This window comes from Phytopseudomonas daroniae, assembly GCF_004327285.1.
Taxonomy (GTDB): Bacteria; Pseudomonadota; Gammaproteobacteria; order Pseudomonadales; family Pseudomonadaceae; genus Aquipseudomonas; species Aquipseudomonas daroniae.
On sequence record NZ_QJUI01000013.1, the window covers coordinates 57,207 to 171,991 of the forward strand.

General features: G+C 62.1%; 101 protein-coding genes and 2 pseudogenes (2 of these 103 cut by a window edge). 71 read left to right on the forward strand and 32 right to left on the reverse strand.

All coding sequences use genetic code 11. The features are described 5' to 3' along the window. Both DNK06_RS15725 and DNK06_RS15730 read right to left on the reverse strand, forming a co-directional pair. Positions 1-358, reverse strand: partial view of a DUF2214 family protein gene (locus DNK06_RS15725; RefSeq protein WP_131180937.1) — the 5' portion only. It extends 101 nt beyond the left edge of the window; only the first 358 of its 459 coding nucleotides appear in the window; its start codon is at positions 356-358; the stop codon falls past the left edge of the window. A 128-nt stretch (positions 359-486) separates the two neighbouring features. Beyond that, positions 487-1,833 carry an MATE family efflux transporter gene (locus tag DNK06_RS15730; protein WP_131180938.1) on the reverse strand — a complete coding sequence of 449 codons (1,347 nt, stop codon included), beginning with the start codon at positions 1,831-1,833 and terminating at the stop codon, positions 487-489. Positions 1,834-2,002: 169 nt separating this feature from the next. Between DNK06_RS15730 and DNK06_RS15735 the strand changes: the two genes are divergently transcribed. From DNK06_RS15735 to DNK06_RS15765, 6 genes are all read left to right on the forward strand, one after another. Beyond that, positions 2,003-2,506: an RNA polymerase sigma factor gene (locus DNK06_RS15735; RefSeq protein WP_242674678.1), complete on the forward strand. Its 504-nt coding sequence runs from the start codon at positions 2,003-2,005 to the stop codon at positions 2,504-2,506. Next, a complete protein-coding gene (locus DNK06_RS15740; protein WP_131180940.1) occupies positions 2,503-3,456 on the forward strand; it encodes a FecR family protein in 954 nt (317 codons plus the stop codon). Before DNK06_RS15735 ends, DNK06_RS15740 begins: the two co-directional genes overlap by 4 nt. A 175-nt stretch (positions 3,457-3,631) precedes the next feature. Then, complete coding sequence (locus DNK06_RS15745) at positions 3,632-6,025, forward strand: TonB-dependent receptor (protein WP_131180941.1); 2,394 nt, start codon at positions 3,632-3,634, stop codon at positions 6,023-6,025. A 433-nt stretch (positions 6,026-6,458) separates the two neighbouring features. Beyond that, positions 6,459-7,457 (forward strand): DctP family TRAP transporter solute-binding subunit, encoded by a 999-nt coding sequence (locus tag DNK06_RS15755; RefSeq protein WP_131180942.1) that lies wholly within the window; start codon positions 6,459-6,461, stop codon positions 7,455-7,457. 95 nt (positions 7,458-7,552) lie between these two features. Beyond that, complete coding sequence (locus tag DNK06_RS15760) at positions 7,553-8,029, forward strand: TRAP transporter small permease (RefSeq protein WP_131180943.1); 477 nt, start codon at positions 7,553-7,555, stop codon at positions 8,027-8,029. Continuing rightward, positions 8,019-9,317 (forward strand): TRAP transporter large permease, encoded by a 1,299-nt coding sequence (locus DNK06_RS15765; RefSeq protein WP_131180944.1) that lies wholly within the window; start codon positions 8,019-8,021, stop codon positions 9,315-9,317. Before DNK06_RS15760 ends, DNK06_RS15765 begins: the two co-directional genes overlap by 11 nt. A gap of 145 nt (positions 9,318-9,462) precedes the next feature. Here DNK06_RS15765 and DNK06_RS15770 read toward each other — a convergent pair whose 3' ends face one another. Beyond that, the gene (locus tag DNK06_RS15770; RefSeq protein ID WP_131180945.1) at positions 9,463-11,616 is read right to left on the reverse strand and encodes a TonB-dependent receptor family protein; all 2,154 of its coding nucleotides are present in this window, start codon (positions 11,614-11,616) and stop codon (positions 9,463-9,465) included. Positions 11,617-11,933: 317 nt separating this feature from the next. Between DNK06_RS15770 and DNK06_RS15775 the strand changes: the two genes are divergently transcribed. From DNK06_RS15775 to DNK06_RS15785, 3 genes are read left to right on the forward strand one after another with little or no spacing between them, the layout of a single operon-like run. Next, on the forward strand, positions 11,934-13,379 hold the full coding sequence (locus DNK06_RS15775; RefSeq protein ID WP_131180946.1) for a cytochrome ubiquinol oxidase subunit I: 1,446 nt from the start codon (positions 11,934-11,936) through the stop codon (positions 13,377-13,379). 2 nt (positions 13,380-13,381) lie between these two features. After that, the gene (gene cydB / locus DNK06_RS15780) at positions 13,382-14,389 is read left to right on the forward strand and encodes a cytochrome d ubiquinol oxidase subunit II (RefSeq protein WP_131180947.1); all 1,008 of its coding nucleotides are present in this window, start codon (positions 13,382-13,384) and stop codon (positions 14,387-14,389) included. Then, complete coding sequence (locus tag DNK06_RS15785; RefSeq protein ID WP_131180948.1) at positions 14,389-14,532, forward strand: DUF2474 domain-containing protein; 144 nt, start codon at positions 14,389-14,391, stop codon at positions 14,530-14,532. Before cydB ends, DNK06_RS15785 begins: the two co-directional genes overlap by 1 nt. 322 nt (positions 14,533-14,854) lie before the next feature. On the opposite strand, the gene DNK06_RS15790 is transcribed toward DNK06_RS15785, so the two are convergent. After that, positions 14,855-15,316, reverse strand: a complete 462-nt coding sequence (locus DNK06_RS15790; RefSeq protein WP_131180949.1) for a hypothetical protein — start codon at positions 15,314-15,316, stop codon at positions 14,855-14,857. A gap of 340 nt (positions 15,317-15,656) precedes the next feature. Between DNK06_RS15790 and DNK06_RS15795 the strand changes: the two are divergent. The 4 genes and pseudogenes from DNK06_RS15795 to DNK06_RS15810 form a co-directional block, all read left to right on the forward strand. After that, positions 15,657-15,985, forward strand: a pseudogene (locus tag DNK06_RS15795) (cytochrome d ubiquinol oxidase subunit II); the annotation flags it as partial. Continuing rightward, positions 15,985-16,128, forward strand: coding sequence for a DUF2474 domain-containing protein (locus tag DNK06_RS15800; protein WP_131180950.1), 144 nt, complete (start codon positions 15,985-15,987; stop codon positions 16,126-16,128). The pseudogene DNK06_RS15795 and the gene DNK06_RS15800, both read left to right, overlap by 1 nt. Before the next feature lie 1,169 nt (positions 16,129-17,297). Next, entirely contained in the window at positions 17,298-18,740 is a 1,443-nt protein-coding gene (locus DNK06_RS15805) for a TldD/PmbA family protein (RefSeq protein WP_131180951.1), read from the forward strand. Continuing rightward, positions 18,740-20,059 carry a TldD/PmbA family protein gene (locus tag DNK06_RS15810; RefSeq protein ID WP_131180952.1) on the forward strand — a complete coding sequence of 440 codons (1,320 nt, stop codon included), beginning with the start codon at positions 18,740-18,742 and terminating at the stop codon, positions 20,057-20,059. The genes DNK06_RS15805 and DNK06_RS15810 overlap by 1 nt, the downstream gene beginning before the upstream one ends. 133 nt (positions 20,060-20,192) lie before the next feature. Here the strand turns inward: DNK06_RS15810 and DNK06_RS25115 are convergent, their stop codons facing one another. Together DNK06_RS25115 and DNK06_RS15815 are read right to left on the reverse strand one after the other, a co-directional pair. After that, positions 20,193-20,333, reverse strand: a complete 141-nt coding sequence (locus DNK06_RS25115) for a hypothetical protein (RefSeq protein WP_165493649.1) — start codon at positions 20,331-20,333, stop codon at positions 20,193-20,195. A gap of 23 nt (positions 20,334-20,356) precedes the next feature. Continuing rightward, the gene (locus DNK06_RS15815; protein WP_131180953.1) at positions 20,357-21,478 is read right to left on the reverse strand and encodes a methyltransferase; all 1,122 of its coding nucleotides are present in this window, start codon (positions 21,476-21,478) and stop codon (positions 20,357-20,359) included. Positions 21,479-21,790: 312 nt separating this feature from the next. Here DNK06_RS15815 and DNK06_RS15820 point away from each other — a divergent pair, with 312 nt between their 5' ends. The 7 genes from DNK06_RS15820 (at position 21,791) to DNK06_RS15850 (ending at position 28,258) form a co-directional block, all read left to right on the forward strand. Beyond that, complete coding sequence (locus DNK06_RS15820; RefSeq protein WP_131180954.1) at positions 21,791-22,780, forward strand: DctP family TRAP transporter solute-binding subunit; 990 nt, start codon at positions 21,791-21,793, stop codon at positions 22,778-22,780. A 193-nt stretch (positions 22,781-22,973) separates the two neighbouring features. Next, positions 22,974-23,672, forward strand: a complete 699-nt coding sequence (locus DNK06_RS15825; protein WP_131180955.1) for a GntR family transcriptional regulator — start codon at positions 22,974-22,976, stop codon at positions 23,670-23,672. 240 nt (positions 23,673-23,912) lie between these two features. After that, the gene (locus DNK06_RS15830) at positions 23,913-24,812 is read left to right on the forward strand and encodes a transporter substrate-binding domain-containing protein (RefSeq protein ID WP_131180956.1); all 900 of its coding nucleotides are present in this window, start codon (positions 23,913-23,915) and stop codon (positions 24,810-24,812) included. A gap of 70 nt (positions 24,813-24,882) precedes the next feature. Next, positions 24,883-25,620 carry an amino acid ABC transporter permease gene (locus DNK06_RS15835; RefSeq protein WP_131180957.1) on the forward strand — a complete coding sequence of 246 codons (738 nt, stop codon included), beginning with the start codon at positions 24,883-24,885 and terminating at the stop codon, positions 25,618-25,620. Between the two features lie 2 nt (positions 25,621-25,622). After that, complete coding sequence (locus DNK06_RS15840) at positions 25,623-26,315, forward strand: amino acid ABC transporter permease (RefSeq protein WP_131180958.1); 693 nt, start codon at positions 25,623-25,625, stop codon at positions 26,313-26,315. 12 nt (positions 26,316-26,327) lie between these two features. Then, positions 26,328-27,056, forward strand: coding sequence for an amino acid ABC transporter ATP-binding protein (locus DNK06_RS15845; RefSeq protein WP_131180959.1), 729 nt, complete (start codon positions 26,328-26,330; stop codon positions 27,054-27,056). A gap of 20 nt (positions 27,057-27,076) precedes the next feature. Continuing rightward, a complete protein-coding gene (locus tag DNK06_RS15850) occupies positions 27,077-28,258 on the forward strand; it encodes a glycine hydroxymethyltransferase (protein ID WP_131180960.1) in 1,182 nt (393 codons plus the stop codon). Between the two features lie 364 nt (positions 28,259-28,622). Here the strand turns inward: DNK06_RS15850 and DNK06_RS15855 are convergent, their stop codons facing one another. Beyond that, a complete protein-coding gene (locus tag DNK06_RS15855; protein WP_131180961.1) occupies positions 28,623-29,564 on the reverse strand; it encodes a LysR family transcriptional regulator in 942 nt (313 codons plus the stop codon). A 115-nt stretch (positions 29,565-29,679) separates the two neighbouring features. On the opposite strand from DNK06_RS15855, the gene araD1 reads away from it, so the two are divergent. From araD1 to DNK06_RS15910, 11 genes are all read left to right on the forward strand, one after another. After that, positions 29,680-30,675 (forward strand): AraD1 family protein, encoded by a 996-nt coding sequence (gene araD1 / locus DNK06_RS15860; RefSeq protein WP_131180962.1) that lies wholly within the window; start codon positions 29,680-29,682, stop codon positions 30,673-30,675. 68 nt (positions 30,676-30,743) lie between these two features. Further along, positions 30,744-32,321 carry an aldehyde dehydrogenase (NADP(+)) gene (locus DNK06_RS15865; protein ID WP_131180963.1) on the forward strand — a complete coding sequence of 526 codons (1,578 nt, stop codon included), beginning with the start codon at positions 30,744-30,746 and terminating at the stop codon, positions 32,319-32,321. Between the two features lie 563 nt (positions 32,322-32,884). Further along, the gene (locus DNK06_RS15870) at positions 32,885-33,895 is read left to right on the forward strand and encodes a TRAP transporter substrate-binding protein (protein WP_131180964.1); all 1,011 of its coding nucleotides are present in this window, start codon (positions 32,885-32,887) and stop codon (positions 33,893-33,895) included. A gap of 53 nt (positions 33,896-33,948) precedes the next feature. Further along, on the forward strand, positions 33,949-34,452 hold the full coding sequence (locus DNK06_RS15875; RefSeq protein ID WP_131180965.1) for a TRAP transporter small permease: 504 nt from the start codon (positions 33,949-33,951) through the stop codon (positions 34,450-34,452). Then, positions 34,449-35,732: a TRAP transporter large permease gene (locus tag DNK06_RS15880; protein WP_131180966.1), complete on the forward strand. Its 1,284-nt coding sequence runs from the start codon at positions 34,449-34,451 to the stop codon at positions 35,730-35,732. The genes DNK06_RS15875 and DNK06_RS15880 overlap by 4 nt, the downstream gene beginning before the upstream one ends. 14 nt (positions 35,733-35,746) lie before the next feature. Further along, positions 35,747-36,205 (forward strand): MaoC family dehydratase, encoded by a 459-nt coding sequence (locus DNK06_RS15885; protein ID WP_131180967.1) that lies wholly within the window; start codon positions 35,747-35,749, stop codon positions 36,203-36,205. Next, the gene (locus DNK06_RS15890) at positions 36,202-36,969 is read left to right on the forward strand and encodes an IclR family transcriptional regulator (protein ID WP_131180968.1); all 768 of its coding nucleotides are present in this window, start codon (positions 36,202-36,204) and stop codon (positions 36,967-36,969) included. The genes DNK06_RS15885 and DNK06_RS15890 overlap by 4 nt, the downstream gene beginning before the upstream one ends. 10 nt (positions 36,970-36,979) lie before the next feature. Next, positions 36,980-38,509, forward strand: a complete 1,530-nt coding sequence (locus DNK06_RS15895) for an acyl CoA:acetate/3-ketoacid CoA transferase (protein ID WP_165493648.1) — start codon at positions 36,980-36,982, stop codon at positions 38,507-38,509. A 27-nt stretch (positions 38,510-38,536) separates the two neighbouring features. After that, positions 38,537-40,255 (forward strand): FAD-binding protein, encoded by a 1,719-nt coding sequence (locus tag DNK06_RS15900; protein WP_131180970.1) that lies wholly within the window; start codon positions 38,537-38,539, stop codon positions 40,253-40,255. A 194-nt stretch (positions 40,256-40,449) separates the two neighbouring features. Then, positions 40,450-41,226, forward strand: coding sequence for a ferredoxin--NADP reductase (locus tag DNK06_RS15905; RefSeq protein WP_131180971.1), 777 nt, complete (start codon positions 40,450-40,452; stop codon positions 41,224-41,226). Positions 41,227-41,508: 282 nt separating this feature from the next. Continuing rightward, positions 41,509-43,074, forward strand: coding sequence for a TerC family protein (locus DNK06_RS15910; protein WP_131180972.1), 1,566 nt, complete (start codon positions 41,509-41,511; stop codon positions 43,072-43,074). Between the two features lie 60 nt (positions 43,075-43,134). Here DNK06_RS15910 and mscL read toward each other — a convergent pair whose 3' ends face one another. Continuing rightward, positions 43,135-43,551 carry a large-conductance mechanosensitive channel protein MscL gene (gene mscL / locus DNK06_RS15915; protein ID WP_131180973.1) on the reverse strand — a complete coding sequence of 139 codons (417 nt, stop codon included), beginning with the start codon at positions 43,549-43,551 and terminating at the stop codon, positions 43,135-43,137. A 615-nt stretch (positions 43,552-44,166) separates the two neighbouring features. Between mscL and DNK06_RS25120 the strand changes: the two genes are divergently transcribed. From DNK06_RS25120 to radA, 6 genes are all read left to right on the forward strand, one after another. Continuing rightward, the gene (locus DNK06_RS25120; RefSeq protein WP_165493647.1) at positions 44,167-44,403 is read left to right on the forward strand and encodes an HP1242/YdcH family protein; all 237 of its coding nucleotides are present in this window, start codon (positions 44,167-44,169) and stop codon (positions 44,401-44,403) included. A gap of 361 nt (positions 44,404-44,764) precedes the next feature. After that, positions 44,765-46,264, forward strand: a complete 1,500-nt coding sequence (locus tag DNK06_RS15925; RefSeq protein WP_207389995.1) for a catalase — start codon at positions 44,765-44,767, stop codon at positions 46,262-46,264. An 88-nt stretch (positions 46,265-46,352) separates the two neighbouring features. Beyond that, complete coding sequence (locus DNK06_RS15930) at positions 46,353-46,913, forward strand: ankyrin repeat domain-containing protein (protein WP_131180976.1); 561 nt, start codon at positions 46,353-46,355, stop codon at positions 46,911-46,913. Between the two features lie 96 nt (positions 46,914-47,009). Continuing rightward, positions 47,010-47,288, forward strand: a complete 279-nt coding sequence (locus DNK06_RS15935) for an HP1242/YdcH family protein (protein ID WP_131180977.1) — start codon at positions 47,010-47,012, stop codon at positions 47,286-47,288. Positions 47,289-47,296: 8 nt separating this feature from the next. Beyond that, entirely contained in the window at positions 47,297-47,551 is a 255-nt protein-coding gene (locus DNK06_RS15940) for a hypothetical protein (RefSeq protein WP_131180978.1), read from the forward strand. Between the two features lie 128 nt (positions 47,552-47,679). Further along, positions 47,680-49,044: a DNA repair protein RadA gene (gene radA / locus DNK06_RS15945; RefSeq protein WP_131180979.1), complete on the forward strand. Its 1,365-nt coding sequence runs from the start codon at positions 47,680-47,682 to the stop codon at positions 49,042-49,044. Positions 49,045-49,071: 27 nt separating this feature from the next. Here radA and DNK06_RS25125 read toward each other — a convergent pair whose 3' ends face one another. From DNK06_RS25125 to DNK06_RS15960, 4 genes are all read right to left on the reverse strand, one after another. Continuing rightward, entirely contained in the window at positions 49,072-49,221 is a 150-nt protein-coding gene (locus tag DNK06_RS25125; protein ID WP_165493646.1) for a hypothetical protein, read from the reverse strand. A gap of 128 nt (positions 49,222-49,349) precedes the next feature. Then, a complete protein-coding gene (locus DNK06_RS15950; protein WP_131180980.1) occupies positions 49,350-49,718 on the reverse strand; it encodes a PilZ domain-containing protein in 369 nt (122 codons plus the stop codon). 103 nt (positions 49,719-49,821) lie between these two features. Next, positions 49,822-50,448 (reverse strand): response regulator, encoded by a 627-nt coding sequence (locus DNK06_RS15955; RefSeq protein ID WP_131180981.1) that lies wholly within the window; start codon positions 50,446-50,448, stop codon positions 49,822-49,824. Continuing rightward, on the reverse strand, positions 50,445-51,821 hold the full coding sequence (locus DNK06_RS15960) for a cache domain-containing protein (RefSeq protein ID WP_131180982.1): 1,377 nt from the start codon (positions 51,819-51,821) through the stop codon (positions 50,445-50,447). Before DNK06_RS15960 ends, DNK06_RS15955 begins: the two co-directional genes overlap by 4 nt. Positions 51,822-52,046: 225 nt before the next feature. Between DNK06_RS15960 and DNK06_RS15965 the strand changes: the two genes are divergently transcribed. The 3 genes from DNK06_RS15965 to yjiA all read left to right on the forward strand — a co-directional run bounded on the left by DNK06_RS15965 (position 52,047) and on the right by yjiA (position 55,449). Beyond that, positions 52,047-54,125, forward strand: coding sequence for a carbon starvation CstA family protein (locus DNK06_RS15965; protein ID WP_131180983.1), 2,079 nt, complete (start codon positions 52,047-52,049; stop codon positions 54,123-54,125). Continuing rightward, positions 54,118-54,321: a YbdD/YjiX family protein gene (locus tag DNK06_RS15970; protein WP_131180984.1), complete on the forward strand. Its 204-nt coding sequence runs from the start codon at positions 54,118-54,120 to the stop codon at positions 54,319-54,321. Before DNK06_RS15965 ends, DNK06_RS15970 begins: the two co-directional genes overlap by 8 nt. Positions 54,322-54,483: 162 nt before the next feature. Next, positions 54,484-55,449: a GTPase gene (gene yjiA / locus DNK06_RS15975; RefSeq protein WP_131180985.1), complete on the forward strand. Its 966-nt coding sequence runs from the start codon at positions 54,484-54,486 to the stop codon at positions 55,447-55,449. A 143-nt stretch (positions 55,450-55,592) separates the two neighbouring features. Here the strand turns inward: yjiA and rpoD are convergent, their stop codons facing one another. The 3 genes from rpoD to rpsU form a co-directional block, all read right to left on the reverse strand. After that, complete coding sequence (rpoD, locus tag DNK06_RS15980) at positions 55,593-57,440, reverse strand: RNA polymerase sigma factor RpoD (protein WP_131180986.1); 1,848 nt, start codon at positions 57,438-57,440, stop codon at positions 55,593-55,595. Positions 57,441-57,507: 67 nt separating this feature from the next. Next, entirely contained in the window at positions 57,508-59,490 is a 1,983-nt protein-coding gene (gene dnaG, locus DNK06_RS15985) for a DNA primase (RefSeq protein ID WP_131180987.1), read from the reverse strand. Positions 59,491-59,690: 200 nt separating this feature from the next. Next, entirely contained in the window at positions 59,691-59,906 is a 216-nt protein-coding gene (gene rpsU, locus DNK06_RS15990; RefSeq protein ID WP_003290642.1) for a 30S ribosomal protein S21, read from the reverse strand. Positions 59,907-60,119: 213 nt separating this feature from the next. Between rpsU and tsaD the strand changes: the two genes are divergently transcribed. After that, positions 60,120-61,163: a tRNA (adenosine(37)-N6)-threonylcarbamoyltransferase complex transferase subunit TsaD gene (tsaD, locus tag DNK06_RS15995; RefSeq protein WP_131180988.1), complete on the forward strand. Its 1,044-nt coding sequence runs from the start codon at positions 60,120-60,122 to the stop codon at positions 61,161-61,163. 37 nt (positions 61,164-61,200) lie between these two features. On the opposite strand, the gene plsY is transcribed toward tsaD, so the two are convergent. Beyond that, positions 61,201-61,770: a glycerol-3-phosphate 1-O-acyltransferase PlsY gene (gene plsY, locus DNK06_RS16000; RefSeq protein ID WP_131180989.1), complete on the reverse strand. Its 570-nt coding sequence runs from the start codon at positions 61,768-61,770 to the stop codon at positions 61,201-61,203. 74 nt (positions 61,771-61,844) lie between these two features. On the opposite strand from plsY, the gene folB reads away from it, so the two are divergent. Continuing rightward, complete coding sequence (gene folB / locus DNK06_RS16005) at positions 61,845-62,201, forward strand: dihydroneopterin aldolase (protein ID WP_131180990.1); 357 nt, start codon at positions 61,845-61,847, stop codon at positions 62,199-62,201. Next, positions 62,192-62,719 (forward strand): 2-amino-4-hydroxy-6-hydroxymethyldihydropteridine diphosphokinase, encoded by a 528-nt coding sequence (gene folK, locus DNK06_RS16010; protein ID WP_131180991.1) that lies wholly within the window; start codon positions 62,192-62,194, stop codon positions 62,717-62,719. Before folB ends, folK begins: the two co-directional genes overlap by 10 nt. Before the next feature lie 312 nt (positions 62,720-63,031). Here the strand turns inward: folK and DNK06_RS16015 are convergent, their stop codons facing one another. The 12 genes from DNK06_RS16015 to ltrA all read right to left on the reverse strand — a co-directional run bounded on the left by DNK06_RS16015 (position 63,032) and on the right by ltrA (position 79,165). Continuing rightward, positions 63,032-64,264 carry a multifunctional CCA addition/repair protein gene (locus DNK06_RS16015; RefSeq protein ID WP_131180992.1) on the reverse strand — a complete coding sequence of 411 codons (1,233 nt, stop codon included), beginning with the start codon at positions 64,262-64,264 and terminating at the stop codon, positions 63,032-63,034. A gap of 86 nt (positions 64,265-64,350) precedes the next feature. Continuing rightward, positions 64,351-65,919 (reverse strand): SpoVR family protein, encoded by a 1,569-nt coding sequence (locus DNK06_RS16020; RefSeq protein WP_131180993.1) that lies wholly within the window; start codon positions 65,917-65,919, stop codon positions 64,351-64,353. Continuing rightward, entirely contained in the window at positions 65,916-67,187 is a 1,272-nt protein-coding gene (locus tag DNK06_RS16025; RefSeq protein ID WP_131180994.1) for a YeaH/YhbH family protein, read from the reverse strand. The genes DNK06_RS16020 and DNK06_RS16025 overlap by 4 nt, the downstream gene beginning before the upstream one ends. Before the next feature lie 96 nt (positions 67,188-67,283). Then, the gene (locus tag DNK06_RS16030; RefSeq protein ID WP_131180995.1) at positions 67,284-69,206 is read right to left on the reverse strand and encodes a PrkA family serine protein kinase; all 1,923 of its coding nucleotides are present in this window, start codon (positions 69,204-69,206) and stop codon (positions 67,284-67,286) included. A 492-nt stretch (positions 69,207-69,698) separates the two neighbouring features. Continuing rightward, positions 69,699-70,028 carry a thiosulfate sulfurtransferase GlpE gene (glpE, locus tag DNK06_RS16035; protein ID WP_131180996.1) on the reverse strand — a complete coding sequence of 110 codons (330 nt, stop codon included), beginning with the start codon at positions 70,026-70,028 and terminating at the stop codon, positions 69,699-69,701. Next, positions 70,025-70,849 carry a symmetrical bis(5'-nucleosyl)-tetraphosphatase gene (locus DNK06_RS16040; RefSeq protein WP_131180997.1) on the reverse strand — a complete coding sequence of 275 codons (825 nt, stop codon included), beginning with the start codon at positions 70,847-70,849 and terminating at the stop codon, positions 70,025-70,027. The genes glpE and DNK06_RS16040 overlap by 4 nt, the downstream gene beginning before the upstream one ends. Further along, positions 70,849-71,229 carry a Co2+/Mg2+ efflux protein ApaG gene (gene apaG / locus DNK06_RS16045; RefSeq protein WP_131180998.1) on the reverse strand — a complete coding sequence of 127 codons (381 nt, stop codon included), beginning with the start codon at positions 71,227-71,229 and terminating at the stop codon, positions 70,849-70,851. The genes DNK06_RS16040 and apaG overlap by 1 nt, the downstream gene beginning before the upstream one ends. Positions 71,230-71,243: 14 nt before the next feature. Next, positions 71,244-72,056, reverse strand: coding sequence for a 16S rRNA (adenine(1518)-N(6)/adenine(1519)-N(6))-dimethyltransferase RsmA (gene rsmA / locus DNK06_RS16050; protein ID WP_131180999.1), 813 nt, complete (start codon positions 72,054-72,056; stop codon positions 71,244-71,246). Positions 72,057-72,164: 108 nt separating this feature from the next. After that, positions 72,165-73,181, reverse strand: a complete 1,017-nt coding sequence (gene pdxA, locus DNK06_RS16055; RefSeq protein ID WP_131181000.1) for a 4-hydroxythreonine-4-phosphate dehydrogenase PdxA — start codon at positions 73,179-73,181, stop codon at positions 72,165-72,167. Positions 73,182-73,280: 99 nt separating this feature from the next. After that, positions 73,281-74,579: a peptidylprolyl isomerase gene (locus DNK06_RS16060; RefSeq protein ID WP_131181057.1), complete on the reverse strand. Its 1,299-nt coding sequence runs from the start codon at positions 74,577-74,579 to the stop codon at positions 73,281-73,283. After that, positions 74,554-77,322 carry an LPS-assembly protein LptD gene (locus DNK06_RS16065; protein WP_131181001.1) on the reverse strand — a complete coding sequence of 923 codons (2,769 nt, stop codon included), beginning with the start codon at positions 77,320-77,322 and terminating at the stop codon, positions 74,554-74,556. Before DNK06_RS16065 ends, DNK06_RS16060 begins: the two co-directional genes overlap by 26 nt. 145 nt (positions 77,323-77,467) lie before the next feature. Beyond that, positions 77,468-79,165 (reverse strand): group II intron reverse transcriptase/maturase, encoded by a 1,698-nt coding sequence (ltrA, locus tag DNK06_RS16070; RefSeq protein ID WP_131181002.1) that lies wholly within the window; start codon positions 79,163-79,165, stop codon positions 77,468-77,470. A 1,306-nt stretch (positions 79,166-80,471) separates the two neighbouring features. Here ltrA and DNK06_RS16080 point away from each other — a divergent pair. The 3 genes from DNK06_RS16080 to DNK06_RS16090 are packed head-to-tail and all read left to right on the forward strand — an operon-like array spanning position 80,472 to position 82,925. Next, a complete protein-coding gene (locus DNK06_RS16080; RefSeq protein ID WP_131181003.1) occupies positions 80,472-81,497 on the forward strand; it encodes an aminoglycoside phosphotransferase family protein in 1,026 nt (341 codons plus the stop codon). After that, positions 81,494-82,165: an N-acetylmuramate alpha-1-phosphate uridylyltransferase MurU gene (murU, locus tag DNK06_RS16085; protein WP_131181004.1), complete on the forward strand. Its 672-nt coding sequence runs from the start codon at positions 81,494-81,496 to the stop codon at positions 82,163-82,165. The genes DNK06_RS16080 and murU overlap by 4 nt, the downstream gene beginning before the upstream one ends. 1 nt (position 82,166) lies before the next feature. Continuing rightward, positions 82,167-82,925: a DnaJ domain-containing protein gene (locus tag DNK06_RS16090; RefSeq protein ID WP_131181005.1), complete on the forward strand. Its 759-nt coding sequence runs from the start codon at positions 82,167-82,169 to the stop codon at positions 82,923-82,925. 82 nt (positions 82,926-83,007) lie between these two features. On the opposite strand, the gene DNK06_RS16095 is transcribed toward DNK06_RS16090, so the two are convergent. Further along, entirely contained in the window at positions 83,008-83,973 is a 966-nt protein-coding gene (locus DNK06_RS16095) for an alpha/beta hydrolase family protein (RefSeq protein ID WP_131181006.1), read from the reverse strand. Positions 83,974-84,107: 134 nt separating this feature from the next. Here DNK06_RS16095 and DNK06_RS16100 point away from each other — a divergent pair, with 134 nt between their 5' ends. The 14 genes and pseudogenes from DNK06_RS16100 (at position 84,108) to trpE (ending at position 102,183) form a co-directional block, all read left to right on the forward strand. Beyond that, complete coding sequence (locus DNK06_RS16100) at positions 84,108-86,510, forward strand: PAS domain-containing sensor histidine kinase (protein ID WP_131181007.1); 2,403 nt, start codon at positions 84,108-84,110, stop codon at positions 86,508-86,510. 14 nt (positions 86,511-86,524) lie between these two features. Next, positions 86,525-87,154, forward strand: a complete 630-nt coding sequence (locus tag DNK06_RS16105) for a response regulator (protein ID WP_131181008.1) — start codon at positions 86,525-86,527, stop codon at positions 87,152-87,154. A gap of 218 nt (positions 87,155-87,372) precedes the next feature. After that, positions 87,373-88,482: an ABC transporter ATP-binding protein gene (locus DNK06_RS16110; protein ID WP_131181009.1), complete on the forward strand. Its 1,110-nt coding sequence runs from the start codon at positions 87,373-87,375 to the stop codon at positions 88,480-88,482. 44 nt (positions 88,483-88,526) lie between these two features. Then, entirely contained in the window at positions 88,527-89,561 is a 1,035-nt protein-coding gene (locus tag DNK06_RS16115) for an ABC transporter substrate-binding protein (RefSeq protein ID WP_131181010.1), read from the forward strand. A 106-nt stretch (positions 89,562-89,667) separates the two neighbouring features. Next, the gene (locus DNK06_RS16120; RefSeq protein ID WP_131181011.1) at positions 89,668-90,915 is read left to right on the forward strand and encodes an ABC transporter permease; all 1,248 of its coding nucleotides are present in this window, start codon (positions 89,668-89,670) and stop codon (positions 90,913-90,915) included. A gap of 151 nt (positions 90,916-91,066) precedes the next feature. Next, entirely contained in the window at positions 91,067-91,894 is an 828-nt protein-coding gene (locus DNK06_RS16125; RefSeq protein ID WP_131181012.1) for an ABC transporter permease, read from the forward strand. Positions 91,895-91,963: 69 nt separating this feature from the next. After that, positions 91,964-93,004 carry an ABC transporter substrate-binding protein gene (locus tag DNK06_RS16130; protein ID WP_131181013.1) on the forward strand — a complete coding sequence of 347 codons (1,041 nt, stop codon included), beginning with the start codon at positions 91,964-91,966 and terminating at the stop codon, positions 93,002-93,004. A 294-nt stretch (positions 93,005-93,298) separates the two neighbouring features. Next, a complete protein-coding gene (locus tag DNK06_RS16135) occupies positions 93,299-94,669 on the forward strand; it encodes a sigma-54 interaction domain-containing protein (protein ID WP_131181014.1) in 1,371 nt (456 codons plus the stop codon). A gap of 176 nt (positions 94,670-94,845) precedes the next feature. Beyond that, complete coding sequence (locus DNK06_RS16140; protein WP_131181015.1) at positions 94,846-95,994, forward strand: iron-containing alcohol dehydrogenase; 1,149 nt, start codon at positions 94,846-94,848, stop codon at positions 95,992-95,994. Positions 95,995-96,073: 79 nt separating this feature from the next. Then, complete coding sequence (locus tag DNK06_RS16145) at positions 96,074-97,507, forward strand: hypothetical protein (protein ID WP_131181016.1); 1,434 nt, start codon at positions 96,074-96,076, stop codon at positions 97,505-97,507. A 4-nt stretch (positions 97,508-97,511) separates the two neighbouring features. Then, a complete protein-coding gene (gene gabD, locus DNK06_RS16150) occupies positions 97,512-98,969 on the forward strand; it encodes an NADP-dependent succinate-semialdehyde dehydrogenase (RefSeq protein ID WP_131181017.1) in 1,458 nt (485 codons plus the stop codon). A gap of 94 nt (positions 98,970-99,063) precedes the next feature. Beyond that, positions 99,064-99,738, forward strand: coding sequence for a ribulose-phosphate 3-epimerase (gene rpe / locus DNK06_RS16155; RefSeq protein WP_131181018.1), 675 nt, complete (start codon positions 99,064-99,066; stop codon positions 99,736-99,738). Beyond that, positions 99,735-100,640, forward strand: a pseudogene (locus DNK06_RS16160) (phosphoglycolate phosphatase). The gene rpe and the pseudogene DNK06_RS16160 overlap by 4 nt, the downstream one beginning before the upstream one ends. A 64-nt stretch (positions 100,641-100,704) precedes the next feature. Continuing rightward, complete coding sequence (trpE, locus tag DNK06_RS16165) at positions 100,705-102,183, forward strand: anthranilate synthase component I (RefSeq protein WP_131181020.1); 1,479 nt, start codon at positions 100,705-100,707, stop codon at positions 102,181-102,183. A gap of 107 nt (positions 102,184-102,290) precedes the next feature. Here trpE and DNK06_RS16170 read toward each other — a convergent pair whose 3' ends face one another. Both DNK06_RS16170 and DNK06_RS16175 read right to left on the reverse strand, forming a co-directional pair. Continuing rightward, positions 102,291-102,590 carry a pyocin activator PrtN family protein gene (locus DNK06_RS16170; RefSeq protein WP_131181021.1) on the reverse strand — a complete coding sequence of 100 codons (300 nt, stop codon included), beginning with the start codon at positions 102,588-102,590 and terminating at the stop codon, positions 102,291-102,293. A 45-nt stretch (positions 102,591-102,635) separates the two neighbouring features. Next, positions 102,636-103,289, reverse strand: a complete 654-nt coding sequence (locus DNK06_RS16175) for an XRE family transcriptional regulator (RefSeq protein ID WP_131181022.1) — start codon at positions 103,287-103,289, stop codon at positions 102,636-102,638. A gap of 194 nt (positions 103,290-103,483) precedes the next feature. Between DNK06_RS16175 and DNK06_RS16180 the strand changes: the two genes are divergently transcribed. From DNK06_RS16180 to trpC, 8 genes are all read left to right on the forward strand, one after another. Further along, positions 103,484-103,846, forward strand: a complete 363-nt coding sequence (locus DNK06_RS16180) for a PA0613 family protein (RefSeq protein WP_131181023.1) — start codon at positions 103,484-103,486, stop codon at positions 103,844-103,846. Positions 103,847-104,282: 436 nt separating this feature from the next. Beyond that, positions 104,283-104,642: a putative holin gene (locus DNK06_RS16185; RefSeq protein ID WP_131181024.1), complete on the forward strand. Its 360-nt coding sequence runs from the start codon at positions 104,283-104,285 to the stop codon at positions 104,640-104,642. 122 nt (positions 104,643-104,764) lie between these two features. After that, entirely contained in the window at positions 104,765-105,901 is a 1,137-nt protein-coding gene (locus DNK06_RS16190; protein WP_131181025.1) for a glycoside hydrolase family 5 protein, read from the forward strand. Positions 105,902-105,952: 51 nt separating this feature from the next. Next, positions 105,953-106,492: a glycoside hydrolase family 24 protein gene (locus DNK06_RS16195; protein ID WP_131181026.1), complete on the forward strand. Its 540-nt coding sequence runs from the start codon at positions 105,953-105,955 to the stop codon at positions 106,490-106,492. Further along, positions 106,489-107,070, forward strand: a complete 582-nt coding sequence (locus DNK06_RS25130; RefSeq protein WP_165493644.1) for a lysis system spanin subunit — start codon at positions 106,489-106,491, stop codon at positions 107,068-107,070. The genes DNK06_RS16195 and DNK06_RS25130 overlap by 4 nt, the downstream gene beginning before the upstream one ends. 466 nt (positions 107,071-107,536) lie before the next feature. Beyond that, positions 107,537-108,133, forward strand: coding sequence for an aminodeoxychorismate/anthranilate synthase component II (locus DNK06_RS16205; RefSeq protein WP_131181028.1), 597 nt, complete (start codon positions 107,537-107,539; stop codon positions 108,131-108,133). Further along, the gene (trpD, locus tag DNK06_RS16210; protein WP_131181029.1) at positions 108,130-109,176 is read left to right on the forward strand and encodes an anthranilate phosphoribosyltransferase; all 1,047 of its coding nucleotides are present in this window, start codon (positions 108,130-108,132) and stop codon (positions 109,174-109,176) included. Before DNK06_RS16205 ends, trpD begins: the two co-directional genes overlap by 4 nt. Continuing rightward, positions 109,173-110,009 (forward strand): indole-3-glycerol phosphate synthase TrpC, encoded by an 837-nt coding sequence (gene trpC / locus DNK06_RS16215; RefSeq protein WP_131181030.1) that lies wholly within the window; start codon positions 109,173-109,175, stop codon positions 110,007-110,009. Before trpD ends, trpC begins: the two co-directional genes overlap by 4 nt. A 47-nt stretch (positions 110,010-110,056) precedes the next feature. Here trpC and nadC read toward each other — a convergent pair whose 3' ends face one another. After that, positions 110,057-110,905 carry a carboxylating nicotinate-nucleotide diphosphorylase gene (nadC, locus tag DNK06_RS16220; protein ID WP_131181031.1) on the reverse strand — a complete coding sequence of 283 codons (849 nt, stop codon included), beginning with the start codon at positions 110,903-110,905 and terminating at the stop codon, positions 110,057-110,059. A 292-nt stretch (positions 110,906-111,197) separates the two neighbouring features. On the opposite strand from nadC, the gene DNK06_RS16225 reads away from it, so the two are divergent. The 3 genes from DNK06_RS16225 to ampE all read left to right on the forward strand — a co-directional run. Continuing rightward, positions 111,198-113,495: a DUF1631 domain-containing protein gene (locus DNK06_RS16225; protein WP_131181032.1), complete on the forward strand. Its 2,298-nt coding sequence runs from the start codon at positions 111,198-111,200 to the stop codon at positions 113,493-113,495. Between the two features lie 155 nt (positions 113,496-113,650). Beyond that, positions 113,651-114,214 (forward strand): 1,6-anhydro-N-acetylmuramyl-L-alanine amidase AmpD, encoded by a 564-nt coding sequence (gene ampD / locus DNK06_RS16230; RefSeq protein ID WP_131181033.1) that lies wholly within the window; start codon positions 113,651-113,653, stop codon positions 114,212-114,214. Continuing rightward, positions 114,211-114,785: the 5' portion of a regulatory signaling modulator protein AmpE gene (gene ampE, locus DNK06_RS16235; protein ID WP_131181034.1), read on the forward strand. 262 nt of this gene lie beyond the right edge of the window; the window shows 575 of its 837 coding nt (coding positions 1-575); it begins with the start codon at positions 114,211-114,213; its stop codon lies beyond the right edge, outside the window. Before ampD ends, ampE begins: the two co-directional genes overlap by 4 nt.

Genomic DNA, 114,785 nt, shown 5'->3' on the forward strand with positions numbered 1-114,785 from the left:
GCCCCTGGCGCTCACTGACCTGCGGCACCTTGCCCGCCTTGACGGTGCTGCGCCAGCGGGCGATCACCAGCGTAGGCAGCAGCGACAGCACGGCTACCAGCACGAACAGCGAGACCTTGGCGTGAAACAGGACGTTGTGCAGGTAGTAGGCTGAGCCCTTGCCGTACCACAGTGCGCGGGCGATGCCGGTGGCCAGCACCACGCCGGCGGTGATGCCGTAGGCGATATCGACGCGCATCAGGCTGCGCGCCCGTGACAGATCCAGCGGCAACTTGAGCTGCACATGTTCGAAGGTAAGCAGTGCGAACAGCACGAAGATCGACAGATAGTGCAGGTAGGCGGCGATGGCTTCGGTCATGTGGGACTCCTTGTCGAAAAAACGGGCGCGAGCCCTTATCGGTAGGATGGTGTCGAGCGAAGCGATACCCTTCGAGGCAATCCTACCGGCGTCCAGAGACGCACGCATGAATGCAGATCAATCTCCTGTCACTTGCCGCCTGACGCTGCAAGCCACTGATCGCGGCGCGCCAGCTGCCAGGCCAGCGCGCCGAGGGTCAGGCCGCGCAGTGCCATGAAGGCCAGAAAGGCGATCCACAGCCCATGGTTGCCGAAGCCTTGCAGGATCAGGGCGACCGGCAGGCCGATGGCCAGAGCCACGAGCATGGCATTGCGCATCTCCCGGGCGCGGGTGGCGCCGATGAACAGGCCGTCGAGCAGGTAGCTCCAGACCGCGAACAGCGGCAGCATCGCGAGGTAGGGCAGATACTGCAAGGCTGTTTCGCGCACCACGGGAATGTTCGTCTGCAGGTTGACGAACAGGTGGCCGCCCGCGCCAAAGAACAGCGCGAAGACCAGGCTGGCCAACAGCGACCAGAGGCCGGCAACGATCAGGCTGCGCCTGAGTGCCAGGCGATCGCGCGCGCCGATGGCATGGCCGCAAAGTGCTTCGACCGCATGGGCCAATCCATCCAGCGCATAGGCGGTTACCAGCAGGCCATTGAGCAGCAGCGCGTTGGCCGCCACCGTGGCGTCGCCCAGGCGTGCGCCCTGGATGGTGATCAGCAGGAATACCGCCTGCAGCGCCAGGGAGCGCAGGAAAATATCGCGATTGACCCCCAGTAGCGCGCTCCAGCTTTGCCACTTGCCCATCGCCGACCATTGCGTGCTGCCAGGGTGGCGGCGCAGAGCGCCACGGGTCAGCGCCAGGCCAACCAGCAGGCCGCCCCATTCGGCCAGCACAGCCGCGCGAGCAGCACCGACGACTTCCCAGTCCAGACCCAGCACGAACCACAGCGACAGCACGATGTTCAGCAGGTTGGTGACCAGCAGCATCACTAGCGGCGCGCGGGCATTCTGTGCGCCAAGCAGCCAGCCGATCAGCGCATAGTTGGCCAGCGCAGCCGGCAGGCCGAGCAGACGGGTATGCAGGAATTCACGGGTCAGGGCGTCGAGTTCGGCCGACGGATTCATCAGCCCCAGGGCAAAACCACTGAAGGGCACTGCCAGCGCGCCGAGTGTCAACGCCAGCAGCGCGGCGAGCAGCAGGCCCTGCACCAGCACCTGGCGCAATGCGCCCCCATCGCCCCGGCCACACGCCTGAGCGGCGAAGCCGGTGGTGCCCATGCGCAGAAAACCGAGCAGCCCGACGATCAGGATATACAGGCTGCTGCCCACCGCCACGGCGCCCAGTTGATGGGCGTGAGGCAGGTGGCCGACCACGGCCGTATCGACCAGCGCCACCAGCGGCACGGACAGGTTGGAGAGGATCATCGGTGCAGCCAGCGCCCATACCTTGCGGTGGGTCGGCGCGTGGCTCCAGGCATCACGAAACATGCGGGGCTCCATCGGGGCTGCGCATTATAGGGGACAGTGCAGCGCCGATGCTGCCTTGCGCCGGTATGGCGAGCGTGGAGGTCGGCGGTGAGACGCTGGTCGCCTTTTATTGAAAATAATTATCAACGGATATATGTTCGCAACCCTTTCCCCTGCACGAGATTCCCTAGTGCGCCCGTCCCATGACTCCGATGCCCAGGAAGGTCAGTTCCAGCGCCATGCGGGCGAATTGCTGCGCTTCTTCACCCGCCAGGTGAAGTGCGACGAGCTGGCAGCGGACTTGCGGCAGGAAACCTGGCTGCGCTTTCAGCGGCGTGGCACAGGGGAGGTGGAAAATCTGCGTGCCTTCCTTTATCGCATCGCTCGTAACCTGATCATCGACCACCGTCGCCAGCAACAGGCGCGGCCGCTGCAGGAGAGTGTGTCCGCCGAGCTGGAATCGGATCAGCCGGGGCCTGAGCAGATCGTTGGCGATGGTCAACAGCTTGCTCGCCTGCAGGATATTCTTCAGGATCTGCCACCCCATTTGCGTCAGGCGTTGCTGTGGAACCGCCTCGACGGTCTGACCCAGAAGGAAATCGGCCAGCGCCTCGGGGTTTCCGAAAGCATGGCTGGGCGCTATATCCTCAAGGCTCTGGAACAGTGTCAGCAGAAAATGGACTTGATGTCGTGACCACCGATTCTTCGCTCCTCGCCCAGGCCCGAGCGTGGCAGGTACTGCTGCATTCCGGTCGCGCCAGTGCTGCCGACCGTGTCGCTGCCGCCGCATGGCGCTGTACTTCGCCGGCCCACGAGCAGGCCGCCAGCGAGGTGGACAGGCTGTGGGCCTTGCTTGGCCAACTCGGCGAGCAGCCCGCTGCGAGCGAAACCGTCACCTCGGCTGCCGTGATCCGGCCATTGCGCCGTGGCCGGCAACTGCGCTGGGCGGTGCCGCTGGCCAGCGCCGCGCTGCTGCTACTGGCGCTGTGGTTGCCCCAGAACACCTGGCTGGGCTGGTATGCCGACCTGGCGACCGCTCCGGGAGAGGTGCGCACCATCGAGCTGGAGGACGGCTCGATCCTGACGCTCAATGGTGCTACCGCGCTGGACTGGAGCATCAGCGAAGGGCGCCGGGACATTCGTCTGTATCGCGGTGAAGCGGATTTCCAGGTGGCCAAGGATGCCAATCGGCCGTTCTTCGTCGAGGCAGGGCCGGCGCGTATTCGCGTCACCGGTACCCGTTTCGATGTCGACTACGACGGCCGTCAGGTCGTATTGGCGGTGACCGAAGGGCAGGTGCAGGCCCGCGATGCCCACGGACAACCGCAACCGGTAGAGGCCAATCAGCAGGTGCGCTGGAGCGGGGACCGCTTGCAGCAGGTACAACCCCTCGATGCCCGTCAGCAATTGGCCTGGCAACGCGGCAAGCTGGTGTTTCGTGCGCAGCCGCTGAGCGAGGTGTTCGCCGAACTCGAGCGCAGCCAGAGTCAGCGGGTGATCTTTCTCGACCAGAGCGTGCGTGACCTGAAGGTGACCGGCGTATTCGCCCATGACGACCCGCAGGCGGTGCTGCGCGCCATCGAAATCAATCTGCCGGTGCGTCTGCTGCGACTGCCCGGATTGCTGCTGGTAAGCCGGAACTGAGAGCCTGGGCAACGGGGCGCTCCTGCCGGTGTGCCGCGCGTTTTAGCGGCGATGGCGGCTGGCAACGTTGAAAAATAATTTCGCTGCTGGTTCAGAAACGCACTGGCGTTTCGTCTTCCGCTTCTGCAAATGCGACTTTTTCGCATGACCTTTGGCAGAACACAGGAAACCCAGCATGCGCATGACGCGTTCTCCTCTTTTCCAGGCACTGGCTGCCGCCCACCTGCTGCTCACTGCCACGACCGCGTCGGCGCTGGAGTTCGATCTCCCGGCCCAGCGCCTCGATGCCGCCCTGATCGATTTTGCCGAGCAGGCCAATGTGCGTCTGCTCTACGATGCCAGCCTGACCCAGGGTGATCGTCAGGCGCCAGCATTGAAGGGCGACTACTCGGTTGCCGAAGGCCTGCAGATGTTGCTGCAGGGCAGTGGTCTCAGCTACCAGATCGATCCCCAGGGCACCGTGACCCTGGTGCCGCTCAGCCAGGGCGCCGACTCCCTGGAACTGGGTGCCACTACCGTCAGCGGCCAGGCCGACGGCCGTCTCGACCTGCCGGTGGAATACGCCGGTGGTCAGGTCGCCCGCGGTGCGCGTATCGGCATGCTGGGCAATCAGGACATGCAGGATGTGCCGTTCAGCGCTGCCAGTTACACCAGTGAATTGATCCGCAACCGCCAGGCCAGGAGCCTGGGCGAGGTGCTGGCCAGCGATCCGGCAATCCGTCAGTCCAATGGCTTCGGCAACTTCTCACAGGTGTTCGTGGTACGCGGTTTCCAGTTGTACACCGACGATATCGCCTTCAACGGCCTGTACGGCATTCTGCCGCGGCAGATCATTTCCACCGAGGCCGTCGAGCGTGTCGAAGTGTTCAAGGGGGCCAACGCTTTTCTCAACGGTGTTGCGCCGGGCGGTAGCGGGGTTGGTGGCGCGATCAACGTCGTCTCGAAGCATGCCGAGGATACGCCCACTCGCAGTATCACCCTCGATTACGCGAGTGGCTCGCGCACAGGTGGGCATGTGGATCTGGGGCGTCGCTTTGGCGAAGACAATCGTTTTGGCGCCCGCGTCAATCTGGCCAAGCGCGAGGGCGAAACGGCGGTCGACGGTGAGTATTCGCATTTCAGCCTTGCCGCTGTCGGCCTGGATTACCGCGGTGAGCGTCTGCGCCTGTCGACCGATTTCGGCTACCAGAAGCAGCGTATCAATGAAGGTCGCTCGGTGGTCTATCTGACGCCTGCGGGGCTGGGCGGCAAGGTACCCAAGGTGCCGGATTCCGATGCCAACTATTCCCAGCCCTGGAGCTGGTCGCAGCTGGAAGACACCTATGGCATGTTCAATGCCGAATACGACCTGAGCGACAACTGGACGGCCTACCTCGCTGGCGGCGGCAAGTACACCCGGGAAAATGGCGTGTACTCCTCGGTGTATGTCGCGTCCCAGGATGGGCGTGGGCAGATTGGCCGTTTGTATTCGCCACTCGATCAGGAAACCTTCAGCAGCGTGGCTGGATTGCGTGGCAGCCTGCAAACCGGCCCGGTCAGTCACCAGCTCAATGTCGCAATGAACGGCCTTTGGCAGGAAAAGCGCAATGCCTTCGAGTCGACCACGGCCGATAACCGCTTGCCTGGCAATCTCTACGATCCGCTGCCCGTGGGTGAACCGGTCGCGAATGTCAGCGGTGATCTGCACGATCCGAGCAAAACGGCCAAGGTGATAACTCGCAGTCTGGCTATTTCCGACACCCTGGGTTTCTTCGATGATCGGCTGCTGCTGACATTGGGGCTACGGCGCCAGTCCATCGGTGCCGATGCCTGGAATGCCGCCAGTGGAGCACGCACCGCCAACTATGAGGACAGCATCACCACGCCGGCCTATGGCCTGGTGTTCAAGGCGACCGATGTGGTGTCGCTGTATGCCAACCGCATCGAATCCCTTCAGCAGGGGCCGACCGCGCCTGCTGCGGCAAGCAATAGCGGCACAATGTTCGCGCCGTATCGTACCAAGCAGATCGAGGCAGGCGTCAAACTGGATTGGGGCACTTTTGGTGGCAGCCTGGGCGTCTATCGCATCGAGCAACCCCAGGGCGTGACTCAGAACGGCACGTTTAGCGTGGACGCCGAACAGCGTAACCGCGGCATAGAGTTGAATCTGTTCGGTGAGCCCTTGCCGGGCCTGCGCGTATTGGCCGGTGGTACCTTGGTGGATACCGATCTTCGCGGTACCGCTGGAGGTGCCAACGACGGCAATAGTGCCGTCGGCGTGCCTGAGTTCCAATACAACGTCAGTGCCGACTGGGACGTGCCTGGCGTGTCGGGCCTGAGTGTAAACGGGCTGTTGCTGCGCACTGGCGGTCAGTACTTCGACTCGGCCAATACCCTGAGCATTCCGGCCTGGACGCGAGTGGATCTTGGCGCGCGTTACGCGATGAAACTGGACGAAGAACGTCAGCTCACCCTGCGTGCCGGCCTGGAAAACGTGGCCGACAAGGCCTACTGGGCCTCCACTAATGGTGGCTACCTCACTCAGGGCGAGCCGCGTACCTTGAAGGTGTCGGCAACCCTGGACTTCTGAGAACCGCCGTTGTTGGCGTGGAGGGCTGAGCATCATAGGGCGCAGCGGCAACCGAAGCCGCTGCCGACCTGACCCAGGAAACCTACCTGCGCACCTTCATCTTGCGCATTGGCCGCAACCTGGCCATCGACCATGTGCGCAGCCGCCCCCCGTGAGCGCCACGATCAGAGTCTGATTCATCGTTGTACGACACCTGCCGATGGCACGCAGGCCGAGCTTCTGGGATAGTTGGTCACCTGACGCTACCCGTCAGGCTGCGGTCTGCCGTTCACAAGACGAAAACCACCGCTCCGGCACTTCGGTGTCATTCTCCCCGTGCCAACCCCGGCACCCCAGGCGAACCATCCGCTCGCCGCTGGATCTGCGCTGCCCGGCCATGGCTGGCGCGCTGCGTGTAAAACAACTAGAACCACGATCCACTCAAGGATGCATGATGAAACTCACTGGTTTTTTCGCGGCCATGGCCGCTACTGCCGCACTCTGTGCAGGTTCAGCTGCGCAGGCGCGTGAATACTCCGTGTCCACTGTGCTGTCCGATGCCTTTCCCTGGGGGCAGGCGGCGCAGAAGTGGGCCGATCTGGTCAACGAACGCTCCGAAGGGCGCATCACCCTGCGTGTGTATCCCAATGCGCAACTGATCACCGGCGACCAGACCAAGGAGTTCTCCGCCATGCGCTCCGGCCTGATCGACATGGCCGTGGGCTCGACCATCAACTGGTCGCCGCAGGTGCCGGAACTCAACCTGTTTTCCCTGCCGTTCCTGATGCAGAGCAACGCCGACCTGGATGCCATCACCAAAGGTGAAGCCGGCAAGCTGGCCTTCGCCGCCATCGAGAAGCGCGGCATCATCCCGCTGGCCTGGGGCGAGAACGGCTTCCGCCAACTCTCCAACTCGGTCAAGTCGGTACGCACCCCCGCTGATCTCAAGGGCCTGAAAATTCGTGTAGTCGGCTCGCCGCTATTCCAGGACACCTTCTCCACGCTGGGCGCCAACCCCACGCAGATGAGCTGGGCGGATGCCAAGCCGGCGCTGACGACTGGTGCGGTGGATGGCCAGGAGAACCCACTGTCGGTATTCGATGTGGCACGTATCGACCAGGCCGGGCAGAAGTATCTGACCCAGTGGAACTACATGGCCGATCCGCTCATCTTCGCCGTCAATCAGCGTATCTGGAGCAGCCTGCCGGAGGCTGATCGTGAGCTGCTGGCGCAGGCCGCCCGTGATGCCGGCGAGTGGGAAGTGGCGCTGTCGCGCGAGGCGGAAGTAAAGCGCCTGGCAGATATCCGTGAGCGCGGTGTGGAAGTGACCGAACTGAGCGAGAGCGAACATCAGGCTTTTGCCGACGCCACCCGCAGCGTGCATGAAAAGTGGGCACCGCGTATCGGCAACGAGCTGATGGAAGCGGCGCAGAGCGCCATCGCCCGGCCCTGATCCCTGGCAGGCCGTTGAGGAACTACCTAGGTTCTTCAACGGCCTGCTAGCTGTTTTATCGGGAACCGGTCGGCTCCCGTTCGTTCGAGGTTGTCATGAGCAAGAAACCGGACGCGCCCATCGAGCGCGTGCTGGCCACCCTGGCGTTGGCACTGATCGCTGTGATCAGCCTGGCCAACGTGGTGGTGCGCTATTTCACCAATGTGTCGTTCGCCTTCACCGAGGAACTCTCGGTATTTCTGCTGGTGGTGCTGACCTTTGCCGGCGCCTCGGTGGCGCTGCGCCGTAACGGCCACATCCGCATCAGCATGATCGAACAGCTGTTCCCGCGCCTGCGCATGCCGCTGGTCTGGCTGCAGTGGCTGGCCGGTGTGCTGGTATTGGGCCTGGTCAGCTGGTACGGCGGGCAGTTCGCCTGGGAAGAGTTTCAGTGGGAATCCGAGTCGCCGGGCATAGGCCTGCCGAACTGGTGGTACGTGGTCTGGCTGCCGCTGTTGAGCCTGTTCATGCTGCTGCGCCTGACCCAGATGACCCTGGATCGCCTGAGCGGGAGGATCAGCGATGAGCCCTGATCTCTGGCTGATCGTCAGTTTTCTAGCCTTGCTGGCGCTGGGCGTGCCGGTGGCTTTCGCACTGGGCCTGTCCGGTGCCATCGGCATCGTCGCCGGGCTTTCGCCGGATATGCTCGCGACCCTTGGCACCAATACCTATAACAGCGTGGCCAAGTACCCGCTGATCGCCATCCCGCTGTTCATTCTTACCGGCCTGGTGTTCGAGAAGGCTGGCGTGGCGATACGGCTGGTGCGTTTCGCCCAGGCCGTGATCGGCCCGCGCCACGGTGGCCTGGCCATGGTCGCCGTACTGGTATGCATGATCATGGGCGGCATGAGCGGCTCGGGCCCGGCGGATGCCGCGGCCGTGGCCATGGTGATGCTGCCGAGCATGACCAAAGCCGGTTATCCCAAGCCGTTCTCGGCGACGGTGATCGCTGCGTCGGCCTCGACTGCGATTCTGATTCCGCCGTCGATCGCGTTGATCTTGTATTCCATCGTGGTGCCCGGGGTGGATCTGCGTGCGCTGTTCGCTGCCGGCCTGTTCCCCGGCATCCTCGCCGGCCTGACGCTGTTGTTGCCGGTGTGGCTGATCTCGCGCCGCTACGGCTGGGAGGCGCCCCAGGGCGAAGAGAGCCCGCCGCTGTGGGCGAGTTTCAAGGATGCGCTGCCGGCGCTGTTCGCGCCGATCCTGATCCTCGGCGGCCTGCGCAGCGGCCTGTTCACCCCGACCGAAGCGGCGGTGACGGCGGTGGCCTATGGCATCCTGGTGGGCCTGTTCATCACTCGCGAGTTGGACTGGCGCAGCCTGTGGCGACTGTGTGGCGAGGCGGCGGTGATTTCCGGCGTGGTCATGCTGATCATCGCCCTGGCCGGTATCTTCGCCTGGGCCGGCACCATGCTCGGCACCTTCCGCCATCTGGCCGAGTGGATGATTTCGCTGTCGGACAACGGCACCATGCTGCTGATTCTGGTGATGCTGGCGGTGTTGCTGGTGGGCATGTTGCTGGACGCCATTTCCATCTACCTGATCCTGATGCCGATCCTGATCCCGGTGATGCAGCACTTCGGCTGGAACCCGGTGTGGTTCGGCATCCTGATGGCGATGAATATCGCCATCGGTCAGTTCACGCCTCCGGTGGCGGTCAACCTGCTGGTGACCACCGAAGTGGCGAAGATCAGGCTGGAGCAGACGGTCGGCTGGGCACTGTTGTTCGTTGTGATCATGGGCAGTGCGCTGGTGCTGGTGGCGGTCTTCCCGGAAATCGCCCTGTGGCTGCCGCGGAAGCTGGGGTATGCGGTGGAGTGATGCAGAGGCTCTGCCCATCCTGTTGGAGTCATGCGTGCGATTGGCGAGCATGGGTTGGGCGTTCCCGTGTGGGGCGATCTGAAACCTGCCGATGCATAGCCGCTGTTGTCAGCGGCTATGCATCGATTTACCCCGCCGTTGTCCGTCAATTGAAACTGTAGGAAACCCCGACGAAAGCCCCGAAACCGTCGCCCGGCGTGGAACGGGCAACGTCCACGCCTTTATCGTCATAGCCCGGCGTAACCGTGGCGGCGTAGCGCTTGTCGGTCAGGTTGCGCAGATCCAGCCAGGTCTGCCAGTCCTGTTTCGGCGAGGCGTAACCCAGAGTCGCGCCGAAAATGGCGTAGGCATCGGCGTAATAGGAGTTGGCGTAATCCACCGCCACCTTGGAGGCGTATTGAGTATTGAGCCCGGCGTAGAAACCGCTCGGGTGGCTGTAGCGCAGCTCGGCCTGATAATAGTGGCGCGGCAGGCCCGGCAGGCGGTTGTCGCCGTAGGTGTCGTCGTCGCGGTAGTGAAAATCGCTGAAGGTATAGGCCTGGCGCAGGGCCAGGTCACCGGCAGCGCCGCCTTGCCACAACGGGCTGTCGAGGCCGAGCTCGATGCCCTGGTGAATGGTCGGGCTGGCGTTGGATTCAGCGAAGACGTTCTGCTCGATCTCCACGGTCAGCAGTTCGTGGCGCACGACCGAGTAGTAATAGGCCAGATCCCATTGGCCCAGCACTGAGTCACCACGGCCACCAATTTCGAAGGTGGTGGCGGTCTGGTTATCCAGCGATACCGCTGCACGTTGTCGGCCACTGTAGGGTTGATCGCTGGCCGGGAAGCGCAGCGGCGAGCCCCAGATCATCGACCACGGGTGGGGCGGCTCGACCGAGCGGCTGATATTGCCATACAGCTGCAGCTCCGGCTTGAGCTGGTAACGCAGGCCGATACGTGGCGCGTAGTCCCAACTGTGCTCGCTGACCTTGTCGTCGTTGGCTGGCCAGGTCACTTCGCTTTCGCGGCGCGTGTAGATCAGCGCCAGCCCGGTGGTCAGCCACAGGTCGGGGGCCAGCTCCAGTTCGTTGCTGGCGTGCAGCACGTTGTCCGAGCCCTGGTGGATGTAATCGCGCATCAGGGTGCCGGATGGATAACTGGCGGTCGGCGCACCTGCTGGAACATTGAGCGGCATATGCGCCGTTTCCCGGGATTTGGTGCTGGGCAGGTTACTGGTGGTGCGCAGGCCGATGGTGCTGTTGCTGTTCAGGCCGAACAATGTGTGCTCACGGCTGTAGGCGAGGCTGCCGCTGATATCGCGGTAGGCGACGCGCACGCGGTAGTCGCTCTCGCGGATATCCATCGGGTAGTCGTGATAGGCCAGGCCCACTTCCAGCTTGCTGTCGTCGTCCAGGCGCAGGGTGGTCTTGTTGGCCAGCCAGGTGCTGCCCGGTTGGTCGCGGCGGGCATTGATTCGAAGGTTTCCGGCATTGGCCTGGCGTGGGTTGTCCTTGATCTGCGCCTTGGTCAGCCGCCCGGGCGTATCGTGCTCGGTCTCCCGGTAGCGCAGGTAGAAACGCGTCTCCAGGTTTTCGTTGAGGCGGTAGCCGACATTGGCCGACACACCCTTGCCTTTACCCGAGGCATGATCCTGATAACCGTCGTAGCGATTGTCGGTGAGGTTGATGTAGTAATCGAAGTCTCCCAGCGCCTGACCGGAGCTGATGCTGCGTTTCTGGTAGCCATGGCTGCCGGCTTCGTAGCGCAGTTGCAGCTTGGCCGCATCGCGCCCGGTGCGGGTGATGTAGTCCACGGCGCCGCCCAGTGCCAGGGAACCACGGTCGAAGCCGTTGGCCCCGCGCAGCACCTCGGCGCGGCTCAGCCACAGAGGTTCGAGCAATTCGTAAGGGGTGCCGCCCGAGCCGGTCAGTGGCAGGCCGTCGAGCATCACGTGCATGCCCGAGGCGTGAGCGCCTGGGCCGCGATTGATCCCCGAGCCGCGCACGGAAACCTTTAGCCCCTCGTTGCCCGGCGACTGCGCGTAGACGCCGGGCTGGTAGGCCAGCACATCCTGGTTACCGGCGACTCGGCCCTCGGCGATCCGCTGCATGTCCACCAGGTTGCTGCCACCTGGAATACGCCTCAGCCGTTCCTGCGCCGCTTGCTGCTCGGTCAACGGCTGATCGGAAACCAGTACGCCCTCCAGCTGCAGGGCCCCCGGCGTGCTCTCGGCATGGGCGACGGGAAGCGCCGCACAGGTCAGCAGGCTGGCCGTCAGCAGATGGCGCGGGCGCATGGCGAAGGGGGGTAGGGAACGCATTTTCGGGAATCTCCATGGGAACAGCCGGCAGCGGTTGGAGCAGGCAGCGCCGGGTAGGACGGTCGCTCGGCAGGATAAGCCACGTCTGTCCCTTCGTCCGATAGTCCGCACAGCCGCTAACCTCATGGAACTAAGTCAGAACGCCGCACGCGACGGCCTGTCGCGCGGCAACCCACCACGGCGGCAGGAAGCGCGGTGTGGCGTAGTCTCTTGCATAGCGATTGATCCAGGTCAATATGCTTTTCGCCTGGCCTGATCTCGCAGTGTTGCAGATAACTAGAAGTCGATAACCGATAAACCTGATCGAGGACGCTTCCATGTTTGGCCTAGAGGCTTTGGATCTTGCGCGCATCCAGTTCGCCTTCACCATTTCCTTCCATATCATTTTCCCGGCTATCACCATCGGCCTGGCCAGCTATCTGGCCGTGCTCGAAGGCCTGTGGCTGAAAACCGGCGAGGCGGTGTACCGCGACCTCTACCATTTCTGGGCGAAGATCTTCGCCGTCAACTTCGGCATGGGGGTGGTCTCCGGCCTGGTGATGGCCTACCAGTTCGGTACCAACTGGAGCGCCTTCTCGGATTTCGCCGGCTCGGTCACCGGACCGCTGCTGACCTATGAGGTGCTCACCGCGTTCTTCCTCGAAGCAGGCTTTCTCGGTGTCATGCTGTTCGGCTGGAACCGCGTCGGGCCGGGGCTGCACTTCTTTTCGACGATCATGGTAGCGGTCGGCACGCTGATCTCGACATTCTGGATTCTCGCCTCCAACAGCTGGATGCAGACGCCCCAGGGGTTCGAGATCGTCGATGGCCGGGTGATTCCGGTGGACTGGTTCGCGGTGGTGTTCAACCCGTCGTTCCCGTATCGCCTGGCGCACATGGCCACCGCCGCGTTTCTCGCCACGGCGTTCTTCGTCGGCGCTTCGGCGGCCTGGCATCTGCTGCGCGGGCGTGACACTCCGGCGATGCGCAAGATGTTTTCGATGGCGCTGTGGATGGCCCTGCTGGTGGCGCCGATACAGGCGGTAATCGGCGACTTCCATGGCCTCAACACCCTCGAGCATCAACCGGCGAAGATCGCTGCCATCGAAGGCCATTGGGACAACAGCTCGGGCGAGCCGACGCCGCTGATCCTGTTCGGCTGGCCGGACATGGAGCGCGAAGAAACCCGCTTCAAGGTCGAAGTGCCTTATCTCGGCAGCCTGATCCTGACCCACAGCCTGGACAAACAGGTTCCGGCACTGAAGGAGTTCGCCAAGGAGGATCGGCCCAACTCGACCATCGTGTTCTGGTCGTTCCGGGTGATGGTCGCCATGGGCATGCTGATGATCCTGACCGGGCTGTGGAGCCTGTGGCTACGCTGGCGCGGCAGCCTCTATCGGTCGCGTCCATTCCTGTATTTCTGCCTGTGGATGGGGCCGTCCGGGCTGATCGCCATCCTCGCCGGCTGGTTCACCACCGAAATCGGTCGTCAGCCCTGGGTGGTCTACGGCTTGATGCGCACCGCCGATGGTGTGTCGATGCACAGCGCGGCGCAACTGGGCCTGACTCTGGTGCTGTTCGTGGTCGTTTACTTCGCGGTGTTCGGTGCCGGCATGAGCTACGTGATGCGCCTGGTGCGCAAGGGGCCGGTTACCGGTGAAGGCGATCACCAGGGTGAAGGCGGGCCGGGCACTCGGCACACACCGGCGAGGCCACTGTCGGCCCCCCAAGAGGGGATGCATGACAGTGACCATGGCGGTGCAGACGCGAACGGGAGGGTATGACCATGGGTATCGATCTTTCGATCATCTGGGCGGTGATCATCGTCTTCGGCGTGATGATGTACGTGATCATGGACGGCTTCGACCTGGGCATCGGCATCCTCTTCCCGTTCGTGCCGGACAAGGGCGAGCGCGACATCATGATGAACACCGTGGCGCCGGTCTGGGACGGCAACGAAACCTGGCTGGTGCTCGGCGGCGCCGGGTTGTTCGCCGCCTTCCCGCTGGCCTACTCGGTGGTGCTCAGCGCCCTGTATCTGCCGTTGATCTTCATGTTGCTGGGCCTGGTGTTTCGCGGCGTGGCCTTCGAGTTCCGCTTCAAGGCCAGGGATCACAAGCGGCATATCTGGGACAAGGCCTTCATCGGCGGCTCCGTGGCGGCAACCTTCTTTCAGGGCGTGGCCCTGGGCGCCTTCATCGAAGGCATTCCGGTCGAAGGCCGGGCGTTCTCCGGTGGCTCGCTGGACTGGCTGGCGCCGTTTCCGCTGTTCAGCGGCCTGGGCTTGATCGCCGCCTATGCGCTGCTCGGCTGCACCTGGTTGATCATGAAAACAGAAGGGCGCCTGCAGCAACAGATGCACGATATGGCGCGCCCACTGGCGCTGCTGTTGCTGGCGGTGATCGGCATCGTCAGCCTGTGGACGCCGCTGTCCCAGGCAAGCATCGCCGAGCGCTGGTTCAGCCTGCCAAACCTGTTCTGGTTCCTGCCCGTGCCGTTGCTGGTACTGGCGAGCTTCTTCTACCTGCTGCGCTCGGTGGCCAATTACGACAACAGCAAGCCGTTCGTGCTGACCCTGGTACTGATCTTCCTCGGCTACAGCGGCCTGGGCATCAGCCTGTGGCCGAACATCGTGCCCGGCTCGCTGACCATCTGGCAGGCCGCCGCGCCCCCGCAGAGCCAGGGCTTCGCCCTGGTCGGCGCGCTGTTCATCATTCCCTTCATCCTCGTCTACACCGCGTGGAGCTACTACGTATTCCGCGGCAAGGTGACGCCTGATCAGGGGTATCACTGATGACTCGCACAACTGAAAAGAAACCGCTCTGGCAGCGTATCGCCTGGCTGGCAGGCATCTGGACGGCCAGCGTGCTGAGCCTGGGGGCTCTGTCGTACCTGTTGCGGTTGTTTATGAATGCGGCGGGGTTGAGTACGCCGTAACGACGCACCCGTAGGGTGGATGGCGCTTTATCCATCCACCATGGGCTCAACCGTGATTTGTCCTGGGTTACGCGCATTGAAAATGGTGGACAAGCTTCGCGTTGTCCACCATGTCCGGCTATTTGCTACGGAATAGATTCGGTAGGGCGTATTAGCCGAAGGCGTAATCCGCCGCATGAAACCGATGAAGTTGTTCGCGGTAAACGACGGATTACGCTTCGCTAATCCATCCTACAAACCTTGATCCGTCTTGCCGCGTTTTGATGTAGCCGTATCTCTCAAGCTCGATCAGCATAGAGGGTTGTGATGAAGGAGCGGTGATTTATACAGGTGACTTGCCCATTTTCGACATGAGTTCAAGCAGCCTGCTATCACCCATGATGGATTCTTTCATTTGCTGACGCAGCGACTCACTAAACTCCTTATTAACAATCGTCGCTTCGTAGTGAGCATCTACGCCTTCAATTCCATTCGATTTAAGAACCGAGCTATAGTGCTGGTCAATGAGGTTCGCATATTCGATACGTTCTGATTCAGACGATAGCCTGCCAGTGCTTTCATTAGACGCCAGAGGAGATGCGCCAATGACAGGTTTGACTACATTCATGTACTGCGCCTGCCAGCCAGGAATTTGATATTTTTCGACACCAGACGAAGCGTTGCCTGTTGTACTTTTCCCAGCGCTATCGTCAAAGGCAGCCTTCCTTCCTTCGTCCGAAATCGATACTGTATCCGATGAGCTTACGCCCGTATTTTTGATCGCCGCCTGAGAGTCCTTTTCCACGGATGCTCTTTGAGACGCGGTATACGAAGTGCTGAATGATGAGCTTACATTGTTGATTTGCATATGAGTCCTCTCCGCTTTCCCTTTGGAAAGCCTTAATCCCTTATCAGTACTCTGCTTAGCTTCCTACTGTCGACCACGCAAGCTCAAAGTCACTACAACCCCGTAGTAGCAAAGCAATTGTTAGGTGCTTTTCACTCTGCAAGAGATGCTATACAAGATGCGGGCCAGAATCTCTCCACGCCTGTAATTCCTGGGCTGCGCATCGTTTAGGATGATGGAGGGGGTTACGGTTGCCTAGGAGCGGCAATTTCCTGCCGCCCCCGGAAGCTGAGAACCCGTGCCCAACCTGTTCTGGTTTCTGCCCGTGCCGCTGCTGGTGCTGGCGAGCTTCTTCTATTGGCTGCGCTCGGTGGCCAATTACGACAACAGCAAGCCGTTCGTGTTGACCCTGGTACTGATCTTTCTCGGTTACAGCGGCCTGGGCATCAGCCTGTGGCCGACATCGTGCCCGGCTCGCTGACCATCTGGCAGGCCGCCGCACCACCGCAGAGCCAGGGCTTCGCCCTGGTCGGCGCGCTGTTCATCATTCCCTTCATCCTCGTCTACACAGCGTGGAGCTACTACGTATTCCGCGGCAAGGTGACGCCTGACCAGGGGTACCACTGATGAATCGCACGAATGAAAAGAAACCGCTCTGGCAGCGTATCGCCTGGCTGGCAGGCATCTGGACTGCCAGCGTGCTGAGCCTGGGGGCTCTGTCGTACCTGTTGCGGCTATTCATGAATGCGGCGGGGTTGAGTACGCCGTAACGACGCACCCGTAGGGTGGATGGCGCTTTATCCATCCACCATGGGCTCAACCGTGATTTGTCCTGGGTTACGCGCATTGAAAATGGTGGACAAGCTTCGCGTTGTCCACCCTACATGTCCGGGCTACTTGCTGAAGTCCCAGGGAGTACGGATGGCTCCGGTAGGGTGGATCGGGGCGCGTAGCTGACGCTTTATCCATCCACCATGGGTAACCGTACGTTTTGGGCTACGTGCCTTGAAAACGGTGGACAAGCTTCGCGTTAGCTACGCGCCCCGGTTCACCCTACGCAGATCCGGGCTACCTGCTACGGAATAGATTCGGTAGGGCGTATTAGCCGAAGGCGTAATCCGCCGCATGAAATCGACAAAGTTGTTCGCGGTAAACGACGGATTACGCTTCGCTAATCCATCCTACAAAAAATGATCCGTCTTGCCGCGTTTTAACCCGTCCCAGTGAGCGAAGCGAACGGTTGAGTTAGTTGTTAGGCTTTTAGCCACTCGCTCAGCAGTGAAGCGGTGTACGGCTCGATAATTTTAATTACCCAGAAAAACAATGCCAGTTTCAATGCCAGGATGACCCAAAGCAGGAAACTATATCGGCTATGCCTTAGCCAGCCGTCTAGGAATTTAGGGCCAACGAATACAAACCAAAGTACTGGGAACACTAATAATATTGAAGTGAGCCAGTTTTCGATGGTGCCAGGCTTTACAGTAATTATGGCTAGTGGAATACATGCGAGTATATGCCATAAGCGAGTATGGCTTTTTTTATATAGCGGAATATTCAGCGGTTTTGATGGCATTCGATAGCCTAACTATAAATAGACACCAAATGGTGCATAACCATCCGAGCGGGCTTGGTGGATAACATTCCGTGTTCCTTCTGTGAATCCTTTCTAAAGGGGGCTGATGATACCGATGACCGTATAAGGCCGTTATGCAGCATGCGATGCAAAGCCATCTCGCTCGGTCAGGCGTGAGAGCGAATCTGGCCTCGACACTAAGCCATCAGAACGCTATCTGTCCATGATGAGCGAGCGCGTTCAATGGTCACTCATTTCCCGGCCGGTCAGTCTGGATTGTCTGCCAGCCGCACTTGCCCCCACAGTTGATCCACCCGCAACGTTGTTCCCATACTGCCCCCTTTGCCGCCAGCCAGAGGGAGTCCGATGTTCGCCTTCAGCGAAACCCTGCAACGCCGCTTCGCCGCCCTGCACTCGACAGCCGACTTCTGGTCGCTGCGCCATGTGCGGGAAACCACCGAGCGCTATTGGGTGCGCCGCAACGTGGCGCTGGCGCCGTCGTTCGGTGACGATGCCGGCGCCATGCTCAGCGTGCGTATCGCCGGCGTGGAAGCCTACGCGGCTACCAGCGATCTCAGCCAGGCTGGCCTGCAGGCGGCCCTCGACAAGGCCGAGCACCTGGCGCGGCAGCTGGCTGGTCGCAACCTGCTCGATGTGCACGAGTTGCCGCAGCCCCATGAGCAGGTGGATGACATCATGCCCGGCTATGAGCGATCCCTGGCCAGTGCGGCGCACTGGTACGAGCTACTGGCTGCGGAGTCGGCACGGGTGCCCCGCGATGATCGCCTGGTGGACTGGTACGCGGGACTGAGCTTTACCGCCACCGAGCAGATCTACCTCAACAGCGCCGGCGCCCGTTTGCGTCGTGCCCAGCACTACGTGTTCCCGCAACTGGGGGTGACCGCCAGCGATGGCGCCGACAGCCAGAGCCGCAGCTTCGGCGGTACTCACCTGGCTCGCCAGGGCGGCGCCGAAGTGATCGATCAGCTTGGCCTGGTCGGTACCGCCAGCCGTATCGCCGACGAGGCGCTGCAGCTCCTGCTGGCGCCCAATACGCCGAGCGGTTCCCGTGAGCTGTTGCTGATGCCGGATCAGATGATCCTGCAGATCCACGAGTCCATCGGCCATCCGCTGGAGCTGGATCGTATCCTCGGCGACGAGCGCAACTTCGCCGGTACCAGCTTCATCCGTCAGGAAGATTTCGGCCACTACCGCTACGGCTCGCCGCTGCTCAACGTGACCTTCGACCCGACAGTGCCAGGCGAGCTGGCCAGCTATCGCCATGACGACGACGGCACCCCGGCGCAGCGCGAATACCTGATCCGCGAGGGCATCCTGCAGCGCCCCCTCGGCGGCGCACTGTCGCAGTGGCGCAGCGGCCTGGAGGGCGTCGCCAACAGCCGCGCCTGTAGCTGGAATCGGCCGACCCTCGACCGCATGGGCAACCTCAATGTCGAGCCCGGAACACAAAGGTTGGAGGAACTGATCGGTGGCATCGAGCGTGGCATTCTGATGAGCAACAACCGCTCCTGGTCGATCGACGATGCGCGCAACAAATTCCAGTTCGGCTGCGAGTGGGGCCAGTTGATCGAGAACGGCGAACTCAAGGGCGTGGTGAAGAACCCCAATTACCGCGGCATCTCCGCGCAGTTCTGGTGCAACCTCAAGGCCGTCGGCGATGCCAGTACCTTCGAGGTGCTGGGCACACCGTACTGCGGCAAGGGCGAGCCCAATCAGGTGATCCGCGTCGGCCATGCCACGCCCGCGTGCGTGTTCGCCGATATCGACGTTTTTGGAGGGGCCGCCTGATGGATGCTCGTCGACACTTCACTGACTTGCTCGCTTACCTGAATACCCGACTGCAGGCAGGCGAGGGATTCACCCTGGAATATCAGGCCGAGTCCTCTGATTTCATCCGCTTCAACCATGCCCGTGTGCGCCAGGCTGGCCAGGTGCAGCAGGCGTACGCCACCCTGGCGTTGTATCAGGGCGAACGCCATGGCGACTTCGAGCTGGCCCTGAGCGGGGTGGTCGAGGATGACCAACTGCGGCTCGACCAAGCGCTGCAGCGCCTGCGTGCGGTACTGCCGACGCTGACCGACGACCCCTACCTGCGCCTGAACCGTGAAGCCTGGCGCAGCGAGACCGCCATCGGCCAGGACATTCAGGACAGCGAAGCTGCCATCGCGCAGATCGTCGAGGTCTCGGCGGGGCTCGATCTGGTCGGTTTCTATGCTGCCGGGCCGCAGTACCAGGGCTTCGCCAGTTCCTGGGGCGCCTTTGGCTGGCATGCAGCGAGCAGCTTCAACTTCGAATTCAGTCTGTTCCATGAAAATGGCCAGGCGGTGAAAAGCAATTATGCCGGCGAGCGCTGGGATGCCCAGGTTTTCGCCCGCAAGCTGGATTTCGCCCGTGAACAGTTGCAGCACCTGGGCAAGCCCGCTCGTGAGCTGAAACCGGGTGCTTACCGTGCCTACCTGACCCCCGCGGCATTGGAAGAGTTGTTCGGCCTGTTCGCCTGGGGTTTTTCCGCCCAGGCGCTGGCCACCGGCGGTAGCCCATTGCAGCGGCTGTTCGCCGGTAGTGCCAGCCTGAGCGATAAGGTGACCCTGGATGAGCGTATCGAAGGTGGTCTGGCGCCGGCTTTCAGCCGCGAGGGGCCGCGTCAGCCTCTGCGACTGCTGAGCGAAGGGCTGCCCGGCGAGCGCCTGGTCAGCTCACGCAGCGCGGCCGAATACAGTCTGATCGCCAACGGTGCGGGGAGTGGTGAATATCCCTTGTCGCTGCTCTTGCACGGCGGCGATCTGGACGAGAACGATGTCCTGCAACGACTCGGCACCGGGCTGTATATCGGCAACCTGTGGTACAGCAACTTCTCCGACCTGCCCGCCGGGCGTCTGACCGGCATGACCCGCTTCGCCACCTTCTGGGTCGAGGGCGGCTGCATCCAGGCGCCGGTCAATACCATGCGCTTCGACGATTCGCTGTTCGATTTCCTTGGCCCGCATCTGGAAGCCCTGACTCGCGAGCCGGAGCTGCTCCTGCCCAATGGAACCTACGGCGCCAGGCAGACCGGTTCCATGGCATTGCCGGGGGCGTTGCTGTCGCGGTTTACCTTGACCTTGTAGAGCGGTGTTGCCCGCTCCTGGGTATCGCTGCGCTCAACCGCAGGCTACGAGGCTTTGGTAGCCCGGCGCTGAGCGCAGCGATGGCCGGGGAAGCGGTTGTGAGAATGCAGAATTCGCAAGCTGGTCGCCGAGATTATTTGAGCCAGCGGCTCAGTTTCTCTTTAGCTTGGGTGTGACTATAGATCCGGTTTTCTGCAATTGCCTGTTCACCGCGAGCGAGAGCAAGCAGAAGCTCTTGCTTGCGCTCATTGCTGATTTTCTGTGGTGTGTTCATGAAGTTCCCCAATAGGACTGAGTTTACTTCGTCGCCCTGAGCACCACGAACTTCGGCGTTGCCGCCACCTGCTCGACGCCACGGAACAGCCGCGCCAGTTTGGCGTGGTAGCCCAGGTGGCGGTTGCCGACGATCCACAGCTCGCCGCCCGTGACCAGGGCGTTGCGGGCTTGCTGGAACATCCGCCAGGCGAGGAAATCGCCGACTACTTGCTGCTGATGAAAGGGCGGATTGCACAGCACCAGATCCAGCGAATCGGCAGCCTGCTCGGCAAGGCCATCACCGGCGCGGATTGTCACCGGGCGCTCGCCGAGGGCAGCTCGCCAGTTTTCCGCGGCGGACTGCACGGCCATATAGGATTCGTCGACCAGAGTCAGCTCGGCGCTGGGGCTGCTCAGTGCATAGGCGATGCCCAGTACACCGTTGCCGCAACCGAGATCGGCCACCCGGCGATTGTCCAGATGGCGCGGCAGATGAGGCAGAAAGGCGCGGGTGCCGATATCCAGCCCTTCGCGGCAGAACAGGTTGGCGTGGTTGCTCAGCTCGATGGCCGGCTTGTCCAGGCGGTAACGCGTCGGGTAGGGCGACTTCGGCGTCGCTTTGGCTTCCGGCGTGGCGTGCAGCAGGCGGGCTTTTTTCACCGCCAGTGAGGCCTGCACCGGGCCGATATAGCGCTCCAGCAGATCACCGGCCGCCCGGGGCAGGTGCTTGATCATGCTGCCGGCGATCACCTGTGCGCCTGGGGCCAATTGACCGTGCAGGCGGATCAGCTGTTCCTCCAGCAGGGCCAGGGTTTTCGGTACCCGGATCAGCACCATGTCGAACGGCCCGCTGGTGGGCTCGCTGGCCGGTACGAAGGTCACTGCATCCTCGGCAAGGCCATTACGTGCCAGGTTGAGGCGCAAGGCGAGGTAGCCGAGGTGCGAGTCGCCACTGCTGGTTACCTGGGCGCGACCGGCCAGGGCACAGCCCAGGGCGCCGAAGCTGTCGTTGAGCAGCAGTACTCGCGTCGTACCTGACAGCGCCTGCACCTGCTCGAGCAGATAAGCGTCGGCGGCATCGAAGGCCTGCAGCGGCATGCCGGGTTGCTCGGGCTGGCGCTGCAGTTCCAGGGTGGCGAAGGGAGTGACGAAAGACGACGACATGCTGATCTCGTGGTGGTGTGGCGGGGCGCATTCTGCCACGGTGCGGGCATTGAATCTTCAAGCTGTGCAGCAGTTGGCGTTATTGCAGCTTGTTCCGCGACCGGGGATCGACAAGAATCGCGCCCCTGCCGAGACGGTCGGGTACCACTGACCCATTCGCCGCAGCCCCTCCAATAATAGTCGGACTCCCGCGCCATGCGCTGGGCGCAGCCGACAGCGCTTTACCGATGCCTCGTTGAGGTCACTCGATAACCCTTCCTTCAGGTGCCTGCCTCGCGCATGCGCCTTTGCCTGCCATTGCCAAGGTGCTGCATGTTCAAGTCCGTTGTCACCATTGCCCTGTCGGCCCTGCTGCTGATCGGCACGTCGGTTTCCGCCGCCGAACCCATCGTCATCAAGTTCTCCCACGTGGTTGCCGAAGACACGCCCAAGGGCCGTGGCGCCCTGCTGTTCAAGCAGCTCGTGGAACAGCGTCTTGGCGATCAGGTGAAGGTCGAGGTCTACCCCAACTCCACCCTCTTCGGTGACGACGACGAACTGCAGGCCCTGCGTGATGGCAAGGTGCAACTGCTGGCGCCGTCGCTGTCGAAATTCGATGCCTATACCAAGCAATTGCAGGTGTTCGATCTGCCGTTCCTGTTCGACGACCTGGACGCGGTCAAACGCTTCCAGAAACGCGAGAAGAGTCGCGAACTGCTGCGTTCCATGGCCAGCTACGACATCTACGGTCTGGCTTACTGGAACAACGGCATGAAGCAACTTTCCGCCACCCGTGCGCTGAAGTTGCCCGCCGATGCCAAGGGCCTGGCCTTCCGTATCCAGCCATCGCCGGTACTGGAGGCGCAGTTCGCCCAGCTCGGTGCCAGCGCCAGCAAGATCGCCTTCAGCGAAACCCTGGCGGCTTTGCAGAAGGGCGTCGTACAGGGTGCGGAAAACCCCTGGTCGAACCTGGCCAGCCAGAAGCTCGACAGCGCGCAGCCGTTCATCACCGAAACCAACCACGGCTCGCTCAACTACATGCTGATCAGCAACTCCAAGTTCTGGGTCAGCATTCCGTATCAGGTACGCGTACAACTGGAGGCGATCATCGAAGAGGTCAGCTTCAAGGTGAACCAGGATGCCGAAGAGCAGAATCGCAAGAGCCGCGAGCAGATCGTCGCCAGCGGCCACAGCCAGATCCTGCCGTTGACCGCCGAGCAGCGCGAGACCTGGCGCGAAGCGATGCGCCCGGTCTGGCAGGCCTTCGAAGCCGAGGTCGGTGCCGATGTGCTGCGCGCAGCGCAGACGGTCAACCGTCGTTGATTGAACGGGGCTCTCTCGTGGATTGATGGCGATTCGCGACGACTGTCATGGACGTTGCTCCGAGAACTGCAGTTGGCCGCTCGGGGCAGGTTCCTCTGGACAAGCGTCAGCGTCGGTGGCTAAGTCTCATCCGTTGAGCCAGAGAGGGGAGAGCCTCATCTCCGGTTTTTTATGGCATGGCCGAGAGACTAGTTTGAGCGTTTCAGAAGCAAGACCCATCCAGCGGCGAACGCTGCACAGCGAGATCGTCGACCATCTGCGCGAGCTGATCGTCAGCGGTGAGCTGGAACCGGGACAGAAAATTCCGGAAAAGACGCTGTGCGAGCGCTTCGATATTTCCCGCACGCCTTTGCGCGAGGCGCTCAAGGCGCTGGCAGCCGAAGGCATGATCGAGCTGCTGCCGCAGCGCGGTGCGCGTGTGGTCACCATCACCGATGAAGAGCTGCAGGAGCTGTTCCCGATCATCGCCAGCATCGAGGCGCTGGCCGGAGAGCTGGCTTGCGCGCAGATCAGCGATGCGCAGCTCGAGACCATCCGCACGATGCACGAGGAGATGATCGAGGCCTACCGCGCATCCCGCTCGCTGGAGTATTCGCGGCTCAATCGTGCCATCCACTTCGCCATCTTCGAAGCGGCGGGCAATGCCTCGCTACTGGTGCTCTATCGCAACCTCGAACTGCGCATCCGCAATATCCGCCATACCGTGCGCCAGGCCCCCAGGGACTGGAAAGAGGCGGTGAGCGACCACGAGAAGATCCTGCAGGCACTCTGTGCCCGTGATGGCACGCGATTGGCAAAAATCATGCGTCAGCACGTCATGAACACGGCACGCACAGTGCGTCACTCCATCGATGAATTACAGGTTTCCCAGGTCGCACCAGAACGGTTCTGATGCGGACGGCTTGCCCTGATTTGGATACCTTTATCCTGATTTAAATGCGCGATTTCCGGGCATTTGCATTAAAAATTGCCCTAACTTTGCACAGTTAAAATGAATTCATTATTTATTATTCTTTTTTGTTGACGTGACTAAGTAGGCTCGACAGCATGATCCGGCGATGCCTTGCAGGCACGTCGGCCCCCTTGAAGGGATATGGCCGCAGCGCGATAACTTATTCCAGGGGGCAAATCCATGAAGAAGGTTCTTGCAGCTTCATCGCTCGTGCTGATGCTCGCCGCGGCGGGTGTGTCGGCTCAGGAAGGCACGCTGGCCAAGATCGCCGAGTTGGGCGAGATCAGCATCGGTCACCGTGACGGTGCCGTGCCGTTTTCCTACTATGACGACCAGCAACGGCCCATCGGCTATGCCATGGATCTGTGCGCGAAAGTCGTCGATGCGCTGAAGGTCAAACTGGACAAGCCCGACCTCAAGGTGAGCTACCTGCCGGTCACCGGCGCGACCCGCATGCCGCTGCTGGCCAACGGCACCATCGACATGGAGTGCGGCACCACCACCAACAATGCCGAGCGTCAGCGTCAGGTGACCTTCTCCAATACCTACTTCGTGGCGGGTGTGCGCATCCTGTCGAAGAAGAGTGCACCCGTCGAGAGCATGGCGGACGCCAAGGGCAAGACCGTCGTCACCCTGGCCGGCACCACCAGCGTGAAGGTGATCAGCGAGGCGAATGCCGCGCAGAACCTGGGCCTGAAAATCCTCACCGTGAAGGATCTGGCCGAAGGCATGCTCACCCTGCAAACCGAGCGTGCCGTGGCGCTGATCTTCGATGACGTGTCGATCGCCGGTGCGGCTGCTACCTCGAAGACCCCCGACGACTATGTGATGTCCAGCGAGCCGCTGTCGGTCGAACCCTACGGCATCATGCTGCGTCGCGACGACGAGCCCTTCAAGCAACTGGTCAACGCCACGCTTGATGAGCTGTATGCCAGCGGCGAGATCACCGCCATCTACGACAAATGGTTCGTGCAGGCGATTGCGCCGCGCGGTATCAACATGAACTTCCCGATGTCCAGCCAGCTGCAGAAGGTCATCGCTCAGCCTACCGACGATCCGAATCCCGATCTGTACCGCTGATCGAGCGTCGCCAAACCCGGTCGGCGACGCCTGTCGTCCGGGCCATGACATGCACTGGACGGGCTAGGCCATGAGTTATAACTGGAACTGGTGGATCTTCTTCGAGCCGTCGCTCGATGGCACCAATACCTACCTGATGACGCTGATCTGGGGTGCCGGCTGGACGGTCGCCACGGCCATCGGTGCCTTCACCATCGCGTTGCTGCTCGGCTCGCTGGTCGGCGTGGCGCGTACTTCGCCGCTGGCCTGGCTGCGTGCACTGGGCACCGGCTTCGTCGAGGTGTTCCGCAACATTCCGTTGCTGGTGCAGATGTTTCTCTGGTACTTCGTACTGCCGGAGCTGCTGCCCGACGATCTGGGGCGCTGGTTCAAGCAGGTGCCCAACGCTGCGTTCTACACGGCTGTGATCTGCCTGGGCTGTTATCACGCCGCGCGTATGGCCGAAGTGGTGCGCGCCGGCCTGGAAAGTCTGTCCAGCGGCCAACGCATGGCGGGTCTGGCCATGGGGCTGACCCTGGTGCAGACCTACCGCTACGTGCTGTTGCCCATGGCCTATCGCATCGTCGTGCCGGCCATCACCTCCGAATTTCTCAGTTGCACCAAGAACACCTCGGTGGCCCTGGCGATCGGCCTGATGGAGCTGACCGGCAGCGCCCGGGCGATGCAGGAGAACAGCTTCCAGACCTTCGAAGCCTTCACCGCGGCGACAACCCTGTACCTGCTGCTCAACCTGATCATCGTCTTCGCCATGCGTGCCGTCGAGCGCAAGGCCGCTGTACCAGGCTACGGCCTGCGTAAGGAGAGCTGAACATGTTTGGCAGTTTCGATCTGGGGGTGGTGATCGACTCGCTCCCCTATCTGTTCCTCACCGGGATGAGCTTCACCCTGACGCTCACCGTTCTGGCGACCCTGGGCGGCATCCTTTTCGGCTCGCTGCTGGCGGTGATGCGCCTGTCGCGTTATCGCGCGCTGTCGCTGTTCGCCGGCGGCTACGTCAACCTGCTGCGCTCGCTGCCGCTGGTGCTGGTGATCTTCTGGTTCTACTTCATGATGCCGTTCGTGGCGCAGTGGGTGACCGGCGCGTCGCGGCCGGTGCGCATCGATCCGTTCTGGTCGTCGGTAATCACCTTCACCCTGTTCGAGGCATGCTACTTCTGCGAAATCATCCGCTCCGGCATCCAGTCGCTGCCCAGGGGGCAGACCCAGGCCGCCATGGCGCTGGGCATGACCGGCCGGCAGAGCCTGTTCAACGTGGTGTTGCCCCAGGCGCTGCGCAACATGCTGCCGCTGATGCTCACGCAGACCATCGTGCTGTTCCAGGACACCTCGCTGGTCTACATCCTGTCGATCACCGACTTCCTCGGCGCCGCGGCGAAGATCGCCCAGCGTGACGGTCGCCTGCTGGAGATGTACGTCTTCGCCGCGCTCGTCTACTTCGTGATTTCCCTGCTCGCCTCCCATGCCGTACGCCGCCTGCAAAAGCGCGTCGCCATCATTCGCTAAGGTGCCTTCGCCATGATAACGATCAGCGATGTCTGTAAATCCTACGGTTCGTTCCAGGTGCTGTCGCACTGCTCGACCTCGGTCACCAAGGGCGAGGTGGTGGTGGTCTGCGGCCCCTCCGGCTCCGGCAAGTCCACCCTGATCAAGACGGTCAACGGCCTGGAGCCGATCAACAGCGGCGATATAGTCGTCGACGGCATCAGCCTGACAGCCAGGAGCACCAATCTGCCTGCGTTGCGCTCACGTGTCGGCATGGTGTTCCAGCATTTCGAGCTGTTCCCCCATCTGTCGATCATCGCCAACCTGATGCTGGCGCAGATCAAGGTGCTCAAGCGCGGCAGGGCCGAGGCCGAGCGCAAGGGCCTGCAATTGCTGGAACGGGTTGGCCTGACCGCCCATGCGCACAAGTTTCCCGGTCAGCTGTCCGGCGGCCAGCAACAGCGCGTGGCGATCGCCCGCGCTCTGGCCATGGATCCGGTGGTGATGCTGTTCGACGAACCGACTTCGGCGCTCGACCCGGAGATGGTCAACGAGGTGCTCGACGTCATGGTGCAACTGGCTCATGAGGGCATGACCATGATGTGCGTGACCCACGAGATGGGCTTTGCGCGCAAGGTTGCCAACCGGGTGATCTTCATGGATCGCGGTGAGATCGTCGAAGACGCCGACAAGGATGATTTCTTCGGCAGCCCGCGTAGCGAAAGGGCTCAGCAGTTCCTCTCGAAAATCCTTTCTCACTGAAGCCTGACGAGTCTCAATTCATGGAATTACTCAACGAGCAGCAATTGCTGAGCATGGCCGCTGAGCGCGGTGCGGCGCTGAGTGATGGCCGTGTGGTGCTGTACGCCGGTGCCAACCTGCCCAGCGAAGAGGCCCGACGTGCCTATGCGCCGGAGCTGAGCGCCTACCCGGCGATGGGGCCGAGTTTCGCCAAGGAGCAACCAGATACCGACCTGGTATCCGGGCTGGAAATTGCTGTGCGCGAACGCATCTGCAGTCTGTTCGGGGCAACCTGGGCCGAGCCACGCCTGCCCAGTTGCACCATCGCCAACCTGGCGGTGTTCCATGCTTTCTCCCGGCCAGGCGACCTGCTGCTGGCGCCGGCCGCCGCCCATGGCGGGCACCTGAGCCAACGCCGTGGCGGCACGCCGGAATTAGCCGGGCTACGGGTCGCCGACCTGCCGTTCGATACCCACGCCTGCCGCCTGGATGCAAAGGCCGCTGCCGAGCAGGTGCGCGAGCTGCGCCCGGCGCTGGTGATGTTGGGGCGTTCGGTGATCGTCACTCCCGATGACATCGAGCCGGTGATCGCGGCTGCCCGTGAGGTCGGCGCGAAGACCATCTACGATGCCTCCCACGTTTCCGGTCTGATTGCTGGCGGCACCTTTCCCAATCCATTGGCGCTGGGCGTCGACATCCTCACCAGCTCCACCTACAAGACCCTGCCCGGGCGACCGCATAGCCTGATCGCCGGGCGTGATGTCGCCGATGGCGAGCGCCTGGCGTGCTTTATCGACCGGGCGCTGCTGGCCAACTACGATGCCGGCAAGCTGCCCGCCTTCCTGGTCACCCTGCAGCAGGCGCAAGCCGATGGTGGCGCCTATGCCAGGCGAATCTGCGCGGCCAGCGAGACTTTCGCCCAGGTACTGCGCGAACGGGACGTGGCGGTGATCGCGCCAGCGCCGGGCGAAGTCTTCACCCATCAGGTGCTGGTGCCGATGAGCCCGATGTCGCAGGCAGCGCAGGAGATGAAGGCACTGGAACTGCTGGGCATTCTGGTCGGCACCTGCGCCGACCCGACCACGCCCGGCGGCTATGCCTTGCGCGTCGGTACCCAGTTCATCGTCGCCCAGGGGCAGGACGCCCAAGTGGCCGACATCGCCCGGCGCCTGGCCGCGGCATTGCGCAGGGCGGGGGACGGTCGCATGGTCGTGAAGGGTTAATTGCGAGCCAGAAGTTGATCGATAAGACGCTACAAGGCGATAGCGGCCGGTCGGTGACCCGCGTTGAACCATGGATCACGGCCTTCGGCCCCGGATTACGCCTGCGGCTAATCCAGGCTACGTTCTACGGTCTTAAAGGCGCAAACGGCCGTTCGTAGGGTGGACGACGCTTCACCTACGCGGCCCGACCCGTCCACCGCTCTGCAATCGCGATGGTGGATGAAAAGAGCGTCAGCTACGCGCCCCGATCCACCCTACGTCCGCTATCGCCTTTTTGCGGTCGTACATGAAATGTCCGCTAGGTCGTAGGATGGGTGAAACCCATCAATTGCCGATGAGGTTCACCTGCGCGGCCCGGCCCATCCTACGGCCGGTCGCTACTGCCTTGTTCGCTACGCAACTCCTCCAGCAGCAGCCGGGCGGGCGCCGATAGCGGTGAGCCGTGGCGGCTGATCACGCCGTAGGGCTCGCTACGCAAGACCAGGGAAAGATCCAGGCACGCCAGCCTGCCGAAGCGCGTTGCCGATTGCGCTGTTTCCCGCGGCATCAGGGCGACCAGGTTCGGGTCTTCCTGCAGCAGCATCAGGGTGGCGAAGGTCGACGCCGTTTCCAGCGGGTAGCGTGGAAACTCCAGACCGGCTTCGCTGAACTCCCGCTCCAGCACCAGGCGCATCGGCATGTTCGCCGGGTAGACCACCCAGCTGTAGGGCGCCAGTTGCGCCAGGTTCAGCCCCTGGCTGCCAGCCATTGGGTGCTCCGGGTTGGCCACCACCTTCAGCTGTTCCTGATGCAGGCTCAGGCAATCATAGGCATCCGGCCTGCGGCTGACACTGGTTCGGCAGATCGCCAGATCCAGGCGGCCCTCGTCGATCAGACTGAGCAGGCGCGCGCTGGTGTCCTCGACGATTTCCACCGACAGCTCCGGCTGTTTGCTGCGCAGGCGCGTCAGGCTGCGCATCAGCAGCGGCACCGCGCCCATGATCACGCCGACCACCAGACGGCCACCCTGGCCCTGGAGAATCCCCAGCATCTCCTCACGCAAATGCGCCAGATCGCTATGGATCAGCCGTGCGTAGCGAATCGCGCAGCGCCCCAGGTCATTGGCCTCCAGGCCCTGGCTGGTGCGGGTGAACAGGCGCATGCCGAACGCCGACTCGATCTCGTTGAGGGCCTTGGTCGCTCCCGGCTGGCTGATCGCAACGGCCTCTGCGGCCTTGTGCAGCGAACCCTGTTCGTCGAGGGCGATAAGCAGGCGCAGCTGTTTCAGGCGCAGTCGGGAAACCAGGGCGGGCAGGGACGCGATCATGGGGATAACCAACAGTTATTGCTTGATCAGGGCTTGTCATTAGGCAGGCTGGCGCGCAGTTCGTAAAGTCTGTCCTGTACCCCGTGGGCAAACTACTAATAAAGAGAGATAAGCCATGCGACTGATCCAGTTCGAATCCAGCGAAGGCCGGCGCCAGGTTGGCGTTGTCGAAGGCGATGCCATCCGCACCGTTCTCGGCATCACCAGTACCCGTGAACTGGCGCTGGCGGCCATTCGTGCCGGACGAAGCCTGCAGGACGAAGTGAACAACCGCGGCACCGAGGCCGGCCCTGCTTATGCCGATCTGCAGGAAGGCGGCCGTATCCTGCCGCCGCTGGATCATGAGGATCCGGCCCACTGCCTGATCACCGGCACCGGCCTGACCCACCTCGGCAGCGCCTCCACCCGCGACAAGATGCACCAGCAGAAGGCCCAGGACGAAGCCACCCTGACCGACACCATGCGCATGTTCCGCTGGGGGATCGAGGGCGGCAAGCCGGGCGCTGGCAAGGTCGGTGCGCAGCCGGAGTGGTTCTACAAGGGCGATGGCGGCATCGTCGTGCGTCCTGGCGCCGACCTGCCGGTGCCGGTGTTCGCCGAGGATGGCGGTGAAGAGCCCGAACTGGTCGGCCTGTACGTCATCGGTGATGACGGCAAGCCTTACCGCCTCGGCTATGCCCTGGGCAACGAGTTCTCCGACCATGTGCTGGAGCGCCGCAGCTACCTGTACCTGGCTCACTCCAAGCTGCGCTTCTGCGCCTATGGCCCGGAACTGCGCGTAGGCCAGTTACCGGCCCACCTGTCCGGTACCAGCCGCATTCGCCGTGGGAATGAGGTGCTGTGGGAGAAGGAGTTCCTCAGCGGTGAGGAGAACATGTGCCACAGCCTGGAGAACCTGGAGTTCCACCACTTCAAGTATCAGCAGTTCCTGCGTCCGGGCGACGTGCATGTGCATTACTTCGGAACCGCTACGCTGTCCTTTGCCGATGGTATCAAGGCTCAGCCCGGCGATACCTTCGAGATCGAAATGAACGAGTTCGGCGCACCCTTGCGCAATGGGCTGGTGGCGGCCGACGAGCCGCTCGAACCGGGCGGCGTGACTGCCCTGTAAACCATCCATCGTTATCCATCCCGGGGGCCTGTTGGCCCCGACTGCGTTCTGACCAGGAGAACATATCCATGTCCACCATCGGCCACAACATCATCGGCGGCGCGTTCAGCGCAGCCGGCTCCGTCGTTCACAAGAGTCATGACGCCAGCACCGGCGAAGCCCTGTCCTACGACTTCATCCAGGCCACCCCTGAAGAAGTCGACGCTGCCGCCAAAGCCGCCGCTGCCGCTTACCCCGCTTACCGCAGCCTGCCGGCAGCCAAGCGCGCCGATTTCCTCGACGCCATCGCCGACGAGCTGGATGCCCTGGGTGACGAGTTCGTCGCCACCGTCTGCCGCGAAACCGCACTGCCCACCGCCCGTATCCAGGGCGAGCGTGGCCGTACCAGCGGCCAGATGCGCCTGTTCGCCAAGGTGCTGCGCCGTGGCGACTTCTTCGGCGCACGCATCGACCGTGCCCTGCCGGATCGCCAGCCGCTGCCGCGTCCGGATCTGCGTCAGTACCGCATCGGCCTCGGCCCGGTCGCGGTGTTCGGCGCCAGCAACTTCCCGCTGGCCTTCTCCACCGCCGGTGGCGATACCGCTGCGGCCCTGGCTGCCGGCTGCCCAGTGGTATTCAAAGCCCACAGCGGCCACATGGCCACCGCCGCCTTCGTTGCCGAAGCCCTGCTGCGCGCCGCCGACAAGACCGGCATGCCCAAGGGTGTGTTCAACATGATCTACGGCAGTGGCGTCGGTGAGGCGCTGGTCAAGCATCCGTCCATCCAGGCCGTCGGCTTCACCGGTTCGCTGAAAGGCGGTCGCGCCCTGTGCGACATGGCCGCGGCGCGCCCGCAGCCGATTCCGGTATTCGCCGAGATGAGCAGCATCAACCCGGTCATCCTGCTGCCCGAAGCCATCAAGGCCCGTGGCGAGAAAATCGCCGGCGAGCTGGCTGGTTCGGTGGTCATGGGATGTGGTCAGTTCTGTACCAACCCAGGCCTGGTGATCGGTGTCCGTTCGCCTGAGTTCAGCGCCTTCCTGGAAAGCTTCACCGCCAAGATGGCCGAGCAACAACCGCAAACCATGCTCAACACCGGCACCCTGAAGAGCTACGTGAAAGGCCTGGAAGCGCTCAACGCGCATGCCGGCATCACTCACCTGACCGGCGCCAGGCAGGAAGGCAACCAGGCTCGCCCGCAACTGTTCAAGGCCGACGTCAGCCTGCTGCTGAACGGCGACGAGTTGCTGCAGGAAGAAGTCTTCGGCCCGACCACCATCGTCGTCGAAGTGGCCGACAAGGCCGAGCTGCTGGCGGCCATCAACGGCCTGCACGGTCAACTGACCGCCACCCTGCTTACCGAGCCGGGCGACCTGGCTGGTAGCGAAGAGCTGTTCGCGCTGCTCGAGCAGAAGGTCGGTCGTGTACTGTTCAACGGCTACCCGACCGGCGTGGAAGTCTGCGACGCCATGGTGCATGGTGGCCCGTACCCGGCGACCTCCGATGCCCGTGGCACCTCGGTGGGCACCTTGGCCATCGACCGCTTCCTGCGCCCGGTGTGCTACCAGAACTGCCCGGACGCTCTGCTGCCCGACGCGCTGAAGAACGCCAACCCGCTGGGCATCGCCCGTCTGGTGGATGGTGCCAGCAGCCGCGACGCGCTGTAAGCGCCGAAGCAATCACGCCTGTAGGAGCCGGCAAGCCGGCGATGCAATCGAGACGAGGCTCGCTGGCAAGCCGGCTCCTACGAAAGCGTGCTCTATCGGCCGGCAGGCGCGGTTCTATGCAGCTCGCAGCTGCTGTCCCTGATCTTTGCCGGTGTTCACCCACGCACTCCCGTGATGCGGATTTCCGTTTCCGAGCTGGGCAGTTCGTCCGCCTCGGTGTGGGCTGGCACACCTACCCGCAAGGTATCAGCTGTCTGATCGATGGCAGAAGTAGCAACGAAGCGTGGTGAAACGCCGCGTTTAACCATCCGCTACCGCTCGGATCGTCCGTACGCTAGTTGGAGTGAAGGTCATCGTGACAGCTACGTCACGCCTATTTGCAAGAGCCCGCCTTCGGCCATCATGCCGGAATTTCCCTTAGCCCCCTCTGGCGCCGAGATGGAACGGTTGACAATCCGTGCGCTCAATGCAAATATCCGTACGGTGTACGGCTTGACCGTACGAAGAGCGAAGTGTATCGGCACTACACGATCCGAACCAATAATAAGTACAAGGAAAACGCCATGAAACTGAAGAAACTCTTCACCGCGCTGGGCACGGCCGCCTGCATCGGCCTGTTCGGTAGCCACACCGTACTGGCTGCCGAACGCGTCAATCTTGTCTTCACCGCGGGTACCGAATCCAACCGCGACGGTCTCTACTACAACGCCCTCGACCTACTGGACAAGGAGTTGCAGAAGCAGACTGACGGCCAGGTCAAGCTGCGCATCTACCCCAACCAGCAACTGGGCAATGAACTGAGCATGATCGAAGGCCTGCGCAACGGCTCGCTGGACATCGCGGTAGTCGGCGGCGGCAACTTCGCCTCTTTCGTGCCCCAGTTCCAGTTGTTCAGCGTGCCCTACATCTTTGAAAGCTATGAAACCTATCGCAAGGGCATGGCCCCGGACAGCGCTCTGTGGCAGCAAATGCAGGAGGTCGTCAGCAACGCTCAGCTCGGCCTGCAACTGATGGCGCCGAGCACCGTTGGCAGCCGCTGGTTCGCCAACACCAAGGGCGAGGTCACCAGCCCGGCGGACATGAAATCGTTCGGCATCCGCATGCGCGTACAGGCCAACCCTATCGAGTCGCAGGTGTGGTCCAGCTACGGCGCCCAGCCGATCAACCTGCCCATGCCGGAAGTGGTAGCGGCCATGCGCCAAGGCGTAATCCAGGGCGTAGAGAACGCGCCGGACATCCTCTACACCTACAAGCTGCACGAGGTCGCCAAGCATCTTTCGCAGACCGACCACTCCTTCTACGTCGCCTTGGTGTTGATGTCGGATCGCGCCCTGAGCAAGGTGCCGGAAGCGCTGAAGCCGGCGGTGCGCACCGCTTTCAGCGAGGCAGGGCAGCAACTGCTCGATCTCTCCGTGACCTTCCAGGACAAGGCGATCGCCGCCATGCAGGCCGATGGCGCGACCATCGTCCAGGTCGACAAGGCCGCCTTCCGCGCGCCCCTGGAACCGCTCTACGACAGCGTCGCCAAAGATGTCGGCGCCGAGTCGATGCTCGACACCATCCGCAACCTCTGAGCCCGGTGGGCGCCCGCCAACCGGCGCGCCCGCTTTCTACACGGGATACTCCCATGAACAGTCCGTTTGCTGTCTACGGCCGCTTCGTCAAGCTGCTGGAAACTTGTGCGCTGAACGTCTGCGGCCTACTGCTGGCGATCATGTGCGGCACCTTGCTACTGGAAATCATCTCACGCAGTTTCTTCGGCACATCGTTCATTTGGTCTATGGAACTGGCCACCATTTGCTTCATCTGGGTCGCCTTCCTCGGCAGCACCGTGGGCGTACTGCGCCGCGAGCACTTCGTCGTCGACCTGCTTTTCCACTGGTTTCCGCCGGAGCACCCGGTGTCGCTGCTGCTCGATGCCTTGACCTCGGTGCTGGTGCTGGTTCTCGGCCTCGTCTTCCTGGTGCACGGCCTCTCGTTCATGGAAAGCGGCATGCACCGCTACTCGTTCTCGCTGGGCATAAAGCAGGGTTACACCATGCTGATCATGCCCTTGTGCGGCGCCCTGTTCATCGTCAACGCGCTGCACAATCTGCTGGCTCTAGCCGCAAACAGGAGAATCGCGCCATGAGCAACGCATTCCTCATCGCTCTGCTGTTCGGCAGCTTTTCCGTGCTGCTGGTACTGCGCGTGCCGCTGGCGCTGTGCCTGTCTATCTCTACTCTGCTGGCGATTCATTTTTCCGACATGCCGGTGCAAATGCTGGTCGAGCGCATGTATTCCTCGCTGGACTACTTCCCGCTACTGGCCATCCCCTTCTTCATCCTCGCCGGCTATCTGATGAATAGGGGCAACATCACCGACCGCTTCATCGACCTGGCACAGACCATGGTCGGCCACATCAAGGGTGGTCTGGCACAGGTCAACGTCGTGGTGAGCATGATGTTCGCCACGGTTTCCGGTACCGCTACCGCTGACACTGCCGGCATGGGCTCGATGATGATCCCGGCCATGGTCAAGCGCGGCTACTCGCCCGGCTTCTCGGCGGCGATCACGGCGGCATCCTCGACCATGGGTGCGATCATCCCGCCCAGCGTGCTGATGATCGTCTATGGCTCGCTGAGCAATCTGTCGATGACCAAGCTGTTCCTCGCTGGGGTCATCCCCGGGTTCCTGGTCGGCCTGTCGCAGATGGTGGTGGCCTACTTCATCTCGCGCCACCGCAACTACCCGTGCGAGCCGCGTGCCAGCGGCGTGCAGTTCTTCACCGCGCTGCGCCGCTGCCTGCTACCGCTGGGCGTGCCGGTGATCATCATCGGTGGCATCCTCTCCGGCAGCTTCACCCCCACCGAAGCCGGTGTGGCGGCGGTGGCCTACGCTCTGGTGATAATCGTCATGTTGCGCAGCGTGCGCCTGCGCGACTTGCCGGCGATCGCCAAGGAAGCCGCGATCATGGTCTCCCTGCCGGTATTTGCCATCGCCTCGGCCGTTGCCTTCGGCTGGATGGTGGCCTTCCTCCAGGTGCCCGAGATGGTTGGCGACTTCGTCGCCCACTATGAGCTGAACCAGGTCACGGGCCTGCTGTTCATCTTCGCCATTTTCCTGGTCATCGGCTGTTTTCTCGACGGCGTGCCGGCGATGATTATCTTCCTGCCCATCGCCCAGCAGATTGCCACCACCACTGGCATCGATCCGCTACACATGGCCATGGTCATCGTGATGACCGCCGCGATGGGCCTGATCACGCCGCCATTCGGCCTGTGCATCCTGATCGCAGGTGCCATCGCCAAGGTGTCGGTGCCGACCATGGTGCGCGAATCGATGGTCTTCGTAATCACCTTTGTCGCTCTGATCTTCGTGCTGATCCTGTTCCCCGAAATAATCCTCTTTCTGCCCAATCTGCTGACCTGACGCCGGAGCCGACCATGTCCACCGATCCCTTTGCACGCGTAAGTCTGGGTGACGAACGAATCATCCAGAAAACCATCTCCGAGTCCGACGTCTACCTGTATGCCGGCATCGTCGGGGACTTTCACCCCAACCACGTCAACGCTCCCTACGCTGAGGAAAAACTCGGCGCACGAGTGGTTCACGGAGCCCTGCTACCGGGCTTCGTCTCACGCTGCACAGTCGAATTGCTCGGCGAGCGCCTTTCGCCGCCCGGCTACGCCGCACAATCGTTCAGCATCAAATGTGTGGCACCGGTGTTCATCGGCGACACCATCTCGGTTCGGGTGCGCATCACCGATCTCCAGCCCGAGCGGCGTAAGGTCATCATGGAAGCCGAAATCAGCAACCAGCACGGCACCCTCTGCGCCTTGGGCGACACTGTGGTGAAGGTGCTCAGGAACAAGCCCGAGACCAGCCAGCGAGAAATCCAATGAAAGACGACACGGCAAAAACCATCCGCTCGGTGGTGCGCGCGCTCTCGGTACTCAACGTCATCGGTGGGCAATCGAAGGGGATAAGCGCGATCAGCAAGGAGCTCGATCTGAGCAAGGGCACTGTGTTCGACCTGATCAAGACCCTGGAGCATATGGACTACGTGATCCAGGATCAGCAGGACGATCGTTATCGCCTCGGTCCGGCACTGCTCAGGCTGGCGGTGGACGGCATCGCCAATATCGATATCGTCGAGGTTGCCCGGCCCTACCTGCAGGCGCTCTCCGACGAGATCGGCGAAGTCGCCCATCTCGGTAAGCGTGAGGGGGTCAACGCCTCTTTTCTGCTCAGAACCACCAGCCGCACGGTCAGCCGCATGCTCGACCTCAACTCCCAGGTTGGTGCCCTGTCTCCCTTGCACTGCACCAGCATGGGCAAGGTGTTCCTCGCTTACATGAGCGACGCTGAGGCGGAGCAGTTCCTCGAACGGCAACTGACCGCCTACACCGACCAGACGATTGTCTCCGAGCAGCGGTTGCAGGAAGAGCGCACACGCATCCGCGAGCGAGGCTATTCGCTGAACATCGGCGAGTTCGAGGAAGGTGTCTCCAGCATTGCCGTGCCTCTGCGCGATGCCACGGGCAAGGTGGTGGCCGGCATTAACATCGCCATGCCCTCGGTGCGCATGCCCGAAGAGAGTATCGCGCATTTCTACGCACAACTCAAAGCCACAGCCGAGCGGATCGAAAAAGAACTCGGCGCCTGAGGAACACGTCATGAAAAAAGTCGAGATCATCAGCGCCGAGCAGGCCGCCAGCCTGGTGCGCGATGGCGACACCCTGGCCATCTGCGGTTGCGAGAACGTCCTTGCGCCGGACACCCTGCTGCGCGCCTTGGGCGAACGCTTCCTACGCGAGGGTAGCCCACGCGACCTCACCGAAGTGCACCCGATCATCGTCGGTATGGGCCCGGAACGGGGGCTGGAACATCTGGCTCAGCCGGGCATGATTCGGCGCGCCATTGGCAGCGGTTTCAGCTTCCTGAAAACCTCTCGCTACACCGAGCTGCTCAAGGAAAACGCCTTCGAGGCTCATGTGGTACCCATGGGCACGCTGTTCCAGATCCTGCGCGACACCGCTTGCGGCAAGCCGCTGACCCTCACCGACGTCGGCCTGGATACCTTCGTCGATCCGGCCAACGAAGGCGGGCGGATGAACACGCATACTTCCGAGTCCTTGGGCACACGGGTGCAGGTGCAGGGGCGCGACTACCTGAGTTACGCGCCGCTACCGGTGAACGTCGCCTTCCTGCGCGGCACCACGGCCGATGAGAGCGGCAATATCAGCCTGGAGGATGAGCCCGTATCGCTGGGCGTAAAGACCCTGGCCATGGCTGCGAAGAATTCCGGCGGTAAGGTGATCGTACAGGTTCGCCGCCTGGCGCAGAGTGGCACCCTGCATCCGCGCATGGTGGAAATACCCGGTATTTTTGTCGACGCGGTGGTCGTCGATGCGCAGCAGAGCGTTTCCGGTGGCGAACAGCTCAACCCGGCACTTACTGGCGAAATCCGTATGCCAGTGCAGCGCATCGGCACGGTGCCGCCAGGCATCTCGCGTATTGTCGCCAGCCGTGCCGCCGATGAGATCCGTTCCAATGACGTAGTCAACCTTGGCGTCGGCATGCCGGTCGACATCCCCAAGATCCTCAACGAACGTGGCGACGGTGAGCGCGCCACTTTCTTTCCGGAGCACGGTTCGGTAGGTGGCGTGCCGGGCGAGCGCGCGATCTTCGGTACCAACATCAACCCGGAGACGATCATCGATTCGACCCAGGTCTTCGAGTACTTCCTCGGCGGTGGCCTGGATATCTCCTTTCTTGGCTTCGGCCAGATCGATGCCCAGGGCAACGTCAACGTCAGCAAGTTCAACGGCATCATCCCTGGCTGCGGCGGATTCGTCGACATCACCCACCGCACCCGGCGAGTAGTGTTCTGCGGTGCCTTCTCGGCCGGCAGCACCCAGATCGCCTTCCGCGATGGACGCTTGAACATCGAGTCGGAAGGGCGCTTCTCGAAGTTCGTCCCGGCTGTCGAGCAGGTCACCTTCAACGCGCAACGGGCTCGGGAAAAAGGCCAGCAGGTGTACTACGTCACTGAGCGTGCGGTGCTTTCACTCCAGACCGAGGGCCTGCAGGTAGAGGAAATCGCCCCGGGCATCGATCTGCAGACCCAGGTTCTCGACCTGATTCCCTTCGCGGTTCGGGTCAGTCCGAACCTGCTCACCATGAATGCCGCCCACTTCGCCTAGGGTGTGCGCTGCGACAGGAGAACCACGATGACGACCCAGCAGCATGAAGTCAGCACCGATGTGCTGATCATCGGCAGTGGCGCCGCGGCGCTGCGTACCGCCTTGGAAGCCAGCGACGGCGGCGCGGACGTGCTAATCGCTATCAAAGGCGAGTTCCGCCGTAGCGGTGCCACCTTCCACAGCGTCGCCGAAGTCGGCGCCTTCAACGTGCCCGATGGCGCCGGCGATGCGCTCGATGATCCGCAGGTGTTCCTCGACGACATTCTGCGCGCCGCCCAGGGCATGGCCGACCCGCGCTTGGCAAAGATTCTCGCCGACGAAGCGCAGAGCGCCCTGCATTACCTGGAACGCTATGGCGTGCATTTCGAGCGCGAGGAAGATCGCTACCTGGTGTTTCGCGCCTGTTTCTCCTCACGACCGCGCTCGCACGTGATCCAGGATCACTTCAAGCCCATCGTCAAGGCGCTTGGCAGTGAGGCCTCGCGCCGCGGCATCCGGGTCATGGATCGTCTGATGGTCACCGATCTACTCGTTCAGGACGGCGAATGCGTGGGCGCCCACGCTCTGGATCAGGAGGGCCGGGCGGTGTTGATCCGCGCCAAGTCGACCATCCTCACCACCGGGGGCGCCAGCCAGTTGTTCGAGAAGAACCTGTATCCTTCGGACATCACCGGAGACGGCTACGCCATGGCTTATCGCGCCGGGGCGCAATTGGTCAACATGGAATTCATGCAGGCCGGGGTCAGCGTCATCGCGCCCTTCGTCAACCTGTTCGGCAATTACCTGTGGGATGCCCAGCCCAACCTCACCGACCGCGACGGCAACCCGTTCGTCGAGGACTACCTGCCCGAAGGGCTGACCCTGGACGCCGTGCTCAACGAAAAGGAGCGGCATTTCCCGTTCAGCTCCAGCGATATTTCCCGCTATATCGAGATTTCCATCCAGAAGGCCATCAACGCCGGTCGCGGCACTGACCAGGGTGGCGTGTACATGGACTTCATCGGCCGCGACCTGGGCCCGGTGCTCGCCGACGGCACGCGCAGCATCTCGCGCATGTGGCCGCTGACCTACAAGTGGTACCAGGAAAAAGGCATCGACCTGTACCGCGACAAGGTGCAAATCACCTGCTCGGCCCATGCCATCAACGGCGGCCTGCGCATCGACGAGAACGCCGAGTCGACCTTGCCCGGCCTGTTCGCCGCTGGCGAAGTGGCCGCTGGCCCCCACGGCGCCGACCGCCTGGGCGGCAACATGTCGGTGACCTGCATGGTGTTCGGTGCCCGCGCCGGCCGCGCGGCCGCGGCCCGTGCGTGCAGCCGGGAACACCCGCCCCTGGCGGCGGAACATGCCGGTCGCCTGGCCCCCGAGAAGCGCTTCGCCGGGCAAGGTAGCCATGCCCTCGGCGACATTCGCCAGCGTTTGCAGAAGGCCGCCAACCGCCACCTGCTTATCCTGCGCGAGCGCCAGGGCCTGCAGGGTTTCCAGCAACTGTGCCTGGCTCTGCGCCAGACCCTGCGCCAGGACACCCGGATCGACTCGCCGGCCGACTGGGTGGCGGCCCTGGAGACCGACAACCTGCTTGACGTCGGCGAATTGATGGCACGCGCCGCACTGGCTCGCGAAGAGAGCCGGGGCAGTCACTACCGCGAGGATCACCCTGTGGCTGCCGCTCGCTTCGAACATTCGTTCGTGCTGAGTAAACACTCACTGACCGGCCTCGAGGCGGCCAGACTTGGCAACGACTGACTCGTCCTCTGGGCGTGGCCAGCTCCATCGTCGCGCCTGAGTGCCGGGGCAGCATGGGGTGTTGCGGCTGCCTGCGCGAAACCCGGATTACGCCTGCGGCTAATCCGGGCTACGGGATTGTCCCTGTCGATTGACGGTTTTTGTCGCGCAGCTTTTGCGCGACACTGCCGCCATCGTTCGCCCTGGAGCCCCGCATGACCGTCAGCGAAGACAAGTTCACCTGCCAGACCCTGCTAGAGGTGCAGACCCTGACCCCGAGCCTGTTCACCCTGCGCACCACCCGCGATGCGGGCTTTCGCTTCCGCGCCGGGCAGTTCGTCCGACTCGGTGTGGAAAAGGCCGATGGCAGTGTGGTCTGGCGCGCCTACTCGCTGGTCTCCGCTCCCCATGACGAGCACCTGGAGTTCTTTTCCATCGTGGTGCCCGGCGGCGAGTTCACCAGTGAACTGAGTCGTTTGCGTGTTGGCGATACCTTGCTCGTGGAAAAGATGGCGACGGGTTACCTGACCCTGGATCGTTTCGTAGACGGCCGCGATCTGTGGCTGCTCGGCAGTGGGACTGGTATCGCGCCTTTTCTGTCGATGCTGCAGGACTTCGAAGTGTGGGAGCGTTTCGAGCGCATCGTGCTGGTCTACAGCGCGCGCACGGTCGCCGAGCTGGCTTATCAGCCGATGATCCGCGGTTTCGCCGAGCTGGAGCACCTGGCCGAGTACACCCACAAACTCACCTATCTGCCGGTGATTACTCGCGAGCAGTCGCCTGGTTGCCTGAACGCACGCATTACCGATTTGCTCGACAGCGGCGAGCTGGAGCGTGCCGCTGGTCTGGAACTGAGCCCCGAACATTCGCGACTGATGATCTGCGGCAACCCGCAGATGATCGATGACATCCGCCAACGCCTCAAGGTGCGCGGCATGAACCTGAGCCTTACACGTCGACCGGGCCAGGTGGCAGTGGAAAACTACTGGTAAAGACTGGTTACAAACTGGCTCCTTTCAGTGTGACTCGGGCTCCAGTAGATTGCCGGGTCTGTTTTCCACTTTCCGGTCTTCATGGACAGCGACAGTAGACGATCGCCCTCGCCGTTATGGACGAGGGCGGTATTTCCCAAAGGCGGCATCGCCCGGTGCCAGCCTTCCGCGCAGCAGAACGCCGCGCATTCATCCAGTCAGTCGAGACTTCACGCGCTTGCCTTGTGCCTGCGCGATGCTTTCGGCTGCCTTCGTTTTATCCTTGAGAGAGCAACGCACTAAATGGAATGGATCGCTGATCCAACGGCCTGGCTGGGCCTGTTGACCCTGATCGTCCTGGAAATCGTCCTGGGCATCGACAACCTGGTGTTCATCGCCATCCTCGCCGACAAGTTGCCGCCCGAGCAGCGTGACCGCGCGCGGGTGATCGGCCTGAGCCTGGCGCTGATCATGCGCCTCGGCCTGCTGGCCAGCATGGCCTGGTTGGTCACACTGACCGATCCGCTTATCGAGGTATTCGACAAATCCTTCTCCGGACGTGACCTGATCATGCTCTTCGGCGGCGTGTTCCTGCTGTTCAAGGCCACCATGGAGCTGCACGAGCGCCTCGAAGGCCGCGTGCACCAGCATGGCGGCGCGCGTACCTATGCCAAGTTCTGGCCGGTCGTGGCGCAGATCATCGTACTCGACGCGGTGTTCTCGCTGGACGCGGTGATCACCGCCGTGGGCATGGTCGAACACCTGGAAGTGATGATGATCGCGGTGATCATCTCCATCGGCCTGATGATCGTCGCCAGCAAACCGCTGACAGCCTTCGTCAACGCGCGCCCGACGGTGATCATGCTGTGCCTGGGCTTCCTGATGATGATCGGCTTCAGCCTGACCGCCGAAGGCCTGGGTTTCCATATTCCCAAGGGCTATCTGTACGCGGCCATCGGCTTCTCGATTCTTATCGAGCTGTTCAACCAGGTCGCTCGCTCGCGTCGCAAGCGCAGCCTGCAGGGCCAGCGTGGCCTGCGCGACCGCACTGCCCACGCGGTAATGCGCATGCTGGGCGGCAAGGTGCAGGCCGACGAGGTCGGTGAGGACATCGCCGACATGCTCGATGGTAACCAGGGCGAAACCGCGCTGTTCGACCGCCGCGAGCGGGTGATGATCAGTGGCGTACTGAACTTGGCCGAGCAGTCGATCCAGAAGGTCATGACCGACCGCATGGAAGTCGACCGCATCAACCTCGACGACGCCCCGGAGAAAATCCACCAGGCGCTGCTCGACTCGCCGCACTCGCGTCTCGTGGTGACCCGCAACGACTCCCGCGATGAACCCCTGGGCTACATCCACAAGAAGGAGCTGTTCAAGGAATTGCTCAAGGGCCAGCAGCCGGATATCGAAAGCCTGGTGCGTGCGCCGATCAATCTGCCGGACAGTTCCACTGTGCTCAGCGCTCTGGAGCAGATGCGCCTGGCATCCACCCACGTGGCTTTCGTGGTCAACGAGTTCGGTGGTTTCGAAGGTCTGCTGACCCTGACCGACATTCTCGAGGCCATCGCTGGTGAATTGCCGGACGCCAGCGAGGTGGATGGCCCGGATGTCGAGGAAGTGGAGGGTGGTTTCCGGGTCAATGGTGCAGTCAACCTGGCGGTGCTGCGCGAGCGGATGGACTTCGCCGCTCGTCCGACGGATGACTACCAGACCCTCGCGGGCCTGGCCATGAGCCTGCTCGATCGCTTGCCGCTGATCGGTGACAAGGTCGAATATCTGGGCTGGGAACTGACGGTGATCGAGGTCAAGGAGCGTCGGGTAACGCGGATGCTACTGAAACCTGAAACTCCCGAGTCGGCCGTGTAACCGGCTGGTATCAAAGAAAAGGCGCCTCGTGGGGCGCCGTTTTCATCGATGGGGTTGCTGTCAGTCTTTGTGCTGCTGCTGCGCTTTCAGCAGGTCACGAATTTCCGTCAGCAGCACTTCCTCGGTGCTCGGCGCTGGCGGAACCGAAGGCTCCACGGCTTCTTCACGCTTGAGGCGATTGATCGCCTTGACGCCCATGAAGATGGCGAAGGCGACGATGATGAAGTCGATCATGGTCTGGATGAACTGGCCGTAGGCCAGTACCACCGCCGGCAAGTCGCCTTCGGCGGCCTTGAGGGTGATCGCCAGATCGGAGAAGTCCACCCCGCCGATCAGTAGCCCCAGCGGTGGCATGATCACGTCGCCGACGAAGGACGAAACGATCTTGCCGAATGCAGCACCAATGATGATACCGACCGCCATGTCGACGACATTGCCCTTGACGGCGAACGCCTTGAATTCGTTGATGATGCCCATTTGCAACCCCCATTAGTCTGATTTGTGTGCTGAAGTGTAAATCACTCCCGCTCGTCTGCCATACACCGTCGCCAGGCCGCGCGTATCGCTTGTGACCCTTCTATCGGGAAATTGTCCGAATTGATTACAAACCTAATCCCCGCTGTGATCCATGCGCAAGGCTCTGCTGTGCGGGTACGAGGCGCTCGGCGGGTGGTTGTCAGTCGGTTTGGCTGCATTGGCAGGGATCAGAATCGGGCGATTTGCACCCGACTACAGTGGCTTCGATTCATCTACCGGGAGCCTGGCCATGCATTGTCGATTACTCCGCTCAGGCCGAAACAAAAAGCGCCGCCAGCGCAGCAATCTTGCCTGTGCCACCCTGGCCGAGCCGTTCGAGGATGCCGCCCCTCGTATCGAAAACGGCATCGAGCGACCCGCCTGCCTGCCGTTGACGGTGCTCAAGCCGCGGCGTTCCGGTCTGCGTGAGGATCTGGCGGGGTGGGCGCAAGTCGCAGGCGATTGTTATGGCTGCTGCTGCGGCAGGAATTGCGGGGCTGCATCTCGTCGGACAGTTGCATGCGCAGCGTTGGTCTAAGGTCAATCCTTGAACAGCCATATGAAGAGGAGTGCCCCATGACCGCCGAGCATAATCTGCGTGAGGAGTTTCGTGAGTATGGAGATACGCTGACCGAGCGCCGCAAGAGCAACCCGGGATTCGATGGCCTGGTTGGGCGCTATCAGGATCTGGATAAGCGTATCGTCGAACTCGAATCAGGCAACCAACCTTTTGATGACGAAACCCTGGGGCGGCTGCGCCGCGAGCGGGTGCTGCTCAAGGACAGGATCGTCCAGCAACTGGCAGATGCCTGAGGGCTACAGCTTTTTGGCCGAGGTGTGATCCGCCACGCCCGGATCATGCCTGAGGCCTGCTCTGCAATGTTGGGTTGCCAATGGCCAATCGGCGTCGCCGCAGTCTCAGATTGCTGGCCTGGACGTCGTCAGGCCTTCAACCAGTATGGGCGTTTCTGATCGCTTCGGCATGTCGAACAGGCCGTAGCAGCTTTGCAGAAAATCGAGCAATAACCATTGCCTATGGAGGCGCTGTCCTTTTTCAATTTAGAGCCGAACCGGGAGCCTCGTAGGCTTGTTGGGCGCATGACGCGCTCATCCCTACAAAGAAGAGGACTCCTCCATGAAATCCCGGACTTCATGGGCACCCGCCCTTGGCTTGATGACGGCGACACTGTCCGCCGCGCTGTTTTCCCTTTCCGCGCACGCCGCTCCTCTGACCCGTGACAACGGCGCGCCGGTCGGCGACAACCAGAATTCGCAGACCGCCGGCAGCACCGGTCCGGTCTTGCTGCAGGACGTGCAACTGATCCAGAAGCTGCAACGCTTCGACCGCGAGCGCATTCCCGAGCGCGTGGTGCACGCACGCGGCACAGGAGCCCATGGCGAATTCACGGCCAGCGCCGACATTTCCGACCTGACCCGCGCCAAGGTCTTCACCCCCGGCACCACCACTCCGGTGTTCGTGCGCTTCTCCAGCGTGGTGCATGGCAACCATTCGCCGGAAACCCTGCGCGATCCCCGCGGCTTCGCCACCAAGTTCTACACCAGCGAAGGCAACTGGGATCTGGTCGGCAACAACTTCCCGACCTTCTTCATCCGCGACGCCATCAAGTTCCCGGACATGGTGCACGCCTTCAAACCCGACCCGAACACCAACTACGGCAGCGACCGCACCCTGTTCGACTTCTTCAGCCATGTGCCGGAAGCCACCCGCACCCTGACCCAGCTGTTCTCCAACGAAGGTACGCCAGCCAGCTACCGGCACATGGACGGCAACGGCGTGCACGCCTACAAGCTGGTCAACGACAAGAACGAGTACCGCTACGTCAAGTTCCAGTGGCGCAGCCTGCAAGGCACCAGGAACCATGACCCGCGGCAGGCGGAGCAGGTTCAGGGCAAGGACTTCAACCACATGAGCCGCGACCTGATCACCGCGATCAACGCTGGCGACTATCCGAAGTGGGATCTGTACATCCAGGTTCTGGAGCCGGCCGACCTGGCCAAATACGACTTCGATCCGCTGGACGCCACCAAGATCTGGCCGGACGTGCCCTTCAAGAAGATCGGCCAGATGGTGCTGAACAAGAACCCGGACAACGTCTTCCAGGAAACCGAGCAGGTCGCCCTGGCACCGGCCAACCTGGTGCCGGGTATCGAGCCGTCCGAGGATCGCCTGCTGCAAGGCCGCCTGTTCTCTTACGCCGACACGCAGATGTACCGCCTGGGCGCCAACCATGCCTTCCTGCCGATCAACCAGGCCAAGGTCGCGGTCAACAACGGCAACCAGGATGGCGCGGCGAATATCGGCCACACCACCACCGAGGTGAACTACGAGCCCAGCCGTATCAATCCGCGTCCGGCCACCGAGTATGCGCGCTACAGCAACCTGCCGCTGAGCGGCAGCACCGAGCAGAAGAAGATCCAGCGCGAGCAGAACTTCAAGCAGGCCGGTGATCTGTATCGCTCCTACGACAAGAAGATGCAGGGCGACCTGATCGCCAGCCTGGGCGGTGCCCTGTCCGGCGCCGAAGACGAGAGCAAGCACATCATGCTGTCGTTCTTCTACAAGGCCGATGCCCAGTATGGCGAGGGCCTGACCAAGGTGGCCAAGGGCGACCTGGCACGGGTCAAGTCGCTGGCCGCCGAGCTGCAGGACTGATTCACCAGTCTACCCGCGATGCCGCTTTTCCCGGGCATCGCGGCTACTGTGCAAGCGGGAACGGCCAGTGGCCGTTCGGGAGCTTCCCATGCTACGTACGATATGTTTCGCGGTGGCACTGACCGGCGCCGTACCGCTGCTGGCCGACACGCCGCCGGCCAGCGATGCCGAAGGCATCCAGGCGCAACTGCGCGATTACTATTTCCAGGCGGCGCGCGCGGGCGATAGCGCCATGCTCGACGAATTCATCCAGGCCGGCTACGACCTCGGCACCGCCGACGACAAGGGCTACACCGCCCTGATCCTCGCCGCCTACCACGGTCACCGCGAGGCGGTGGAGCGCCTGCTGGCCGCCGGCGCCGATGCCTGCGCCCAGGACAAGCGCGGCAACACCGCCCTGATGGGCGCCATCTTCAAGGGCGAGTTGCGCATCGCCAAGCGCCTGCTCGACGCCGGCTGCAACCCCGACCAGCGCAATGGCAGCGGCCAGACCGCGGCCATGTACGCGGCGCTGTTCCAGCGCAAGGACGTGCTCGACGCCCTGGCGGACAAAGGCGCCGACCTGAGCGCCGAGGATGCCTTCGGCAACAACGCGCAGCGCCTCGCCCGGGGCGATATCCGCACGCGTTGGCAGCAGGGCCAGCCTTGACCGGCGTCGCGCCCGCCGAGCGGGGTTGACCCGGATCAACGGCAGGGCAGCCGCGGGCGGTTAGGCTGCAGGCTGATTCCCATCAGGAGCGCTGCCATGCATGTCGACCACCATCCGCTGATCCATGACTTCCCCCAGTGGCGCGCCCAACTGCATCACCTGCGCCAGGAAGACGCCGGCTTCGCCCACCAGGCCGAGGAATACGAAGCCCTGGACAAGCGCATCTGCCGTATCGAGGACGGCATCGAACGGCTCGACGATGCGGCCCTGGGCCAGCTCAAGTCGCAGCGCCTGGCGCTGAAGGACGACCTGGCCCGCCGCCTCAAGCGCGAAGCCGGCCAGTGCTGCGGATGCGGCAACGGCTGTCGCGGCTGATCCGGCCCATGACGGCCAAGGTTTGTTTGCCGGTCGCCGATGCCGGCCAGCCGCGTGCCGACTGGCGGCAGTTGCGTCGTTGCGCGCCGGCGTTCGCCCTGTTGACGGGCGAGTATGAACGGCTCGACGAGCGCGTCTTCCGTGAAGAGGGCGCGGAGGCGTGGAACGCTCACCGCTGCGCAGGCAACGCGCGGTTGGAAAGCGCTATAGCGCTGCAGTTGCAGCGCTGCCAGGGCGGCTGCAGAGGTTTGTCCGGCCATTGAGTCGGTCGCCTGCCATGGCCGGCGACCCGAATCCGGCTCGGGTCTTGGCGTTCAGATCCTCAGTGAAGCTGTAAATATATCCAGCTATTTCGTATCATCCGGACTTCGTCTGCACAGGAGTCCTCCCCATGGCCAAGGCCAAACGCTTGTATGGCTGCACCGAGTGCGGCGCGACCTTTCCCAAGTGGGCCGGGCAGTGCGGTGAGTGCGGCGCCTGGAACACCCTGACCGAAACCATGCTCGAAGCCGGTTCGGCGACGCCCAGCGGGCGCGGCGGCTGGGCGGGTGCGCAAGCGCAGCTCAAGACCCTGGCCGAAGTCAGCGTCGAGGAAATGCCGCGTTTCTCCACCGCGTCCGCAGAACTTGACCGCGTGCTCGGTGGCGGCTTGGTGGATGGCTCGGTGGTGCTGATCGGCGGCGACCCCGGCATCGGCAAGTCGACCATCCTGCTGCAGACCCTGTGTAATATCGCCCAGCGTTTCCCGGCGCTTTACGTCACCGGCGAGGAGTCCCAGCAGCAGGTGGCCATGCGCGCCCGGCGCCTGGGTTTGCCCGAAGACAAACTCAAGGTGATGACCGAGACCTGCATCGAAAGCATCATCGCCACCGCCCGCCAGGAAAAACCCAAGGTGATGGTGATCGACTCGATCCAGACCATCTTCACCGAGCAATTGCAGTCGGCGCCCGGCGGCGTTGCCCAGGTGCGCGAGAGCGCGGCGCTGCTGGTGCGCTTCGCCAAGCAGAGCGGCACGGCGATCTTCCTGGTCGGCCACGTTACCAAGGAAGGCGCGCTGGCGGGGCCGCGCGTGCTTGAGCATATGGTCGACACCGTGCTGTATTTCGAAGGCGACCCCGATGGCCGCTTGCGCCTGCTACGTGCGGTGAAGAACCGCTTTGGCGCGATCAACGAGCTGGGCGTGTTCGGCATGACCGACAAGGGCCTCAAGGAAGTGAGCAACCCCTCGGCGATTTTCCTCACCCGCGCCCAGGAAGAAGTGCCGGGCAGTATCGTCATGGCCACCTGGGAAGGTACCCGGCCGATGCTGGTGGAAGTGCAGGCGCTGGTCGATACCAGTCACATGAGTAACCCACGCCGGGTGACCCTGGGCCTGGATCAGAATCGCCTGGCCATGTTGCTGGCGGTGCTGCATCGCCACGGCGGCATTCCCACCTATGATCAGGACGTGTTTCTCAACGTGGTCGGTGGAGTGAAGGTGTTGGAAACGGCGTCCGATCTGGCGTTGATGGCGGCGGTGATATCCAGCCTGCGCAACCGGCCGCTGCCTCACGATCTGCTGGTGTTCGGCGAGGTTGGCTTGTCGGGCGAGATCCGCCCGGTGCCAAGCGGTCAGGAGCGTCTGAAAGAGGCGGCCAAGCACGGCTTCAAGCGCGCTATCGTGCCCAAGGGCAATGCGCCGAAAGAGGCGCCAGCCGGTTTGCAGGTAGTTGCCGTTACGCGGCTGGAGCAGGCACTGGACGCGCTCTTCGAATAAGAGCGCATCCTGGCCGCGTCGCCTGGTTCAGTGGATCAGGCAGACGGCATCGGCGTATTGGCGGCGCTGCATACGCTGGCCAATACGCACGATCCAGGCGCTGGAGCGTGCCGGTCGTGGTGCTGCCTGACGCTGCGAAGGGAAGTCGATTGCCTTGGCGATAGGGGCGCTGATCATGACGATGCCTCCGTGGGGAATGTTCCCCTGTTGGGTTCGTCTTTATCCTGCGGCCGGGCCTGTCGAAGACTCTTGATCGAGGTCAATTATCGTCGGCACCTGGCCGCGGCAGGACGCCGCACGGCCTGCTATTCGTCCTCGCAGAGCGCTGCCAGTTCCCGCTCCAGTAAGTGTTCATCGCCCAGATTGAGTTCGACCAGGCGGCGTAGGTGGCTCATGGAATCGAGATCGATGTGGTGGCAGAGGAAGCCCAGCACGCGCTCTTCGCGGTGTACCAGTTCCACTTGCATCGCGACCTGCAGCTTGTCGTCGAGGGTGATGCGTACCAGATAGTCCTGGCCGGCATCGTCGTCCCAGTTCCACGGGCGGCGCACCAGAACGCCTTTGAACGAGATGTCGTGAAGCTCCACTTGCCAGCTCCGTTCGCCCTGGACGATCTCGGCGGGGGCGTCGAAGGCGATGCGCTGGAAGCGTCGGCGTTCGTGGTTGTCACTCATGGGCGTTGTCCTCTGTTTGTTTGTCCACTATAGCTAAGCTCACTTGCCGATGCCGTCATAACGGCTGTTCAGGCGAATAGTGGATTGCTCATGAGGTTGCTCGTTACGTCTCTGGTGCCCATCCGTATTCCATGGCGTGCTTGACCAGATCGGCCGGCTTTTCGATGTCGAGTTTGCGACGGATGTTCAGGCGGTAGGTTTCCACGGTGCGAACGCTGATCTGCAGCTCTCTTGCCATCGCTTTGTTGTTCAGGCCTTGCGCCATCATCAGCAGAACCTGGCGCTCGCGTGGCGTGAGCTCGCCTTCTTCGCTTTCTTCCTGAGCCAGCTTGCGTGCCACGTCGCCGCTGTAGAAGCGTCCACCGACCGCCAGCACATCGATGGCGGAGATGATTTCCTGGGACGGTGCTTCCTTGAGGACATAACCCGACGCCCCCATACGCAACGAGCTGCTGACGTATTCCTGATTGTCGTACATGCTCAGGATCAGCACTTTGATCGCCGGGTAGCGCTTCTTGATGATGCCGGTCAGTTCCAGGCCGTTGATGTCCTTGAGACCGATGTCCATCAGCAGGATGTCGGGTTGTGCGTGGGCGAGCAGTTCCAGCGCTTCGCTGCCGTTGCCGGCCTCGCCGACGATCTCGAAGTGCTCGACCATCGACAGCAGCGTACGTATGCCGTCGCGCACCAGAACATGGTCGTCGACAAGCGCGATGCGGATCGTCTTCATAACTGCTGATCCTGGGTGTGTGGCGTGACGGCAGAGAGTAACAGGGCAACGTTGAGTACGGTGCCGGAGGAGCTCGAGGTGATGTTGAAACCACCGCCAAAGTGCTCGACCCTCTCGCGGATATTACGCAAGCCGATGCCACCGCTGTGTTGTTCGGCCTCGCGCGGGCTGAAGCCGCCACCGTCATCGCCGATGCGTAGGTTCAAGCTACGGCCGTCGCCTGTCAGGCTGATTGCCACGCGGGTAGCGTGGGCATGGCGTTCGATGTTGGTCAGCGCTTCCTGCAGGATGCGAAACAGGGCCACGTTCATGTCGTCGCTCAGTCGGGTATCGCCCAGGCTGTTGTCATAGGTCACGCTCAGTCCGCTGCGTTGCTCGAACTCACTGGCCAGTTGGCCAATCGCCGAGGCCAGGCCGAGGGTGTCGAGCAACGACGGGTGCAGGTCGTGGGAAATCCGACGCACTTCTCCGATTGCCCCCGCCAGGCGTTCGATACCTTGGCGCAGGGTTCTGGCGGCGCCGGACTTGCCGGCATCCAGTTCGTGGCCTGCCAGCTCGAACTGGAACTTGATCGACACCAGCAACTGGCTGATACCGTCGTGCAGCTCGCGAGACAGGCGCGAACGTTCCTCTTCCTGAGAGGTGATGATGCGCTGGGTCAACTGTTGCAGTTTGCGGTCGGCCAGGCGGTGTTCGCTGACATTGAGAGTCAGACCACTGGCGAACACCAGCAGAACGGCGATCAGGGCGACTACGGCGATGGCGAGCATGGTGGTGCGAATACCGCTGCCGACATCATGGCGAACCTGGGCGATGGCGTTATCGACATCTTCCAGGTAAATGCCGGTGCCGAGCATCCATCCCCAGCGATCGAGCACGGTGACGTAGGCGAGCTTTTCGGCCATTTGCCCGGTGGAGGGTTTCTGCCAGCCGTAACGCTGAAAGCCGTTGCCATCCGTTGCGCTGCGGATCAAGGCCTGGATTACCAGCAGGCCGTGGGAGTCCGTCATGTTCCACAGGTTCTTGCCGACCAGCCCGCCCTGACGCGGGTGCATCAGGTTCTTGCCGTTGCGGTCGTAGACGAAGAAGTAACCGTCGCTGCCAAAGTTGATGCGAGCCAGTAGGGCCAGAACCTGGCGCTTGGTTTCGTCGTCATCGAGACCGCTCTCGTACAGCGGCCCGATGGTGCTCAGGGCCATTTCCACATAGTGCTTTAGCTCGGTCTGTTTGCTGCTGAGGATGCTGCGCTCGATGAGCTGGGCCTGCTGATTGCCCAGGCGCTGGTTCTGTACCAGAACCAGCAGGCAGACCACGGCCACGGCCAATAGCATGGGCAATAGGCTCAGGGCGACGATCTTGTGCTTGAGTTGCATCGATTCACTCCGGGCTGAACGTTGGTCGGGGCTGGAGGCTGGCAGAGCATACATAACCCCGCAATTGATCGGCTGTGGACTGCGTAGTTCTACGTAGGTGGTCGTGGGTAGTTTTGCGAATTACCGGGAAGGGGGGCTTGGATGGATAGTTGCGGGGCTCCAATTTCCGGAGCACAACAATAACAATGAGTGTCGCGGATCAAGGTCTGCGGCAGGAGATGTTCAATGACCAGAATGGCTAGCCATATCGCCTGGTTTGCCGTTGCCGTACTGGGCGCCTTCGCGCTGGGTACCGTGGCGCTGAATCGCGGTGAGTCGATCAATGCCTTGTGGATTGTGGTTGCTGCCGTGGCGATCTATCTCGTCGCATATCGTTACTACAGCCTGTTCATCACCAACAAGGTGATGCAGCTAGACCCTACCCGCGCGACCCCCGCCGTACTCAACAACGACGGCCTGGACTACGTCCCGACCAACAAACACATCCTCTTCGGCCACCACTTCGCCGCCATTGCTGGCGCTGGCCCGCTGGTGGGCCCGGTGCTCGCTGCACAGATGGGTTATCTGCCAGGCACCCTTTGGCTGATCGCCGGCGTGGTACTGGCCGGTGCGGTGCAGGACTTCATGGTGCTGTTCATTTCCACGCGCCGTAACGGCCGCTCCCTGGGCGAGCTGGTGCGCGAGGAAATGGGCCAGATACCGGGCACCATCGCCCTGTTCGGCGCCTTCCTGATCATGATCATCATCCTCGCGGTGCTCTCGCTGATCGTCGTCAAGGCGCTGGCGGAAAGCCCATGGGGCATGTTCACGGTGATGGCGACCATTCCCATCGCCATGTTCATGGGCATCTACATGCGCTATATCCGTCCGGGACGGATCGGCGAGATCTCTCTGATCGGCGTGATCCTGCTGCTCGGCTCTATCTGGCTCGGTGGGGTGATCGCCGCCGACCCGGTGTGGGGCCCGGCTTTCACCTTCACCGGCATACAGATCACCTGGATGCTGATCGGTTACGGTTTTGTCGCCGCGGTACTACCGGTATGGCTGATCCTGGCGCCACGCGACTACCTGTCGACCTTTCTCAAGATCGGCACCATCATCGCCCTCGCCATCGGCATTCTGGTGGTCATGCCCGAGCTGAAGATGCCGGCTCTGACCCAGTTCACCGACGGCACCGGCCCGGTATGGAAGGGCACGCTGTTCCCCTTCCTGTTCATCACCATCGCCTGCGGCGCGGTATCCGGCTTCCACGCTCTGATCAGCTCTGGCACCACGCCCAAGTTGCTCGCCAACGAATCCCATGCTCGTTACATCGGTTACGGCGGCATGCTGATGGAATCCTTCGTGGCCATCATGGCCATGGTTGCCGCGTCGGTGATCGAGCCAGGCGTGTACTTCGCCATGAACAGCCCGGCAGCGCTGGTCGGCTCGGATGTCCAATCGGTCGCCGCTGCGGTCAGCAGTTGGGGCTTCGTGATCACTCCGCAAGAGCTGGAAGCCGTTGCTCGAGATATTGGCGAGAACACCATCCTGGCCCGCGCCGGTGGTGCACCGACCCTGGCCGTGGGTATCGCGCAGATTCTCCACAGCGTGCTGCCGGGTGAGAACACCATGGCGTTCTGGTACCACTTCGCGATCCTCTTCGAGGCGTTGTTCATCCTCACTGCGGTGGACGCTGGTACCCGTGCCGGGCGCTTCATGCTGCAGGATCTGCTGGGTAACTTCGTGCCTTCCCTGAAGCGTACCGAGTCCTGGTTCGCCAACGTCGTCGCTACCGCAGGTTGCGTGGCGTTGTGGGGCTGGCTGCTCTATCAGGGTGTGATCGATCCGCTGGGTGGCATCAACACCCTATGGCCACTGTTCGGCATCTCCAACCAGATGCTCGCCGGCATCGCCCTGATGCTCGGCACCGTGGTGCTGATCAAGATGAAGCGCGAGCGCTATGTGTGGGTGACGTTGATCCCGGCCACCTGGCTGCTGATCTGCACCACTACCGCAGGGCTGATCAAGCTGTTCGACCCGGATCCGGCCGTTGGCTTCCTGTCCCTGGCCAGTAAGTACCAGGATGCCCTGGATGCCGGCCAGATCCTGGCGCCGGCCAAGGACATTGGTCAGATGCAGCACGTGATCTTCAACGCCTACACCAACGCCACGCTGACTGTGCTATTCCTGTTCGTGGTGCTGAGCGTGCTGTTCTATGCCATCAAGGTCGGGCGTGCTGCCTGGGGCAGGGAGCTACGCACCGATCAGGAGGCCTCATATGAGGCCATTCCTGACGACGCACCGGAGGTGGCTCGTGTTTAATGATCTCAGCCGTATGGGCAAGTACCTTGGCCAGGCCGCGCGGATGCTGGTGGGCATGCCCGACTACGATACCTATGTCGAGCACATGACCAGAAAGCATCCTGACCAGCCGGTGATGAGCTACGAAGCCTTCTTTCGTGAGCGCCAGGAAGCGCGTTATGGTGGCGGCAAGGGGCGGCCGATCCGCTGCTGCTGAAGGGCAGCGGCAAGCTTCAAGCCTCACGCTGCAAGTGGATGGCGGTGACTGCTGTGGTAGTTCACCGCCATTGATTTTGTGCTGTCTTACCATCAAGCCCAAGGCGGCTGTTGCTTCTACTTGCAGCTTGTCGCTTGAAGCTTGTAGCTCCAAGGAACGCTCATGTCCTTTTCCCCCATTCCGGTCACCGTGCTCAGTGGCTTTCTCGGTGCCGGCAAGACCACCCTGTTACGCCATGTGCTCAAGGCCGAACATGGCCTGAAGATCGCGGTGATCGAAAACGAATACAGCGAAATGCCCATCGACAGCCAGTTGCTTGGTAGCGAGCCGGTACAGGTGATGACCCTGGCCAATGGCTGTGTCTGCTGCTCGATCCATGTCGAGCTGGAGAAGGCGCTGTTCCTGTTGCTGGAAAAACTGGATAGCGGCGAGCTGGCCTTCGACCGGCTGGTGATCGAGTGCACCGGGCTCGCTGATCCAGCACCGGTGGCGCAGACCTTTTTCGCCACCGAGGAGTTGTGCGAGCGCTATGTGCTGGACGGCATCATCACCCTGGTGGACGCCGCCAACGCCGAGCGCCACTTGCAGGAAACCATCGCTCAGGCCCAGGTCGGGTTCGCCGACCGTATCCTGCTGAGCAAGACCGACCTCGTCGATGAGGCCGCCCGAGGGGCATTGATCCAGCGCCTGCAGCGGATCAACCGACGGGCGCCAATCCGCCTGGTGGAGCACGGGCGTATCGACCTGAGCGAACTGCTCGACGTGCGCGGCTTCAACCTGAATGCCGATATCGCACCGAGTCTGCGCCCTGTGGTGCCTGGCAAGAGCAGTGACCGTATCTCCACACTGGTGCTCACTAGCGATACGCCGCTGGATCTGGATCGGCTTTCCAGCTTTATGGAAACCTTGCTGGAGGAGCACGGTAATTCCCTGTTGCGTTACAAGGGTGTGCTCGATATTGCGGGCGAGCCTCGGCGCATGGTGTTCCAGGGCGTGCTGCGGTTATATGCTTTCGACTGGGACAGCGAGTGGGGCACGGACGAGAAGCGTGAAAGCGTGATCGTCTTCATTGGCGACAACCTGCCTGAAGAGGCGATTCGCCAGGGGTTTGCCGAGCTCAGCGCCTAAACGTTATATCGCAGGCGAAAAAAATGCCGGGCAGCTTGCGCTGTCCGGCATTTTTTATGGCTGGCCATCCCTGGTCGCCACCCTGCGGGCCGTCGCAAGCGACGTTAAAAATGGCTCCCGGCCATTTTTATACCCGTGAAACCTTACTCGTCGAGGAACGAGCGCAGGTGTTCGCTACGGGTCGGGTGACGCAGCTTGCGCAATGCCTTGGCTTCGATCTGACGAATACGCTCACGGGTGACATCGAACTGCTTGCCCACTTCCTCGAGGGTGTGGTCAGTGTTCATGTCGATACCGAAACGCATACGCAGCACCTTGGCTTCGCGTGCGGTCAGCCCGGAAAGCACTTCGCGAGTGGCTTCCTTGAGGCTTTCCACGGTGGCTACATCGATCGGGGACTGCATGGTGCTGTCCTCGATGAAATCGCCCAGGTGCGAATCTTCGTCGTCGCCGATCGGGGTTTCCATGGAGATCGGCTCTTTGGCGATCTTCAATACCTTGCGGATCTTGTCCTCAGGCATTTCCATGCGCTCGCCGAGTTCTTCCGGAGTGGGCTCGCGGCCCATTTCCTGAAGCATCTGACGGGAGATGCGGTTGAGCTTGTTGATCGTCTCGATCATGTGCACCGGAATACGGATGGTGCGTGCCTGGTCGGCAATCGAGCGAGTGATCGCCTGACGGATCCACCAGGTGGCATAGGTCGAGAACTTGTAGCCGCGACGGTATTCGAACTTGTCCACCGCCTTCATCAGACCGATGTTGCCTTCCTGGATCAGATCGAGGAATTGCAGGCCACGGTTGGTGTACTTCTTGGCGATCGAGATCACCAGGCGCAGGTTGGCTTCGACCATCTCTTTCTTCGCGCGGCGGGCTTTCGCCTCACCGATCGACATGCGACGGTTGATGTCCTTGATCTCGGCCAGCGTCAGGTCGCTCTCGGTCTGCAGGGCGATCAGTTTCTGCTGGCAACGCTGAATGTCAGCCTGCAGGTTGCCGATGGCTTCCGCATACTTGGATTTGCCCTTGGCCAGGCTGGCAGCCCAGTCCAGATCCACTTCATTGCCTGGGAACAGGCGCAGGAAGTCGGCGCGCGGCATGCGTGCATCACGTACGCACAGCTGCATGATGGCGCGTTCCTGACCACGCAGGCGATCCAGTGCTTCACGTACGCGCACCACCAGGGCATCGTACTGCTTGGGCACCAGTTTGATCGGCATGAACAGCTCGGCCAGGGCCTTGAGTTCTGCGATGGCCTGTTTGCTGCTGCGGCCATGCTTTTTCAGCGCTTTCTTGGCGATTTCCAGCTGATCGGAGACCGCGGTGAAGCGGCGCAGGGCCTCTTCTGGATCCGGGCCGCCATCGCCTTCTTCTTCCTCGTCGTCGCTGTCGCCGTCTTCTTCGTCATCGTCCTTGTCATCGGCAGCGTCACCGGCCGCAGCGGGCACGGGTGCAGCAGCTTCGGCAGGAACGACGCCGTCATCCGGATCGATGTAGCCACTGAGTACTTCGACCAGGCGGCCGCCCTCGGTGGTGACGCGAGTGTATTCAGCGAGAATGCCGTCGACGGTACCTGGGAAGTGGGCAATTGCACCCATTACTTCACGGATGCCTTCTTCGATCCGCTTGGCGATTTCGATCTCGCCTTCGCGGGTCAGCAGCTCCACGGTACCCATTTCACGCATGTACATGCGCACCGGGTCGGTGGTACGGCCGATATCGGTTTCAACCGCAGCCAACGCAGCAGCGGCTTCTTCAGCTGCGGCTTCGTCGGTGTCGGCATCGGCCAGCATCAGGGCGTCTGCATCCGGAGCACTCTCGTGTACCGGGATCCCCATGTCATTGATCATGCGGATGATGTCTTCCACCTGCTCAGGATCTGAAATATCCTCGGGCAGGTGGTCGTTGACCTCTGCGTAAGTCAGATACTTCTGCTCACGACCCAGGGTGATCAACTCTTTGATACGAGATTGCTGTTGCGCTTTTCCGGACATAACACCCTATCCACTGAAGGTCTTGGCGGGCTGAAAACAAGCCGAGGATTATACCTCAGTTCGGCGCTCAGGCGCCAGTTGGGGTCTTGCTGGGCGAGGTAGGGCTGCTGTAGTGCTCACGGAGCAGGGCCTTTTCCTCGTCGGTGAGTTCGCTCGGGCTTTTCTGCATGATGCTGCGCAGAGCGGTTTCGCGCCGTCTTAACGACTGGCTATGGACAAGTGTAGTTATGGTGTCGAAAAACTGCCGTTCAAGGTTGTCGTGATCGATTAACCATTCTTTTTCTGCCAGTACTTTGAGCAGGCGGCCCTGTTCGGTGCCGTGCCAGCGGGCGATCAGTTGCAGTGAGCGCAGCCCTGGCTGCTTCTGCAAGGTGCCCACCAGGGCGACCAGCAGTTGAGCGTAAGTGTCGCCTTCTGCGGCGAAGTTGCTGACATCATCGACTCTTTGTGCTAGCTCAGGGTGATGCAGCAGGCTGCGCAGAGCGCTCAGATGGGGCGATTCGACACTCACCGCCGTGCGCGGCGGATGGTAGTCATCGCGGTCTTTCTTGCTCCACCTGCCACCTTCTTTTTTCCATTCGCCTTTGCCCTGTTTTCTGGCTGGGCGTTCGAACGCGTGAGCGGACGGCTGCTCTTCATGGGTCGCTGCGACGTCGTGGTAGGCGCTGTCGGGGATGGCTTCGAAGTGTGGCGCATGGTTGTTGCCGTCCTGCTGGGAGGGCGCAGTTGCCTGCTGTCGGCTGGGCGGTGCGGACATCTGACTCAGGGCCTCGCCGCTGAGGCCGGTAATCTGCGTCAGGCGTTGGCGCATCAAGGCGCGCAAGGTGTTGCCGGGAATCTTTTCGATCAACGGTGCAGCCAATGTCACCAGATGCGCCTTGCCTTCCAGCGAACGCGGATCCGCTTCTTCGCTGAGTTGCTGGAAAAAATAATCCGCCAGCGGCTGGGCGTGCTGATGAATGCGCGCGCGAAATGCATCGGTACCTTCGCTGCGCACCAGGGTGTCCGGGTCTTCGCCTTCAGGCAGGAACAGGAAGCGAGCGCGGCGGCCATCCTGCAGGTTCGGCAGGGCGGCTTCCAGGGCGCGCCAGGCGGCATTGCGGCCGGCCTGGTCGCCGTCGAAGCAGAACAATACGCTCGGCACCAGACGAAACAGGCGCTTGAGGTGTTCTTCGCTGGTGGCCGTGCCAAGGGTCGCGACGGCATTGCGCAGGCCTTGTTGGGCGAGGGCGATGACGTCCATATAGCCCTCGACCACCATGATCTCGTCGAGATTGCGGTTGTGCTTGCGCGCCTCGTACAGGCCGTAGAGTTCCTGACCCTTGTGGAATACCGGGGTTTCCGGGGAGTTCAGGTACTTGGGCTTGTCGTCTCCCAGCACCCGCCCGCCAAAGGCGATGACCCGGCCACGGCTGTCGTGGATGGGGAAGATCACCCGGTCACGGAAGCGGTCGTAACGTTTGCCGCTATCCGGGTTTTCCACCAGCAGGCCGGCATCGATCATGGCCTTGTGTTGCAGGCTGTCGCCGGACAGGTGTTTGAGAAGGTTATCCCAGCCTGGTGGGGCGAAGCCCAGGCCAAAGTCGCGAGCGATTTCGCCTGATAGCCCGCGGCTTTTCAGGTAGTCGACCGCGGCGCGGCGTTGCGGGTGGCTCTTCAGTGCCTGGCGGTAGAAGTCCGCAGCGGCCTTGAGCAGGGCGTAGAGCGGTGAGTCGGTAGGTCGGCGGGGCTTGCCGCCACGTCCGCCGTCTTCCCGTGGCACGTCCATGCCAGCACGTTTGGCCAGTTCCTCGACCGCCTGGGGAAACTCCATCTGGTCGTGATCCATCACGAAGCCCAGGGCGTTGCCGCCAGCGCCACAGCCGAAGCAGTAATAGAACTGCTTGTCCGGGCTGACGGTGAAGGAGGGGGTCTTTTCCTTGTGGAACGGGCAGCAGGCGCTGTAGTTCTTGCCGGTCTTCTTCAGTTGGATGCGCGAACTCACCACATCGACGATGTCGGTGCGGTTGAGCAAATCATCGATGAAGGATTGCGGGATCAGGCCGGCCATAAGTGCTCAATACTGCCGCAGCGTTGCGGGAAACAGTAGCAGGCTATTGATAAACGACCTGCGTTACCAGTGCCTATATTTCCAAGTGACTTGCCAGCGGCAAAAACGCAAAAACTCCGACCATTCGCCAGAAGGCGACGCGGAGTCTTTGACGATAATGCCCGGCCTAAACCGGGCATTCAGACGTTGCGTGTACGGTATTAGTACAGGCGAACGCTGCGGCGCTGTTCGCGCTGCACTTTCTTGGCGTGACGCTTAACAGCGGCAGCTGCTTTGCGCTTACGCTCGGCGGTCGGCTTTTCGTAGAATTCGCGGCTACGAACTTCGGCCAGAACACCGGCTTTTTCGCAGGAGCGCTTGAAACGACGCAGAGCTACGTCGAAGGGTTCGTTCTCTTTAACTTTGACGGCTGGCATCCAGAGCTACCTTCTTTATTACCGGAGGTTTGTGTCTTCCGGCAACGGCACGGAAAGATCACAGGTTTTTAAGGGTTGCGGATGTTACCGCCTCGTCAACCGGAATGCAAAGCCTCTGATCGAAAAGCACTGGTCTGTGCCGCTTGGCGACGATTATCATGCCGGCCTTTCACGCCCGGCGGCTGCCGGACTGTTCAACCTCAAGGCGAAACCATGCTTGTTCTGGGATTGGAAACTTCGTGCGACGAGACCGGTGTCGCGCTCTACGACAGCGAGCGCGGCCTGCTTGCCGATGCGCTGTTCAGTCAGATCGACCTGCACCGCGCCTACGGTGGTGTGGTGCCGGAGCTGGCCTCGCGTGACCACGTCAAGCGCATGCTGCCGCTGATCCGTCAGGTGCTGGAGGAGGCCGGCTGCGTAGCCACCGAGATCGACGCCATCGCCTACACCGCAGGGCCGGGGCTGGTCGGCGCGCTCCTGGTTGGCGCCTCCTGCGCCCAGGCGCTGGCGTTCGCCTGGGATGTACCGGCCATCGGCGTGCATCATATGGAAGGCCACCTGCTGGCTCCCATGCTCGAGCCGACTCCGCCAGCTTTTCCGTTCGTCGCCTTGTTGGTCTCGGGCGGGCATACCCAACTGGTTCGGGTCGATGGAATCGGCGAGTACCAGTTACTTGGTGAGTCACTGGACGATGCCGCTGGCGAGGCATTCGACAAGACGGCCAAATTGATGGGGCTGCGTTACCCCGGTGGCCCGGAAATCGCCCGGCTCGCCGAGCGCGGTACGCCCGGACGCTTCGTGTTCCCGCGACCGATGACCGACCGCCCCGGCCTGGATTTCAGTTTCAGCGGCTTGAAGACCTTCACCCTCAATACCTGGCAGCAATGCTGCGCCAGTGGCGACGACAGCGAACAGACCCGCTGCGATGTGGCCCTGGCGTTCCAGCAGGCTGTCGTCGAGACGCTGACCATCAAGTGTCGTCGTGCGCTCAAGCAGACGGGGCTCAACAGCCTGGTGATCGCGGGTGGGGTGAGCGCCAATCAGGCGTTGCGGCTGTCGCTGGAGGACATGCTCGCAGCGCTGAAGGGCAAGGTCTTTTACGCCCGTCCGGCATTCTGTACCGACAATGGCGCGATGATCGCTTACGCCGGTTGCCAGCGCCTGCTGGCCGGGCAACACCAGGATCTTGCCATCAGCGTACAGGCACGCTGGCCGATGGAAGATCTGCCTCGCTGCGAGCCACACGCAGAAAGTTGAACGAGAGTGGGATGTTGCTTGCCGCTTGAAGCTGCTCTTAGAAATGTCGCTCACGGCCAGCCCATAGATCGCGTAGATTGCTGCGGTGGCGCCAGACGATCAACCCGCTGAGCACGCACATCGGCAGTAGCGCTGCCGGTTGTTGCCAGGCGAGTAGCGGTAATGTCAGCGGTGCGGCGGTCAGTGCGGCGAGGGAGCTGGTGCGGGTCAGCCCGAAGATCAGCAGCCAGGTGCAGAGCGCCAGCAAGGCAGCGGGTGGATACAGACCCAGCAACATGCCGGCCGCAGTGGCGACGCCCTTGCCACCGCGAAAGCGGAAATAGATCGGATAAAGGTGCCCGACCACGGCTGCCAGACCCAGCCAGGCCTGTTGCTGCAGTTCGAAACCAAGGTGTGCGGCAATCGCGACGGGCAGCAAACCTTTGAATAGATCGCCAATCAGCGTGAGAATGGCCAGGCGTTTGCCCGCCAGCCGTAGCATATTGGTGGCGCCGGGATTGCCCGAGCCGCTGGCACGAGGATCCGCCAGGCCGGTCATGCGGCTGAGCAGGATAGCGAAGGACAGCGAGCCGAGCAGGTAGGCGAGGATCGCCAGCAACCAAAACATGGTATCCATTCCGCGCCGGGGGATGCCCGATTCTAACGAGGTACGGCGAGCTTGTCGTGCCGTGGAGAGCATGCTTGGACACAGTGTTTATCGCGGGTCTGGAAGTCGACACCGTTATCGGTGCCTACGACTGGGAGCGCACCATCCGCCAATGCCTGCAGCTGGATCTGTGGCTGGGCTGGGACAACCGTCCGGCGGCCGAGGAGGATGATTTGAACAAGGCGCTGGATTACGCCTCGGTGTCCGCACGCATCCAGGCCTTTGCCAGCGAGTCGCAGTTCATCCTCGTGGAAACCTTCGCCGAACGCCTGGTGGCGCTGCTGATGAGTGAGTTCGGGATTCCCTGGGTGCGTCTGCGGCTGACCAAGCCGGGCGCGGTGCCCGCCGCCCGTGGCGGTGTTGGCGTGGAGATCGAGCGCGGATGTCGCTAACCCCGATACTGTTGGGCCTGGGCAGCAATATCGAGCGCGAGGCACACCTGCGTGCCGGCCTCGATGCTCTGGCCGACATCGTCACCGATATGCGTTGCTCGCCAGTCTTCGAAAGCCTGGCGGTGGGTATCAAGAGCGGCCCGTTCTTCAACCTGGTGATTGCCGGGCAGACTGCCTTGCCACTGCTCGAACTGGATCGCCGGCTGAAGTTCATCGAGGCCGACAACGGTCGCTATGCGCCGGATCGCAAGGGCCTGCCGCTGGATATCGACGTGCTGATGTACGACGCATTGGTCGGCAGCTTCGATGGCCTGGTGCTGCCCCGCGCGGAAATTCTCAAGAACGCCTTCGTGCTCAGGCCGTTGGCACTGCTGGTGCCGGATGTCGAACATCCGGGCGTAGGGCTCAGCTTCGCTGAATTGTGGCGAGAGGCGCGGATCGAGCAGCAACTGTGGCCGGTTTCCTTCCTGTGGCGTGGTGCCGAGCTGACACCTGCCGAGTTGCTGCCGTCGCCCTAGTGTCACGTCAACCATGAAATGTCGGGCGCCCGTAGGGTGGGTCGGGCCGCGCAGGTTAGCGACGCCGGACTCAGATTGACAGGCACCGCTATCGTGGAGCGTCGCGGATGGCCGCCCCGCGTAACCCTCCAGGCGATAGATCGTGTTGCGCCGGTGGTGGGTTACGCCGCAACAGAGATGGTAAAACCGTCAGTCAATGTGACAGGCGGCTAACCCACCCTACGAGAGGTCGTTCGACCGACAGCTGATCTGTGACGCGACACTAGGTGGTGTTAACGCTTGCGCACGACCGCGCAGCAATGCTGTTAGGCCCTATTGCGTCTGAGCGGACTGCTTGAATGCCTTGAGTGCGGCGAGCCGCTCGCGATTGAGCGCTTCGCCCAGTTCTGCGCCCTTGTAACCACGCTCGAGCAAGGGCTGTGCGGTCACCTTGCGCACCGCCTGCATGGCATCCAGCAAGTAAGCTGCCTGTGGATACTCACGCTGTTCCAGCCCGTGGCGACCCCGGGCATCCATCTCGCTGGCGGCAACGAAGGCCTCGAAGCGTTGCGGGCGACGGAATACGTCGAAGCGTTGCATCAGCTCCAGTAGCGTTGACGCACGCAGCTCCAGGGCGCGGTGGGCATGGGTGTGAAACTCCCCGACCAGTTCAGCCAGCTCCTGGCACTCCCTGGGCACTTTGCACCGGCTGTTGATCGCCTGGATCAGCGGGATGCCACGGTGTTCGTGAGCGATATGCCGAGGCCAGTCGGCAGGCCTGGTCAGTCCCTTGCCTACATCGTGTAGCAGGCAGGCCCAGCGTACGGGCAGCGGTTGCTGGTGGTCGGCGCACTGGCGCAACACGGCCAGCACATGAATGCCGGTGTCGACCTCTGGATGATGAGCAGGCGGCTGCGGCACGCCAAACAGTGCATCGACCTCCGGCAGCATGGTCGCCAAGGCGCCGCAGTCGTGCAGCACCTGAATGAAAACGTCCGGTCGCGGCTCCATCAGTGCGCGGGAGATTTCCTTCCAGCTGCGTTCGGGCGTCAGGGCGTCCAGCTCTCCAGACTCGGCGAGCTGGCGCATCAGCGCGAGGGTTTCGGCTGCCACGACGAAGCCCAGCGGTGCGTAGCGGGCCGCGAAGCGCGCCACGCGCAGAACGCGCAACGGATCTTCCGCGAAAGCCGGCGATACATGGCGCAGCTGTTTGGCCGCCAGGTCGCGCTGCCCGCCATAGGGGTCGATAAGCTGGCCATGCTCGTCTTCGGCGATGGCGTTGATGGTCAGATCGCGGCGGATCAGGTCTTCTTCCAGGGTCACTTCCGGGCTGGCGTGAAAGGTGAAACCGCCATAGCCGCGGCCGCTCTTGCGTTCGGTACGCGCCAGGGCGTATTCCTCGCCCGTTTCCGGGTGCAGAAAGACCGGGAAATCCGCACCGACCGGGCGAAAGCCTTTTTCCAGCATGGCCTCGGCGGTGGCACCAACCACCACCCAGTCGATCTCGGTGACCGGGCGGCCGAGCAGGCGATCACGTACCGCGCCGCCAACTTTGTAGATGAGCATAGGGTTCTCCGTCATGGGCAGAGGATAACCGCTGTGCCGGAGCCTGTCGTTGTGCTGGAGGAGTCGGGCCCAGGCTGGGCCCGTTTTCAGAGCGGTGGGATGCGCGGATCCAGGCGCGGGAAGTCGCCGTTCGAGTCGGCGTCGCTCTTTGGTGGCACGTGCTGGGTGTTGACGATCTGCTCGCCTTGCAGGGTCTGCAGGTGGATGTCGAACCCCCACAGGCGGTGCAGGTGCTTGAGTACTTCTTCGGTGGAGCTGCCCAGGGGTTTACGGTCGTGCTGGAAGTGGCGCAGGGTCAGTGAGCGATCACCGCGTCGGTCGATGTTCCAGATCTGCACGTTGGGTTCGCGATTGCCCAGGTTGTACTGGGCGGCCAGGGTTTCGCGAATGGTGCGATAACCCGGTTCGTCGTGAATGGCCGGTACACTCAGTTCATCTACCTGATCGTCATCGAGAATGCTGAACAGTTTCAGGTCGCGGATCACCTTGGGCGACAGATACTGAAGGATGAAGCTTTCATCCTTGAAGCTGGTCATGGCGAATTTCAGGGTGCTCAGCCAGTCGCTGCCGGCGATGTCCGGAAACCAGTGGCGGTCTTCCTCGGTCGGCTCTTCGCAGATGCGGCGGATGTCGCGGTACATGGCGAACCCCAGGGCGTAAGGGTTGATGCCACTGTAGTAAGGGCTGTCGAAAGACGGCTGAAACACCACGCTGGTATGCGACTGCAGGAACTCCATCATGAAGCCCTCGGTAACGAGGCCTTCGTCGTAGAGATCATTCATCAGGGTGTAATGCCAGAAGGTCGCCCAGCCTTCGTTCATCACCTGGGTCTGACGCTGCGGGTAGAAATACTGGGCGATCTTGCGCACGATGCGGATCACCTCGCGTTGCCAGGGTTCCAGCAACGGCGCGTGCTTTTCCAGAAAATAGAGGATGTTTTCCTGAGGCTCGGCCGGAAAACGCTTGCTGTCCTGTTCGTCGGCCTTGCTGGCGCTTTTGGGAATGGTGCGCCACAGATCGTTGATCTGGCGTTGCAGGTGCTCTTCGCGATCCTTCTGACGCCGCCGCTCTTCCTCGGCGGAAATCGGGTAGGGGCGCTTGTAGCGATCCACGCCGTAGTTCATCAGCGCATGGCAGGAATCAATCAGATCCTCGACCGCATCGATGCCGTGGCGCTCTTCGCACTGGGTGATGTACTGCTTGGCGAACACCAGGTAATCGATGATCGAGGAAGCATCCGTCCAGGTGCGGAACAGGTAGTTGCCCTTGAAGAAACTGTTGTGCCCGTAGCACGCATGGGCGATTACCAGTGCCTGCATGGTGATGGTGTTCTCTTCCATCAGGTAGGCGATGCAGGGATCGGAATTGATCACGATTTCATAGGCCAGGCCCATCTGCCCACGGCTGTAGGACTTCTCGGTGCTGAGAAACTGCTTGCCGTACGACCAGTGGTGGTAGCCCAGCGGCATGCCCACCGACGCGTAGGCGTCCATCATCTGTTCGGCGGTGATGACCTCGATCTGGTTCGGGTAGGTGTCCAGCGCGTAGCGTTCGGCGAGTCGGCTGATTTCCCGGTCGTAGTCGCGAATCAGCTCGAACGTCCACTCCGACCCTGTGGATAGCGGCTGACGTTTCTTGCTGCTGGTGCTGCTCATGTCAAGAGCCTCCGCTGAAACAGTTCGCGGAATACCGGGTAGATATCACCGGCCGATACCAGTTGCTGCTGGGCGAAGGTCTCGTCGAATATTTCGGCGACCTGTTCGTATTCGAACCACAGCGCCTGGTGTTCGCGTGGGGTGATTTCCACGTAGGTGAAATACTGCACGAACGGCATGATCTGCTTGATCAGGATATCCCGGCACACCGGCGAGTCGTCGTTCCAGTTGTCGCCGTCGGAAGCCTGGGCGCCGTAGATGTTCCATTCGTTGACCGGGTAACGCTCGGCCATGATCTCCTGCATCATCTTCAGGGCGCTGGACACTATGGTGCCGCCGGTTTCCCGCGAGTAGAAGAATTCTTCCTCGTCGACTTCCTTGGCGCTGGTGTGGTGGCGGATGAACACCACGTCGATCTTGTCGTAATTGCGCTTGAGGAACAGGTACAGGAGGATGAAAAACCGCTTGGCGACGTCTTTGGTCGCCTGGGTCATTGAGCCGGATACGTCCATCAGGCAGAACATCACTGCCTTGGAGCTGGGAGTGGGGTGTTTGACCAGCAGGTTGTACTTGAGGTCGAAGGTGTCGAGGAAGGGCACGCGGTGAATTCGCGCGCTGAGCCGCTCGATTTCTTCTTCGATAGTCTGAATGTCGCCGAAGTTATCGGGTTCCTCACGACGCAGGCGCTCCAGTTCGGCCTTGGCTTCACGCAGTTTCGCGCGGCTGCTGCCAGACAGCGCGATGCGCCGGGCATGGGCCGAGCGCAGGGTGCGGATGATGTTGATGCGTGACGGGTTGCCTTCGCTGCTGATGCCGGCGCGTACGGTCTTGAAGGTCTCCGCGCCGGTCAGGTGACGCTTGACCAGGTTGGGCAGTTCCAGATCCTCGAACATGAAGTCCAGGAATTCTTCCTGGGTGATCTGAAAGACGAATTCGTCCATGCCCTCGCCGGAGTTGCTGGCTTTGCCTGAACCCTGGCCGCCACCGCCACCCTGGGGACGTGGAATACGTTCTCCGGCGACGAAATCCTTGTTGCCGGGGTGGACGACGGTTTGCTTGCCGCCGCGGCCATGGTGCAGCACAGGTTCGTCGATATCGCGGCCGGGAATGCTGATCTGCTCGCCGTGCTCCATATCGGTTATGGAACGGCGACTGACCGCTTCTTCCACCGCTTTCTTGATGTGATCACGGTAACGACGGATGAACCGCTGGCGGTTCACCGTGCTCTTGTTCTTGCCATTCAGGCGACGGTCGATCACGTAGCTCATAGGCCCTCCGGGCCAGCTTCAAGCCGCAAGCTACAAGCTGCAAGTAGGCCGAGTCTGGCTCCTGCTTTTCTTGCAGCTTGAAGCTTGCCGCTGCTGTTATTGCGATTTACGTACGCGCAGATACCATTCGGACAGCAGGCGCACCTGCTTCTCGGTGTAACCGCGCTCGACCATGCGATTGACGAAGTCGTTGTGCTTCTGCTGATCCTCCTTGCTGGCCTTGGCGTTGAAGCTGATGACTGGCAGCAGATCTTCGGTGTTGGAGAACATCTTCTTCTCAATCACCACGCGCAGTTTCTCGTAGCTGAGCCAGGTCGGGTTCTTGCCATTGTTGTTGGCGCGGGCGCGCAGCACGAAGTTGACGATTTCGTTGCGGAAGTCCTTCGGATTGCTGATGCCGGCCGGCTTTTCGATCTTTTCCAGTTCCTCGTTGAGGGCTACGCGATTGAGGATTTCGCCGGTTTCCGGATCGCGATACTCCTGATCCTGAATCCAGAAATCCGCATACAGCACGTAACGGTCGAAGATGTTCTGGCCATATTCGCTGTAGGACTCCAGGTAGGCGGTCTGAATCTCCTTGCCGATGAACTCGATATAACGCGGTGCCAGGTATTCCTTGATAAAGCGCAGGTAGCGCTCACGCACTTCGCCGGGGAACTGTTCCTGTTCGATCTGCTGCTCCAGCACATAGAGCAGGTGCACCGGGTTGGCGGCGATTTCATGAGGATCGAAGTTGAATACCTTGGAGAGAATCTTGAAGGCGAACCGGGTCGACAGGCCATTCATGCCTTCGTCGACGCCAGCGGCATCGCGGTATTCCTGGATCGATTTGGCCTTGGGGTCGGTGTCTTTGAGATTCTCGCCGTCGTAGACGCGCATCTTCGAGTAGATGTTGGAGTTGTCCGGCTCCTTGAGACGCGACAGGGTGGAAAACTGGGCGAGCATCTTCAGGGTGTCCGGCGCACAGTGAGCGTTGGCCAGCGAGCTGCTGGTCAACAGCTTGTCGTAGATCTTGATCTCGTCGCTGACGCGCAGGCAGTAGGGCACCTTGACGATGTAGATACGGTCGATGAACGCTTCGTTGTTCTTGTTGTTGCGGAAGGTGTGCCATTCCGACTCGTTGGAGTGGGCCAGCAGGATGCCGTTGTAGGGAATAGCGCCCAAACCCTCGGTACTGTTGTAGTTGCCTTCCTGGGTGGCGGTGAGCAGCGGATGCAGCACCTTGATAGGCGCCTTGAACATCTCGACGAATTCCATCAGGCCCTGGTTGGCTCGGCACAGAGCTCCCGAATAGCTGTAGGCGTCGGCGTCGTTCTGTGGGTACTCCTCGAGCTTGCGGATGTCCACCTTGCCGACCAGGGCGGAGATGTCCTGATTGTTCTCGTCGCCGGGTTCGGTCTTGGCGATGGCTATCTGGTTGAGGATCGAGGGGTAGAGCTTGACCACGCGGAACTGGCTGATGTCGCCGCCGAACTCGGCCAGGCGCTTGCTGGCCCAGGGCGACATGATGCTGCCCAGGTAGCGTCGCTCGATGCCGTAATCCTCCTCGAGGATCGCCGCGTCTTCGTCGGCGTTGAACAGGCCCAGCGGTGATTCGAATACGGGCGAGCCCTTGATGGCGTAGAAGGGCACCTTCTCCATCAGTTGCTTGAGCTTTTCTGCCAGGGACGATTTACCGCCACCGACGGGGCCCAGCAGATAGAGGATCTGTTTCTTTTCCTCCAGGCCCTGGGCCGCGTGGCGGAAATAGGAAACGATCTGCTCGATGCATTCTTCCATGCCGTGGAAATCGGCGAAGGCGGGGTAGCGGCGGATCACCTTGTTGGAAAAGATACGCGACAGGCGCGGATTGTGCGACGTATCGAGCAGCTCCGGTTCGCCGATCGCCATAAGCAGCCGTTCGGAAGCACTGGCGTAGGCGCTGCGATCCTGTTTGCACAGTTCGAGGTACTCCTGCAGCGAGTACTCCTCCTGGCGGGTCGCCTCGAATCGTTGCTGGAAGTGACTGAAAATGCTCATGACTTCACCTCGCTCGATGCTTGGAGCCGGCCGGGATCGGTCGAGCGGGTGCTTGCAGACCCGGCGCTTGCGCTACCGAGATGAATCCCCCGAGCACCCCGCAGCCAGTCAGAACCTCGTGGTCGGCCTGTCCGTGGCGTGGCAGGTTCGAGGACAGCCGCCGCCGGGTGTGTTACCCGCGCGGCGTATCGGCTGCCTTCCCCCGCCATGACCATTCGCTGTATGGCCTGACTGTCTGCTGAAGGTGGTTACCGATGGCCCGTTCGGCCGATTGGCCGGCTACCTGAATTGGGATGGCCTGAAGTAAGGATAGTTCGGAATTACCAAGGTCAAGGCGCAATCGCCGACAGTAACGCTGTTGCAGCGCTCTGGAGAGAGCCAAGCCCAGTACTGGCGCGGGCCTGGCGGTGAAAATATTTTATGGCCGGCCATCCCTGGCGGCCACCCTGCGGGCCGTCGCAAGCGACGTTAAAAATGGCTCCCGGCCATTTTTTATTCCGGCTGGCTGGACGTGGTTTCCTGGGGGTAGGTGCTGCGCCATAACTCGAAGCCGCCGTCGAGACTGTAAACGTCGGAGAACCCCTGGCCGACCAGGTAGGCGGCTGCGCTCTGGCTGGAGTTGCCGTGGTAGCAGGCGACGATCACCGGCCCATCAATATCTGCCTTGGCGATGAAGTCGGCCAGGGAGTGATTGTCCAGGTGCTGCGAGCCGCTGATGTGCCCGGCAGCGAAGCTTTGCGGATCGCGGATGTCGACCACCACCGCGCCATTCTCACGCAGAGCCTGGGCCTGTTCAGGGGCGATACGTTTGAACTCGCTCATGCTGTTTCCTCGCTGCAGTCGCAGCGATGGTATTCGCCGCTGTCGATGTTCATCAAAGTCATGCTGCCTCCCCATACGCAGCCGGAATCCAGGGCGAAAACGCCAGGTTCGTCACAGCGTCCCTCCAGGGAGGCCCAGTGGCCGAAGATGATCTTCTGACCGCGGGTTTTGCGCTGTTTGTGGCTGAACCAGGGCGAGTAACCCGCAGGTGCCGTACCGGGGCCTTCCTTGGTTTTCAGATCCAGGGTGCCGTCTGCCTTGCAGAAACGCATGCGGGTGAAATAGTTGGTGATCACCCGCAGGCGCGTCACGCCGTGCAGCTCCTTGTCCCAGCGGGCGGGCTCGTTGCCGTACATGCCGTCCAGGAACATCGGGTAGAGGGCATCGTCACGCAGGGCGTTCTCGACCTCTGCAGCACGCCTGAGCGCTTTGGCCATGCTCCATTGCGGGGGGATGCCGGCATGCACCAGGGCCATGTCGCGCTGTTCGTCATAATGTAGCAACGCTTGTCTGCGTAGCCAGTCGAGCAGGTCGTCGCGATCCGGCGCCTCGAGAATTTCTCGCAAGGTATCGCCGCGCTTGAGGCGCTCGATGTTGCGCGAGACGGCCAGCAGGTGCAGATCGTGGTTGCCCAGCACGCACACCAGCGCATCACGCATGCGATACAGGAAACGCAGCGTTTCCAGCGACTCAGGCCCACGGTTGACCAGGTCGCCGACCAGCCACAGTCGGTCACGCTCGGGATCGAAGGCTACGCGCTCCAGCAGGCATTGCAGCGGTTTCAGGCAACCCTGCAGGTCACCGACGGCATACGTCGCCATCAGTGCAGGGCGCCGGGTACGGCGAGGAGGAAAGGCGCGATGGGGGCATCGAAGTGCTGGCCGTCGTCGGCGACCATCTGGTAGCTGCCCTGCATGGTGCCGACCTGAGTCGTCAATAGTGTGCCGCTGCTGTAGCTATGGCTGGCCCCTGGCTCGATCAGTGGCTGCTCACCAATCACGCCTGCACCGCGTACTTCCTGAACCTGACCATTGCCATCGGTAATCAGCCAGTGGCGCGACAGCAGCTGCGCGGGCAGTTCACCCTTGTTAACGATGGTCACGTCGTAGGCGAAGGCGAAGCGATTCTGCTGCGGCTGTGACTGCTCCGGCAGGTAGCGGGTGAAGACGCTGACGTCGATCTGGTAGCGAGAGTCGGACATGGGCACTCGGTAAGTCAGGTGAGCGAGGGAGCGGGTTGTTCCGCCAACTGGTCGGCCAGGCGCACGAAAGCGGCCAGATCCAGCTGTTCCGGGCGCAAGCTGCCGTCGACGCCAGCCGCTTCGATGGCGCTGGCCGGAAGCAGGGCCTTGAGCGTATTGCGCAGGGTCTTGCGGCGCTGATTGAAGGCTTCGCGCACCACACGCTCGAGGAGATGGTGATCCTTGGCCGGGTGGGGCAATTGCTTGTGTGGTGTCAGGCGCACGATGGCCGAATCCACCTTGGGTGGTGGATTGAAGGCGCCGGGGCCGACATTGAACAGGTGCTCCACATCACAATGGTACTGCACCATGATCGACAGTCGCCCCCAGTCACCGCCACCAGGGCCGGCAGCCAGGCGTTCGACCACTTCCTTCTGCAGCATGAAGTGCATGTCGCGGATCAGGTGAGCGTTATCCAGCAGGTGGAAAATCAGCGGAGTCGAGATGTTGTAGGGCAGATTGCCGACTACGCGCAGGCTGTTCGGCTCGGCTTGCAGGCGGGCGAAATCGAACTTCAGGGCATCGCCCTGGTTCAGGCGAAAGCGTGGCTCGCTAGCGAATTTCGCCTCCAGGATGGGGATCAGGTCGAGATCCAGTTCGATCACGTCGAGTTGTGCACCGCTGTTCAGCAGCCCCTCGGTCAGTGCGCCCTGGCCTGGGCCGATTTCCAGCAGGTGTTCGCTATCGCGGGCATGGATGGCGCGCAGGATGCGGTGGATGACCCCGGCATCGTGCAGGAAGTTCTGACCGAAACGTTTGCGCGCACGGTGTTGGTAGGGCTCGGACATCGAAGAGCAGCTCCAAGCTTCAAGCTGCAAGCCATAAGCAACAGCATAAAGCGGTAAGGCGAAAACGCGCAGTTTAGCAGGGAACGTGCCTGCGCCGCTGCAGCGCTTCTACTTGTGGCTTGTCGCTTGCAGCTTGCGGCTGCCCTGGGCCATTTCGTAGGCCGTTTCCAGTGCGACCTGCAGGCTGCCACAATCGATGCGTCCTGTGCCGGCCAGATCCAGGGCGGTGCCGTGATCGACCGATGTACGGATGATCGGCAAGCCCAGGGTCACGTTCACCGCGGCGCCGAAACCCTTGTATTTGAGTACCGGCAGCCCCTGGTCGTGATACATCGCCAGGACTGCGTCGCAGTGATCCAGATGCTTGGGGGTGAACAGCGTGTCGGCGGGCAGCGGGCCGATCAGGTTCAGACCCTCTGCACGCAGTTGCTGCAGCACCGGCTCGATGACGTCGATTTCTTCGCGCCCCAGGTGACCGCCTTCGCCCGCATGGGGGTTCAGGCCGCAGACCAGGATGCGTGGATCGGCGATGCCGAACTTGTCGCGCAGGTCGGCATGCAGAATGCGCGTTACGCGCTGCAGGCGCTCATCGGTGATCGCGCTTGCCACATCCTTGAGCGGCAGGTGTGTCGTCACCAGGGCAACGCGCAGGCCGCGGGTCGCCAGCATCATCACAACCTGTTCGGTGTTGGTCAGGTCGGCGAGAAACTCGGTATGGCCGGAAAAGGCGATGCCGGCCTCATTGATCACACCCTTGTGCACCGGGGCGGTGATCAGCCCTGCGAAGTCACCCTTCAGGCAACCCTGGCCGGCACGGGTCAGGGTCTGCAGGACATAAGCGGCGTTGGCTTTGTCCAGGTGGCCGGTTTGTACAGGCTGACCCAGCGGGGTATCCCATACATACAGGCTGCCGGCAGGGGCTGGTTGCAGTGGCCAGTCATCGGGGCCGGTTTCGATCAGCCTGATATCCAGGCCCAGTTGCACTGTGCGCGCTTGCATTAACGACGCGCTGGCGATGCAGATCAGTGCATGCGCCTGGCGCTCGCGAGCGAGCAGCAGACACAGATCCGGGCCAATGCCGGCGGGTTCTCCGGGGGTGAGGGCGAAACGCAGGCAGTTGGGCATGATCGACTCTCGACAACAGGGCGCTGGCGATTCTAGCGCAGACAGCAATGAAAAAGCCCGGCGCTGGGCCGGGCTTGGTCGTGCAGTACCAACCTGAACTTACAGCTTGGTCTCTACATAGGCTTCATCGCGGATCTGGCGCAACCAGGTCTGCAGCTCTTCCTCATACTTGCGGTTGCGCAGCAGGTTCAATGCCTGTTGCTCGCGCATCTGTTCACTGCTGTCAGTGGCGCGACGGCCCATGACCTGCAGTACGTGCCAGCCGAACTGGCTCTTGAACGGCTTGGAGACTTCACCGCTGGCGGTGTTGTTCATCACTTCGCGGAATTCCGGCACCAGAGCGTTGGGGTCGATCCAGCTGAGGCTACCGCCGTTGAGGGCCGAACCCGGGTCTTCGGAGAAGTTTTTCGCCAGCTCGGCGAAGTCTTCCCCGGACTGGATGCGCTGATAGAGACGCTCGGCCAGAACCTGGGCTTCGGCCTCGCTGCGAATCTCGCTGGGCTTGATCAGGATATGACGCACGTTCACTTCGTCACGCACGGCCGTCTCGCCACCACGCTTCTCCAGCACCTTGAGCAGAATGAAACCACCGGGTGTGCGGATCGGCTCGGTCACGTCGCCTACGTTCAGGGCGCCGATCATGTTGTCAAACGGAGGGGGTAGCTGCGCCGCTTTACGCCAGCCCATGTCACCGCCGTCCAGCGCGGTTTCACTGGCCGAGTGGGCGATGGCCAACTGGCCGAAGTCAGCGCCCTGACGCGCTTGCTGGTAAATCTCCTGAGCACGCTGCTCGGCAGCCTGCAGATCGTCGGAGGAAGCGTCTTCCTGCACCGGGATAACGATGTTGGCCAGATGGAACTCTTCAGACAGCTGCATCTTGCCCAGGTCGGAGGCCAGGAAGTTTTTCACTTCCTGATCCGTTACCTGAATGCGCTCGGCCACACGGCGCTGGCGCACGCGGCTGATGACCATCTCGCGGGCGACCTGATCGCGGGCCTCATTGAACGACAAGCCGTCCTGGGCCAGTGCGGCACGGAACTGCTCGATGCTCATGCCGTTGCGCTGGGCAATGGTGGTGATGGCCTGGTTGAGCTCCTCGTCGCTGATGCGAATGCCGGAGCGCTCGCCCATCTGCAACTGGATATTCTCGATGATCAGGCGATCCAGCACCTGCTGGGCCAGCACATCGGCCGGTGGTACCTCGGCACCGCGCTTGGCGATGGTCTGTTGAACCTCGCGGACACGGGCGTCGAGCTGAGTCTGCATGATCACGTCGTTATCGACGATCGCCACCACGCGGTTGAGGGGTTGTACATCGGCGTGTGCCGCGGTACCCAGAAACAGCGCGCCCAACAGCAGTGGGCGCACGCACTCAGAAAGCTTGATCTTCACGTTCACGATAACCTTGAATGCCTTGGTCGAGGAATGTCTCAACGTTGCTGCCAGTCACGCCGCCCAGGCCTTTGAGGACGATTTGCAGGAAGATGCCGTTATCCGGCTCGTCGTTACGAGAAGGGTTGAGGCTGACTTCGTCGTAGTCGATCCAGTAACGGTTGATGACCCGCAGCTTCCAGCAGCAACTGTCGTACTCGAAGCCACCGAAGGCTTCCAGGGTACGGTTGCGGCCGTAGTCGTACTGCCAGCGGGAAATCACGCTCCACTGCGGGCCGAGCGGCCAGATGACGGAGAAGTCATGTTGGCTGATCTTGTAGTAGTCCTTGATGTAGGTGTCGGTGCCTGGCCTGCCATAATCGCCGCCATAGCTCCACTCGCCGGTGCTCTGATCGTACCTGAGCGTGTCGTTGCGATAACGATACCCTGCGTTGATCACCTTGCGCGGATTGTCTGCGGGCTGGTAGTGGAACATGGCGCTACCAGAGCGGGTGCGATGGGTATCAGGATCCCAATTGAAGTCCGACGTGAAGCGCCAGTCCTGATTGTAGCGATACATATACTCCAGAGCATATGGCGACACCGAGGACTGGGCTTCAGAGCGAGTGCGGTAGTCGATATCCGGCATCTGCACCTTGCGGTCTTCGAAGTAGAACGCTTGGCCGATGCTGAAGCGCTGGCGCTCGAAACCGTTTGGCTCTATCCAGCGACTGGTTACGCCCAAGGACAGTTTGTTCTCGTCACCAATACGATCCTTGCCGCTGAAACGGTTTTCGCGCCACAGTGAGGAATAACTGAAGCTACTGAGTCCAGTGTCGAACACCGGGATATCGGACTGATCTTCCTCGGGGACGTAGAGGTAGAACAGGCGCGGTTCGAGCGTTTGTCGGGCTGGGTTGCCAAACAGCGTGGTATCGCGGTCGAAATACAGGCCGCTGTCTACGCTGAACAGGCCTACGCCACGACTCTGGCTGCTTTCAAAGTCATTTCCGGCCGCGGCCATCTGAGATTTACCGAGACTATCCAGGGTCAGGTCGTAGTTGGTCTGCAGGTATTTGACCTGGGGCTTGACGAAGCCCCAGCTCCAGTCCAGCGGCAGGCTGACGCCGGGTTCGACGTGCAAACGCGTACCGTTGGCGCGCTTCAAACCGCGCAGCCGGGCGTCATACCACGGCCCCTCGGATACACCATCTTCGTTGATGAAGTTGCCGCTGCGCAGATCACGATCGAAACGCACCAGTTCCGTGCCATAGGTAAAGTTCAAACCACCTGGCTGGAAGGGCAGCTTGCCATCGAGGGTGATTTGCGGCAGACGGTTGTAAGGGGTCAGATCGGTAATGGTGGCCAGTTCGTAGGCATGTGCATTGAGCCGCGCGGTGTAGCTATCGCCGCGCCAGGTCAGGGTGCCGCGCTGGTTGACGTAGCGGGTGGTATCGATACCCAGGTCGGTGCTCAGATCCTGGAAATAGTACGGGTCGCTGATATCGGTGTAATCGACTTCGGCCAGCAGGCGCTTGTTCAGGCCCTGCCTGTGCTGCCAGCTGTACATCCAGCGTTGATCCTTGTAGTCCGACTGCAGTTTGCGGTCGTCATTGCTGTCATCGAGATAAGCAGCACCGATCTGGCCTTCGCTGTTGCGGGTCAGGTAGCGGAATTCGCCTTCGAGCAGCAACCCGCGATCGGCCATGTAGGTCGGATACAGGGTGGCGTCGAAGTTCGGCGCCAGGTTGAAGTAGTAGGGCGTCTGAATGGTCAGGCCGTTGTCGCTGGAGCTGCCGAAACTGGGCGGCAGGAAGCCGGACTGGCGACGGTCATCGATCGGGAAGTAGATATACGGTGTGTAGAACACCGGAAAATCCTTGACCCGCAGCGTGACGTTGGTCGCGGTACCGAAGCCGGTGGCCGGATTCAGAGTGATGTTGTTACCCGTCAGATGCCAGGCGTTGCTGCCGGGTTCGCAACTGGTGTAGGTGCCATCCTTGAGGCGGATGATCGCGGTTTCTTCACGCTTGGCGTAAGCCGCGCTACCGCGTACGTGGGCGGCGTGCATCACGTACTCGGCGTTTTCGATGCGTGCTTCGCCGTTGTCCAGTTGCAGTTCGGCGCGATCGCCGACGACCAGAGCCCCCTTATCGCGCAGGCGTACATTGCCAGTCAGCTCACCGCGGTTTTCCGCCTGATGCAGGTTGGCCTCATCGGCTTCTACCTGCATACCGGCCTGACGCACGACCACATCGCCAGCGAGGGTGGCGACCTGCTCTTCCTGCTGGTAACGCGAGGCGCGGGCCGAAACGAACATCGGCGCTTCGCTCATCGGCGTGGTGTCGTTCATGCCCGGGCGGCTCGGCTCGATGTAAGAGCCGGAGCAGGATGGGCCGATCTCGGCCAGCTGCGCGCTGGTCAACTGCTCGCGCGGTACCCAGTCGAGGTGGCTGTAATCGGCACTGCGCGATGCCAGCGCTCGGCCACCACTTTCGGTGACTTGCGTTGGCGCGGCCTTGGTCTCAGGCTTGGCAGTCGCCGCGGCAGCCGTGCCGGTGCTCAGCGCATTGCTACTGTGCGTTGGGCGAATGGGCAGATTGGCAGTGCTGGTTTTTGGCGCACAGGCCCAGCCGCCGGTAGGCGACGCCTGGCAATCGAACTGTTCGGCAGCAGTGGCGAATGGACTGGCGAAGGGTTGCAGGGCCAACAGGCCGCCCGTTACCAGAAGCGGGAATTTCTTGCGAAAAGCGGGGTATTTTACTGCCATCTTGTTTTCCGGGCTTCCTGTGCGCTTTTGGCCCAGGGGCCGCACGCCTCTCGATGGGCTGAAAGTCGGGTGGGAGCCGGCCATTGCTGGCCAACTCCCCCCTAAGAACCGTACGTGCGCCTTTCAGCGCATACGGCTCAAGCCTTTACAATGCCCCCGAGAAGGCCGGCTTACTCACTTTCAGGCCACGTATGTGGAGTTGTGTATGACAAATTGGGTGCAATAGTACCCGGTTGTCCAGGGAGTCTCTACCACCTTGTGAGCGGTAGATAATGTGGTGGTCGTGCCACCCCGTTTCTCTGGTAATCGGTTGTTTGCACAGCGTGCACAGTCCTTTTTGGCTCTGGAATAGGCTGACAACTTGAGTCCGGTACTTCAGCTTTTTCAGCATCCGCTCCATCCGCAGTTTTTCGCCCATTTCCTCCATGGAAGGATCGAAGGGGTTGTATTCCCCGCTCACCTTCTTATGTCGCTCAATTGGCGTACCCGCAAGCGGGTACAACGCAATTTCCCGTTTTGTCCCACTTTCCTCCGTTACCATGGTGGCGAACACCCAGTTTCTGTCGCCAGTGGTGCTGAAATACCGCTTTTGCACCCATTCCAGCGATTTGTTCGGGTGTCGCCGTTTCGCCCAACGCCAGAGTTTGAGGAACACTCTACTGTCCATACGGCTATACGCCTGTTTGGCAACTACGGGCTGGTGATATAGCGCCCAGCCTCGCAGCATCGGGTTCAGCACTCGGATTAGATCCTCCTGTCTTGCCGTTTTGCTGCTCTCAATAACTTCCTTGACCTTGCTGTAAAACGCCTTGACGTTCTTCTTGCTCGGCTTGATCAGGAGCTTCCCTTGATACTTGCGGAAGTTCCATCCCAGGAAGTCGAAGCCTTGGTCGATGTGGACGATCTGCGTTTTCTCGGATGACAACCGCAACCCGCGTACTGCCAGGAACTGCTCTACCCAAGGTTTGATCTCGTTTTCCAGCACCTCCGGGGAGGCACCTGTGATCACAAAATCATCTGCATATCGCACCACATTGACTTTCAGCTTCTTGGCCCTTGTCACGCTCAGATGCTGCTTGAGCTGTGATTCCAGGCCATCGAGTGCCATGTTTGCCAAAGTTGGCGAGATGATCCCGCCTTGTGGCGTACCGGCGTCCGTTGCCTGTAGCTGGCTCTTGTGTACTACACCAGCCTTCAGCCACTTCCTTAAAACCGCCTTGTCCGTCGGGACGTTGGCGATCAGCCAGTCATGGTTGATGTGGTCGAAGCATCCCTGTATATCCGCCTCCAATACCCATTGGGCCGAAGCCTTCTTGGATAGGCAGACGAACAACTGCCCCATTGCATCCGCCGTTGAACGCTCGATCCTGAAGCCGTAGCTGTTTGGATCGCCGTTGGTTTCTGCAATGGGCGCCAGTGCCAGCAGATACAACGCCTGCATGGCCCTGTCGGTCATGGTAGGGATACCCAGAGGGCGCTCCTTTCCATTCGACTTCGGAATGAACACACGCCGTAGGGGCCGTGGTTGGTATCCGTGCCGCTTCAACCCTTGTGCCGCTTTCCATTTCGCGTCAGGTGTATCCCAAAGCACGCGGTCGACTCCCGCCGTGCGCTTGCCCTGGTTTTCAGTGACTCGTCGTACGGCCAAGTATCTGGCCGACTTCGAGCGGGTCAGCATCCGTTGCAAGACTTTCACCCTGCGCCATTTGCCTTCCCGACAAGCCTTCGCAATCCGCACCTGCATTCCCCGGACATTCCGCTGTACACGACACCAATCGATGTCGTGCCACTGCTGCGGAGCGCCGGAAAGCGCAGACCCGGCCTGTTGGCTGAGCTCTTTCATGCTGCTTTCCCTCTCAAGATGATGAAACCACCCTGAGCGGAGGCACACGTACTCCCTGACGGGAGGGTGTCCCGCCAAGGGTAGTTGAGTTGGGCTCGATGAAACTGAGCCCGAGGTTTATTGAGACGAGGTCAATCAGGGATCATGCGACGAAAGACCACGCAGAAGTCTGCCCGGTTTCCCGTGGGATGATGTTCCAATCCCTATCCGAACCATTACAGCCCGGCATTCGCTTTCTCTGCGATCCCATACCCGCACCGCCAACAGCTCGCCTTGCGGCTCACCTGCCACGAGGGCAGAGATACGGGCTTACCACGTTCCCTATCTGTCACACGACTGGGTTAGGACTCGCCTTTTCACCGGAGGCGCTGATGACGACGTATCCCCACATCCCACAGAGATAACCGGCCTCGTACCTTTTGGTTCATGCCTATCAGCAGTTTTGGCATGGCTATCCTTACGGTGTTTATCAGCGGTTCACTTATGTTGCCCATACCAGCCAGCCTAGCGCCTCAACCCGGTACTGCTCCGAGTATCCACGGCTTGCCTCACGGCAGAACCGCACCCTAACGGGGGCTACATTGTCGGGAAAGCTTCATACCCCACCGTTACCCGTGACGCATGTTTCCCTAGGCTATCGTTGGTCGCACAACGAGTCCGCTACCACCCCGTGCAGGTAGTGGTTGGACAATGACAGACAGAGCTTTCGCCCATGTCTCCAGTTGAATAGACAAGAACCCAATAGAATGGCTTGTCAGCGTGATGTTTCCTCTTGTTCTCAGGCAAGAGGAACCCCTGCGGGGATTCTTCCCGCCAGGGTGAGGCCAAACGGCCGGTGTGATGCACTACATGTTGAGATAGATGGCCATGAGCAAGACGGTTGTGAAGACAAAAATCATCCAACCGAAGCTGCGGGTCAGTCTGGACAGTGATCCTGAGAAACAGTTGCGGATTTCTGTCCGACTTGCCGATTCATCTGCTGTACGGGCGAGACGTTTCTGCATGTCGATCTCATCGTAGTGAAGTAGGCACTCCCAGTTCGAAAATCGAACCATAGCCACGCTTCTGAGCGCTAAGTGGCTTTGGGTTACGCTATTGCGCCGCAGCGACAATGAGTCCTTTTGAGCGCTGGACTTCTTGGGCGGTTTTGTTTCCCAGATTGGCTACCGGGCTATCAGTTCTCTTGCGAGAACCCTTCACGATGACTCCTCATCGCGAAGCAGGAGACACGCTACGCGTGTCGCACAAGATGCTGGATAATAAAGCATGACCCGCGCAACGGCTAGCGCCGTCGGAGACCCTTGTAATGCCTGATCAAGATGTACGTCTGCAGCATCTGCAACAGTGGCTTGCGCCCCAGTTGCAGGAATTATTCGCCTCGAAGCAGTGGGGCGAGGTGCCACAAGCCTCGTTGCAGCCGGCGAGCAGCGATGCCAGCTTCCGCCGATATTTCCGCTGGCAGGCCGCTGGCCGTAGCCTGATCGTGATGGATGCGCCCCCGCCCCAGGAGAATTGCCGACCATTCGTCGAGGTGGCGAATGTGCTGGCGCGCGCCGAACTCAACGTGCCGCACATTTATGCAGCGGATCTCGAGCAAGGTTTTCTGCTGCTCAGCGATCTTGGTCGCGAGACCTACCTGGATGTGATCGACAGCGACAATGCCGACAGCCTGTTCAGCCCTGCCATCGACGCGTTGCTGGCCTATCAAAGATTGCCGATGGAAACGCCGTTGCCGCACTACGATGACGCCCTGCTGCGTCGCGAGCTGCAATTGTTTCCGGACTGGTATGTTGCCCGGGAGTTGGGCATCACCTTCGATGCCATGCAGCAGGCAGCCTGGGAGCGCATCTGCGCGCTGCTGATCGACAGTGCCCTGGCGCAACCCAAGGTACTGGTGCACCGCGACTACATGCCGCGCAACCTGATGATCAGCGAGCCCAACCCCGGCGTGCTGGATTTCCAGGACGCGGTCTACGGCCCCGTCACCTATGACATCACCAGCCTGTTCAAGGATGCCTTCCTCAGTTGGCCGGAAGCGCGCGTGCAGGCCTGGCTCGAAGATTATTGGCAGCAGGCCCGTGCGGCTGGCATACCGGTGCAGGAGGATGTGCAGAACTTTTTGCGCGCCAGCGACCTGATGGGCGTGCAGCGCCACCTCAAGGTGATCGGTATTTTCGCGCGCATTTGCCACCGTGACGGCAAGCCCCGCTACCTGGCCGATGTACCGCGTTTCTTCGCCTATATCGATGCCGTACTCGGCAGGCGACCGGAACTGGCGGAGCTCGGCGAGCTGATCGCTGACCTCAAACGCGCCGCGCAGGCTCGGCGATGAAGGCCATGATCCTCGCCGCAGGCAAGGGCGAGCGGCTGCGGCCGCTGACGCTGCATACGCCCAAACCCCTGGTGCACGCAGCCGGTGTGCCGCTGATCGAATACCACGTGCGGGCTCTGGCTCGTGCAGGGTTTACCGAACTGGTGGTCAATCACGCCTGGCTCGGCCAGCAGATCGAGGATTATCTCGGTGATGGCGAGCGTTATGGCGTGAGCATTCGCTACTCACCCGAGGGCGAGCCTCTGGAAACCGGCGGCGGAATCTTCAAGGCCCTGCCGTTGCTGGGTGGTGAGCCATTCGTGGTGGTCAATGGCGATATTTTCACAGATTACGATTTCGCCAATCTGCGCCGCCCTTTGACCGGACAGGCTCATCTGGTGCTGGTGGACAACCCGCCACATCACCCGAAAGGCGACTTTCTGCTGCATGGCGGGCAGGTCGAGGATGCCGTGGCAGAGCACGACAGCCTGACCTACAGCGGTATCGCCGTGTTGGGCGCGTCGCTGTTCGCTGATTGCCAGCCGGGCGCCTTCAAGCTTGCGCCGCTGCTGCGCAACGCCATGGCGGGGGGGAACGTGAGCGGCGAGCGTTACTCCGGGCGCTGGGTCGATGTCGGTACCCATGAACGGCTGGCCGAAGTCGAACGCCTGCTGATGGACGAGCGCTGAGATGTATTGGCCCCTGACCCTGGTTGGCGCTCTGGCCGGCTTTGCGCTGGCGAGTATCCCAGGCCTGCTGCTGGGCGGGCTGCTTGGTCAGGTGCTCGACCGGCGTCTCGGTTTACGTGGCTGGACGGCACTGGGTGAGCACCTGCGTGGCAAGACGACTGTGCGCGATGATGAGCTGCTATTCGTCATGCTCGGTCGCCTGGCGAAAAGCGACGGCGTGGTGCAACAGGCCCATATCCGCCAGGCCCGTGCCGAGATGCAGCGTCTCGCTGTTGGCGAGGCAGCCAAGGCGGCAGCCATCGAAGCTTTTTCTCGGGGCAAGACGGGGCAGGATAATCTGCGAGGTTCTCTACAGCGCCGTCGCGCCGATGCGGATGCGCTGCTGCGTGCCTGCTGGCGCATGGCCTGGGCCGATGGCCGGGTGGGGCAGACCGAGCGCGAACTGATTCTGCTGTGGGGCAAATGGCTGGGGGTTTCAGCCGATGCCCAGGAAGCATTGAGCGCGGCCTGCTCGCCACGTCGCGGCCCGCCGACGGCTGCCCCCAGTAGCTATCAGCAGGCACTGCGTCTGCTTGGCGTGAATGCCGACAGCGACGCGGAGCAGATCAAGAAGGCCTACCGGCGTCTGCTCAGCCGTCATCACCCGGACAAGATGGCCGGCAGCGGCGCGGCACCCGAAAAGGTGCGCGAAGCCACCGAGACGACCCGTGAACTGCACAACGCCTACGCGCTGATTCGCCAGCGGCGAGGTTTTCGTTGAGTTGAATCGGGTGATCCGGGTTCGTAGCTGACTTCTCTTCATCCTTCAGCAGCACATGGCGGCAGGGCGCCATGTGGGAAGCCTACTGGCCGGCACTCGCCTGTTTATCCAGCCAACCGCGCAAGCGTCTGAACAACTGTTCCTCGGCCACGCCAGAATTGCCCGGCAGAGCGTCCAGGCCGATCTGTACTAAGGAGGGCTGCGGCTGCCGCTGGCTGATCTGTTTGCGCAATTGTGCGGCCTGGCGTGCGCTAGGGCTGTCCCGGTAATAGAAGTCGCCCACATTGGCCTTGATCTGCACCAACAGGTCGTTGATCGGCGACTCGAAGCCTTCCGGCTGACGGATATCTACCAGCAGCAGGTTGTCGAGGTTGGCAGGCGTGCGCTCGGCGATGTAGCGGGCAGCCCAGTAGGCACCGCTGCCATGGCCCAGCAGTACGATGGTTTTGGCCTGTTGCTGCTCGGCGAAGGCGAGGCTGGCGTCGATACGTGCAAACACACGCTCGACGTGAGCAGCGCGTGCATCTTCTGCGCTTTGCGTGGGCTCTTCGGCAGGCACCGGTTCAACTGTGGCGGGTTCTTCAGGGTTCTCGGCAAGTATATCGCCGCTGGCAAGCGGAGGCTCGGCAATGCGCACGGGGAGGTTGGCGCCCTGGGGATCCGGCAGGCTTACGCTCAGGCTGTGCCAGCCGACATCCGGCAGCTTGTGCCGCAGCGGGCCGATGATCCGCGGTGCATCGGCGCTTTCGTTATCGCCCGGTAGCAGGATTACCGCACCTTTGGGGGCTGGATCGTTGGCTGGCAGCCAAAGGGCGAGAAAAGGCGTGCCGGCTGCATCGAGCCGCTGTTGTTCATTGGCTGTCAGTTGACGTTCGAGCGCCAGGGCTTCCAGGTCACTGCGTTCGGCCAATGGCGCACGCGGCTCTGGCGCAGAGTCGCTTTGCTCGCCGGCTTCGGCGGGTGGACTCTGATCGCCTTGCACGGCCATCGCGCTCGTCAGCAGCGTCAGGCACAGCAGGTAGCGTGGCGGGTGTCGAAAGCGCATCATCGTATGGCCCGGATGTTGGATAGCGGCTAGAGCCTAATCACTTGTCGTGGATTTGTCAGATCCTGCTGTAGCTTAATGCGGCTTTGTGGCAGGCATTCGTTCTGCGTAGTCTCCCTCCGTTTCTGGTACCGAGCATGATCCACCGCTGGCTGTTTCTCCTGATGCTGACTCTGCCGACTGCGTCGTGGGCGGATGAGTTGCCGTCGGCGCCTGCCCAGGTGTTCGACAGCACCCAGCAGCAATGGCTTGCCGCGCATCCCGTATTGCGTGCCGGGGTTGTGTTGCAGGCGCCCTATGCTCAGCTTGATCGGCGCTTGCATCGCCTCAGCGGCGCCAATGTCGAGATGATGAATACGCTGGCTGCGTTGATGGGCGTCCAGCTGCGCTGGCGAACCTTCCAGACAATGGATGAGTTGGAGCAGGCGTTGCGCAGTGATCAGATCGACCTCGCGCCCGGCCTTGGCCAAACACCTGCGGGGCTGCGTCGCTGGGTGTTTTCCGATCCTTTCCTGCGCGTGTCGCACCTGCTTATCGGCGAAGGTGACAGCGGCGGGGCGGTCGATCTGGAGCAACTCGACGAGCGCTCGCCGATTGCCTTGAAAGTGTCGGATGCGGTACTCGATTACCTGCGCAGCAGCTACCCGAAGCTCAAGCTGGATATCGCCAGCTCACCACGCCAGGCCCTGCAACGGGTGCTCAACCAACAGGCCAGTTATGCGGTGCTCGACGAAGCACAGCTCGGGCGCCTGTCTCGCGAGCCGGAGTTTATCGGCCTGACAATCGTCGGCGATATCGGCTTCCCACAACTGCTGCGGGTCGCCACGCGCCGTGACTGGCCTGAGCTGTCTGCCATCGTCGATGTCGCGCTGCGCAGCGTGTCCGCCCGGGAGCTGGACGATCTGCACAGTCGCTGGCTGCCGCCGAGTTATCTGCAGCAGGATACATCGTCGAGCTTCTGGCGCGGGATCAGCCTGCTGCTCGGCCTGTTGCTGGTGTTCGCACTGCTGTTGGCGCTGTGGATGCGGCGTCAGCGCGACACCCTGGAGTTTCGCCTGCTCGCCGCACGCCACGAGATCGAGCTGCGCGAAGTCGCTCGCGATGCGTTACGGCTGTCGCAGTTTTCCATCGACAACAGCACGGTGGGCATCCTCTGGGTCAATTGGGACAGCCATGTACGTTACGCCAACCATGCCGCCGAGGTGATGCTCGGCTGCCGCAGCGGCGGCGTGGTCGACCGGCCCTTGAGTGATTTCGAGCCGAGCCTGAGCATGGATCGCTGGCTCGATCTGTGGCGCCTGGCCCGCAAGGGAGACGAGCGGCCACCCAGTTTCGAGACCGAATGCCTGCGTGCCGATGGCAGCCGTTTGCCAGTGGACGTATCGCTGAGCTTTCTACGGTACCGCGATACCGAATACCTGGTGGTGTTCATCACCGATGTCACCGAGCGCCGCCGCGCCCTGGCCGCGCTGCAGGAGAGCGAGGCGCGGCTGCAGGGCATCGCCTCCAACGTGCCAGGCGTGGTGTTTCGCCTGGAGCGTGCACGACCAGGCGATCCGGCGCTTTTCGCCTTCATTGGTGAGGGCAGCGAAAGCCTGGTCGGGTATCGGGCGGCGACTCTGCTGGCGCCCGATCATGGCCTGCGCAGCCTGGTGCACCCGGACGACAAGGCCGATTACCACCGCGTTCAGGATCGGGCGTTCGACAGCGATAGCGATTGGCACTGGCAGGGGCGCATGCTCACCCACACCGGCGAGTCGCGTTGGGTCGACATCAAGGCCATGGCCAGGCGTATGGCCGATGGTCGGCTGATCTGGGATGGCGTGGTCTGGGACATCAGCGAGAACAAGCGCAACGAGCTGGCGCTGGCTGAATCCCAGGTGCGCCTGCGCGATCTGTCGGCGCACCTCGAGAGCGTGCGCGAAGAGGAAAAGGCCCGCATCGCCCGTGAGGTGCATGACGAACTGGGCCAGGTGCTCACCGTGCTCAAGCTGGAAACCTCGATGTGCGAGCTGGGGTTCGCCGATCTCGACCCAGGCCTGAGTGGTCGCCTGAACAACATGAAGAAGCTGATCGCCCAACTTTTCCAGCTGGTGCGCGATGTAGCCACGGCGTTACGCCCACCGATCCTGGATGCCGGTATCGCTTCGGCCATCGAATGGCAGGCGCGGCGTTTTGAAGCGCGCACGCAGATTCCCTGCCTGGTCGAGGTGCCCGAATACCTGCCACCACTGAGCGATGCCAAGGCGACCGGCTTGTTTCGCATCCTCCAGGAGTCGCTGACCAACGTCATGCGCCATGCCGAGGCGCATACGGTGACGGTGCGCCTGGAGTTGCTGAGCGACAGCCTGCACCTGTCGATCAGCGACGACGGCCGCGGCTTCCACCCTGCTGCCGTACGCGCCGATTCCTTCGGTCTGGTGGGCATGCGCGAGCGGGTGCTGATGCTCGGCGGACAATTGACCCTCGACAGTCGGCCGGGCGAGGGTACCCTGTTGCGGGTGAGGGTGCCGCTGAGCGAGTGTGTGTCCGGTTATTGAACTGAGGTGAGCACGTGATCCGAGTACTGGTGGCGGAAGACCACACCATCGTCCGTGAGGGCATCAAGCAACTGATCGGCATGGCCCGCGACCTGCAAGTGGTCGGCGAGGCGAGCAACGGCGAACAGTTGCTGGAAACCTTGCGGCACACGCCTTGTGAGGTGGTGCTGCTGGACATCTCCATGCCTGGCGTCAACGGCCTGGAAGCGATTCCACGGATTCTCGCGTTGGCGCAACCGCCGGCGATCCTGGTGCTGTCGATGCACGACGAAGCGCAGATGGCCGCCCGCGCGCTGAAGATCGGCGCTGCCGGTTATGCCACCAAGGACAGCGACCCGGCCTTGCTGCTCACGGCGATTCGCAAGGTCGCCAGTGGTGGGCGTTATATCGATCCTGATCTGGCCGATCGCATGGTTTTCGAAGTTGGCCTGACCGATTCGCGGCCGCCCCACGCGCGGCTTTCCGAGCGTGAGTTCTCGGTGTTCGAGCGCCTGGTGCAGGGCGAGGGCGTGAACGAGATCGCCGCCCACCTGGCGCTCAGTAGCAAGACCATCAGCACCCACAAGGCACGCCTGATGCAGAAGCTCAACCTGCATTCGGTCGCCGATCTGGTGCGCTATGCGGTCGAGCACAAACTGGTCTGACAGAGGGACTTGTCTATTCACGACACGCTTCCTGGGCATGCTGCCTCACTGAATCAAGCCTGCCGTTCGTAGGCTTATCCATTTGCGACATCGTTGTAGGAATCGCCCTACAGCTGTCTTTCCGTCTGCCTTATATCAAAGTGTCATCACGCCCGATTTTCAGGTTCTAACGTCGGTTCTAGTCTTGAGCCACGGTAGAACAACAGGCAGGTGCGGTGATGGGCGACACTTCTTCGAGCGACATCCTGGTCAGTTTTCGTGGCGTGCAAAAGAGCTACGACGGCGAGAACCTGATCGTCAAAGACCTCAACCTGGACATTCGCAAAGGCGAGTTTCTGACCCTGCTTGGGCCATCCGGCTCTGGCAAGACCACCAGCCTGATGATGCTGGCCGGTTTCGAAACACCTACGGCCGGCGAGATCACCCTGGGCGGCAAGCGTCTGAACAACGTGCCGCCGCACAAGCGCGACATCGGCATGGTGTTCCAGAACTACGCACTGTTTCCGCACATGACCGTGGCCGAGAACCTGGCGTTCCCCTTGAGCGTGCGTGGCATGAGCAAGGCCGACGTCGGCGAGAAGGTCAAGCGCTCATTGTCCATGGTGCAGTTGGACGCTTTCGCCGGCCGTTACCCGGCGCAGCTGTCCGGCGGCCAGCAGCAGCGTGTGGCCCTGGCCCGTGCCCTGGTATTCGAGCCACAACTGGTGCTGATGGACGAACCCCTGGGGGCGCTGGACAAGCAGCTGCGCGAGCACATGCAGATGGAGATCAAGCATATCCATCAGCGCCTCGGCGTGACCGTGGTCTACGTGACCCACGACCAGAGCGAAGCGCTGACCATGTCCGACCGGGTGGCGGTGTTCCACCAGGGCGAGATCCAGCAGATCGCATCGCCGCGCGAACTCTACGAGTCGCCATGCAACACCTTCGTCGCCCAATTCATCGGCGAGAACAACCGCTTCGCCGGCGAACTGGTCGAGCGCACTGGTGACAACTGCACCGTGCAACTGAGCCGTGGCGAGAAGGTGCAGGCGTTGGCCATCAACGTCGGTCAGCCTGGCGACGCCGTGAGTCTGTCGATCCGCCCCGAGCGCATTCGCCTGAATGCCGCGGCGCAGACCTGCGACAACCGCTTCTCCGGGCGCGTCTCGGAGTTCATCTACCTCGGCGATCACGTGCGTGTGCGCCTCGAGGTCTGCGGCAAGACCGATTTCTTCGTCAAGCAGCCGATTGCCGAGCTCGATCCCGCTCTGGCCGTCGGCGATGTGATCCCGCTCGGCTGGCAAGTCGAGCATGTCCGCGCCCTCGATCCGCTGTCGGCGGATTGACTGGCGTTTCTCGCTTTACCACTGCACTCGGAGCAAGCCAAGAAATGTCGAAGATTCTCTCTCTTTCCGCACTGACCCTGGGGCTGATCTGTGCCGCACAGGTTCAGGCGGCGAACCTCACCGTGATCAACTTCGGTGGCGCCAACAAGGACGCCCAGGTCAAGGCCTACTACCAGCCGTGGGAAGCGGCGGGCAACGGCAAGATTATCGCCGGCGAATACAACGGTGAAATGGCCAAGGTCAAAGCCATGGTCGACACCAACAGCGTGTCCTGGGATCTGGTCGAGGTCGAGTCACCGGAACTGGCCCGCGGCTGCGATGAGGATCTGTTCGAAGAGATCGACTATTCGGTGATCGGCGACAAGGACGCCCTGGTGCCCGGCGCGGCGACCTTCTGCGGCGTCGGCTTCTTCGTCTGGTCGACGGTCATGGCCTACAACGCCGACAAGCTGAGCACGGCGCCGACCAACTGGGCGGATTTCTGGGACGTGAAGAAATTCCCCGGCAAGCGTGGCCTGCGCAAGGGCGCCAAGTACACCCTGGAGTTCGCTCTGATGGCCGACGGCGTTGCGCCCAAGGACGTGTACAAGGTGCTGGCCAGCAAGGATGGTCAGGAGCGTGCCTTCAAGAAGCTCGACGAACTCAAGCCGCACATCCAGTGGTGGGAAGCCGGCGCCCAGCCGCCGCAGTACCTGGCCTCCGGCGACGTGGTCATGAGCTCGGCCTACAACGGCCGCATCGCCGCTACCCAGAAGGAAGGCAGCAGCCTGAAAGTGGTCTGGGACGGTGGTATCTACGACTTCGACGCCTGGGCCATCCCGAAAGGCGCGAAGAACAAGGACGAAGCGCTGAAGTTCATCGCCTATACCCTGCAGGCTGAAAACCAGAAGACTTATTCGGAGAACATCGCCTACGGGCCGGTGAACCCGAAAGCCGTCGATCTGCTGGACGCCAAGGTCGCCGCCGACCTGCCGACCGCGCCGGAGAACATCGCCAACCAGGTGGCCATGGACGTGACCTTCTGGGCCGACTTCGGCGAAGTGCTGGAGCAGCGCTTCAACTCCTGGGCCGCGAAGTAAAGCCTGAGCAGGTCGTCGTTATACGAGCATCGTTGTGAGGAGCGCCTGCGTGCAGGCGCTCCGGCTCTACCCCGAATTCCTTATTCGTTTCACCGGAGTTAGCCCCATGGCCCTAGCAGTGCCCCTTGCCGAGGTCGCCGGCCCCACGCTCAAGCAGCGTCTGGCGCGCGCCGAGCGGATGAATCGCCTCAAATCCCAGGCATTGATCCTGCCGCTGGTGCTGTTTCTCGTCTTCACCTTTCTGGTGCCGATCGTGGCGCTGCTCAATCGCAGTGTGGATAACCCGGACGTGATCGGTTCGATGCCGAGAACCGTCACCGCCATCGAAGCGTGGGATGGCCGTGGCCTGCCTGCCGAGCCGGTATACCAGGCGCTGGCGCTGGATCTGGCCGAGGCCCGTGAACAGCAGAAGCTGGGCGATCTGTCCAAACGCCTGAACATGGAACTGGCCGGCTACCGCAGCTTGCTGGCCAAGACGGGGCGTGCCCTGCCGTTCGAGACCGAACCGGCATCCTACAAGGATGCGCTGGAATCCTTCGACGAGCGCTGGGGCGACCCGGCCTACTGGCAGGTGATCCGCCGCAACACCAGCGCCTGGACGCCTTACTACCTGCTGGCGGCGCTGGATCATCGCGTCGACGACACCGGCGCCGTGGTCAAGACCACGCCGGATCAGGCCATCTACCTGGACATCTTCGCCCGCACTTTCTGGATGAGTGCGGTGATCACCGCCATCTGCCTGGCGCTGGCCTATCCGCTGGCATACCTGCTGGCCAACCTGCCGACCCGGCAGGGCAACCTGCTGATGATCATGGTGCTGCTGCCGTTCTGGACATCGATTCTGGTACGGGTCGCGGCCTGGATCGTGCTGCTGCAGTCGGGCGGTCTGATCAACTCCGCGCTGATCAAGCTCGGATTCATCGATCAGCCTCTGGAGTTGGTGTTCAACCGAGCCGGTGTGTACATCTCCATGGTGCACATCATGCTGCCGTTCATGATCCTGCCGATCTACAGCGTGATGAAGGGCATCTCGCCGAGCTATATGCGGGCCGCGATCTCCCTGGGCTGCCACCCGTTCGCCAGCTTCTGGCGGGTGTACTTCCCGCAGACCCTGGCCGGTGTCGGCGCGGGATGCCTGCTGGTGTTCATCCTGTCCATCGGCTACTACATCACCCCGGCGCTGCTCGGCAGCCCGAGCGATCAGATGGTCAGCTACTTCGTGGCCTTCTACACCAACACCACCATCAACTGGGGCATGGCCACCGCCCTGGGCGGGCTGCTGCTGGTCGCCACGCTGCTGCTCTACGTGGTGTACAGCTGGCTGGTGGGCGCAGGCCGCCTGCGTCTTGGATAAACGGTCTGCGTAGCAGGCCAACCGCCCTCTCCGCTGGGAGAGGGTGCCCGAAGGGCGGGAGAGGGCGGTTCCATTCGCACCGCTCCCAAGCCCCTCTCCGATAAACCGGAGAGGGGAGCTTCAAGCCAAAAGAACACTGGAGTAAGACGCTATGCTCAGTCCCTACATGTCCCCCATCGAGCGCGCCTGGTACTACGGCCTGCGTCTGCTCTGCGGTCTGGTGCTGCTGTTCCTGGTGCTGCCGATCCTGGTGATCGTGCCGCTGTCGTTCAACTCCGGCACCTTCCTGATCTACCCGATGCAGGGCTTCTCGCTACGCTGGTATGAGGACTTCTTCGGTTCCGCCGGCTGGATGCGTGCGCTGAAGAACAGCATGATCATCGCCCCGGCGGCGACCGTGCTGGCCATGGTGCTGGGTACCCTGGCGGCCATCGGCCTGACCCGCTCCGAGTTTCGCGGCAAGGCGCTGGTGATGAGCCTGCTGATCTCGCCGATGGTGGTGCCGGTGGTGATCGTCGGCGTGGCCAGCTACCTGTTCTTCGCGCCACTCGGTCTGGCCAACGGCTACCTGTCGCTGATCGTGGTGCACGCGGTGCTGGGCGTGCCCTTCGTGATCATCACCGTGTCGGCCACGCTGCAGGGCTTCAACTACAATCTGGTGCGTGCCGCGGCCAGCCTCGGCGCCTCGCCGATCACCGCCTTTCGCCGGGTGACCCTGCCGCTGATCGCGCCTGGGGTGATATCCGGTGCCCTGTTCGCCTTCGCCACCTCGTTCGATGAAGTGGTGGTGACCCTGTTCCTCGCCGGCCCCGAGCAGGTCACCCTGCCACGGCAGATGTTCAGCGGTATCCGCGAAAACCTCAGCCCGACCATCGCCGCTGCGGCGACCCTGCTGATCGGCTTCTCCATCCTGTTTCTGCTGACCCTGGAATGGCTGCGCGGGCGTAGCGAGAAGTTGCGCACTCAGCAGCCCAGCTGAGTACGGGCAAGGAATCCCGGGGCCTGTGACAGGCTCTGGGCTGTGTGTCTGTCATGCAAGGAGTGAACTATGTTCGTAAGGAGTCTATGTCGTTGGGGTACTTTGGCCTGCATCCTCGTCGGGCAGCCGGTACTGGCCGTCCAGATCAATGTCGTCTCCTTCGGTGGTTCCGTGCGCGAAGCGCAGCGACAGGCGTTCTACCGTCCATTCAAGGAGGCCACCGACATTCTGGTGGTCAATGGTTCCTATAACGGCCAATTCGACAAGCTGCGGCGTATGCAGGCCATGCAGCACGTGACCTGGGATGTCATGGAAGTGGAATCGCCCGAGCTGGCCCGGGGCTGCGAGGAGGGGCTGTTCCGACCGCTGTCCGAGTCGCTGCAACATGAGGCCGGGGAGCTGCTTCCCGGCGCGTTGCGCCCATGCGGCGTCGGCACCTTCATTTGGTCCATGGTGCTGGCCTACGATACCGAACGCCTGTCCCAGGCACCGCGCAATTGGGCAGATTTCTGGGATGTCCAGCGTTTCCCGGGGGGGCGCGGCCTGCGCCAGGGCGCCAAGTACAACCTGGAATTCGCGCTTCTGGCCGACGGCGTGCCCGCTTCGGAGGTCTACGCCCGGCTGGCGACCGCGGCCGGTGTCGAGCGGGCTTTCCGCAAGCTCGAGGAGCTCCGGCCGCATATCCGCTGGTGGCAGGCCGGCGAGGAGCCGGTACGGCGCCTGGCCGATGGCGGGGTGGTGATGAGCGCGGCCTACAGCGGCCGCATCGGCGCCGCCCAGGATCAGGGCGCCAAGCTGGGGCTGGTCTGGTCCGGCAGTATCTACGATTTCGATTTCTGGGCCATTCCCCGCGGCAGCATCAATGTGCAGGAGGCCGAGCGTTTCATCCACTTCGCCAGTCAGGCGGAGCCGCAACGAACCTTCGCCGAACTGATACCCTACGGGCCGGTGAGCCGCCAGGCGACCACCTCGCTTTCCGCGGAGCGAGCGGCACGCTTGCCCACGGCCGAGGCGAACATGCGTGACGCGCTGGCCATTGGGGTCGACTTCTGGGCCGAGTATGGCGACGCCCTCGAACAGCGTTTCACTGCCTGGCTGGCACGCCGCTGACCCCGGAGCGTTAGCGCTCAACGACCAAGCGTTTTGCGGCCTTGCCGCGGCCGCAGCAACCCCCCTTGGTTGCGGCGGCTTTTTTATGCTTCATCGCCCTGGCCACCCTCTCCCCAGCCCCTCTCCCGGAGGGCGAGTGGAAACAGCGATGGTCTTTGTTCCAGCCGCCATCCCTGGCGGCCACCGTGCAGGCCGTCGTCGCAATTTCCCGGATCCGCTTGCGTACAGACGGCACCGGGCCCGCACGACCCGGTAGACTGTCGCGCTTTATCTGCACCTTTCCCGGAAAGCCCCATGGATTTCGACGATCCCAGTTTTCGCGAACTGCTCGACGCGCTGCATGACGGCGTCTACATCACCGATGCCGATGGCATCACCCTCAAGGTCAACAGCGCCTACGAGCGGCTCACCGGGCTGCGCAGCGAGGATGTGGTCGGCCAGCACATGCAGGCGCTGGTCGAGCAGGGGGTGATCTCCCAGTCGGTGTCGTTGCGTGTGCTCAAGGAGGGCAGGGCGTTGTCGCTGATGCAGAGTGTCAGCCAGGGTAAGCGCCTGCTGGTCAGCGGCACACCTATCTTCGCCGCCGATGGCAGTGTGTGCTATGTGGTCAGTACCGTGCGCGACATGACCGAGTTGCTGCGCATGAAGCACGAGCGCGACGAGCTGCAGCAGCTCAAGCAGTTACGCAACAGCACCGCACGCCTGCATGCCGGCCAGCGTGATGACCTGTTCGATGCATCTCCGGTGGCCGATTACCCCGCCTCGGGGCGGGTATTCGCCCAGGCCCGCCAGGTCGCCGCCAGCGATGTGAAGGTGCTGCTGCAGGGCGAGACCGGTGTCGGCAAAACGCTGATCGCCCAGTACATCCACAAGGCCAGTGCCCGGGCCGCACAACCTTTCCTGGCGCTGAACTGCGGTGCCCTGCCGGAAAACCTCATCGAGGCCGAGCTATTCGGTTATGTGCCGGGCGCCTTCACCGGCGCCGGCAGCAAGGGCAAGCGCGGCCTGCTCGAGCTGGCGCACCAGGGCACGGTGTTCCTCGACGAGATCGGCGACCTACCGCTGGCGCTGCAGGTGAAGCTGCTCAAGGTCATCGAGGAAAGCCGCTTCATTCCGGTCGGTGGCCTGGAGCTGAAGGAAGTGGACGTGCGCATCATCACCGCCACCCACCACGACCTGCGCGCCATGGTCGGCGAAGGGCGATTTCGTGCCGACCTCTACTACCGGTTGAACGTGGTGCCGATCCATATTCCGGCGCTGCGCGAGCGGCCTGAGGAGATCCAGCCGCTGCTCGACTTCTACCTGGCCGAGTTCAACCAGCGCTACGGGCGTGAATTGGAATGGGAGCTGGAGGCCCTGGATGCGCTGACCGATTACCCCTGGCCGGGCAACATCCGCGAACTGATCAACCTGGTCGAGCGCCTGGTCGTCACCTGCAGCGGAACTGCCGTGGAACTCTTCGACCTGCCTGAGGAGATGCGCAGCAGTGAGCGGGAAGCCGGTGACGACAGCCTGCTGCCGCTGCGCAAGCAGGTCGAGCAACTCGAGCGGCGGCTGATTCGCAAGGCGTTGGTGCAGCACAAGACCACTCGCGAAGCGGCCCGTGTGCTCGGCCTGAGCCAGGCGACCCTGGTACAGAAGATGAAACGCTGGGAACAAGGCTGATTGGAAAATGGATCATATGACGGCTATCTGATCCATTTTCTGATCGCTGCGGTATCCCGATAGCCTGTGGCAGATCGACGCAACCCGTCTACGGCAAGGGTTTCGTCAGACTGGCACAGGAATCGCTATGACAGGCCCGAACCCGTCCAGCTAACAATGCATAAAAGGGCCTGATGATGAGTATTGCCGCATTCAAGATCGCCAATAAGCTGCTGACCGGCCAGGGTGCCGTCGAGCAACTGGCCGTCGAACTGCCCCGTCTGAAAATCGAAAACCCGCTGATCGTCACCGACGCCATCCTGATCAAGTCCGGCACCGTCGATCACGTCCTCAAGCAACTGGGCGAACGTGCCTATGGCATCTTCGACGGCGTCGAGCCGGAGCCGGAGATCGCCATCGTCGAAGCCTGCGCCAAGGTGTACCGGGCTGGCGGCCATGACGGTCTGATCGGCGTCGGCGGCGGCAGCGCCATCGATATCGCCAAGGCGGTCGCCGGCTACGTCGGCCATGACGGCGCGCTGGAAGAGCTGTTCGGCGTCGATCAGGTCAAGCGCAAGGGGCCACCGCTGATCGCCATTCCGACCACTGCCGGCACCGGGTCGGAAGTGACCAACGTGTCCATTCTCTCGGACAAGAAAGCGCAGCTGAAAAAAGGCATCGTCAGCGACTACCTGCTGCCCGACGTCGCCCTGGTCAGCCCGTTGATGACCCTGACCTGCCCACGCAGTGTCACCGCCGCCAGCGGCGTCGATGCCCTGGTGCATGCGGTGGAGTCGTACCTGTCGGTGAATGCCTCGCCGATCACCGACGCCCTGGCCATCGGCGCCATCAAGCTGATCGCCAAGGCTCTGCCCAAGGCCTATGCCAACCCGGCCGACCTGGTCGCTCGCGAAGACATGGCCACCGCCAGCCTGATGGCCGGTATGGCGTTCGGCAACGCCGGCGTCGGTGCGGTGCATGCCCTGGCCTATCCCCTGGGCGGGCGTTTCAATATCGCCCATGGGGTCAGCAACGCCCTGTTGCTGCCCTATGTGATGGCCTGGAACAAGCTGGCCTGCGTCGAGCGCATGGCCGAGATCGCCACCGCCATGGGCGTGCAGACCCATGGGCTTAGCGACAAGGCCGGCGCCGACCTGGCCGTCGAGGCCATGGCCGAACTGTGTGCCAGTGTCGACATCCCCAAGGGCATGCGCAGCTTCGGTGTGCCGGAAGAGGCGATTCCGGCAATGGCCGAGGAGGCCAGCAAGATCGACCGGCTGATGCGCAACAACCCGCGCCGGCTTAGCGCAGCGGATATCGAGAAGATCTACCGCGCCGCTTATTGATCACGCGCAATCCCTGATGTAACGCCCCGGTTCCCCGGGGCGCACTGGTTTACAACTCTAATAAAACTAGGTAACCCACATGTCCGATCTGCACGAGCAGGGCCCGGAAGCGCCCTACACCCCGCTGGGGCCGTTCAAGCTGCGCCTGCCCTTCATCCACTACCGCTTCGAAATCTCCGACTACATGCAAGGCTTGCTCATGTGTGCGGTGGATCTGGCGGCGATCCCATTGATGACCGAATTCCTCGGCATGCCGTTCGAGGTGGCGCTGGCGGTGGTCATGCTCAACGGCCTGCTGTACCTGATCCACCACCTGCTCGGCGACCCGGTGGTGCCGGGCTGGATCACCCCGGCCATCCCCATGCTCATGGCCTACTGCAGCCAGTTCCCGGAGGGCCCGGAGCGGGTGCATGCGCTGATCGCCTTCCAGTTGATGCTGGGGATATTTTCCATCGGCCTGGGCATGACCGGGATGGCTCGAAAGGTGGTGTCCCTGGTGCCCTCGGCGCTCAAGGCCGGGATCATCATGGGCGCCGGACTCAGCGCGGTAGTCACGGTATTCAAGGAAGGCGGACGTTTCGATGCCTTCCCCTGGACGATCTCCATCGCCATCGGTGTGGCCTTCTACCTGGTGTTCTCCGTGCACTTCCAGGAGCTGAAGAAGCGCAATCGCTTCTGGTGGAACTTCGCCAAACTGGGCATTTTCCCGATCATCCTGCTGGCGGTGATCGTCGCGCCGATCTTCGGCGAGGCGCCGTGGCCGAGTATCGAGTGGGGCATCAGCAAGCCCGACTTCGTCACCCTGTGGAACGAGTACACCGTGTTCGGCCTGGGTATGCCGCCGCTGATGATGTTCGTCACCGCCATCCCCACCGTGCTGGCCGCCTATCTGGTGGTATTCGGCGATGTGCTGGGCGCCAAGGCGATCCTCTCCGAAGCCGATGACATTCGCCGTGACGAGAAAGTCGACTTCGACCCTGACCGCTCCCACCTGATCTTTGGGGGGCGTAACGCCTTCATGAGCATCTTCGGCCCGGACGTGGCCATGTGCGGGCCGCAGTGGTCGGCCATGCAGGTGGTGATCACCGAGCGCTTCAAGGGCGGCGCCAAGGCGATGAAATCCATCTACGGCGGCGTCGGCTCGTTCCGCTGGGGCACCAACACCGGCCTGCTGTTGTTGCCGGTGGTGACCCTGGTACAGCCGATTCTCGGTGTGGCCCTGGCGCTGACCCTGCTGATCCAGGGCTACGTCAGCGTGCGCCTGGGCATCATGGAAGCGCGCAGCCAGCGTGACCTGGGCATCGCCGGGGTGATCGGCGCGGTGCTGGCGATCAAGGGCGCCGGCTGGGCCTTCGCCATCGGGCTGGGTCTGTGTCTGCTGATCTACGGCACCCGCTTCTTCCGTGGCGAGAATGACCAGACCTTCAGCAAGGATCTGCCGCCCGCCGAGATTCCCCAATCCGGACTGAAACCATTACCGTCGGGAGCCACGACTCCCACCGTACAGGAGTGATCCCATGCAACTGAACGATCCCCGACTGCTGCGTCATCAGGCGTATATCGACGGCCAGTGGTGCGACGCCGAAGATGGCGCCACCACGGAAATCTTCAACCCCGCCAGCGGCGAATCCCTGGGCCGGGTGCCGAACCTGGGCGCAGTCCAGACTCGTGCCGCCATCGAAGCAGCCCGTATTGCCCAGCCGGCCTGGCGCGCCCTGACCGCCAAGGAGCGCGCCGCGCGGCTGCGCAAATGGTACGAGCTGATGCTCGCCAACCAGGAAGACCTGGCGCGGATCATGACTGCCGAGCAGGGCAAGCCGCTGACCGAAGCGCGGGGCGAAGTGCTCTACGCCGCGTCGTTCATCGAATGGTTCGCCGAGGAAGCCAAGCGCGTCTACGGCGATACCATTCCCGGCCATCAGGCCGACAAGCGCCTGTTGGTGACCAAGGAACCGGTCGGCGTGACGGCGGCGATCACGCCCTGGAATTTCCCGGCGGCGATGATTACCCGCAAGGCTGGCCCGGCCCTGGCCGCCGGTTGCGCCATGGTGCTCAAGCCTGCGCCACAAACGCCTTTCAGCGCCCTGGCCCTGGCCGTGCTGGCGGAGCGTGCCGGCATCCCGGCCGGGCTGTTCAGCGTACTGCCGGCCGACGCCGAGCGTTCCCGTGAGGTGGGTGCCGAACTGTGCGCCAACCCCATCGTGCGCAAGCTGTCGTTCACCGGCTCCACCGGTGTCGGCATCAAGCTCATGGAGCAATGCGCACCGACCCTGAAGAAACTGTCCCTGGAACTGGGCGGCAACGCGCCCTTCATCGTCTTCGCGGATGCCGATCTGGATGCCGCGGTGGAAGGCGCCATGGTCGCCAAGTACCGCAACGCCGGGCAGACCTGCGTCTGCGCCAATCGCATCTACGTACACGATGCGGTGTACGACGCCTTTGCCGGGAAGCTGGCGGCGGCCGTGGCCAGATTGAAGGTCGGCCACGGTGCCGAGGCAGGCGTGACCACTGGCCCGCTGATCGACGGCAATGCGGTCGCCAAGGTTCAGGCACACCTGGCCGATGCGCTGGAGAAGGGCGCCAGAGTGCTGCAGGGAGGTCAGGCCCATGCCCTGGGCGGCAACTTCTTCGAGCCCACTGTGCTGACCGGCGTGACGGACGACATGCGCGTCGCCCGTGAAGAAACCTTCGGGCCGCTGGCGCCGCTGTTCCGCTTCACTGAAGAAGCCGACGTGGTACGCCAGGCCAACGACACCGAGTTCGGTCTGGCCTGCTACTTCTACACCCGCGATCTGGCCCGCACCTTCCGGGTAGCCGAAGCGCTGGAGTACGGTATGGTCGGCATCAATACCGGGCTGATCTCCAACGAAGTGGCGCCGTTCGGCGGCATGAAAGCCTCCGGCCTGGGCCGCGAGGGTTCCAAATACGGCCTCGATGAGTATCTGGAGATCAAGTATCTCTGCCTGGGCATTTGAGGCACTTTGGCGCGCCGCTGTCAGGCGGCGCTGCCAGATGGCGTTCGAGCCGTTACAATGCGCGCCACCGTGATCCAGCACTCAGAGGTGCGCCATGCAACCCTTCGCCATCGCCCCGTCGATCCTTTCCGCTGACTTCGCCCGTCTGGGTGAGGAAGTGGACAACGTACTCGCCGCCGGGGCGGATATTGTCCATTTCGATGTCATGGACAACCACTACGTGCCCAACCTGACCATCGGCCCGATGGTCTGCACGGCGCTGCGCAAGTACGGCGTCACCGCGCCCATCGACGTGCACCTGATGGTCAGCCCGGTGGATCGCATCATCGGCGACTTCCTCGAAGCCGGTGCCAGCTACATCACCTTCCACCCCGAAGCCACTCTGCACATCGACCGCTCCCTGCAGTTGATCAAGGATGGCGGCGCCAAGTGCGGCCTGGTGTTCAACCCGGCGACCTCGCTGGACGCGCTGAAGTACGTGATGGACAAGGTCGACATGATCCTGCTGATGAGCGTCAACCCCGGTTTCGGTGGCCAGAAATTCATCCCCGGCACCCTCGACAAGCTGCGTGAAGCCCGCGCCCTGATCGACGCCAGCGGCCGCGATATCCGCCTGGAAATCGATGGTGGCGTCAGCGCCAAGAATATCCGCGAGATCGCCGAAGCGGGTGCCGATACCTTCGTCGCCGGCTCGGCGATCTTCAACCAGCCGGATTACAAGGCGGTGATCGACGCCATGCGTGCCGAACTGGCCCAGGTGCGTGGATGAAACCGCTGCGCGAGTTGTGCGCCGGTGAGCTGCCGCGTCTGGTGATGTTCGACCTGGACGGGACGCTGGTCGATTCGGTGCCGGATCTGGCCACCGCCGTCGACCGCATGCTGATCGAGCTGGGGCGTGTGCCGGCCGGCGTCGAGCAGGTTCGTGAATGGGTTGGTAACGGCGCGCGCGTGTTGGTGCGCCGCGCCTTGGCCGGTGATATCGAGCACAGCGCCGTGAATGATGCAGACGCTGACGTTGCGCTGGCGCGCTTTCTCGATATCTACGCCGACTGTCATGACCTGACCGTGCTCTATCCCGGCGTACACGAACTGCTGGAAGCTCTGAGCACCGCCGCCGTCGAGCTGGCCGTGGTGACCAACAAGCCGGAGCGTTTCGTCGCGCCACTGTTGGAACAGGTTGGCCTGGGCGGTTATTTCCGCTGGATCATCGGCGGCGACACCCTGCCACAGCAGAAACCCGACCCTGCCGCGTTGCTGCAGGTGATGCACCTGGCCGGCGTGACTGCTGCGCAGTCGCTGTTCGTCGGCGACTCGCGCAACGACGTGCTCGCCGCCCGAGCTGCCAGCGTGCCCTGCGTGGCCGTGAGCTACGGCTACAATCACGGCCGCCCGGTTGCCGAAGAAGAGCCGAACCTGGTGGTCGATAGCCTTGCCGAGCTGCTTTGACGTGTAGGGTGGGTCACGCTTCACCGATCCACCATTGCGATGGCGAAGGGGGAGGGAAAAGTGTCAGCTATGCGCCCCGATCCACCCCGGCTTGCAGCGTGCAGCGTGCAACTGCTACCTTGGCCGCTCGTCATTCCCCCTCTTCGAGATGCTCCCGTGGTGGTCACCTGCAAACTCTGGATGAAAGTCATCAAGGCCCTGGCCCGTTGGCGCTGGCGCGCCTGACATTCTTCTGCCGCGACAGGCGGCCCGTTCGCACTGACCGATTTCCCAAGCCACGAGGCTGATCATGATCCATGAAGAATTCCTGCGTTTAGCCGCTGAAGGCTACAACCGCATTCCGCTTGCCTGCGAAACCATCGCCGACTTCGACACGCCACTGTCGATCTACCTGAAACTGGCCGACGCCCCCAATTCCTACCTGCTCGAATCAGTGCAGGGCGGCGAGAAGTGGGGCCGTTATTCGATCATCGGCCTGCCGGCGCGTACCGTACTGCGCGTACATGACCACAGCGTCGTGGTCAGCACCGACGGCATCGAAGTCGAGCGCCACGAATGTGCCGACCCGCTGGAGTTCGTCGAGACCTTCAAGGCACGCTACAGCGTACCGACCATTCCCGGTCTGCCGCGTTTCAACGGCGGTCTGGTCGGTTACTTCGCCTACGACAGCGTGCGCTACGTCGAGCCGAAGCTGGCCAGGGGCGTCAACCCCGATACCCTGGGCACCCCGGACATCCTGCTGATGGTCTCCGACGCCGTGGTGGTGTTCGACAATCTGGCCGGCAAGATGCACGCCATCGTGCTGGCCGACCCCGCCGAGCCTGATGCCTTCGAGCGCGGCCAGGCGCAGTTGCAGAGCATTCTGCACAAGCTGCGTCAGCCTTTCACGCCGCGCCTGGGGGTGGATCTGAACAAGGCGTCGGGTGAAGAACCGGCTTTCCGCTCCAGCTTCAGTCGCGAGGATTACGAGCGCTCGGTCAATGCCATCAAGGATTACATCCTCGCTGGCGACTGCATGCAGGTGGTGATTTCCCAGCGCATGTCGATACCCTTCGAGGCCGCGCCCATCGACCTGTACCGCGCGCTGCGCTGCATCAACCCGACGCCGTACATGTACTTCTTCAACTTCGGTGACTTCCACGTCGTTGGTTCCTCGCCCGAGGTGCTGGTGCGTGTCGAAGACAACCTGGTCACCGTGCGTCCCATCGCCGGTACCCGCCCGCGCGGTGCCACCGAAGAGGCTGACCTGGCGCTGGAGGAGGATCTGCTGTCCGACGCCAAGGAAGTCGCCGAGCATCTGATGCTCATCGACCTGGGCCGCAACGACACCGGTCGCGTCTCCGAAATCGGCTCGGTCAAACTCACCGAGAAGATGGTCATCGAACGTTATTCCAACGTCATGCACATCGTCTCCAACGTCACCGGCGAGCTGAAGAAGGGGCTGACCTCCATGGACGCTCTGCGCGCCATCCTGCCGGCCGGTACCCTCTCTGGCGCACCGAAGATCCGTGCCATGGAAATCATCGACGAGCTCGAACCGGTCAAACGGGGCGTTTATGGCGGTGCGGTCGGTTACTACGCCTGGAACGGCAACATGGATACCGCCATCGCCATCCGCACCGCGGTGATCAAGGACGGTGAACTGCACGTCCAGGCCGGTGCCGGCATCGTTGCCGATTCGGTACCCGCGTTGGAGTGGGAAGAAACCCTCAACAAACGCCGCGCCATGTTTCGCGCTGTGGCGCTGGCGGAGCAGGGCTCGTGCTGATGAGCTGAAACGGGCGGCAGATGCCGCCCGTTTTCGTTTGTGTGAGTTCGCTTTCGAGCCGATATCGCCTATGCATCCAGAGCATGCGAAATACGGGCTGTGCTGTCTCAGACCGCGGCCGTAGCTGTCTGAGCGCCCGGTTGCACATGGGCGGTGCTGGCGCAGCTGTCGATGTACGCGGCCAGGTGGTGCAGTTCGATGAACTTCGGCGCTTTGGCGCTGCTGTCCAGGGTGGTGATCGGCAGATTCAGGCGCCCGGAGGCGATGGCACGGATAAAGTTGTCCGGGCTCAGGTGGCGGAAGTACACCGCGCGCACCCGGTCGATGGGCACCAGTACGTCGCCGTGGGTTCGGAAAAGGAGCTCCAGCGTCTGCAGCGGCAGTGGCGGCTCAGGCTGAGTGTTCATGGCGTGGGCTTGGCAACTCCCGGTTCTGGTTGATAGGGCATGTGATCATTCTTCGGTGAAGCGCGACGATTTGAGGATGCCGCCCACCAGGTGAATCTTGCTGACCTTGTCCTGCGGAATATGAATGGGCGGATGGTTCTGGTTGACGCTGTCGAAGCGGTACATGCCGTCGCGCAGGTAGATGTATTCCTTGATCATCGCCTGCCCATCCTGCGTGCGCACCATCACCTCGTCGCCAGCGTGGAAGGGCTTGTTCGGCTCGATCAGCACGTACTCACCGTTCTTGATCCGCGGGTGCATGCTGTCGCCGCTCACCCGCAGGCCATAAGCGTTCGGATCGTCGCTATAGATACGCAGGTAGCCGTCCCCGTGGCCGACGGGAAAGTCGATCTCTTCGAAGTAGCCATGGGTGCCCAACTGCGCATGCCCCACCACCGGTACCGCGCCGCCGCGGGCATGGCCGACGTCCAGCGTATCGGCCACCGGCACGGGCCGCGCTTCACTGCCGACGAGTTCGGCGATGCTGACGCCCAGCGCCGGGGCGAGCAGCAGCAGATCCGCCAGGCTGGGTTCACGCAGATCACTCTCGTAATTGCCGATGCGCGACTGGGACGACCAGCCGCATGCTTCAGCCAGTAGTTGCTGGCTGAGGCCTCTGTTCTTGCGCAGGTGCTTGATGCGTTGCCCGAGAGTTTCCATGACGGCGCTCCATTAATCACGATATGAAATGTTTATAGCGCAATTTGCGTCTTGAATAAAACACGTATCGTGATTATTTTTCTCTCAGTCGATCACCGATAAGGGCTCGACCAATCCTTGAGCCCGGCACGCGCAGCCAGCGCCAGCGGGATGTCCAGTTATCTGACCGCCGACAGGGTGGCAGGAGGAGCACCATGATTTCCTACATCGATGAAACCTTGCAGTTATGGGCCGATGAGCGGCAGGGCAGCGCAACCGATCTCGCCGCCGGGTTTGGCAGCAATGTCATCGCCTCGCTGATGGCGTATCAGGGCGTGTTGACTCGCCGCACACGTGGCAGCCGGGTATTGCTCGACAGGGCGGCGGAGATCGAGTGGATCGTCAGCAAGCACCTGTCGCCTGAACAGCGGCAGGTCGTCATCGAGCACTACTGTGGCCACTCCGCTTCGCAAAGCGAGAAATGGGCTGCGTGCGGTTGCAGTCGCTCGCAGTTCTATCGACGCCTGGGACAGGCGCACAAGTCCATCCAGTACCAACTCTTGAAGCGCGCCGCCTGAGCGCGCTTTTCATTTCTGTCCCCTGCTGACTCGCCAGGCAGCAACCTGCAGCGCCGCCCGGCACGCCGATGTACCTTCAGACCTCTATTGCCTTGGCCAACACGGTTCCGATCACCGTGCACGCGCCATATTTCGTGGGGCTGCGTGTACCAAACCTTACCGTATCCGTTTTTTTCCAGCGCGTTTCCGCTGATGGTCGCAGGTGTCTTGTGACCCTGGGAATCGGGGGATATAAATTCATCAACGTCAGAGAGGTGGGCGAGCAGCCAGCCGGCCTTGTGACTCTTTTCTACTGATTGCGCGCTCTTGAAAGCGCGCCGCAACAAACCGACCTTCCTCTAGCAAAGCCCCGCCAGCGTGCGGGGCTTTGTCGTTTCAGGGGGCGGCGTAACCCTCAATATCGTCGTGGCCATCGGCCTCGGGGAGGACAATAACAATGAACGAGTTCAGCAGTACCGTGTTGCTCGGTGTGCTTGGCGCCAACCTCGCAGCGCTGCTTGCGTCCATCGACGGCGAAGCGGCCATTGGGGCGCTGTTCGGGGCGCTGGTGTACTTCACCACTACCCAGCAACTGCCGATGTGGAATCGACTGGCGTTCTTTCTGACGTCGGCGGTAATGGGCTACCTCTGCGCCCCGGCGATCACCGACTTTCAGTTCTATGGCATCCACCCGTTCGCCTATCCGGGGCCGGCCGGCTTTGCCGGCGCCGGGCTGGTGGTAACGCTGATGCTCACTGCCATTCGCCGGCGGGTCGGCGCCTCGCGCGATCAGGCCCCGAAAGACCGGGACGATTGACCTGCCGTTCCGAGCTACTTGCCGCAACCGATATCCGAACCCGTGCGTGTGACACACCCGTGTCGCCGTACTCACCCAGGCCCGCCACCGCGCGGGCTTTTTCATGTCTGGAGGAAACACCCATGACCATCAAAACCTTTGACCAAATGGCCGCTGCCGGAGAATTCCCGCTGATTGGTTTCAACGCCGCGGGGCTGGGCAACAATCCCTACGTCGATGCCATCGGCACGGCGCTTCTGGATACCCACTACCGCACCATTGCGCCACGCGGTCACCAGCCGGACTACATTAAGTCCTATGCCGGTGGTCTGGGCGGCAAGCCGTTTGCGGTGCGCCTGCCTTTTGCCGGCGAGCGTATCGCCATCCTCGACGGTGCCGGCGGTTTCACCCTGCGCCAGAGCTATATCGAGGAGATCCGCCTGGCCATCCGGCACGTGCACAGCTGGGGCGGTTTCTCGCTGCTCGATATGCACAACTACTGCCGCTGGTACGTGGGCGCCAATGGGCCGGTAAGTGGCCGTGTGGTTCAGGCCTGGGGTGACGGCTTCGCCCTGTGGACGGCCATTGGCGCGCCCGACTGCCCGGTGAACTATGCATTGCTGGCGCGTATCTGGGCGGCGATCGCTGGTGAGCTTCGCGACGAACCTGGGCTGTTCGGCTATGGCCTGATGAATGAGCCCCACAACATGGGCAGCGTGCCCGACGGCGGCGTCAACGTCGAAACCTTGTGGAACGACAATGTGCAGAGCCTGGTCAGCGCAGTGCGCGCCGTCGATCCACGGCATTTCATCACTGTGGCTGGCAACGCATTCAGCTCTGCCGCGGACTGGCCACGCCGCTCCGACATGCTCAAGAACCTCCAGGATCCTGGGGGGCGGCTGCTCTACGAGGCGCATCAGTATCCAGACAAGGGAGGCCAGGGCGGTGGCAAGTGGAGCCAGGCCAATGAGTCGGTCACCTACCGTGAGCGGGTGGCCGATTGGCATCCCTTCATCGACTGGCTCAAGGCCAACGGCAAACGCGGTATCGCCGGCGAGTTCGGCGGCCCGGATCACGTGCCCGGTATGCGCAGCTACTTCACCGAACTGCACAAGTACTTCGATGAAAACCACATCCTGCGTTTTCAGTGGCTGGCCGGCCCCGGTGATGCGGATGACGATCCCAACGGCATGGATCGCAACGACGGCACGCTGAAACCCAACACGCGTTCGCTGATGGCGCGGATCGGCAACAGCACCACCGCCTACGGGCCTCGTTAATCCCCTCAACATGGCTCGCTTCGGCGGGCCATTCTCTACTGGAGAATCATCATGGCCCGACTCACGGCTGCCCAGGCGGGCGGCACCAACGTACTCGCCTTTCTAGACATGCTCGCCTGGAGCGAAGGCACCTCGACCATCGCCGACAGCGATGACGGCTACAACGTGCTGGTGGGCGGAACGCTGTTCAGCGACTACAGCGCGCACCCGCGCCGCCTGATCGACCTGCCGCGCTACGCCATTCAGTCCTCGGCAGCCGGCCGCTATCAGTTTCTGGCCCGCACCTGGGACTCCATCGTCAGCCTCTACCACTTTCACGGCCGTTTCACGCCGAAGGCACAGGATCTGGCCGCGGTGAAGCTGCTTGAGGAGTGCGCTGCGCTTGGGCATATCCGCGCCGGGAGAATAGAGCAGGCCATCACCGCCGCCGCTCCGATCTGGGCCAGTCTGCCTGGCGCCGGCTATGGCCAGCGCGAACATAAGCTCAGCGCACTTCTGGGCATTTACGAAGAAGAGCGCGCCGCTGAAGTCTGCGACCAAGCCGACCTGCTGGCCATGTACACCGCCTGTGGCGGACAGGTAGCAGGATGAACTGGCTTTCAGCGATCCCTGCGAGCTACCGCCAGCTTGCTGGCGCCGGCCTGGCTCTGGTGTTACTGGTCGGCGCCGCCGGCCTGGGGTGGCTTGTCCAGGGCTGGAGACTGGGCGAGCAAATGGCTGAGCAGGGCAGGGAGCTCGAGCGCCAGATCGCCCAGCGCGACAGGCTCCACGCCGACACGCTGGCCGAAACCCAGCGCGTTGCTGCCGACCAGGTTCGACGCTCGCATGAAAAGCGTCTGATGCTCGAGCAGCAACTGCAGGCCTCATCCCAGAATCAACACAGGAAACTTACCGATGCCGAGAAAGCTGCTGCCCACCTGCGTGATCGCCTTGCTACTGCTGAACTGCGGCTGTCAGTCCTACTCGCCAACCCTGCCGCCGATTCAGGTAGTGGCAGCGCAAGATCCTCCACCGCCGGTGCCGGATGCCTGGTGGATGGAACCGGTCGAGCCGACATTGACAGCGGATCTGCTCAACGAATTGTCGGCATCGTCGAGCGAGGTGACCGGGCGATCATCGCGCTGACGGCGTGCCAGGCTTACGTGCGAAAAGTGGTTGGCAGCGGGTGAGGTTGGTGAGGGTATTTGCCTTGAAAAGTTCGAGAGCTGCGTGAAGGGACGGAGGCTTCAGCGAAACGGCGGGTGCCGTTGTCAGCGTCGGGTGAATGAAGATCCGGTGCCGCAGGGATTGCTTGCGGCGCCGGGCCTTTTGTCGCTTGTGCCGCCGACGAACCCATAAAAGGTCGGTATGGTGATATTGCACCGTACACCGCACTGGGCTACTGTGCGGGCAGATAAATGCGAGACTCCCCCGTGAATTCCATTAGCAGCACCCTTCTGATGCGAGTCATCAAGGCCCACGCCCGCTGGCGTTGGCGCGCCTGATCTTTTTCTCCGGTTAATCCGGACGAGCCTCTCTGTCCTGTTCAAGCCCAAATAGACCATCGTGCCGGCATTCTGGAATGCGCGTGCGGATGAGGGCGTTGAGAGCCAGGACTTTAGATAAAGAGCAGTAAATCAAAGGGTTGAAACTAACATGCTGCTGATGATCGATAATTACGACTCCTTTACCTACAACGTGGTGCAGTACCTGGGCGAGCTGGGTGCCGATGTTCACGTTATTCGTAACGACGAACTGAGCATTGCCCAGATCGAGGCTCTGCAGCCCGAGCGCATCGTCGTGTCGCCAGGTCCGTGTACGCCGACCGAGGCCGGCGTATCCATCGAAGCCATCGTGCATTTCGCCGGCAAACTGCCGATCCTCGGCGTCTGCCTGGGCCACCAGAGCATTGGCCAGGCCTACGGTGGCGACGTGGTACGCGCCCGCCAGGTGATGCATGGCAAGACCAGCCCGGTGTTCCACGAGGACAAGGGCGTGTTCGCCGGCCTCAACAACCCGCTCACGGTGACTCGCTACCACTCTCTGGTGGTCAAGCGCGAGAGCCTGCCGGATTGCCTGGAAATCACCGCCTGGACTGCCAATGAAGACGGCTCCGTCGACGAGATCATGGGCCTGCGTCACAAGACCCTGAATATCGAGGGCGTGCAGTTCCACCCCGAGTCGATTCTTACCGAGCAGGGCCACGAACTGTTCGCCAACTTCCTCAAGCAGACCGGAGGCGTGCGCGCATGAATATCAAGGAAGCCCTCAACCGCATCGTCGCCCAGCTCGACCTGTCTACCGAGGAAATGCGCGCGGTGATGCGCGAGATCATGACCGGACAGTGCACCGACGCGCAGATCGGCGCCTTTCTCATGGGCATGCGCATGAAGAGCGAGACCATCGACGAAATCGTCGGTGCCGCCAGCGTGATGCGTGAGCTGGCCGCGCCGGTAGAAATCGCCGCCGAGCGGCTGGTCGACACCTGCGGCACCGGTGGTGACGGCATGAACATTTTCAACGTGTCCACCGCGGCGGCCTTCGTGGTCGCAGCGGCTGGGGGCAAGGTGGCCAAACACGGTAACCGCGCGGTATCGGGCAAGAGCGGCAGTGCCGACCTGCTCGAGGCGGCCGGCATCTACCTGGGCCTCACACCGGTACAGGTGGCACGCTGCGTCGAAACCGTCGGCGTCGGCTTCATGTTCGCCCCCTCGCACCATGGTGCGATGAAGTACGCAATCGGCCCGCGTCGTGAGCTCGGCCTGCGTACGCTGTTCAACATGCTTGGCCCGATGACCAACCCGGCGGGCGCCAGGCACCAGGTGATCGGCGTATTCAGCCAGGCGCTGTGCCGACCGATGGCCGAAGTGCTGCAACGTCTGGGCAGCGAACATGTGCTGGTGGTGCATGCGCAGGATGGTCTCGACGAGATCAGCCTGGCTGCGCCGACCTTCGTCGCCGAACTGAAGAACGGTGTAGTCAGCGAATACCGCATCCAGCCCGAGGACTTCGGCATCAAGAGCCAGAGTCTGATCGGCCTGACCGTCGAAGGTGCCGAGCAATCCCTGGAGCTGATCCGCGATGCCCTGGGCCGGCGCAAGACCGAGGTCGGCCAGAAAGCCGCCGACATGATCGTGCTCAACGCCGGTGCTGCGCTGTATGCGGCTGATCATGCCGACACCCTGAGTGACGGCATGAGTATGGCCCATGACGCGCTGCATACCGGTCTGGCCCGGGAAAAGATGGAAGAACTGGTGTCCTTTACCGCGGTATTCAAACAGGAGAATGAAGGGTGAGCATTCCCACCGTTCTGGAAAAGATCCTCGCCCGTAAAGCCGAAGAAGTCGCGGCCCGTCGTGCAGTCGTCAGCCTGGCCGAAGTCGAGCGCGAAGCGCGCGCGGCCGATGCGCCACGCGGCTTTGCCGCAGCGTTGATCGAGAAGGCCAAAAGCAAGCAGCCGGCGGTGATCGCCGAAATCAAGAAGGCCTCGCCCAGCAAGGGCGTGCTACGCGAGAACTTCGTGCCGGCGGAAATCGCCCTGAGCTATCAGGACGGCGGCGCAACCTGCCTGTCGATCCTCACCGATATCGACTTCTTCCAGGGCGCCGACCGCTACCTGCAGGAAGGCCGCAGCGCCTGCTCGCTGCCGGTGATCCGCAAGGATTTCATGATCGACCCGTACCAGATCGTCGAAGCGCGGGCGCTGGGCGCCGATTGCGTGTTGCTGATCGTCTCGGCGTTGTCCGATGCGCAGATGGGGGAGCTGGCGGCGACGGCCAAGGCCTTCGATCTCGACGTGCTGGTGGAGGTGCATGACGGCGATGAGCTCGAGCGCGCACTCAACGTACTTGACACGCCGCTGGTTGGGGTCAACAACCGCAACCTGCATACCTTCGAGGTCAACCTGGAAACCACTCTCGACCTGTTGCCGCGCATTCCCCGCGATCGCCTGGTGGTCACCGAAAGCGGCATCCTCAACCGCGCCGACGTGGAGCTGATGGAAATCAGCAACGTGTATGCCTTCCTGGTCGGCGAAGCGTTCATGCGTGCAGATAATCCGGGTGCCGAACTGGAACGTCTGTTCTTTCCCGAGCGCAAGCGACTGATCGTCAGCCCTGACGTTGACTGAATACAACACCGGCGCCTGAGGGCGCCGGTGTTGTATTCAGAGGCGATTCACAGCGACAGTCGCATCGACAGATCCACCGCCTTGACGTCCTTGGTCAGGGTGCCGATGGAAATGTAATCCACGCCAGTCTCGGCGATGCTGCGCAAGGTGCTCTCGTTCACGCCGCCCGAGGCCTCGAGCTTGGCGCGACCGGCATTGATGGTCACGGCGCGGCGCATGTCCTCGAGCGATAGCTCATCGAGCATGACGATATCGGCGCCGGCAGCCAATGCCTGTTCGAGCTCGTCCAGGCTCTCCACTTCCACTTCTACCGGTTTGCCCGGCGCAATGTCCCGTGCAGCAGTGACCGCGGCAGCGATGCCTCCGCAAGCAGCGATGTGGTTCTCCTTTATAAGGAAGGCGTCGAACAGGCCGATGCGATGGTTGTGGCAGCCGCCCTGGGTCACCGCGTATTTCTGCGCCAGGCGCAGGCCGGGCAGGGTCTTGCGGGTGTCGAGCAGCTTGACCCCGGTGCCTTGAACCAGCTCTGCGTAGTGCTGGCAGCGGGTCGCCACAGCCGACAGGCTCTGCAGGAAGTTCAGCGCGCTGCGCTCGCCGCTGAGCAGTGCTCGCGCCGGCCCTTCCAGGTGGAACAGAGCCTGGTTCGGCGTTACCCGTTGGCCGTCCTGCACCTGCCAGTGCACCGCAACGCGCGGGTCGAGCTGGCGGAACACCTCGTCCACCCAGGCGATGCCGCAGACCACCGCGTCTTCTCGGGTGATCACCGTGGCGTGGGCCAGGCGCGACTCGGGAATCAGCTGGGCGGTGATGTCGCCACTGCCGATGTCCTCGCGCAAACTACGGCGGACATTGGCCTCGATTTCGGCGCTGAGCTCGGTGAGCAGTAGATTCGGCATGGGGCCTCCGATTGGCTGAGGCGGCGATTATAGAGGCAGCGGCCTCTGGTGTTACGTTCATCGGTTAAAAATGAACCCTGCCAGTAACACTCGGTCACATGCGCTAGCCTGGTGACGACACCCCTTGGGCGCCTGTGACGCATGTCATATCTGCAGGAATTTGCTTTGGTATCTCCTGCAGCATTCCTATAATGTTCTGATACGGAAGTATTGGCGTCATATCGTTGGCGTTAAGATGACGCTCGCAATCCTGTTTCGCTTGCTCCGCCCGCGCCATGCGCAGGAGATCGTGATGAAAACCGATGCCAACGTGGTGCATCTGAACAAAATGGTTTCTGAAACGGCTCACCCCGCGGCCGGCAGGCTACCTGCGTCTCTCGTCAAGGTTCGCGATCGGGCTGCCACACAGCTCAAGCAGGCTTTGCAGGCATTGTTCGACAATGCCGACGACACCCTGTTCGACATGGCGGATCGCGCTACTAGCAACGCCGAACAGAACGCATTCTTCGAAGCCATGCGCGACCTGCGCCTCAAGCGCAAAGGTATCGAGCGTGGTTTCCTGCAGAAGGTTTTCGAGTCCTTCGCCAGCCTGAATCAATACGTGGTCGGCAAGGCGCCGACGCTCGACGCCGTGTCCTTCGACAGCCTGTCTCTCGTGCAGAACGATGAGCTGGAAGAAACCGTCGCGCTGGACTCCATGATCGCCAAGGTGTTGAGCCGCGACCACGTGGCGCTCACCCACCTGACCACCCGCCTCAACGCAGTGGTCAGCAAGAAGCTCGACGACAAATCCAACCCCCTTGGCCCGGTCTCGCTCAGCGAGCTGTTCCTCGACTCGTGCAGTAGTCTGGGTGTCGAGATCAAGGTCAAACTGATCATCCTCAAACTGTTCGAAAAATACGTGCTCAGTGGCCTCGAGCAACTGTATGACGATACCAACGGCATTCTGGTCGAAGCGGGGATACTGCCCGAGCTGAAGTCCGCGCCGGCCCGCCGTACCGCCAGCCCCAATCGTCCGGGCCGCCACGAACAGGCGGAAAGTGCCGACATACCCGCAGCAGGGTATGGCGATGACGAGGTGCGTGAAGTCTTCGGCGCATTGCAGGAGTTGCTGTCTCAGTCCCGCGCTGGCGAATCCTTGCGGCGTCAGGCGCCGGCCAATGCGATGCCGATTTCCACCAACGACCTGATGCGTCTGCTGTCGCATATGCAGCAGCGTGCACCGATTCAGGCGCCAATGGATGTCGATCTGCGTGCGCAACTCGAACACCTGCTGACCCGCGCCAGTGCCAAGAGCGGCCGAGTACGGGTGGTAGGCGAGGTCGATGAAGACGTCATCAACCTGGTGTCGATGCTGTTCGAATTCATTCTCGACGACCGTAGCCTGCCGGATTCGCTGAAAGCGCTGATCGCGCGGCTGCAGATTCCAATGCTCAAGGTTGCCGTACTCGACAAGACCTTCTTCAGCCGCGGCAGCCACCCGGCGCGTCGCCTGCTCAACGAAATCGCAACCGCGGCGCTGGGTTGGGGCGAGCACGATCACGGTCAGCGCGACAGCCTGTATCAGAAGATCGAGCAGGTGGTGCAGCGGCTGCTCAACGACTTTACCGACGACCCTGCGATCTTCTCCGAGCTGCTGGCGGACTTCCTGGCTTTCACCGGTGACGAGCGGCGGCGCAGCGAGCTGCTCGAACAGCGCACCCGCGATGCCGAAGAAGGTAGCGCCCGTGCCGAGCTGGCTCGGCGCGAGGTGGAGCATGCGCTGAACGAGCGACTGCTCGGCAAGACCTTGCCCGAAGTGGTGGTGCGCCTGCTGCGTGAAGCCTGGAGCAAGGTGATGATGCTGACGTGCCTTAAGCACGGCACCGATTCCGAGCAATGGCAGGCCTCTCTGGCTACCATGGACGAGCTGATCTGGAGCGTGGAGCCCCAGGAGAACCCCGAGGCTCGCTTGCGCCTGCTCGAACTGGTGCCTGGCTTGCTCAAGGCGCTGCGTGAAGGTATGGCCAGCGCGGCTTTCGATCCGTTCTCCACCAGTGAGTTTTTCAGCCAGCTCGAAGCTCTGCACGTGCAGGCATTCCAGCGCTTCAAGCGGGCCATGCCCGACATCGAGCGCAGTGCGCCAGTCGAGTCGGATGATCTCCAGCGTTCGGCACTCTCCGCCGTTGGCATCGAGCTGCCTCTGCTGGAGTTGCCACCCGAGGACGAAGAAAGCATTTCGACGATGGTCGAGGTCGTTGAAGAGATCGTCCTGCTGGCGCCAGGGCAGACTCGCATCGAGGAAGAAGAGCCGGTGCTCGCCGACGATGACGAGGCGCTGCAGCATGTCGATGCATTGCACGTCGGCAGTTGGGTCGAGTTCCTGGAAGACGACGAGCACAAGCTGCGCTGCAAATTGGCGGCGATCATCAAGCCGACTGGCAAGTTCATCTTCGTCAATCGTACAGGGATGAAGGTGCTGGAGAAGTCCCGCATGGGGTTGGCGATCGAGTTTCGCCGCAATGCCGTACGCCTTCTGGACGACGCCCTGTTGTTCGACCGTGCGCTGGAGTCGGTGATCGGCAATTTGCGCCGCCTCAAGGGCACCTGAGCCGGGCGCAGCTGCCTGCCATCCCAATACGTACTTCTCTCGCGGTCTGATCAGGCCGCGAGTCGTTTCAGCCACCCGCCAAGGCTTTGACCCCGACGCAACTTGCACTGCAACCGGAACAGCCCCTAGAGTGTGCGCTCGGTCGGGGAGCACCTATGCACAAGCAACTCGAAGACGGCTGGTATCAGGGGATTCAGCATTGTCCTTCGCCCAATTTCAATGAGCGCCCGCAGGATGAGATTTCCCTGCTGGTCATTCATAACATCAGTTTGCCGCCCGGCCAGTTCGGCACTGGGCAGGTGCAGGCGTTCTTCAGCAATTGCCTGCAGGCTGATGCGCATCCCTACTTTGCCGGTATCGCCAGCATGACGGTATCCGCGCATTTTCTGATCGAGCGCGATGGTGTGGTCACCCAGTTCGTGTCCTGCCAGGATCGAGCCTGGCATGCCGGGGTTTCGTGTTTCGAGGGGCGGGAAAACTGCAACGACTTTTCCCTGGGGATCGAGCTTGAAGGCACCGATCACCTGCCGTTCACGGACGCGCAGTATGCTGCGCTGGTGGAACTGACCGGCATACTGCAGAGCGCCTATCCGGCAATTACCGTCGGGCGTATTTGCGGCCATAGCGATATCGCCCCGGGGCGCAAGACCGATCCCGGGCCTGCATTCGACTGGGTGCGACTGCGTTCGGCATTGATGACTGATAAGGAGGCATCATGAGTTTCCTGGTGTTACTGCTGGTGCTGTGGATTGAAAAGTTCTCTTCCTGGCGCCAGCGTGTTCAACAGGACGAGCCCTGGCTGCGTGCGCTTGGGCGCCTGGAGCGTGGCGGCACGACCAGCGATTCGCCGTGGTTGGCGATCATCCTGCTGGTTGGCGTCCCATTGTTGATACTGGCGCTGCTGTTGAAACTGCTGGCGCCTCTGGCATATGGCTGGTTGCTGTTGCCGGTGCATCTGCTGGTGGTGATCTACAGCCTCGGTCGCGGCGATTTGCTGACCGCCCTTGGGCCGTTTCGTGACAGCTGGCGGCGCGGTGACAGTGAGGCGGCTTACCTGGTCGCGCAGCGTGACCTGGGCGTGGACGGCGAGGGCGAAGCCACCTTGTTGCCCAACGTGCAGACCTTCATGGTCTGGCAAGCCTATCAGAGCTTTTTCGCGGTGATCTTCTGGTATGTACTGCTCGGGCCGTTGGCTGCGCTGGCTTATCGGCTACTGGCGTTGCTCGTCGAGCATGGGCAGTCCGATGCACTGCGTGAACGCGCTGGTCAGCTGCGTCACGCCTTCGACTG

Bases quoted from the DNA above. Each gene is read 5' to 3' on its own strand.
- DNK06_RS15730 (WP_131180938.1), bottom strand. From the start codon at position 1,833: ATGTTTCGTGATGCCTGGAGCCACGCGCCGACCCACCGCAAGGTATGG.
- DNK06_RS15745 (WP_131180941.1), top strand. From the start codon at position 3,632: ATGCGCATGACGCGTTCTCCTCTTTTCCAGGCACTGGCTGCCGCCCAC.
- DNK06_RS15755 (WP_131180942.1), top strand. From the start codon at position 6,459: ATGAAACTCACTGGTTTTTTCGCGGCCATGGCCGCTACTGCCGCACTC.
- DNK06_RS15760 (WP_131180943.1), top strand. From the start codon at position 7,553: ATGAGCAAGAAACCGGACGCGCCCATCGAGCGCGTGCTGGCCACCCTG.
- DNK06_RS15765 (WP_131180944.1), top strand. From the start codon at position 8,019: ATGAGCCCTGATCTCTGGCTGATCGTCAGTTTTCTAGCCTTGCTGGCG.
- DNK06_RS15770 (WP_131180945.1), bottom strand. From the start codon at position 11,616: ATGCGTTCCCTACCCCCCTTCGCCATGCGCCCGCGCCATCTGCTGACG.
- DNK06_RS15775 (WP_131180946.1), top strand. From the start codon at position 11,934: ATGTTTGGCCTAGAGGCTTTGGATCTTGCGCGCATCCAGTTCGCCTTC.
- cydB (WP_131180947.1), top strand. From the start codon at position 13,382: ATGGGTATCGATCTTTCGATCATCTGGGCGGTGATCATCGTCTTCGGC.
- DNK06_RS15785 (WP_131180948.1), top strand. From the start codon at position 14,389: ATGACTCGCACAACTGAAAAGAAACCGCTCTGGCAGCGTATCGCCTGG.
- DNK06_RS15800 (WP_131180950.1), top strand. From the start codon at position 15,985: ATGAATCGCACGAATGAAAAGAAACCGCTCTGGCAGCGTATCGCCTGG.
- DNK06_RS15805 (WP_131180951.1), top strand. From the start codon at position 17,298: ATGTTCGCCTTCAGCGAAACCCTGCAACGCCGCTTCGCCGCCCTGCAC.
- DNK06_RS15810 (WP_131180952.1), top strand. From the start codon at position 18,740: ATGGATGCTCGTCGACACTTCACTGACTTGCTCGCTTACCTGAATACC.
- DNK06_RS25115 (WP_165493649.1), bottom strand. From the start codon at position 20,333: ATGAACACACCACAGAAAATCAGCAATGAGCGCAAGCAAGAGCTTCTG.
- DNK06_RS15815 (WP_131180953.1), bottom strand. From the start codon at position 21,478: ATGTCGTCGTCTTTCGTCACTCCCTTCGCCACCCTGGAACTGCAGCGC.
- DNK06_RS15820 (WP_131180954.1), top strand. From the start codon at position 21,791: ATGTTCAAGTCCGTTGTCACCATTGCCCTGTCGGCCCTGCTGCTGATC.
- DNK06_RS15830 (WP_131180956.1), top strand. From the start codon at position 23,913: ATGAAGAAGGTTCTTGCAGCTTCATCGCTCGTGCTGATGCTCGCCGCG.
- DNK06_RS15835 (WP_131180957.1), top strand. From the start codon at position 24,883: ATGAGTTATAACTGGAACTGGTGGATCTTCTTCGAGCCGTCGCTCGAT.
- DNK06_RS15840 (WP_131180958.1), top strand. From the start codon at position 25,623: ATGTTTGGCAGTTTCGATCTGGGGGTGGTGATCGACTCGCTCCCCTAT.
- DNK06_RS15845 (WP_131180959.1), top strand. From the start codon at position 26,328: ATGATAACGATCAGCGATGTCTGTAAATCCTACGGTTCGTTCCAGGTG.
- DNK06_RS15850 (WP_131180960.1), top strand. From the start codon at position 27,077: ATGGAATTACTCAACGAGCAGCAATTGCTGAGCATGGCCGCTGAGCGC.
- DNK06_RS15855 (WP_131180961.1), bottom strand. From the start codon at position 29,564: ATGATCGCGTCCCTGCCCGCCCTGGTTTCCCGACTGCGCCTGAAACAG.
- araD1 (WP_131180962.1), top strand. From the start codon at position 29,680: ATGCGACTGATCCAGTTCGAATCCAGCGAAGGCCGGCGCCAGGTTGGC.
- DNK06_RS15865 (WP_131180963.1), top strand. From the start codon at position 30,744: ATGTCCACCATCGGCCACAACATCATCGGCGGCGCGTTCAGCGCAGCC.
- DNK06_RS15870 (WP_131180964.1), top strand. From the start codon at position 32,885: ATGAAACTGAAGAAACTCTTCACCGCGCTGGGCACGGCCGCCTGCATC.
- DNK06_RS15875 (WP_131180965.1), top strand. From the start codon at position 33,949: ATGAACAGTCCGTTTGCTGTCTACGGCCGCTTCGTCAAGCTGCTGGAA.
- DNK06_RS15880 (WP_131180966.1), top strand. From the start codon at position 34,449: ATGAGCAACGCATTCCTCATCGCTCTGCTGTTCGGCAGCTTTTCCGTG.
- DNK06_RS15885 (WP_131180967.1), top strand. From the start codon at position 35,747: ATGTCCACCGATCCCTTTGCACGCGTAAGTCTGGGTGACGAACGAATC.
- DNK06_RS15890 (WP_131180968.1), top strand. From the start codon at position 36,202: ATGAAAGACGACACGGCAAAAACCATCCGCTCGGTGGTGCGCGCGCTC.
- DNK06_RS15895 (WP_165493648.1), top strand. From the start codon at position 36,980: ATGAAAAAAGTCGAGATCATCAGCGCCGAGCAGGCCGCCAGCCTGGTG.
- DNK06_RS15900 (WP_131180970.1), top strand. From the start codon at position 38,537: ATGACGACCCAGCAGCATGAAGTCAGCACCGATGTGCTGATCATCGGC.
- DNK06_RS15905 (WP_131180971.1), top strand. From the start codon at position 40,450: ATGACCGTCAGCGAAGACAAGTTCACCTGCCAGACCCTGCTAGAGGTG.
- DNK06_RS15910 (WP_131180972.1), top strand. From the start codon at position 41,509: ATGGAATGGATCGCTGATCCAACGGCCTGGCTGGGCCTGTTGACCCTG.
- mscL (WP_131180973.1), bottom strand. From the start codon at position 43,551: ATGGGCATCATCAACGAATTCAAGGCGTTCGCCGTCAAGGGCAATGTC.
- DNK06_RS25120 (WP_165493647.1), top strand. From the start codon at position 44,167: ATGACCGCCGAGCATAATCTGCGTGAGGAGTTTCGTGAGTATGGAGAT.
- DNK06_RS15925 (WP_207389995.1), top strand. From the start codon at position 44,765: ATGACGGCGACACTGTCCGCCGCGCTGTTTTCCCTTTCCGCGCACGCC.
- DNK06_RS15930 (WP_131180976.1), top strand. From the start codon at position 46,353: ATGCTACGTACGATATGTTTCGCGGTGGCACTGACCGGCGCCGTACCG.
- DNK06_RS15935 (WP_131180977.1), top strand. From the start codon at position 47,010: ATGCATGTCGACCACCATCCGCTGATCCATGACTTCCCCCAGTGGCGC.
- DNK06_RS15940 (WP_131180978.1), top strand. From the start codon at position 47,297: ATGACGGCCAAGGTTTGTTTGCCGGTCGCCGATGCCGGCCAGCCGCGT.
- radA (WP_131180979.1), top strand. From the start codon at position 47,680: ATGGCCAAGGCCAAACGCTTGTATGGCTGCACCGAGTGCGGCGCGACC.
- DNK06_RS25125 (WP_165493646.1), bottom strand. From the start codon at position 49,221: ATGATCAGCGCCCCTATCGCCAAGGCAATCGACTTCCCTTCGCAGCGT.
- DNK06_RS15950 (WP_131180980.1), bottom strand. From the start codon at position 49,718: ATGAGTGACAACCACGAACGCCGACGCTTCCAGCGCATCGCCTTCGAC.
- DNK06_RS15955 (WP_131180981.1), bottom strand. From the start codon at position 50,448: ATGAAGACGATCCGCATCGCGCTTGTCGACGACCATGTTCTGGTGCGC.
- DNK06_RS15960 (WP_131180982.1), bottom strand. From the start codon at position 51,821: ATGCAACTCAAGCACAAGATCGTCGCCCTGAGCCTATTGCCCATGCTA.
- DNK06_RS15965 (WP_131180983.1), top strand. From the start codon at position 52,047: ATGACCAGAATGGCTAGCCATATCGCCTGGTTTGCCGTTGCCGTACTG.
- yjiA (WP_131180985.1), top strand. From the start codon at position 54,484: ATGTCCTTTTCCCCCATTCCGGTCACCGTGCTCAGTGGCTTTCTCGGT.
- rpoD (WP_131180986.1), bottom strand. From the start codon at position 57,440: ATGTCCGGAAAAGCGCAACAGCAATCTCGTATCAAAGAGTTGATCACC.
- dnaG (WP_131180987.1), bottom strand. From the start codon at position 59,490: ATGGCCGGCCTGATCCCGCAATCCTTCATCGATGATTTGCTCAACCGC.
- rpsU (WP_003290642.1), bottom strand. From the start codon at position 59,906: ATGCCAGCCGTCAAAGTTAAAGAGAACGAACCCTTCGACGTAGCTCTG.
- tsaD (WP_131180988.1), top strand. From the start codon at position 60,120: ATGCTTGTTCTGGGATTGGAAACTTCGTGCGACGAGACCGGTGTCGCG.
- plsY (WP_131180989.1), bottom strand. From the start codon at position 61,770: ATGTTTTGGTTGCTGGCGATCCTCGCCTACCTGCTCGGCTCGCTGTCC.
- folK (WP_131180991.1), top strand. From the start codon at position 62,192: ATGTCGCTAACCCCGATACTGTTGGGCCTGGGCAGCAATATCGAGCGC.
- DNK06_RS16015 (WP_131180992.1), bottom strand. From the start codon at position 64,264: ATGCTCATCTACAAAGTTGGCGGCGCGGTACGTGATCGCCTGCTCGGC.
- DNK06_RS16020 (WP_131180993.1), bottom strand. From the start codon at position 65,919: ATGAGCAGCACCAGCAGCAAGAAACGTCAGCCGCTATCCACAGGGTCG.
- DNK06_RS16025 (WP_131180994.1), bottom strand. From the start codon at position 67,187: ATGAGCTACGTGATCGACCGTCGCCTGAATGGCAAGAACAAGAGCACG.
- DNK06_RS16030 (WP_131180995.1), bottom strand. From the start codon at position 69,206: ATGAGCATTTTCAGTCACTTCCAGCAACGATTCGAGGCGACCCGCCAG.
- glpE (WP_131180996.1), bottom strand. From the start codon at position 70,028: ATGAGCGAGTTCAAACGTATCGCCCCTGAACAGGCCCAGGCTCTGCGT.
- DNK06_RS16040 (WP_131180997.1), bottom strand. From the start codon at position 70,849: ATGGCGACGTATGCCGTCGGTGACCTGCAGGGTTGCCTGAAACCGCTG.
- apaG (WP_131180998.1), bottom strand. From the start codon at position 71,229: ATGTCCGACTCTCGCTACCAGATCGACGTCAGCGTCTTCACCCGCTAC.
- rsmA (WP_131180999.1), bottom strand. From the start codon at position 72,056: ATGTCCGAGCCCTACCAACACCGTGCGCGCAAACGTTTCGGTCAGAAC.
- pdxA (WP_131181000.1), bottom strand. From the start codon at position 73,181: ATGCCCAACTGCCTGCGTTTCGCCCTCACCCCCGGAGAACCCGCCGGC.
- DNK06_RS16065 (WP_131181001.1), bottom strand. From the start codon at position 77,322: ATGGCAGTAAAATACCCCGCTTTTCGCAAGAAATTCCCGCTTCTGGTA.
- ltrA (WP_131181002.1), bottom strand. From the start codon at position 79,165: ATGAAAGAGCTCAGCCAACAGGCCGGGTCTGCGCTTTCCGGCGCTCCG.
- DNK06_RS16080 (WP_131181003.1), top strand. From the start codon at position 80,472: ATGCCTGATCAAGATGTACGTCTGCAGCATCTGCAACAGTGGCTTGCG.
- murU (WP_131181004.1), top strand. From the start codon at position 81,494: ATGAAGGCCATGATCCTCGCCGCAGGCAAGGGCGAGCGGCTGCGGCCG.
- DNK06_RS16090 (WP_131181005.1), top strand. From the start codon at position 82,167: ATGTATTGGCCCCTGACCCTGGTTGGCGCTCTGGCCGGCTTTGCGCTG.
- DNK06_RS16095 (WP_131181006.1), bottom strand. From the start codon at position 83,973: ATGATGCGCTTTCGACACCCGCCACGCTACCTGCTGTGCCTGACGCTG.
- DNK06_RS16100 (WP_131181007.1), top strand. From the start codon at position 84,108: ATGATCCACCGCTGGCTGTTTCTCCTGATGCTGACTCTGCCGACTGCG.
- DNK06_RS16110 (WP_131181009.1), top strand. From the start codon at position 87,373: ATGGGCGACACTTCTTCGAGCGACATCCTGGTCAGTTTTCGTGGCGTG.
- DNK06_RS16115 (WP_131181010.1), top strand. From the start codon at position 88,527: ATGTCGAAGATTCTCTCTCTTTCCGCACTGACCCTGGGGCTGATCTGT.
- DNK06_RS16120 (WP_131181011.1), top strand. From the start codon at position 89,668: ATGGCCCTAGCAGTGCCCCTTGCCGAGGTCGCCGGCCCCACGCTCAAG.
- DNK06_RS16125 (WP_131181012.1), top strand. From the start codon at position 91,067: ATGCTCAGTCCCTACATGTCCCCCATCGAGCGCGCCTGGTACTACGGC.
- DNK06_RS16130 (WP_131181013.1), top strand. From the start codon at position 91,964: ATGTTCGTAAGGAGTCTATGTCGTTGGGGTACTTTGGCCTGCATCCTC.
- DNK06_RS16135 (WP_131181014.1), top strand. From the start codon at position 93,299: ATGGATTTCGACGATCCCAGTTTTCGCGAACTGCTCGACGCGCTGCAT.
- DNK06_RS16140 (WP_131181015.1), top strand. From the start codon at position 94,846: ATGAGTATTGCCGCATTCAAGATCGCCAATAAGCTGCTGACCGGCCAG.
- DNK06_RS16145 (WP_131181016.1), top strand. From the start codon at position 96,074: ATGTCCGATCTGCACGAGCAGGGCCCGGAAGCGCCCTACACCCCGCTG.
- gabD (WP_131181017.1), top strand. From the start codon at position 97,512: ATGCAACTGAACGATCCCCGACTGCTGCGTCATCAGGCGTATATCGAC.
- rpe (WP_131181018.1), top strand. From the start codon at position 99,064: ATGCAACCCTTCGCCATCGCCCCGTCGATCCTTTCCGCTGACTTCGCC.
- trpE (WP_131181020.1), top strand. From the start codon at position 100,705: ATGATCCATGAAGAATTCCTGCGTTTAGCCGCTGAAGGCTACAACCGC.
- DNK06_RS16170 (WP_131181021.1), bottom strand. From the start codon at position 102,590: ATGAACACTCAGCCTGAGCCGCCACTGCCGCTGCAGACGCTGGAGCTC.
- DNK06_RS16175 (WP_131181022.1), bottom strand. From the start codon at position 103,289: ATGGAAACTCTCGGGCAACGCATCAAGCACCTGCGCAAGAACAGAGGC.
- DNK06_RS16180 (WP_131181023.1), top strand. From the start codon at position 103,484: ATGATTTCCTACATCGATGAAACCTTGCAGTTATGGGCCGATGAGCGG.
- DNK06_RS16185 (WP_131181024.1), top strand. From the start codon at position 104,283: ATGAACGAGTTCAGCAGTACCGTGTTGCTCGGTGTGCTTGGCGCCAAC.
- DNK06_RS16190 (WP_131181025.1), top strand. From the start codon at position 104,765: ATGACCATCAAAACCTTTGACCAAATGGCCGCTGCCGGAGAATTCCCG.
- DNK06_RS16195 (WP_131181026.1), top strand. From the start codon at position 105,953: ATGGCCCGACTCACGGCTGCCCAGGCGGGCGGCACCAACGTACTCGCC.
- DNK06_RS25130 (WP_165493644.1), top strand. From the start codon at position 106,489: ATGAACTGGCTTTCAGCGATCCCTGCGAGCTACCGCCAGCTTGCTGGC.
- DNK06_RS16205 (WP_131181028.1), top strand. From the start codon at position 107,537: ATGCTGCTGATGATCGATAATTACGACTCCTTTACCTACAACGTGGTG.
- trpD (WP_131181029.1), top strand. From the start codon at position 108,130: ATGAATATCAAGGAAGCCCTCAACCGCATCGTCGCCCAGCTCGACCTG.
- nadC (WP_131181031.1), bottom strand. From the start codon at position 110,905: ATGCCGAATCTACTGCTCACCGAGCTCAGCGCCGAAATCGAGGCCAAT.
- DNK06_RS16225 (WP_131181032.1), top strand. From the start codon at position 111,198: ATGAAAACCGATGCCAACGTGGTGCATCTGAACAAAATGGTTTCTGAA.
- ampD (WP_131181033.1), top strand. From the start codon at position 113,651: ATGCACAAGCAACTCGAAGACGGCTGGTATCAGGGGATTCAGCATTGT.